The 95,087-nt window shown below is 59.3% G+C and carries 69 protein-coding genes, 2 tRNA genes, 1 other RNA gene and 1 riboswitch (1 of these 73 only partly in view); of the genes, 37 read left to right on the top strand and 35 right to left on the bottom strand.

All coding sequences use genetic code 11. The features are described from left to right. Positions 1 to 125: 125 nt before the first annotated feature. A complete protein-coding gene (locus tag QZ822_RS04805) occupies positions 126 to 1,328 on the bottom strand; it encodes a TerC family protein (RefSeq protein ID WP_294643010.1) in 1,203 nt (400 codons plus the stop codon). A 321-nt stretch (positions 1,329 to 1,649) separates the two neighbouring features. Then, entirely contained in the window at positions 1,650 to 2,252 is a 603-nt protein-coding gene (locus tag QZ822_RS04800; protein WP_294643008.1) for an NAD(P)-dependent oxidoreductase, read from the bottom strand. A gap of 192 nt (positions 2,253 to 2,444) precedes the next feature. Here QZ822_RS04800 and QZ822_RS04795 point away from each other — a divergent pair, with 192 nt between their 5' ends. After that, positions 2,445 to 2,867, top strand: a complete 423-nt coding sequence (locus QZ822_RS04795; protein ID WP_294643006.1) for a helix-turn-helix domain-containing protein — start codon at positions 2,445 to 2,447, stop codon at positions 2,865 to 2,867. Between the two features lie 138 nt (positions 2,868 to 3,005). Here the strand turns inward: QZ822_RS04795 and QZ822_RS04790 are convergent, their stop codons facing one another. Continuing rightward, complete coding sequence (locus QZ822_RS04790; protein WP_294643004.1) at positions 3,006 to 3,785, bottom strand: ornithinee aminotransferase; 780 nt, start codon at positions 3,783 to 3,785, stop codon at positions 3,006 to 3,008. Between the two features lie 165 nt (positions 3,786 to 3,950). Then, positions 3,951 to 6,119 carry an excinuclease ABC subunit UvrB gene (gene uvrB, locus QZ822_RS04785; RefSeq protein WP_294643002.1) on the bottom strand — a complete coding sequence of 723 codons (2,169 nt, stop codon included), beginning with the start codon at positions 6,117 to 6,119 and terminating at the stop codon, positions 3,951 to 3,953. Positions 6,120 to 6,553: 434 nt separating this feature from the next. Between uvrB and QZ822_RS04780 the strand changes: the two genes are divergently transcribed. The 3 genes from QZ822_RS04780 to QZ822_RS04770 all read left to right on the top strand — a co-directional run bounded on the left by QZ822_RS04780 (position 6,554) and on the right by QZ822_RS04770 (position 9,913). After that, positions 6,554 to 7,684, top strand: coding sequence for an iron ABC transporter permease (locus QZ822_RS04780; RefSeq protein ID WP_294643000.1), 1,131 nt, complete (start codon positions 6,554 to 6,556; stop codon positions 7,682 to 7,684). Beyond that, positions 7,684 to 8,613 carry an ABC transporter ATP-binding protein gene (locus QZ822_RS04775; RefSeq protein ID WP_294642999.1) on the top strand — a complete coding sequence of 310 codons (930 nt, stop codon included), beginning with the start codon at positions 7,684 to 7,686 and terminating at the stop codon, positions 8,611 to 8,613. Before QZ822_RS04780 ends, QZ822_RS04775 begins: the two co-directional genes overlap by 1 nt. A gap of 157 nt (positions 8,614 to 8,770) precedes the next feature. Further along, positions 8,771 to 9,913, top strand: coding sequence for an ABC transporter substrate-binding protein (locus QZ822_RS04770; protein ID WP_294642997.1), 1,143 nt, complete (start codon positions 8,771 to 8,773; stop codon positions 9,911 to 9,913). A gap of 254 nt (positions 9,914 to 10,167) precedes the next feature. Here the strand turns inward: QZ822_RS04770 and QZ822_RS04765 are convergent, their stop codons facing one another. Further along, positions 10,168 to 11,493: a 2-oxoglutarate dehydrogenase gene (locus tag QZ822_RS04765; protein ID WP_294642995.1), complete on the bottom strand. Its 1,326-nt coding sequence runs from the start codon at positions 11,491 to 11,493 to the stop codon at positions 10,168 to 10,170. Between the two features lie 526 nt (positions 11,494 to 12,019). Then, positions 12,020 to 12,706 carry a YigZ family protein gene (locus QZ822_RS04760; protein ID WP_294642993.1) on the bottom strand — a complete coding sequence of 229 codons (687 nt, stop codon included), beginning with the start codon at positions 12,704 to 12,706 and terminating at the stop codon, positions 12,020 to 12,022. Between the two features lie 58 nt (positions 12,707 to 12,764). Here QZ822_RS04760 and coaE point away from each other — a divergent pair, with 58 nt between their 5' ends. Beyond that, positions 12,765 to 13,400 (top strand): dephospho-CoA kinase, encoded by a 636-nt coding sequence (gene coaE, locus QZ822_RS04755; protein ID WP_294642991.1) that lies wholly within the window; start codon positions 12,765 to 12,767, stop codon positions 13,398 to 13,400. A gap of 180 nt (positions 13,401 to 13,580) precedes the next feature. Here the strand turns inward: coaE and rpsA are convergent, their stop codons facing one another. Together rpsA and polA are read right to left on the bottom strand one after the other, a co-directional pair. Continuing rightward, a complete protein-coding gene (gene rpsA, locus QZ822_RS04750) occupies positions 13,581 to 15,035 on the bottom strand; it encodes a 30S ribosomal protein S1 (protein ID WP_005506223.1) in 1,455 nt (484 codons plus the stop codon). A 717-nt stretch (positions 15,036 to 15,752) separates the two neighbouring features. Then, the gene (gene polA / locus QZ822_RS04745; RefSeq protein WP_294642989.1) at positions 15,753 to 18,764 is read right to left on the bottom strand and encodes a DNA polymerase I; all 3,012 of its coding nucleotides are present in this window, start codon (positions 18,762 to 18,764) and stop codon (positions 15,753 to 15,755) included. A gap of 442 nt (positions 18,765 to 19,206) precedes the next feature. On the opposite strand from polA, the gene QZ822_RS04740 reads away from it, so the two are divergent. The 3 genes from QZ822_RS04740 (at position 19,207) to QZ822_RS04730 (ending at position 21,426) form a co-directional block, all read left to right on the top strand. Then, the gene (locus QZ822_RS04740) at positions 19,207 to 20,484 is read left to right on the top strand and encodes a dicarboxylate/amino acid:cation symporter (protein ID WP_294642987.1); all 1,278 of its coding nucleotides are present in this window, start codon (positions 19,207 to 19,209) and stop codon (positions 20,482 to 20,484) included. A 133-nt stretch (positions 20,485 to 20,617) separates the two neighbouring features. After that, positions 20,618 to 21,124 (top strand): PaaI family thioesterase, encoded by a 507-nt coding sequence (locus tag QZ822_RS04735; protein ID WP_294642985.1) that lies wholly within the window; start codon positions 20,618 to 20,620, stop codon positions 21,122 to 21,124. A gap of 53 nt (positions 21,125 to 21,177) precedes the next feature. Continuing rightward, positions 21,178 to 21,426 (top strand): hypothetical protein, encoded by a 249-nt coding sequence (locus QZ822_RS04730; RefSeq protein WP_049341350.1) that lies wholly within the window; start codon positions 21,178 to 21,180, stop codon positions 21,424 to 21,426. Between the two features lie 255 nt (positions 21,427 to 21,681). On the opposite strand, the gene QZ822_RS04725 is transcribed toward QZ822_RS04730, so the two are convergent. Further along, a complete protein-coding gene (locus QZ822_RS04725; protein ID WP_049327112.1) occupies positions 21,682 to 22,293 on the bottom strand; it encodes an ANTAR domain-containing response regulator in 612 nt (203 codons plus the stop codon). Between the two features lie 439 nt (positions 22,294 to 22,732). Here QZ822_RS04725 and QZ822_RS04720 point away from each other — a divergent pair, with 439 nt between their 5' ends. After that, positions 22,733 to 23,635: a PIN-like domain-containing protein gene (locus QZ822_RS04720; protein ID WP_294642983.1), complete on the top strand. Its 903-nt coding sequence runs from the start codon at positions 22,733 to 22,735 to the stop codon at positions 23,633 to 23,635. A 181-nt stretch (positions 23,636 to 23,816) separates the two neighbouring features. Here the strand turns inward: QZ822_RS04720 and QZ822_RS04715 are convergent, their stop codons facing one another. Next, positions 23,817 to 24,860, bottom strand: coding sequence for a glycosyltransferase (locus QZ822_RS04715; protein ID WP_294642981.1), 1,044 nt, complete (start codon positions 24,858 to 24,860; stop codon positions 23,817 to 23,819). Positions 24,861 to 25,129: 269 nt separating this feature from the next. Between QZ822_RS04715 and QZ822_RS04710 the strand changes: the two genes are divergently transcribed. After that, positions 25,130 to 25,921, top strand: a complete 792-nt coding sequence (locus QZ822_RS04710; protein WP_294642979.1) for a hypothetical protein — start codon at positions 25,130 to 25,132, stop codon at positions 25,919 to 25,921. 46 nt (positions 25,922 to 25,967) lie between these two features. Then, a complete protein-coding gene (locus tag QZ822_RS04705; RefSeq protein WP_049354758.1) occupies positions 25,968 to 27,068 on the top strand; it encodes an XRE family transcriptional regulator in 1,101 nt (366 codons plus the stop codon). A gap of 141 nt (positions 27,069 to 27,209) precedes the next feature. On the opposite strand, the gene ftsY is transcribed toward QZ822_RS04705, so the two are convergent. After that, positions 27,210 to 28,319 carry a signal recognition particle-docking protein FtsY gene (ftsY, locus tag QZ822_RS04700; RefSeq protein WP_070634357.1) on the bottom strand — a complete coding sequence of 370 codons (1,110 nt, stop codon included), beginning with the start codon at positions 28,317 to 28,319 and terminating at the stop codon, positions 27,210 to 27,212. Between the two features lie 180 nt (positions 28,320 to 28,499). On the opposite strand from ftsY, the gene QZ822_RS04695 reads away from it, so the two are divergent. Further along, on the top strand, positions 28,500 to 29,918 hold the full coding sequence (locus QZ822_RS04695; protein WP_294642976.1) for an MFS transporter: 1,419 nt from the start codon (positions 28,500 to 28,502) through the stop codon (positions 29,916 to 29,918). A 348-nt stretch (positions 29,919 to 30,266) separates the two neighbouring features. On the opposite strand, the gene trpC is transcribed toward QZ822_RS04695, so the two are convergent. The 20 genes from trpC to QZ822_RS04595 form a co-directional block, all read right to left on the bottom strand. Next, positions 30,267 to 31,082, bottom strand: a complete 816-nt coding sequence (trpC, locus tag QZ822_RS04690) for an indole-3-glycerol phosphate synthase TrpC (RefSeq protein WP_294642975.1) — start codon at positions 31,080 to 31,082, stop codon at positions 30,267 to 30,269. A gap of 14 nt (positions 31,083 to 31,096) precedes the next feature. Next, the gene (locus QZ822_RS04685; RefSeq protein ID WP_294642973.1) at positions 31,097 to 32,707 is read right to left on the bottom strand and encodes an anthranilate synthase component I; all 1,611 of its coding nucleotides are present in this window, start codon (positions 32,705 to 32,707) and stop codon (positions 31,097 to 31,099) included. Positions 32,708 to 33,042: 335 nt separating this feature from the next. Then, positions 33,043 to 33,519 carry a 6,7-dimethyl-8-ribityllumazine synthase gene (gene ribH, locus QZ822_RS04680; RefSeq protein ID WP_005506244.1) on the bottom strand — a complete coding sequence of 159 codons (477 nt, stop codon included), beginning with the start codon at positions 33,517 to 33,519 and terminating at the stop codon, positions 33,043 to 33,045. 57 nt (positions 33,520 to 33,576) lie between these two features. Further along, positions 33,577 to 34,347 carry a GTP cyclohydrolase II gene (locus tag QZ822_RS04675; protein WP_294642971.1) on the bottom strand — a complete coding sequence of 257 codons (771 nt, stop codon included), beginning with the start codon at positions 34,345 to 34,347 and terminating at the stop codon, positions 33,577 to 33,579. An 8-nt stretch (positions 34,348 to 34,355) separates the two neighbouring features. Next, entirely contained in the window at positions 34,356 to 35,648 is a 1,293-nt protein-coding gene (gene ribB / locus QZ822_RS04670; protein WP_294642969.1) for a 3,4-dihydroxy-2-butanone-4-phosphate synthase, read from the bottom strand. A gap of 162 nt (positions 35,649 to 35,810) precedes the next feature. Continuing rightward, entirely contained in the window at positions 35,811 to 37,121 is a 1,311-nt protein-coding gene (ribD, locus tag QZ822_RS04665) for a bifunctional diaminohydroxyphosphoribosylaminopyrimidine deaminase/5-amino-6-(5-phosphoribosylamino)uracil reductase RibD (RefSeq protein WP_294642967.1), read from the bottom strand. Then, positions 37,122 to 37,853 (bottom strand): nicotinamide riboside transporter PnuC, encoded by a 732-nt coding sequence (gene pnuC / locus QZ822_RS04660; protein WP_294642965.1) that lies wholly within the window; start codon positions 37,851 to 37,853, stop codon positions 37,122 to 37,124. 413 nt (positions 37,854 to 38,266) lie between these two features. Then, positions 38,267 to 38,466: riboswitch (FMN riboswitch) on the bottom strand. A gap of 1,210 nt (positions 38,467 to 39,676) precedes the next feature. Then, positions 39,677 to 40,948, bottom strand: coding sequence for a beta-ketoacyl-ACP synthase II (gene fabF / locus QZ822_RS04655; RefSeq protein WP_070506485.1), 1,272 nt, complete (start codon positions 40,946 to 40,948; stop codon positions 39,677 to 39,679). 219 nt (positions 40,949 to 41,167) lie between these two features. Then, positions 41,168 to 41,410 (bottom strand): acyl carrier protein, encoded by a 243-nt coding sequence (locus QZ822_RS04650; protein WP_005507475.1) that lies wholly within the window; start codon positions 41,408 to 41,410, stop codon positions 41,168 to 41,170. Positions 41,411 to 41,614: 204 nt separating this feature from the next. Next, on the bottom strand, positions 41,615 to 42,640 hold the full coding sequence (locus QZ822_RS04645; RefSeq protein WP_070629608.1) for a beta-ketoacyl-ACP synthase III: 1,026 nt from the start codon (positions 42,638 to 42,640) through the stop codon (positions 41,615 to 41,617). Between the two features lie 116 nt (positions 42,641 to 42,756). Beyond that, the gene (locus QZ822_RS04640) at positions 42,757 to 43,656 is read right to left on the bottom strand and encodes an ACP S-malonyltransferase (RefSeq protein WP_294642961.1); all 900 of its coding nucleotides are present in this window, start codon (positions 43,654 to 43,656) and stop codon (positions 42,757 to 42,759) included. Between the two features lie 338 nt (positions 43,657 to 43,994). After that, positions 43,995 to 45,128 carry a tyrosine recombinase XerC gene (locus QZ822_RS04635; protein WP_294642959.1) on the bottom strand — a complete coding sequence of 378 codons (1,134 nt, stop codon included), beginning with the start codon at positions 45,126 to 45,128 and terminating at the stop codon, positions 43,995 to 43,997. Between the two features lie 239 nt (positions 45,129 to 45,367). Further along, positions 45,368 to 47,047 (bottom strand): DNA-processing protein DprA, encoded by a 1,680-nt coding sequence (gene dprA / locus QZ822_RS04630; RefSeq protein ID WP_294642956.1) that lies wholly within the window; start codon positions 47,045 to 47,047, stop codon positions 45,368 to 45,370. Between the two features lie 175 nt (positions 47,048 to 47,222). Next, positions 47,223 to 48,761: a YifB family Mg chelatase-like AAA ATPase gene (locus tag QZ822_RS04625; protein WP_294642954.1), complete on the bottom strand. Its 1,539-nt coding sequence runs from the start codon at positions 48,759 to 48,761 to the stop codon at positions 47,223 to 47,225. Further along, positions 48,761 to 49,216: a YraN family protein gene (locus tag QZ822_RS04620; RefSeq protein ID WP_294642951.1), complete on the bottom strand. Its 456-nt coding sequence runs from the start codon at positions 49,214 to 49,216 to the stop codon at positions 48,761 to 48,763. The genes QZ822_RS04625 and QZ822_RS04620 overlap by 1 nt, the downstream gene beginning before the upstream one ends. A gap of 319 nt (positions 49,217 to 49,535) precedes the next feature. Beyond that, the gene (locus QZ822_RS04615) at positions 49,536 to 49,862 is read right to left on the bottom strand and encodes a DUF2469 domain-containing protein (protein ID WP_005506259.1); all 327 of its coding nucleotides are present in this window, start codon (positions 49,860 to 49,862) and stop codon (positions 49,536 to 49,538) included. Between the two features lie 78 nt (positions 49,863 to 49,940). Continuing rightward, positions 49,941 to 50,768 (bottom strand): ribonuclease HII, encoded by an 828-nt coding sequence (locus tag QZ822_RS04610; protein WP_294643016.1) that lies wholly within the window; start codon positions 50,766 to 50,768, stop codon positions 49,941 to 49,943. Between the two features lie 15 nt (positions 50,769 to 50,783). Continuing rightward, a complete protein-coding gene (lepB, locus tag QZ822_RS04605; RefSeq protein WP_294642949.1) occupies positions 50,784 to 51,923 on the bottom strand; it encodes a signal peptidase I in 1,140 nt (379 codons plus the stop codon). Between the two features lie 209 nt (positions 51,924 to 52,132). Next, complete coding sequence (gene rplS / locus QZ822_RS04600) at positions 52,133 to 52,480, bottom strand: 50S ribosomal protein L19 (RefSeq protein ID WP_005506264.1); 348 nt, start codon at positions 52,478 to 52,480, stop codon at positions 52,133 to 52,135. Between the two features lie 217 nt (positions 52,481 to 52,697). Further along, on the bottom strand, positions 52,698 to 53,306 hold the full coding sequence (locus QZ822_RS04595) for a single-stranded DNA-binding protein (protein WP_294642947.1): 609 nt from the start codon (positions 53,304 to 53,306) through the stop codon (positions 52,698 to 52,700). 346 nt (positions 53,307 to 53,652) lie between these two features. On the opposite strand from QZ822_RS04595, the gene QZ822_RS04590 reads away from it, so the two are divergent. Further along, positions 53,653 to 54,555 (top strand): HNH endonuclease family protein, encoded by a 903-nt coding sequence (locus tag QZ822_RS04590; protein ID WP_294642945.1) that lies wholly within the window; start codon positions 53,653 to 53,655, stop codon positions 54,553 to 54,555. 118 nt (positions 54,556 to 54,673) lie between these two features. On the opposite strand, the gene QZ822_RS04585 is transcribed toward QZ822_RS04590, so the two are convergent. Continuing rightward, positions 54,674 to 54,749 (bottom strand) — tRNA-Arg (locus QZ822_RS04585). A 120-nt stretch (positions 54,750 to 54,869) separates the two neighbouring features. Then, entirely contained in the window at positions 54,870 to 56,543 is a 1,674-nt protein-coding gene (mptB, locus tag QZ822_RS04580) for a polyprenol phosphomannose-dependent alpha 1,6 mannosyltransferase MptB (protein WP_294642943.1), read from the bottom strand. 238 nt (positions 56,544 to 56,781) lie between these two features. Between mptB and orn the strand changes: the two genes are divergently transcribed. The 3 genes from orn (at position 56,782) to def (ending at position 58,352) form a co-directional block, all read left to right on the top strand. Next, positions 56,782 to 57,468: an oligoribonuclease gene (gene orn / locus QZ822_RS04575; RefSeq protein WP_294642941.1), complete on the top strand. Its 687-nt coding sequence runs from the start codon at positions 56,782 to 56,784 to the stop codon at positions 57,466 to 57,468. Positions 57,469 to 57,574: 106 nt separating this feature from the next. Further along, positions 57,575 to 57,647 (top strand) — tRNA-His (locus tag QZ822_RS04570). Positions 57,648 to 57,779: 132 nt separating this feature from the next. Further along, positions 57,780 to 58,352, top strand: coding sequence for a peptide deformylase (gene def / locus QZ822_RS04565; protein WP_044141710.1), 573 nt, complete (start codon positions 57,780 to 57,782; stop codon positions 58,350 to 58,352). Between the two features lie 133 nt (positions 58,353 to 58,485). On the opposite strand, the gene rnpB is transcribed toward def, so the two are convergent. Continuing rightward, an RNA gene (rnpB, locus tag QZ822_RS04560) (RNase P RNA component class A) lies at positions 58,486 to 58,891 on the bottom strand. Positions 58,892 to 59,051: 160 nt separating this feature from the next. On the opposite strand from rnpB, the gene QZ822_RS04555 reads away from it, so the two are divergent. From QZ822_RS04555 to QZ822_RS04495, 13 genes are all read left to right on the top strand, one after another. Beyond that, positions 59,052 to 59,843, top strand: a complete 792-nt coding sequence (locus tag QZ822_RS04555) for a YaaA family protein (RefSeq protein WP_294642939.1) — start codon at positions 59,052 to 59,054, stop codon at positions 59,841 to 59,843. A gap of 376 nt (positions 59,844 to 60,219) precedes the next feature. Continuing rightward, positions 60,220 to 61,290, top strand: a complete 1,071-nt coding sequence (locus QZ822_RS04550; RefSeq protein ID WP_294642937.1) for an S-layer homology domain-containing protein — start codon at positions 60,220 to 60,222, stop codon at positions 61,288 to 61,290. Between the two features lie 502 nt (positions 61,291 to 61,792). Continuing rightward, complete coding sequence (locus QZ822_RS04545) at positions 61,793 to 64,984, top strand: S-layer homology domain-containing protein (RefSeq protein WP_294642935.1); 3,192 nt, start codon at positions 61,793 to 61,795, stop codon at positions 64,982 to 64,984. 236 nt (positions 64,985 to 65,220) lie between these two features. Then, complete coding sequence (locus tag QZ822_RS04540) at positions 65,221 to 68,556, top strand: S-layer homology domain-containing protein (RefSeq protein WP_294642934.1); 3,336 nt, start codon at positions 65,221 to 65,223, stop codon at positions 68,554 to 68,556. A gap of 451 nt (positions 68,557 to 69,007) precedes the next feature. Further along, positions 69,008 to 71,017, top strand: a complete 2,010-nt coding sequence (locus tag QZ822_RS04535) for an S-layer homology domain-containing protein (RefSeq protein ID WP_294642933.1) — start codon at positions 69,008 to 69,010, stop codon at positions 71,015 to 71,017. A gap of 419 nt (positions 71,018 to 71,436) precedes the next feature. Then, positions 71,437 to 73,269: an S-layer homology domain-containing protein gene (locus tag QZ822_RS04530; RefSeq protein WP_294642931.1), complete on the top strand. Its 1,833-nt coding sequence runs from the start codon at positions 71,437 to 71,439 to the stop codon at positions 73,267 to 73,269. A gap of 442 nt (positions 73,270 to 73,711) precedes the next feature. Further along, positions 73,712 to 74,596: an S-layer homology domain-containing protein gene (locus QZ822_RS04525; RefSeq protein WP_294642928.1), complete on the top strand. Its 885-nt coding sequence runs from the start codon at positions 73,712 to 73,714 to the stop codon at positions 74,594 to 74,596. Between the two features lie 386 nt (positions 74,597 to 74,982). Further along, positions 74,983 to 76,929, top strand: a complete 1,947-nt coding sequence (locus QZ822_RS04520) for a gluconolactonase (protein ID WP_294642926.1) — start codon at positions 74,983 to 74,985, stop codon at positions 76,927 to 76,929. 317 nt (positions 76,930 to 77,246) lie between these two features. Next, the gene (locus QZ822_RS04515; protein ID WP_294642924.1) at positions 77,247 to 79,211 is read left to right on the top strand and encodes a gluconolactonase; all 1,965 of its coding nucleotides are present in this window, start codon (positions 77,247 to 77,249) and stop codon (positions 79,209 to 79,211) included. A 361-nt stretch (positions 79,212 to 79,572) separates the two neighbouring features. Continuing rightward, positions 79,573 to 81,108, top strand: a complete 1,536-nt coding sequence (locus QZ822_RS04510; RefSeq protein ID WP_294642922.1) for an S-layer homology domain-containing protein — start codon at positions 79,573 to 79,575, stop codon at positions 81,106 to 81,108. Between the two features lie 367 nt (positions 81,109 to 81,475). After that, the gene (locus tag QZ822_RS04505) at positions 81,476 to 83,041 is read left to right on the top strand and encodes an S-layer homology domain-containing protein (RefSeq protein WP_294642920.1); all 1,566 of its coding nucleotides are present in this window, start codon (positions 81,476 to 81,478) and stop codon (positions 83,039 to 83,041) included. Between the two features lie 273 nt (positions 83,042 to 83,314). Continuing rightward, positions 83,315 to 84,886 carry a gluconolactonase gene (locus tag QZ822_RS04500; protein WP_294642918.1) on the top strand — a complete coding sequence of 524 codons (1,572 nt, stop codon included), beginning with the start codon at positions 83,315 to 83,317 and terminating at the stop codon, positions 84,884 to 84,886. Between the two features lie 345 nt (positions 84,887 to 85,231). Continuing rightward, complete coding sequence (locus QZ822_RS04495; RefSeq protein WP_294642917.1) at positions 85,232 to 86,860, top strand: S-layer homology domain-containing protein; 1,629 nt, start codon at positions 85,232 to 85,234, stop codon at positions 86,858 to 86,860. Between the two features lie 130 nt (positions 86,861 to 86,990). On the opposite strand, the gene QZ822_RS04490 is transcribed toward QZ822_RS04495, so the two are convergent. Next, the gene (locus tag QZ822_RS04490) at positions 86,991 to 87,923 is read right to left on the bottom strand and encodes a Nif3-like dinuclear metal center hexameric protein (protein ID WP_294642915.1); all 933 of its coding nucleotides are present in this window, start codon (positions 87,921 to 87,923) and stop codon (positions 86,991 to 86,993) included. 98 nt (positions 87,924 to 88,021) lie between these two features. On the opposite strand from QZ822_RS04490, the gene msrA reads away from it, so the two are divergent. From msrA to QZ822_RS04450, 8 genes are all read left to right on the top strand, one after another. Further along, positions 88,022 to 88,543 (top strand): peptide-methionine (S)-S-oxide reductase MsrA, encoded by a 522-nt coding sequence (gene msrA / locus QZ822_RS04485; protein ID WP_294642913.1) that lies wholly within the window; start codon positions 88,022 to 88,024, stop codon positions 88,541 to 88,543. 213 nt (positions 88,544 to 88,756) lie between these two features. Beyond that, a complete protein-coding gene (locus QZ822_RS04480; RefSeq protein WP_294642912.1) occupies positions 88,757 to 89,527 on the top strand; it encodes a DUF6318 family protein in 771 nt (256 codons plus the stop codon). A gap of 140 nt (positions 89,528 to 89,667) precedes the next feature. Beyond that, positions 89,668 to 90,450, top strand: coding sequence for a DUF6318 family protein (locus tag QZ822_RS04475; protein WP_083321738.1), 783 nt, complete (start codon positions 89,668 to 89,670; stop codon positions 90,448 to 90,450). Between the two features lie 269 nt (positions 90,451 to 90,719). Continuing rightward, positions 90,720 to 91,484, top strand: a complete 765-nt coding sequence (locus tag QZ822_RS04470) for a DUF6318 family protein (protein WP_294642909.1) — start codon at positions 90,720 to 90,722, stop codon at positions 91,482 to 91,484. 258 nt (positions 91,485 to 91,742) lie between these two features. Next, the gene (locus tag QZ822_RS04465) at positions 91,743 to 92,471 is read left to right on the top strand and encodes a DUF6318 family protein (RefSeq protein WP_294642908.1); all 729 of its coding nucleotides are present in this window, start codon (positions 91,743 to 91,745) and stop codon (positions 92,469 to 92,471) included. Positions 92,472 to 92,511: 40 nt separating this feature from the next. Further along, positions 92,512 to 93,279, top strand: a complete 768-nt coding sequence (locus QZ822_RS04460; protein WP_294642906.1) for a DUF6318 family protein — start codon at positions 92,512 to 92,514, stop codon at positions 93,277 to 93,279. Positions 93,280 to 93,484: 205 nt separating this feature from the next. Next, a complete protein-coding gene (locus QZ822_RS04455) occupies positions 93,485 to 94,195 on the top strand; it encodes a DUF6318 family protein (RefSeq protein ID WP_294642904.1) in 711 nt (236 codons plus the stop codon). A gap of 206 nt (positions 94,196 to 94,401) precedes the next feature. Next, on the top strand, positions 94,402 to 95,087 hold the 5' portion of the coding sequence (locus QZ822_RS04450; RefSeq protein ID WP_294642902.1) for a DUF6318 family protein. 25 nt of this gene lie beyond the right edge of the window; only the first 686 of its 711 coding nucleotides appear in the window; its start codon is at positions 94,402 to 94,404; its stop codon lies off the right edge, out of view.

Genomic DNA, 95,087 nt, shown 5'->3' with positions numbered 1-95,087 from the left:
GGGAAGCCGTGTAGCGGCTATTATTTAATGCGTCCAAGTTTCGGGGCGCAGTTCAGGTTGATCCGGTGTGAGGGGCTTTAGTGTTGAGGCTTTAGCCTAGTGAGGCGCAAGCTCAGCAGCTCAAACTACTTGGAGGAAGAGTGCGCGTCCTGCGCGGTGCGGGCACGCACCACGAGAGCGTGGTACTCGTCTTCCTTCTCGATCAGCTCGTCACGCAGCTTCTGCGGAATGGCGTTGAGCTTCTCGGTTTCCTTCTGCCAGCGGGCGGTGATGTCCGCACGCTCGGCGGCGGATGCGTCCTCGGGCAGTGCCAGGTACTTCTCGGAGAGCGCCTGAACACGCTGAATGGTCTGCAGCGCGCGGCCCTTGGGGCTGAGCAGCGAGGCGAGCACGGTGATGACCAGGACGCCCACGATGACCAGCAGCGACATTTCGGTGGTAATCTCCACAACGTGCACGGGCTCACCGTGGTTGATGAACGGCAGGTTGTTCTCGTGCATTGCGTGCAGGATGAGCTTCACACCAATGAACGCGAGGATAGTCGCCAGACCGTAGGACAGGTAGACGAGGCGGTCCAGCAGACCGTCAATGAGGAAGTACAGCTGACGCAGACCCATGAGGGAGAACGCGGTCGCGGTGAACACAATGTAGACGGACTGGGTGAGGCCGAAAATCGCGGGGATCGAGTCGAGCGCGAAGAGCAGGTCGGAACCCGCGATAGCGACCATGACGAGCATCATGGGGGTCATGACGCGCTTACCGTTTTCGATGGTGAAGAGCTTGTCGCCGTCGAAGTGGTCGCTGGTCTTCAGGTACTTCTTGGCGAGGCGAACCATGATGTTGTCTGCCTCGTCGTCGCCGTCGCCTTCGGTGAGTTCGTCCTTGAGCAGGTTACCTGCGGTCATGAGCAGGACCAGGCCGAAGATGTAGAACACCCAGGCGAAGGAGTTAATGATCGCTGCGCCAGCGAAGATGAAGGTGCCGCGCGCCAGAATCGCGAAGACGATACCGAAGAGCAGGACCTTCTGCTGATTCTCACGGGCAACACGGAACGTGCCCATAATGATCATGAAGACGAAGAGGTTATCAACCGAGAGAGCTTCTTCGGTGATGTAGCCTGCATAGAATTCGGTGGCGGCGGTCGAGCCGTTCGTCACGAAAATGTACAGGCCGAACAGCAGCGCGATGCCGATGTAAATACTCGACCAGATGGCCGCTTCCTTAACGGTGGGTTCGTGCGCCTTACGGACGTGGAACACGAAATCGAAGGCCAACAGACCCGCGATGATGAGAATAGTAACCAACCATTGCAACCCGGTAACTTCCATGGGGAGCCTTTCTTGTGGTGTGCGTACAGGACCACAAGTCTCTCCCGCCGACCTGAATGGAGGTCGGCTCGATTCACCGGTTAGACGCCTTCGGCTAACGTGCTGACGATGAGTCGATTGGTGGGATACTCCCTTGCTCGGTGAACGATTATACAGCAGGTTGAGGTTTTCGCACAGGAAACCCTCCGGAGGGTTTTTCAAGAGCGAAGCACGCCGAAACGCCGCATCCAGCAGGGCTGACCCGTCGGATGCGGCGTTCTGGTGTGAAGAAAGTGCTTGCTAGTTAGCGCTGGTTAGTTGGCACAGACTAGTTGGCGCTGATTAGTTAGCAACAGTGAAGCGGCGGCCCGCGTGCTTGGGCTCTTCCGCCTCGTCAATCAGAGCGACAGCGAAGTCCTCGGCGCTAATGGAAGCGCCAGCGGGGGTGTCCAGTGCGGTGTTGTACGTGCCGGTGCGCTCACCCGGTGCGATTTCGAACGCCGGGGAGAGCATGGTCCAGTTCAGACCCTCGGATGCGCGGTACTCGTCGAGAATCTGGGCGAATGCCTTCGCCTCGGGCTTGTAATCTTCCGGGAAGCCTTCGCCATCAACGAAGCGGTTGCCGTTGCCGTCCTCGAGGGAGCCAGCGCCGCCAACGACCAGCAGGCGACCGGTAGGTGCCGCCGCGATCAGTGCGCGGTGTGCGTCGATAATCGGCTGCGCGGAGGTGCCGCGACCGCCCGGGACGGCAACAATGGTGACGTCGTGGTTGTTGACGATGTCGACCAGTGCCGCGGTGTCTGCAAGGTCGATGCTGTGGGCGGTAGCGCCTTCGGGTGCCTTGCCGGAGCGGGTGTAGGCATCAACCTGGTGGCCGCGGGAGATTGCTTCTGCTGCGGTGCGTGCGCCGACCATACCGGTTGCGCCGATAATTGCGATGTTCATGAGGGGTTCCTTTCGGGTAGGTCTTCTGTAGTTTTTCTTGCGGTGTTCCGCGTGATGGTTTTATAGTATCTATTAGAAACCGGGTACCTCAAGGTAACCATTGGGGATGTGTGGAAAATATTTAAAAATATTTTTCGCACCCCCACCACCCCGCATAAAACAGCCCCTCAGCAGATTGAAAAGACCACAGCTATGACCACCACGCTCACCTCCCCCACCCGCACCCCGCAGGACGACCAGCCCGCCAACATCCTCGCCCACGCTTGTCCCTCCCGCACCGTGATGCGCCACCTCACCGACCGGTGGACCCCGCTCATTGTTGCGGCGCTCTCCGAGCAGCCCGTCGCCCGCTTCGGCGAACTCAAGGCGATGATTCAGGGCGTCTCCCCCAAGGTCCTCACCCAGACCCTGCGCTCCATGGAACGCGACGGCCTGGTAGAACGCCGGGTCACCGCATCCATTCCGCCGCGCGTGGACTACGAACTGACCGCGCTCGGTACGACCCTCATTGAGCCGATGACCGCCCTGCGCCACTGGGCGCAGGACAATATGCAGGCGGTACTCGAAGCCCGCGAGCGCTACGACGCCGCCGCATTAGAGAACGGCGACGTATAAAAAAGGCACGCTGTAGAACGCGGCGCAGTGCAGACCAGCACGCACAGATCAACACCGCGCAGACCAGCACGCGCAGTAAGCCCACATAAAGGTAGCCCTCCCCGTGAACTATTACGGGGAGGGCTACTTTTCATTCAATTAGGAGACCATGTTGAAGGTCGGCGGGGTGAAAGCAATCGCGTTGACCTGCTTGTTCGTATCAAGTGTGCCGTTCTCCTGAATCGTCGGGACGGTAATAACCACCTCGAACTGGTACATGCCTTCCATGAGCGTATTGCCACGTAACGCAAAACGCGCGGAGATGCCGGTCGCCTTATCGTTCACGCTCGACGCAAACGGAATGACCTGACCCTGAACGGTCTGAGTCTTGCCGTTGCGGGTCATGACGGTTGCCTTGCCGGTCGGGTCGGTCGTGAAGATCTGGCGGTCAATGATTTTACCCTCGGGCGAGAAGAGGTAAATGTCCATGGACGGGTGCAGGTGCGTGGTGCCGGTCGTCGCCTCCAGCGCGGAGACGTTGTAGGTCATCACGAACTCACCGCAGTTCAGGTTGAGGTCGCCCTCGGGGCCGTGAGTCGCCTCGTACACGGACATGAGGCGAATCGTTGCGGGGTTCGGTGAGGTTGCGTTCTCCATGGACCACCATGCCTGACCGGTCTCCGGCGCAGTCACGGGCTTGTTCTTGGTGCGCGACTGCAGGGCGCCACTGGCGGGATTGGTAATCATCCAGCCGCCGACCTGGGTGAAGTCCGGGCCGTGTACTGTCTTGCAATCATCAGCCGAAGCAGCGAATGCGGGCACCGTCGTGGAGGCGGCAATAGCGGGCACAGCCCAGAGCGCGCCGCGGGTGAGGTTGCGGCGGGTAACGGAACGAGCTCCCGTGGTGTGTGCGTCTGAAGAGTTATTAGAAACAGTCACAGATTTTTCTTTATCGTTCGGAAGCATCAAGGTTTTATTTGACACGTAAAACACCTTGATAGTGTACAGCATGTATCTGCACTCAGTAGAACTTCATGAACAATGAGTTACCTCATGGCGAAAAACCCACGTCGGCCCCTAAACGCCGGGCTTAGAACACCGGGTTTAGGCGTGACCCGCCTCCTTCATCAGGCGCAGCTCCTTCTTCAAATCGGCAAGCTCATCACGCAGACGCGCCGCCAACTCAAATTGCAGGTTCTCCGCCGCCACGCGCATCTGCTCGTTCATCTGCTCAATCAAATCCAGCAGATCCTCAGCGGGTGCCGCCGCCAGGCCGTCGGCACGAACGCGCGCCTCCGCACGGGCGAGAAGCTCCTCCGACTCCGGGGTGCTCGTGGCAATCTTCGACGAGGTCGCAGAACCGGTCTTCGCACCCGCACTCACCGTGCGGGCACCCTTCTTACCGCTCTTACGCTGCTGCAGAAGCTCGCGGGTGTCCTCTTCCTCGCGGGCGAGAACATCCGTAATATCGGCAATCTTCTTACGCAGCGGCTGCGGGTCAATGCCGTGCGCACGGTTGTACGCCTGCTGAATCTCGCGGCGGCGGTTCGTCTCATCAATCGCCACGCGCATAGAATCCGTAATCTTATCGGCGTACATGTGCACCTGACCGGACACGTTACGCGCCGCACGACCAATCGTCTGAATCAGCGAAGTGGTCGAACGCAGGAAGCCTTCCTTATCGGCATCCAGAATCGCAACCAGGGACACCTCGGGCAGGTCCAGGCCCTCACGCAGCAGGTTAATACCGACCAGCACGTCAAAGGTGCCCAGGCGCAGCTCACGCAGAAGCTCCACACGGCGCAGGGTGTCCACGTCAGAGTGCAGGTACTGCACCTTCACGCCGTGCTGCAGCAGGTACTCGGTCAGATCTTCCGCCATGCGCTTAGTGAGGGTCGTGACCAGCACACGCTCATCACGCTCAACGCGCACGCGAATCTCCTCAAGCAAATCATCAATCTGACCCTTGGTCGGTTTGACCACAATCTCCGGGTCAATCAGGCCGGTGGGTCGAATAATCTGTTCCACGTAACCGTCGGCCTGCGAGAGCTCGTACTTGCCGGGGGTCGCCGACAGGTAGATGGTCTGACCAATGCGCTCCAGGAACTCCTCCCACTTCAGCGGGCGGTTATCCATCGCCGAGGGCAGGCGGAAACCGTGCTCCACCAGGGTGCGCTTACGAGACATATCACCCTCATACATGGCACCAATCTGCGGAACCGTCACATGCGACTCATCAATAATCAGCAGGAAATCATCCGGGAAATAATCCAGCAGACAGTTCGGGGCACTACCGGGAGCACGACCGTCAATATGGCGCGAGTAGTTCTCAATGCCATTGCAGAAGCCCATCTGCTCCATCATTTCCAGGTCATAGGTGGTGCGCATACGCAGGCGCTGCGCCTCCAGCAGCTTGCCCTGGGATTCGAGGGTCTGCAGGCGCTCACGCAGCTCATCCTCAATGGAGGTAATAGCCTTCGCCATGCGCTCGGCGCCGGCAACGTAGTGGCTTGCGGGGAAGACATACATTTCTTCTTCCTCGCGAATCACCTCACCGGTCAGCGGGTGCAGGGTGTAAATCGCCTCAATCTCATCGCCGAAGAACTCGATGCGAATCGCGTTCTCCTCGTACATGGGGATGATTTCGACCGTATCGCCGCGCACACGGAACATGCCGCGGTGAAAGTCCATGTCGTTACGCGCGTACTGCATCGCCACGAACTGGCGCAGCAGCTCGTCTCGGTCAATCTCCTCACCGCGACGCAGAGTCACCATCTGCTCAATATACTCTTCGGGCGTACCCAGACCGTAAATGCAGGACACGGTCGCAACCACCACCACGTCACGGCGAGTCAGCAGGGAGTTCGTCGCCGAGTGGCGCAGGCGCTCCACCTCCTCGTTGATGGAGGAGTCCTTCTCAATGAAGGTATCGGTCTGCGGCACGTACGCCTCAGGCTGGTAGTAGTCGTAGTAGGAGACGAAGTACTCCACCGCGTTATTCGGCAGCAGCTCACGCAGCTCATTCGCCAGCTGCGCCGCCAGAGTCTTGTTCTGCACGAGCACCAGAGTCGGACGCTGCACCGCCTCAATCAGCCAGGCTGCGGTCGCGGACTTACCGGTACCGGTAGCGCCCATCAGCACAATGTCTTTCTCGCCGTTCTGCACGCGCTCGGTGAGCTCGGCGATCGCCTTCGGCTGGTCGCCGGCAGGCTGGAAGGGGCTGACCACTTCAAAGGGGGCAACAACACGGTTGATCTGGGGTGCGTAACTCATGTATCCATCCTAGGGGAAAGCCGTCGGATGCGCCCTAAGATTGGTCACCCTTTTCTGCTGGCGCAATAGTCCGGCGTAATTGCTGGCGCAGCTACCGACGCAATAGTCCGGCGCGAAAGTGCCCAAGTTCATAAAAGATGGGGTGCAAAAGATAAGGGGCGTTCGAGCGGTTTATGTGCGCCGCAGGGCAGGAATCGAACAGGAGCGTTTTCCCGCGCAATTCCCGCACAATAACGGCGTGCTTACGAGGGTGCCCACTCCCCCGCCCGCATCGCGGCGCAGGCACGCCAAGTCACAAAAGATAAGGGATAAAACATAAAGACTTATGACGAGTATTCCGCACCCTTATCCTTTGCCTCTTTGACGCGGCTCACATATGTTTAGAGCGCACACACGCAGACAGAACGGACCATAAGAGCGCACGGAAGGACTCCATGAGCACGACCACGGAGACAGCTTCAAAAGCCGCCCCGACAGAACCCGCGGAGGCGAACCCCACCGGCACACCGGTCGCCACCTTAGCTGCCAAGAACGAACGCCGCCGCTCGCTCTTCACCTCCTCCTACCCGGTCATTATGCTCATCGCCCTCGCCATTCTGCTGGGCGTCACCTATCTCTCACTCATCACCGGCAGGTACCCGGTCGAACTGGACGAGCTCTTCCGTATCCTCGGCAAGAACTGGTTCGGCATGGACCTGAAGGTCTACAAGCCCGCCGAAAACATGCTGCTGACCGTGCGCATTCCGCGCCTGCTCGCCGCCGGTCTTATCGGTGCCGCCCTCGCCATTGCGGGTGCTACCTTCCAGGCGGTTTTCCGTAACCCGCTGGTCTCCCCGTACCTGCTGGGTGTTTCGCAGGGTGCGTCGGTGGGTGCCGCCTCCGCCATTCTGCTGGGCGTGGGCACGAGCCTCGCGATTCAGGGTTCCGCCCTCGCCGGTGGCCTCGCCGCTGTGCTACTGACCGTGAGCATTCCGCGCCTGTTGAAGAATCAGTCCACGCTCATGCTGGTGCTCTCCGGCGTGATTGTGGGCGGCTTCGGCACCGCCGCGCTGGGTGCGTTGAAGTTCATTGCAAACCCCGAAACCCAGCTGGCTCAGATTGTGTTCTGGCAGATGGGCTCCCTGCAGGACGTGCGTGCCGACGCACTCACCCAGTTCGCGCTGGTAGCGGTGCCCTGCATCCTGCTTCTGCTGGCGATGCGCTGGCGCATTAACATCCTCTCGCTCGGCGACGACGAGGCACGCACCCTCGGCATTAACCTGCCCCGAACCCGCGGCGTCACCATCCTGCTGGCAACCCTGGTCACCGCGACCAGCGTGTGCATCGGCGGCCCGATTTCTTGGGTTGGTCTGGTCATTCCGCACCTGTGCCGCCTGCTGGTCGGTAGCGACACCACCAAGCTCATGCCGCTGTCCATCCTGATGGGTGCCTCGTTCATGATGTTCGTCGATACCCTGGCGCGTAGCCTTACCAGCGCGGAGGTTCCGCTGAGCGTTCTGACCGGTTTCATTGGCACGCCGCTGTACGTGGCGTTGCTGCTGCTCGGAAAGGTTCGGGTGAAGTAATGTCTTCTTCCATTTCCGATACTCGGCACGCCGCGGATGCGAGCGCAGAGGTTCTGCTACGCCTGGACGATGCGGGGTTCCGCTACGGCCACCGGGGCGAGCGCATCAAGCACACCCGCGCGGGCCGCCGTTCGGACCGCTGGATTTTCCGCAACGTGAACCTGACGGTGCGGCGCGGTGAGGTCCTCGCCATTCTGGGTCGCAACGGCGTGGGTAAATCCACCCTGCTGAACTCCCTGATTGGTTTGCATTCGCTCACCGAGGGCACCGTCCATCTGGGTGGCGAGCCGCTGGATTCGCTGACCGCGACCGAGCGTGCCCGCCGCATCGCCTACCTTCCGCAGATGGAGGGTAGCGGTATCTCTTACACGGTCACCGAGTACCTGCTGATGGGTCGCGCACCCTATATCGGGTTGTTCTCTTCGCCCTCACGCCGTGACCGTGAGCAGGTGCAAACCGTGATGGAGGAGCTCGACCTGCTGGATCTGGCGCGCTCCCCGCTGGATCAGCTCTCGGGCGGTCAGCGGCAACAGGTGGGTATTGCCCGAACCCTGGTTCAGGACGCCCCACTCCTCGTTTTGGACGAGCCAACCAGCGCCCTGGATGTGGCGAATCAGGCGAAGGTTCTGCGGAAGATTCGGCAGCTGCGCGACGCCGGGTACGGGGTCATCTTCACGACCCACAACCCGGATCACGCCCTCATGCTGGATGCGACCGTTGCCCTGCTCGGCGCGCACGACGAACCTGACGCACAGGCTTCGAAGGATTCATCAGTTTCGGGGGATGCGCCGGCTCAGCTTTTGACAGGCCGCGCCTCGGAGGTGCTCACGAGCGAGGTTCTCTCGCGCACCTTCAACACCGACCTGACGGTGACCTACTCCCCCGAGCTGGGGCGCTCCAGCGTGCACATGATGAGCCTCGATACCTGAGGCTCCACAACCCCCAGTCTTCCGGAGACGGTTCGGACCGGACACAAAAGATGCGGTAGAGGTGCCCCATCCGCTGTGGCGGCGCGTCCCTAGAGCGCCGTTTCCCCGAACCGCCTCCGGGTTATTCACCCACCCCGTCGACACAGAAAGACACATCATGAAGATCACGAAGTTCCACACTGGCGTTGCCCTGACCACTTCCCTGCTGCTGGCTGCCCTGACCGGTTGCGGTGCCGCGAACACCGCCTCCTCCTCGGCTTCTAGCTCGACCTCGACCTCCGTTTCGGCTTCGAGCAATTCCGCGAAGAAGCACACCAGCTTCTTCGTGAAGGATAACGGCGACGGCACCAAGGTCATTAAGGACATTGACGGCAAGGAAGTTACCGTCCCCACCAACCCGGAGCGCATCGCTGACCTGTGGCACGCAAACAACCAGGTGGTTCTGCTGCTGGGCGGTGCCGAGAAGCTGGTGTCCACCACAACGAACGTGAAGTCCCTGGCGTGGTTCAAGCAGGTGTACCCCGGTATTGAAAAGGTTGATGCGCCGGTGAAGGGCACCGACGTGAACATGGAACAGCTGCTTGCCGATAAGCCGGAGGTGCTGCTCGCCTCGTCGAAGGATCAGATTGCGAAGGTAACTGAGGCGGGTATCCCGGCGGTGCACGTGGAGTTCCAGAACTTCGCCGACCTGAAGCGCACCGTTGAGCTGACCGCCGAGGTCATCGGCACCGATGAGGCGATTGAGCGTGCCGAGAAGTACCTGGCGTACCTGGAGAAGAACGAGAACCTCATCAAGGAGCGCCTGCAGGGCGTCACCGAGTCCCCGAAGGTGCTGCACATTGCGGGCGGCTCTGACCTGACGAAGGTGGACGGTTCGAACTCCCTGTTTGGCGAGTGGATGAAGCTTTCGGGCGCGAAGAACTCCCTGGACGGTGTGGAGAACCTGAAGAATATTTCTCTGGAGCAGATTATTGCCTCGCAGCCCGAATACATCATCATTGGTGGCGCGGATGCGCAGAAGGGTGTCGACGCTATCAAGGCTGACGCCGCGTGGAAGGACGTTCCCGCCGTCAAGAACGACAAGATCATTAAGAACCCGGTCGGCACCTTCAACTGGGACCGTTACTCCGCTGAGGAGGCTCTGCAGATTCTGTGGGCGGCGAAGCTGTTCCACCCCGAGAAGTTCTCCGACATTGACCTGGTCAAGGAGACCCGCGAGTTCTACTCGACCTTCTACGGCTACCAGCTGACCGAGGATGAGGCTCAGCGCATCATCAACGGCCAGGGCCCCGCAAAGTAGTCCCCGTGGCTCGCTAGTTCGCTAGTTTTGTAGCTACCCCCGCCGGTTCTGCTGAGGCTCTTCTACCGAGGCTCTACGTCTGGAGCTCTTGTGGAGCCTCTGGATTCTCAGCGGAGCTGGCGGGGCTCCAAGTTTTTCACTCTTCTTCTCTCTATTCCTGTGTGCACATACCGCCCGGGACCGTGCTCAAGGCATGGTTCCAGGCGGTATTTATTGGTTCGCAGTGTTCGCTACAGCGTTAGTTGGTCGCTGCGTTAGCGCACCTCCACGGTTGCTCCGGCGAGGCTCATCAGCGCCCGGTTCGTCAGCGGAAGGTACCCGTTCAGGGCGCTCAAAATCAGCTGCATCGTGCGTTCTTCATCCTCCACGCTCAGCCCGCGGGGAATGCCCACGCCGGGCACGCAGATGCGCTGCTTGTACAGGTCAATCACCGCGCACACGGTGCGGTTCGGCACACCCAGCACGGGCAGCATGCCGCGGTGGTTGACGGTGCGCAGGCCCTTACCTACCACGGCGGCGGTGCGGATATCCGGGCGGAGACTCCTCGCAAAACGGGAGGCGCCCGCCGCCTCGGCGATGAAAGCCGCCGGGTCGGGGAGGCTGTTCGGCGCCTGGTTCTTCTCCAACGACAGGAGCGGCTCCCCCACGGCGGCGGTAACCGCCACGTAGCGCACCTGCCGGTCCATCGCGTTGAGGAAGTCCAGTTCCGCGTACTCCTCCACGCGGTAGTTCTCGACCAGACCGGCTTCGCCCGACCCAGTTTCTTCCACGGTTCGGGTGATGACTTCCTCATCGTAGAAGCTTGCCACGCACACCTGCGGGGCGCCGCGCTCAATGCGGGCGCGGCACCGATAGTCATCGTCGAGCAGCCAGAGGGACAGCTCGTAGCCGTCGGGCACATCACGCACACCGGTCGCGAGGAGCACCTCACTGCCGTCCAGGTGGAAGGGCTCCCAGCCTGCCGGTTCGAACGCGTTGAGGGCGCCGTCCAGGGCGGGGTTGCAGGAGCCGAGGCTCGGCGCCTGCTCAGCCGGGGTGAACGCCTCGGTGGAGGGCATGGCGATGGTGAGCCCGCGCATCCTGCCGGCGAGACAGAGTTCAATCGCCATGAGCAGGTGGCCCGCACCTTCACGGCTGAGTGCGGGGCTCTGCACCAGGTGCGCCACGCCGGAGTTGTCCAGGCTGAGGTGTTCGCCGACTCCGCGGGCGGCGTTGGAGTAGCGGTTGTGCAGACGCACCAGCTCGTCAATGGGCAGGGCGCGGCCCACGGCGCCGAACGCCTGGGCGATAGCCTGAACGTGTTCGGGGAAGACGCGGCAGAGCCTTCCGAGCTGACGCGCAAATTCTGCAGGACGCTGCGTGAGCACGCCCAGCAGGGTGCCGAGGTTCTGCTGGCGGTAAGCGTTGAGCAGCTGGGCGACGGTGGCGGGTTCAAGCTGTTCGGCTACACCCCTCTTGGGGAGGCGCGCTCCCCCGCGGCTGAGGGTTGCGGTACCGCCGCGGCTGCCCGCGGAGAACTCCGGTGAGTTCTTGCCTGCTTGTTCGCTTGTTTGTTCTCGGTAGGTTCCCGACTGCGTCACGTTTTCACGACCTTGAGCTCTTCAGAGCGTTCGTTAGCTGAATCTTTATAAGGTGACGGGCGGAGCTCAGCGCCTACCGGCAGATAGTTCGTGCACACACTACCGTCTGCCGGGTCGTATAGTACCGGCATACAGCTGTGCCTCGTTCCTTGAGCAACTAAGCTATAGCTTCAAGACGTCAGCATCAGAATCTCAGCGCTGAGATAGTACCCAGTTCTCCGCGCTGAGATGTCAGCGTTGAGCCCTGCCCGTCGGTGCGGGCGCGCGCGTTCCCTCGTGGAGGCGCCGAGCTGGGTTACCGCTGGTAATGAACCCGTTGCTCGTGCCGTGGAGGGGCGTGTGCGTTCCGCAACGCTTTTTAGGCTATCAGCTTTAGCAGGCAATTACTAGGGTTACAGTAACTATTAGCTAAGGTTGAGCTATCTTTCAGATTGTGAGAGCTTTACACGGGCGTTTTAGCCCCCGAAATCTAAGACCCGAAATATCTAGGATCGGAAATCTAGGACCGGCAGCCTAGACCGGCGCCCTAGACCGGCAAATCCACCCACTGCGTATCCCCCCAGGTCACGCTCGCCGCACCGGAACTCAAGCTCACCACCAGCTCCTCGGCACGCTCCAGCTCCTCCGGGCGGTCAAACACGCCCAGGGAAATCGTGGCACCCTCCGCACCGTACTCAGTTCCCAGCACGTTCAGTCCGGCGGCGCGGATCTCGTTCTCCAGGCGGCCAGCGTCCGCGTGCGAACTGGACACCTGACCCACGCGCAGACGCTCACGCGAATCAAACTGAGCAGAGTCCAGGGTCTGCACCACCGAATCCGTGTAGGCGCGCACCAGACCGCCCGCGCCAAGCTTAATGCCGCCGAAGTAACGCACGACCACGGCAACCACATCCGACAGGTCGGTGGTGCCATCCTCGCGGGTCTGACGCGCCAGCAACGCCTGCATCATCGGCACACCGGCGGTACCGGCGGGCTCACCATCATCGGAGGAACGCTGAATATCGCGGTCAGCACCAATAATAAACGCCGAACACACGTGGCGGGCATCGTGGTAAGTCTTGCGCACCGACTCAATGTAGGTGCGCGCCTCCTCGACGGTGCTCACGCGCTTGATGTGACCAATAAATTCGCTACGCTTAATTTCGAGGAGGCTCTCATAGGGCTCATCGCCGCGCGGCACAAGGTAGCGGTTGGCGCGAGTTTCTTCCTGCATGTGTCCTCCTCTGATCAGTACCTATCTATTGTGGCACAGCCCGTCAGGAGCACCGTCCATGTCCCAGCCTTCCTCCCCCGCTTCTACCGCCCTGCGCCGTTACGCCCTCACCGGCGGTATCGGCAGCGGCAAGAGCACCATCGCCTCCCTCTTCGTTGAGCAGGGCGCATTCCTGGTGGATGCGGACGCTATCTCCCGCTCCCTCATGGAGCCCGGGGAGGCGGTACTCGCCCGCACGGTCGCGGAGTTCGGTGAGCATCTGCTCGACGAGGACGGCCGCCTCAACCGCCCCGCCCTGGCGCGGATTGTGTTCAATGATGAGCAGGCGCGCCTGCGTCTGAACGCGATTGTGCACCCGGCCATTCGTGAGCGTGCCGCGCAGCTGGTGGAGCAGGCGCAGTCCGAACCCGGTTTTAGCGGCGTGGTGCTGGAGGATATTCCCCTGCTCGTGGAGACCGGCGACCCGTCCGCCTTTGAGGGCGTGGTCGTGGTGCGCACTCCCCTGGCGACTCGCCTGCAACGCCTCGTATCGTCGCGCGGCATGAGTGAGGAGGATGCGCGCGCCCGCATCGCAGCACAAGCAACCGACGAGCAGCGCGAGGCGGTCGCAACCTGGATTATCGATAACGGCGGCTCGCTGGAGGAAACAGCCAAGCAGGTGCGCACCGTCTGGGAGCAGATGACCGCCGCCTAAAGCACCCCAACACCCCGCATCACCCGGCACCCAAAACCTACCCCGAACCCCAACCTCCCCACAACGCAAAGAACCCCCTCACCTCCCAAACGGGAGATGAGGGGGTTCCCTGCTCTAGGCACCCCGTGCGGGGTTACCTATCAGCTATTACGCCTGATGAGTGCTCATCTGAGCGGCAGATTAGTTGCCGGTCAGCTTCTTGCGGAGCTCAGCCAGTGCCTCATCCGATGCGAGGGTACCTGCGGAAGCGGGCTCCTCGGAGGAGTAAGAGGTCGGTGCGGGCTCAGCTGCTGCGGGAGCTGCTGCTGCAGCCTCTGCGTCAGCCTCGAGAGCCTTAGCAACCTGAACCTTGTGAGCCTCGAAGCGAGCCTGTGCCTCTGCGTACTGTGCTTCCCAAGCCTCGCGCTGTGCGTCGAAGCCTTCCAGCCACTCGTTAGCCTCGGGGTCGAAGCCCTCGGGGTACTTGTAGTTGCCAGCCTCGTCGTACTCTGCAGCCATGCCGTACAGAGCGGGGTCAAACTCGGTAGCGTTGGGGTCAACGCCCTCGTTTGCCTGCTTGAGGGACAGGGAGATGCGGCGGCGGTCCATGTCGATGTCGATGATCTTAACGAAGACCTCTTCACCAACGGAGACGACCTGCTCAGCCAGGTCAACGTGGCGGGTTGCCAGCTCGGAGATGTGGACGAGGCCCTCGATGCCGTCCTCAACGCGCACGAATGCACCGAAGGGAACGAGCTTGGTGACCTTGCCGGGAACAATCTGGCCCAGAGCGTGGGTGCGAGCAAATGCCTGCCACGGATCTTCCTGGGTAGCCTTGAGCGACAGGGAGACGCGCTCGCGGTCCAGGTCCACCTCGAGAACCTCGACGGTAACGGGCTGGCCAACCTCGACAACCTCGGACGGGTGGTCGATGTGCTTCCAAGACAGCTCGGAAACGTGAACCAGACCGTCCACGCCACCCAGGTCCACGAATGCACCGAAGTTGACGATGGAGGAGACAACGCCCTCGCGGACCTGACCCTTCTCCAGCTCGTTGAGGAAGGAGGAGCGAACAGCGGACTGAGTCTCTTCCAGGTATGCACGGCGGGACAGAACAACGTTGTTGCGGTTCTTGTCCAGCTCGATGATCTTAGCTTCGATCTGCTGACCGATGTAAGGTGCGAGGTCGCGGACGCGGCGCATCTCAACGAGGGATGCGGGCAGGAAGCCACGCAGACCGATGTCGAGGATGAGGCCACCCTTGACAACCTCGATAACGGTACCGGTAACGACGCCGTCGTTTTCCTTGACCTTCTCGATGTCGCCCCATGCACGCTCGTACTGTGCGCGCTTCTTGGAGAGGATCAGGCGACCTTCCTTGTCCTCCTTGGTGAGGACGAGTGCCTCAACCTCGGAGCCGAGCTCGACAACCTCAGAGGGGTCGATGTCGTGCTTGATGGACAGCTCGCGGGAGGGGATGACGCCTTCGGTCTTGTAACCGATGTCGAGCAGAACCTCATCGTGGTCGATCTTAACAACCTGGCCGGAGACGAGATCGCCGTCGTTGAAGACCTTGATAGTCTTCTCGACTGCCTCGAGGAATGCCTGCTCGTCGCCGATGTCGTTGATTGCGACCTGAGGGATGTTGGTGCTCATGTAGTGAGGGCTCCAATTGGATTTCTAATAGGTCGACGCTGCCGGTTCGCCGCTCAACACCCCCTGGTGGAGGCGCCGACCGGCTCACTTTTTCACCCCGGCGCGCACGGCATAGGGCCGCTAACACCTTTGATTGGGGTGAGGAAACGTCGAGCTGACGGATACTTACAATGTGTACCGCCCACCGGAAGCAGATGCTTTAAGCAGGGTGTACAGGCAATTCATGTTCGTTTCTCCGAAGAGAAAAAGAGCATAGAAAACCTGTACGTTGGTACACGCGATTAATAGTGTACGGGAATCCCGGGCGTGTCGTCAATGGTTACGCGCCCGGAATTCCCGTACTTATTTGCGGTTTTATTTGGTTGTGAAGTGGAGGGACGGTGTTCGTCCTCGTTCCTCTCAACATGGGAGGGGCGGGGCGCCGCATATTTCCTCCGCGCCTACGCAGGGGCACCCGTCACCCGGACGCTCCGCCCTCTCCTCGCTCCGCATCGGAGAGCGTCCGGGCTGACACCCTGAGGGCGCATCCGGAAAACGCGGCCGCACCCGCACAGTACCCCAGCGCGGAAAGGCGGTATCGTCCGAAAGTGACATCAGGGTGCCCGAAGCGAAGCGAGGGCGGGTGCCCCTGTAGGAACGAGGACGATAACCGCCTTTCCAAGCGGAACCCAAGCGTCCCCAGTCTTTCCAAGCGAAAGCCGCGAGAAGGAAACGAGCCTAGTGGCCCGCCTCCTGCCAGGACTTACCCCAGCCGACCTGCACATCCAGAGGAACACGCAGGCTGGCGGCACCGCTCATCTCCTCGACGAGTACGCGCTCGGCGGCTTCACGCTCACCGGTGGCAACTTCGAGGATGATTTCGTCGTGCACTTGCAGCAGCATGCGGGTCTTCAGGCCCTCTTCGCGCAGGCGGCGGTGGATGTTGATCATGGCGATCTTGATGATGTCCGCGGCGGTGCCCTGAATGGGGGCGTTGAGGGCGGCACGTTCGGCGGCTTCACGGCGGACGCGGTTGGGCGAGTCCAGGTCGGGCAGCACGCGGCGGCGGCCGAAGATGGTTTCGGTGTAGCCGTCCTGGTGTGCCTGCTTGAGCACGCCGCGCAGGAAGCGTCCCACGCGTCCGAAGCGCTTGAAGTAGTTGGTGCGCAGTTCGCCTGCCTCGTCGGAGCTGATGTTCAGCTGCTTGGCGAGACCGAAACGCGAGAGACCGTATGCCAGGCCGTAGGACATTGCCTTCACCTTGGAGCGCTGCTCGGGGGTGACGTCCTCGGGGGCTACGCCGAAGACTTCGGAGCCGACGTAGCGGTGCAGGTCCTCCCCCGCTTCGTAGGCGGCGATGAGCTTCTCGTCGGCGGCGAGGTGCACCATGATGCGCATTTCAATCTGCGAGTAGTCGGCGGTGAGCAGACCCTCGTACTCCACACCGTCGATGGGTGCGGGCGCGACGATGAAGGCGCCACGGATGCGGCGGCCTTCCTCGGTGCGGATCGGGATGTTCTGCAGGTTCGGCGCGGTCGAGGAGAGTCGACCGGTGGAGGCGGCACCCTGCTGGAAGGTGGTGTGCACGCGTCCGTCGTCGGCGGCTGCTTTCTGCAGGCCTTCGACGGTCTGTACGAGTTTGATGTTATCGCGGTAGGCGGCGAGCGCACCGAGGAATGCGGCACCGTCGGACTCCGGGGAGATTTTGGTGAGCAGTTCGGTGACGGATTCAGCGTCGGTGGAGTAGCCGGACTTGATTTTGCGGGTGTGCGGCAGGGCGAGCTTGTCGAAGAGTACGGTCTGCAGCTGTTTGACGGAGGCGAGGTTGAGGGGTTCTTCGCCGTCGTCGGTTTCGACGGTGTCGCCGACGATGGTGCGTGCGGCGTCCTGCGCCTGGGCGGCGCGTGTGGAGAAGGTTTCGTGCAGTTCGGCAAGGAGCGCGTCGGACACGGCGATGCCTGCCTGTTCCATGTCTGCGAGGACGTAGAGTAGCGGCAGTTCGATTTCTTCGTAGACCTTCAGCTGGCCGTGCTCTTCCATTTCGTAGTGGAGCAGGCGTGCGAGCTCGTGGATGATGCGGCTAATCTGCGTGAAGTAGCGCAGGTTTTCGACGGGTTCGGCTTCGCCGGGCAGGCTGAAGAGGGAGGGTTCTGCCTCTTCTTCTTCGGGCTGGAAGACGAGCTGCGCGTAGGGGTCCTTGGGGATCCAGAGGTAGCGTTCGGCGAGGTCTTCCATGCGTTCGGAGAAGAGCTTGCGGGTTGCGGTGGGGATGAAGCCGCACATGTAGGAGGACAGTGCGGGGTCTTCGACGGCGCCGGCGAGCTCGTAGCCGTAGGCGCGCAGAAGCTTGCGCTGAACCTTCAGGTCCATGACGATTTTGCGGGCGGCTTCGTCGGAGAGCCAGGCGGCGAGGGCGGCGTCGAGTTCCGGGTCGATGCTACGGGTGTCAATCCAGAGGCTGGTGCTCTTGCTGGTGAGGAGCACGCCGAGCAGTTCGGGGTTTTCTTCGGCGGCGCGAATCTTGGTTTTGGTGACCTTGACTGCGGGTGCGTCGCCGATGGCGGGGCGCGCTACGGGCAGGTTGGTGACCGGGTAGAGGGTCACGGCGCCTTCGAGGCGTTCGGGTACGGCGATGGGCGCGCCCTGTTCGTCGGTGCCGTAGTTTTCTTCGGCTGCGGCGGCGCAGAAGGCGCGGAATGCTGCTGCGTCTGCGTTTTTGGTGGGTGCGCTGGTAGCGATGGGTGCGTAGACGGGGCCGGTGGGTGCCTTCTTGGGGGCGCCCTCCTCCCCTGATTCTGCAGCGAAGCTGGTAGCGCCTGCGGATCCGGCGGCGCGCACGATGGGCCCGAGGGTGTCGGCGGCACGCTTGCGGATGGTGCGGAACTCTACCTCGTCGAAGAAGCTGTTGAGTGCATCCAGGTCGGGGGTGAATGCGGTGTCTTCGAGGGTGACGTTCAGGTCGAGGTCGTTGACGAGCTGGTTGAGGCGGCGGTTGCGCACCACGTTATCCACGTTCTCGCGCAGCGCTTCGCCCTTCTTGCCGCCGATCTTGTCGCGGTTGTCGAGCACGCCCTGCAGGGAGCCGTATTCGCCGAGCCACTTGGCGGCGAAGCCGGGGCCCACGCCGGGCACGCCGGGCAGGTTGTCCGCCTGCTCGCCGGTGAGGGCGGCAAGGTCGGGGTACATGTGCGGGGGCACCTTGGTTTTCTTTTCGACGGCGGCGGGGTCCATGCGCTGAATACCCTTGGAGGGGCCGGTGGTGACCGGGTAGAGCAGGGTGACGTCGTCGGTGACGAGCTGGAAGATGTCGCGGTCGCCGGAGAGGATGAGGACCTTGTAGCCGGCTTCGGTGCCACGGCGGGTCAGGGTGGCGACGATGTCGTCAGCCTCGTAGTTTTCGTAGGTGAGCGCGGGGATGTTCAGCGCGCCGAGCATCTTCTTGATGAGGTCAATCTGGCCGTCGAATGCTTCGGGGATGGCGTTGCGGCCGCCCTTGTATTCGCCGTATTCGGCGGTGCGGAAGGTGCCGCCGGGCAGGTCGAAGGCTACGGCGATGTGGCTGGGCTGATTGTCTTTGATGATGCTCAGCAGGGTGGAGAGGAAGGCGTGGACGGCTTCGGTATGCTGGCCGTCGCTGCGCACGAAGATGTGCTGCCCGGTCTTCTCCGCCATGGTGTAGATGCCGAAGAAGGAGCGTAGGGCGAGGGAGTGTCCGTCAATGAGCAGGAGGGTTTTGTTCTCTGTAGTCACCCCTCTAGTGTATCGAGTCTGAGTTTTCTCGGTGGTTGGCTTCGTGACGGCTGGGTTCGGGTGGCTGGTTTCGACGGATGCGGGTCAGCCCTACAAGGAGGCGCCCGCGCCGTATTGGGTGCCGGCGCCGTGTAAGTCCTCGCGCCGTGCCATATAGCGGAATAACGGGGTGCGCGGAAAGAGTTTTACCTCATATATAGGTACCGGTGGGGTGCGTTTGGTGAGTTTTCACCCAAAAAATTGTGCCCCAAGCCACTATGTAAGGTGGATAATAATACAGTTTCCAGATAATATATAACCTTATTATCGCCTCCAGCGTAGGAAACCCCCACACCCCGTGCATTCATAGGCAGAGCTCTACCCAGAATTCACCGGCAGGATTCACCGGACCGTGAGGGCACCTCCCGCGCTCAACACACAACGAACCCTCATTTAGGAACCCATGAAGGTACTCAAAAAACTCCCCCTCCTCGCGTGGATTATCATCGCGATTGCATCGGGTGTGCTCATCGGCATGCTGACCCCCGGAATGATTAGCGGCATCAATGACGCCACCGGCGCGGCCATCCCCACCGACCTCATTGTGCAGCTCTTCGTCTCCTTCTCTACCGTGTTCAGCGCCTTCCTGAGCTTCGCGATTCCGCTGATTATTATCGGCTTCATCGTGCCCGGCATCGGTTCCCTCGCGCAGGGTGCGGGTAAGATGCTCGGCATCACCGTGGGTCTGGCGTACATCTCCAGCATCCTTGCTGGCTTCCTGGCGCTGACCTGCGCTCTGCTGCTCTACCCCATCATCCTGCAGGGCCAGCAGCTCGCCTCCTTCGACAACCCCGAGAACGCTCTCTCCAAGGGTTACATCTCCTTCGAGCTGACCCCGATTATGGGCGTGCTCAGCGCACTGATTCTCTCCTTCATCCTGGGCCTGGGCATTACCGCCCTGAAGACCCGTGCGATGCTGAACCTCTTCGAGGACTTCCAGGTCATCGTTGAGAAGATGCTCGGCTACGTGATTATTCCCCTGCTGCCCGTGCACATCGTGGGCGTGTTTGCGAACATGACCCTCGCCGGTCAGGTGGCGAAGATCCTCTCGGTCTTCGGTCTGGTGTTCGTCATGGTGATTATTCTGCACTGGGTCACCCTGGTACTGCAGTACTCGGTGGCTGGTGCGGTATCTCGCCGTAACCCTATCCAGATGCTCAAGGCCATGCTCCCGGCATACTTCACCGCAATCGGTACCCAGTCTTCGGCTGCAACCATTCCGGTGACCGTGCGTTCGGCAAAGAAGGCTGGCATCTCCTCCCGCGTGGTGGACTTCGCAATTCCGCTGTGCGCGACCATTCACCTCTCCGGCTCCATGATTACCATTACCTCCTGCTCGGTGGCAGTGCTGTTCATGACCGGTCAGCACCCCGACTTCGGTAGCCTGATTCCCATGATTCTGGTGCTCGGCGTGATGATGGTTGCCGCTCCCGGTGTTCCCGGCGGTGGCGTGATGACCGCGATTGGTCTGCTGCAGTCCATGCTCGGCTTCGACGCCTCCATGATTGCCCTGATGATTGCCCTGTACCTGGCTCAGGACTCCTTCGGCACCGCAACCAACGTGACCGGTGACGCGACCATCGCAGCCCTGACCGAGCGTATTTCTAAGGCAATCGGAGCGAATCCCGATAAGGAAATCCGCGACGAGGACATCGAAAAGGCAGAAGCTATCTCCGCCTAATCCTCTCCGCCTCCACAGCGTTTTTCAGCCCCGTCTCCTGAGTTCAGGAGGCGGGGCTGATGCGTACCCGGAGCCTCCCCCGCAGGTCAAAGCCAGGTCAAAGCACCAAAAACCGAGGAGTACACTGGAAGTCATGACTGAAAACAACACACAGCACGCACCCGTCCGCGCGGCAGCACCCACCACCCTCACCGCAGAAGAAATCAAGGCACAGCTGACCGAGAGCGGCATCCCCGAGCACCTGCACTCTTACTTCCCCCGCGGCCTGGGCGAGCTCATCCCCGCCATAGGCATTAAGTTCCAGGAACTCACCGCAGAACGCACCGTGGCGACCATGCCCGTCGCCGGTAACACTCAGCCCATCGGTCTGCTGCACGGCGGCGCTAACGTGGTCCTTGCAGAGACCCTCGGCTCCCTCTCCGCAGGTGTGCACGGCGGCGAAGACCTCGTAGCAGTCGGCGTGGACATCAACGCAACCCACGTACGCCCGGCAGTCTCCGGTGTCGTCACCGCAACCTGCACCGCCGTCAAGCTCGGACGCACCCTGTGCATCCACTCCATCGACATTGTGGATGAGCGCGGCCGCACCACCTGCACCGCACGCATCACCAACATGCTGATCCCCCGCCCCACCGCCTAACGACTACCCCCTAAGCTAAGGTAGAGGGAACGACCCCCAACGAAAGGACAACCATGGCCCGCGAGCGCACCCCCTATTTCAAGCGTTACCCGAAGATTGTGCGCGCCAAGCGCATTGTCCTGCCCATCGCAATCGGTGTGATGCTGGTGTGCCTGGTGACCGCGATTAATAATCCCGGCAGCTTCTGGTGGCTGGGCGTGATGCTCGGTACCGGCGGCATGCTCTGGGCTGGTTCGCCCACGGACCGCCCCATCAGCGGCCCGAACAATGATGACGACGATTTGAACCGCTACCTGCGTTAGGCTCTGCCTGCCTTAGGGTTCCCACCCGCGCTAGGCACCCGGTTCGCCGCGCGCACCCGCAAACGGTCAGAAACGAACGGTTAAACACGAACGCCCCGTCCCTCAGCTTCATCGTGAGGGGTGGGGCGTTTGTGTGTCATGAATAAAGGTGCCGGTTCATCAATGCACCAGCTGTGTGTGCTCAGCGGCGAATCCTAGTCTTCGCCGTAGCGTACATTCGTACCTGCACTGTCACGTACTGTGTACGTCTCGTGCTTAGGAGAGCTGCTTGATGATGGTGTCAGAAACTTCGCGCATGGACAGGCGGCGGTCCATGGAGGTCTTCTGAATCCAGCGGAATGCTTCCGGCTCAGTCAGGTTCATCTTGGTGATGAGCAGCGACTTTGCGCGGTCAACGAGCTTGCGGGTCTCGAACTGGTCGCGGATGGTGCCAACTTCCTTCTCGAGGGCGCGAATCTGCTCGTAGCGGCTGATTGCCACCTCGATTGCGGGGACCAGGTCGTTCGGGGAGAACGGCTTGACGACGTACGCCATAGCGCCTGCCTCAACGGCACGGTCGACGAGTTCCTTCTGGCTGAATGCAGTCAGCAGAACGACGGGAGCGATTTGTTCCTTCGCAATTTCCTCAGCTGCGGTGATGCCGTCCATGATCGGCATCTTCACGTCCATGAGGACGAGGTCGGGGCGGTGCTTCTGTGCCAGTTCGACAGCGGTCTTGCCGTTATCGGTTTCTGCAACAACATCGAAACCCTGGTCCTTCAGAATTTCAACGATGTCGAGGCGAATCAATGCCTCGTCTTCTGCCACGACGACGGTGCGGGCGGGACCCTGCTCCTCCGCCTGGTCCTGAGTGGTCAGCTCTGACATTACTCTTCTCCTTTATCAAATTTCAGTCACTTTAAAGTTTACAGGAGGGAATAAATGTTCATCTACTTTCGCGCCTTGTCCCCCGCGTGTTATATGCGTCCTATGTGCAGGTGGGAGGGGTTTTCTGACGTCACTTTGCGACCCTCCATCAGATTTTGCATCTTAATGCATATTTTTGTTCTATACTGCTCATAACTGTGAAAACAAAACCGCACAACATAGAGGTCACGCGGTGAAATTCACAGCCACAACACAGACCCGAAAATGACTCTGACATGCACTAACACCCCCTCGGGTTAGACACAAAAGTAATAAACAAAATATTTATATCGAAACTCCATCACGCGCCGCAGAAGGTCGATACACTGAAATAGGTATTCTCCTCGACTTCTCCGGCACTCACATTTGACCACCCATACTCGATACCCGGAGGGGATTCATGTCAATCACCCGTCAAGCACGCACCCTGTACTCAGACTTCGTCGAGTACAAGGAACTCGATCGCACCCCGCTGACTTCCATTCACCCCGGAATTCTCGTCGCCTTCGATTCCACCGCGCTTGCAAGCCTCTACAACTACCCAACCCACATTAGCGACGAAATCCTCCGCGCCTACTCCCAGCTCCGCGGACACGCCTTCCTCCCCCACCAGGCACTCAAAGAATTCTGGGCAGCACTCGACGGCGCCTCCCCTGTGCCCGCCGCCGCAGAACGCGTCCGCTCAGCGCTCGCATCCTTCAAAGAAACCCTGCCCGAAGAACGCAACTCCCCCTGGAGCGCGCTGCGTTCAGTCACGCACCAGCTGGACCACTCCATCGCGCAGATCATGAAGATCCTCGAACCCACCACCGAGACCGGATCCATCAACATGGCACGCCGCGAAGATGACACGATCCTGCCGCGACTGAACCGCATCTTCACCGGACACGTAGGTGCGGCGCCCAGCCCCGAACGCCACGAACAGCAGTGCCGCGAAGCCCTCGCACAGGGCCACCCGCTGCTCGCTAACACCACCTTCGACGCCGACTTCGCGCTCTGGAACCAGTGCCTTGCCGAAGCAACCACCCGCGTGAAAGGCACCGACTGCGTCTTCGTTACCGGCGGTGTGCGCGACACCTGGCTGCGCAACGGTCAGCAGGTACGCGCCGCATCGGGTGACGAGCCCGTGCGTCAGCTCGCTAACCGTCAGCTGCTGCGCGAATACACTAAGGCAACCGGAGGCGGCGTGTTCCGCATCTACACCATCGAGGAAATCCTGCGACTCGCCTCCAACCAGTACGGCGTGACCGTCAGCGACGCTACCTACAGTGCGATTCGCGCGGAACAGCCCGTAGCTGTGTAAATTCGCCGTATAAAGTCGCCGTATAACGTCACGGCTGAGAATAATCCCACCACACTGACCACAATTAACCGCAAGAAGCCACATGTGTTTCGAGAAGCCACTAAAAACGTGGCTTTTCGAAACACATGTGGCTTTTCAGCGTCTGCGGCCAAAGAATTATCTAGCGAACGTTCTTCAATTCCTATCCCTCACGGTTGGCACGGTAGAGCTCCGCGGCGCGCTCCTCCGAGGACTCGTCATCACCCAAGAGCAGGTAGCACAGGTACAGGGTGAAGGCGGCGCGGCAGTCGTCGGCGAGCGCGCTAGTTCCCTCACCGGGCTGGGTGCTGAAAGCGATAGCGTCGTGCGCCTGGGGCAGGGCGGCAATCAGGTGCGCGGCGGTCTCGTAGCCGTCCTGGTCGCCAGGCAGGGTGAACTCGTGCGGCTCCGGGTTCTCGGTAGCGCCGGCTTCCGCACGGGCGGCGTGGAAGTTAGCCTTGAGGACGTCTTCAACGCGGCGAATCTGCGCGGCGTCAGGCAGGGTACGGTCATCTGCGACAAACGCAACGTGGATGCCGTTCAGGGTCTCGTAGGGGTGCTCGCCCGCGTAGTATCCGGCGGCGAGCGCGTAGCCGGTCAGCAGGCGTGCCTCGTCGGCGGTGAAGGTGCCGCGCGCCTCACGCAGGGCGGGCAGCAGAAGTTCGGTCAGGAGCGGGCGCAGGGACTCGGGGGCGTTCGCGATAGCCTCATTCAGGTATTCGTCTGCCTGCACGGTGGGCTCGGCGTTGAGCAGGGTCAGGAAAGCCTCATCGGTGCCATCCCAGTAGCGGGCAATCAGCACGAGGGTTGCAATGAGCGCGAGCAGTTCGCGGTAGTCGCCGGAACGGTCAGCGGCGAAAGTGTTAGCAACAACGCGGGCGAGCATGCGGGCGGCAATGTTCTCGAGGACGAACTCGTCGTAGGCATTATCGCCGGGCCAGTTAGCGGGGTCGGGCAGGTAGGTGTCATCCAGGTAGCGCAGGACGGGCTCGAGGGGTGCGGGCGCATCCGCCGCAAGGTCGGGGCAGCACTGCGCAACCCAGCTGTTCACGGTAGCCTCGTCGGCAATGCCGGTAGCCTCAGCAAGCTGGACGCGCGAGAGGCTGTACGGTGCAACGAGTGCGGCGAGGTCGTCGCAGGCGCCGTTGGAACGGTAGGTGGGCTGGTAGTTGGCGCTGGGTAGAGTGCCGGGGAGGGTGGCTGCCATGGTGGCTCCTTCGCTGAGGTTCGGGGTGAATTGGGTTGTATGGTGTGCGATGCGCCGGACCGTTTGAGGGTCCTGCGCGTCTTCTAATTTCAGAATATCCCAGAGCCCCGCATCGTGCGCTGCCCGTCGTCATTATGGGCTTCAGAGCATTTTTGGTCGCGTTCCATCTTGCACCATCGACATATACAAGCACCCATCAGTTGTTAATGATAGAATCGCAGTATATTCTTTAGTTAATTTTCAAACAATATTTTTCAAAGGAGTTAACAATGTCTCACTCTCCCTATACCAATAAGAAGGTCATGGAGGACTGGCTCGAAGACCTCGGGGTTTTGGATACGCTGGCAACTGCGGCAAAGATCATCCAGCTTGCGGCGAACAACCCGGATTACCCTGAACATGCGCGGAATGCCAGCAAGGGCATGAACCATTACGAACTTGTTGCCGAAAATCTTAATCGTGTCACCCTTACCGGTGATAAGTTTGCTACGTTCCAAAAAGAACCTATCGCTGAGAACCTCGAAGCTTTGGCAACTGACCTTCCGCAGGAAGCATACCCCCTTCTCAGGGATTTGAGTCTCCCGCGGGGTCTTTACCGCAGCGATTCGTACAAGAACATGCCTTTTTGGGAGGTCAGCACCTGTTGTTCCTTGGTAATGCAAAGCGCTAACCGCTTTGGTGGCATTGACAAGATTCGTTGGGAGAGCAGCACGAAAAAGCGAATTATTTCAGCAACGAATCACTACGTTCAGGACACTCTCGATATTCCGGGGTTGGATGATCTCGTCGAAGATTTGCCGTTGCGTCTCCCCATTTTGGTAGTAGCGTATAATATTTCACCCGAAGGTGAACTCAAGGAGTTTGTCCTCGGTCTACCTGCTCCAGTCGAACGTCGAAGCCAGAGCCCTTGGGTATGGAATATTGACGTGCTCGCTCGTGCAGCATCGTCTGGTTCCCCCTCCGTTGCCACTTCTTCCGCACAGGAAGTCCAGCCTACGAACCGTTCTGAGGCCCCGGCAGTTCCCGACGCTCATGTTAAGCTGAAGAAGGCAGCTGAGTAGGAGCTGTTATGACTCATACACCACACTCTTTGTCCGCGAAAGCATTATGTCTGTACAAGATTCTTCCCCCATACTCTCCTTTGACCCAAGGAGGCTCACGTTAGCTCGAGAACTTCAAGGTGTCCGCAAGAGCGATTTGGCTAGGAGTCTTGGAGTTAGTGCTGTCACTATTACTCATTGGGAATCGGGTAACCGAAACCCAACTAAAGATAATGTCTACGCACTAGCTCTGACTCTTGGCGTTGCTCCATCTTTTCTTGAAAGTCAGTTCTCAGAAGCCCCGTTAATTTCTGGCGCACCTCACTTTAGGTCCTTACGCTCGACAACTCAGCTTAGTCGCAACCAGGCTCAAGCGTATACGCAAGTTGTCCAGGATGTTGTGCATACGATGAATGAGTATGTCGACTTCCCAGACCTGGTACTTCCCAGCATCTTGACTGATTCTGACCTTCCCGGTTCTGAGATTCCTCGTCTAGCGGCTGAGCAGGTTCGTAAAGATTGGGGTTTAGGAAATAAGCCCGTCCAGCATGTTGTCCGAGCCATGGAGAACCATGGTATCGTCGTTGTCTTTGCACCATTCCATAGTGCAGCAATTGATGCCTACTCCACTTTTGGTAGCGAGGCTCCAGTAGTAGTTCTGAACCCGACAAAGGGTGATTACTACCGTCAACGCTTTGATGCCGCCCATGAGCTAGGCCACCTAGTAATGCATGCTGATGCTGATCCTGGTCATAAGGTTCTTGAGGCTCAGGCTCATGCATTTGCCGCAGAATTTTTGGCACCAAGTGCATGCATTCAGGATGAATTGCCTACAGTCATGAACGGTCAAGGTTGGATGAAGCTGAAGGAGCTTAAGGAATACTGGGGCATCAGTATGCAGGCTCTTCTGTATAGGGCTAAAGAACTGGGCCGCCTTTCAGATGATGCCTACCGAAACGCCATGGTTACCGTTTCTCGTAACGGATGGCGTGCTAAGGAACCAGGTCTTATTTCTTCTCTCGAAGAACCGTCCCTAATTCCTCATGCGATTAGTCTCATCGAGGAATCAGGCGTTTCATCTGAGATATTGAGAGAGAAGTCGCGCGTACCTCAACATTATTTTGAAGTCATCACAGCGCGACGTCCTGTTCTACCAGTGAGCGTATAAACGGCAAAGCCTCGAGAGGGTGTAATTTCTACACTCCCTCGAGGCTTCTCTGTGCGTCTCCAAAATATATCAGGCCAATTCAACAGAGAAGCCACATGTGTTCCAAACACATGTGGCTTCTCGGCGGAGAGGCAGAGGATGTTAGTCCAGCAGTGCGTCCACGAATGCTTCCGGGTCGAACGGTGCCAGGTCGTCCGGGCCTTCACCCAGGCCGATGAGCTTGACGGGAACGCCGAGCTCCTCCTGGATAGCGACCACGATACCGCCCTTCGCGGTGCCGTCGAGCTTGGTCAGCACGATACCGGTGACGTCCACAATATCTCCGAAGACCTTCGCCTGAACCATACCATTCTGGCCGGTGGTCGCGTCAATCACAAGCAGAACCTCGGTGACCGGCGCTTCCTTCTCAATCACGCGCTTGATCTTGCCGAGCTGGTCCATCAGACCGGACTTGTTCTGCAGGCGGCCCGCAGTGTCCACGAGCACGGTGTCAACGCCCTGCTCCTTGCCAGCCTTCACGGCATCAAACGCGACGGATGCGGGGTCGGCACCTTCCTTCTCAGAACGCACGGTCTTCACGCCCACGCGGTCACCCCAGGTGGTCAGCTGCTCAGACGCAGCGGCACGGAAGGTATCCGCGGCACCCAGAATCAGGGACTGACCGTCAGCAACCATCACACGGGCAATCTTACCGACGGTCGTAGTCTTACCCACGCCGTTCACGCCAACAACCAGCACCACGCCGGGGTTGCCGTCACTACCGGCAGTCTTCAGCTCACGGTCCATGTCGGGGCGAACAATCTTCACGAGCTCCTCACGAAGCATCTTCTTCACCGCAGCGGGGTTGCTCGTACCCTCAACGCGCACGCGCTGCTGCAGCGCCTCCACCAGGCGGGTGGTCGGCTCAGAACCCAGGTCGGCAAGCAGCAGGGTTTCCTCAACCTCATCCCAGACGTCCTGGTCGATGCGGTCGCGAGAAAGCAGAGCCAGCAGACCCTTGCCGAGCATGTTGTTCGAACGAGCCAGGCGGGCACGCAGACGCACCAGGCGACCCGCGGACGGGTCAGGCATATCAAGTTCAATAGCGCGAGGTGCCGAGCTTTCGGGTTCTTCCGCCGAACCGCCGGAGGCCTTAGCCGCCTCCTGACGCAAAGACTGCAGGTTCGCGGTCTTCTTGGGTCGGCGCAGAACCGCGAAAAGCACACCGGCAATAACCAGTACACCCAGCACGATCGCGCAAATCATCATCATCGTTTCATTCACACTACTAGCTTACCGGTTTGGGCGGTTTGACTGGTCGAGGTTACGCGCATGCCCGGCTGTCGGCGGAGTAGACTGGACACTGTTAAGTTTTTTAGCCGAACACATGGTTGACAGTTGCGGGTGGGGCCCGCGGCTGCCGCACGGCACCGCACGATTTCGAGGATGAACATGAGGAACCCTGCCAAAACACCGCCTGTTTTTGACCCGCACACGATTGACCCGAACCGCGTGCCGACCGGCTTGAAGGTTCTGATTGCTGCGTCGTTCATGATTGCGGTGGGTTTTGGTTTGGTGGCGCCGGTGCTGCCGAACTATGCGCAGAACTTTAATGCCACGGTCACCATGGCGACGATGGTGGTTTCTGCATTGGCGATTACGCGTCTGATTTTCGCACCGTCGGCGGGTCGGCTGATTACCCGCTGGGGTGAGCGTCCGGTGTACACGATTGGCATGCTGATCGTGTCGGTGACGTCGTTCATGATTGCGTTCGCTTGGGATTATTGGGTGCTGCTGGGTTCGCGTGCGGTGGCGGGTATCGGCTCGGTCATGTTCACGGTCTCTGCGATGGGTCTGCTGGTGCGTCTGTCCCCGGCGCATATGCGCGGCCGTATTTCGGGCTATTATGCGACGGCGTTCCTGCTGGGTAACCTGCTGGGCCCGGTGATTGCGAGCGCCCTGGCGCCGTTTGGTATGCGTGCGCCGTTCATTGTGTATGGTTTTTCGCTGCTGGCGGCGGGTCTGATTGTGTGGTTCTTGATGCCTTCGCAGGCGGCGCTGGAGGCGGAGCGTGACGCGATTACGGAGGCGGCACTACTGGCTGAGGGTAAGGGCACCGGGGTACTGCCGTCGGCGGCGGACTCCCCCGCTGACACTCAGGCTGACGCATCCGGCAAGGCGGCTAAGCCTGCCGCGTCGGGCGGCGCTGCTGGTAAGAGCGACCTGCCGGCGATGACGGTTCGTGACGCGTTGAAGTTCACGAATTACCGTTCGGCACTGGTGTCGAATTGGGCGATTGGCTGGTCGGTGTTTGGTGTGCAGTCGTCGATTATTCCGTTGGCGGCGGCGTATTTGGCGACCGGCGGTGACATGTCGGATTCGGTGGCGGCTACTCTGTTGGCGTCGTTGGCGATGGCGACGAACTCGTTTGGTAATGCGTTGACGCAGACGTTCTCGGGTCGTTTTTCAGATCGTTTTGGCCGCCGCGTCATGGCGTTTTCGGGTCTGCTGTTGGCGGGTTCTGCGGTGACGGTTATGGGTTTCGCGCCGGTGGCGTGGGTGTTTGTGTCGTTGACGGCGTGCCTGGGTATTGGTGCGGCGTTTATGGGCCCGTCGATTCAGGCTGCGGTGTCTGATGTGATTGGTACTCGCCGTAGTGGTGGCCAGGTGTTGGCGGTGTATCAGATGGCTAGCGATTTCGGTATGATTTTGGGCCCGCTGGTGGCTGGCATGATTGCGGATGCGTGGGGCTTCGTTCCGGCGTTCATTATGAGTGGTTTGTTGTTGGTGGCGGCGGCGTTTACGTGGGCGCCGTTCCGTAAGGCGCGTTGGCCGAAGGATATTGCGGACGCGGACTATACGGGCCGCTAAAAAGTCCATACACATATAAAAAGCCGGTGTCTGCTGTGAAGCAGGCACCGGCTTTATGTGTACGAAAGGCGAGCTGGCAGAGCAAGCCAACAACCTGGAACCCCAGACTCAGGCAAGCTAACCCGAGAAGGCAACCACCTACCAACCCCTATATCAACCTCACCGAGGGATAGGCGACCTAGAGGGTGTACCGGACACGCGAAGCGGGGGCTCCGTCCTCAAGGCGCCCCAGCGCCGCAGAGGGGGCACTCCCCCGCAAGCGTTGTCCGATACGCCATCTCAAACAACTAGCCCACGGAAGCCTCACTCCCCCGCGAGCGTTGTCCGGTCGCTTTCTCTTAGCACCCCTTATCGGGTCACAGGCACCTTGGAGAATTCGCGCACGGTACCTTCGGGGTCGCCGGAGCGTACCAGCGCTTCACCGATGAGGATTGCGTCGGCACCGGCGCCGGCGTAGGCGCGCACATCCTCGATGCCGGCAACGCCGGATTCGGCGACCTTGATGACGGAGTTGGGCAGGTGCGCGGCGAGGGATGCGTAGTGCTCGTTATTGACCTCAAGGGTCTTGAGGTTGCGCACGTTGATGCCCACGATCTTGGCACCGATGCGCTGGGCGACCTCGATTTCTTCGGGGGTGTGGGTTTCGACGAGGGCGTTCATGCCGAGCGATTCGGTGAGTTCGAGGAACTCGCGCAGGGTCTGCTCGTCGAGTGCCGCGACGATGAGCAGAACCAGGTCGGCGCCGTGTGCGCGTGCCTCCCAGATCTGGTATTCGTCGACGGTGAAGTCCTTACGCAGCACGGGGATGTTCACGGCGGCGCGCACTGCGTCCAGGTCGGCGAGGGAGCCGTTGAAGCGGCGCTGTTCGGTGAGCACGGAGATTGCTGCTGCGCCACCTGCCTCATAACGTGCGGCAAGCGCGGCGGGGTCCGGAATCTCGCCGAGGGCACCCTTGGAGGGCGAGGAGCGCTTCACCTCGGAGATAATGCGTGCGGTTGCGCCGTTGCCGCCGCCGGGCACTTCGCCGCGCAGGGAGGCGAGCGCATCACGGGCGGGTGCGGCTGCGAGGGCGCGCTTCTTCATTTCCTCGAGGGGAACCTGCTGTACGCGGGCGGCGAGGTCTTCGCGGACGCCGACAATGATCTCGTCGAGAACGGTGCTCATGGTGTCTCCTTGGGTTACTTGGTGGCGTTGACGGCTACGTCTGCGTCGAGGGGTGCCAGGCCGGAGGCGGTCAGCACGGCGCGCAGCGGGGCGGCGGACTTGTTGACGGTTTCGAGGGTTTCGGAGTCCGGGTTGGAGTCCATGACGAGGCCCGCACCCGCTTGCACGTAGGCGGTGCCTTCCTTGAGTACGGCGGTGCGGATGGCGATTGCCATGTCCATGTTGCCGGCGAAGTCGAAGTAGCCGCATACGCCGCCGTAGACGCCGCGGCGGGTGGGTTCGTATTCGTCGATGAGCTGCATGGCGCGCGGCTTGGGTGCACCGGAGAGGGTGCCTGCCGGGAAGGCGACGCGCAGCACGTCGTAGGCGCTGAACTGCGGGTCGAGTTCGGCGCTGACGGCGGAGGAAATGTGCATGATGTGGCTGAAACGCTCAATGATCATGAACTGGTCGACGGACACGGTGCCGGGCTTGGCGATGCGTGAGAGGTCGTTGCGTGCCAGGTCGACAAGCATGAGGTGTTCGGAGCGTTCCTTTTCGTCGGCGAGCAGTTCCTCGGCGAGTGCGAGGTCTTCTTCGCGGGTTGCGCCGCGCGGGCGGGAACCGGCAATGGGGTGGGTGCTGGCGATGCCGTCCTTGAGGGTGACGAGCGCCTCCGGGGAGGAACCGACAATGTGGAAGGGCGTGCCGTTGCTGTCTTCGAAGTTGAAGAGGTACATGTACGGCGAGGGGTTGGACTGGCGCAACACACGGTACACGTCGAGTGCCTTGGCGTTGGTTTCGGCTTCGAATCGGCGTGAGAGCACAATCTGGAATACGTCGCCGTCGATGATGTTCTTCTTGGAGCGGTCGATGGCGTCCTTGAAGCCCTGTTCGCTCCAGGTGAGGGTGACGTCTTCGCGGACCTTACGGTCGACGTCTGCCACGCCGGAGAGAATGGAGGTGGTTGCTGCGGCGCCGCGCTGCAGGCGGCGGAGCATGCTGTGCAGGCGCGCGACGGCGTCCTCGTAGGCGCCGTCGACGTTTTCGCTGGTGCCGTTGAAGTTGATGGCGTTGGCGACGAGCAGGACGGTGCCGTCCTTGTTGTCGTGGATTGCCATGTCGGAGACCATGTTGAGCGCGAATTCGGGCAGGTTCACGTCATCGGCGGGCGGGTACGGCAGGTGCTCCCAGTGGCGCACAACGTCCCAGCCGAGGTAGCCGACCAGACCGGAGGTGAGCGGCGGCAGGGTCGGGTCGGGTTCGGTGTAGAGCATCTGCAGGGTCTTGGCGATGGCTTCTACGGGGTCGCCGTCGACGGGCGCGCCGGCGGGGGTGCGTCCCTGCCAGTGGACTGCGCCGTCAACGGTGGTGAGGGTGGAGCGGGAGGACGCGCCGATGAAGGAGTAGCGGTCCCAGGCTGCGGATTCGCCTTCTGCGGAGATCTTTGCGGATTCGAGCAGGAAGGTGCCGTGGGCTGCTTCGACAGGTTCGCCCTGGTCGTTTTGGAGTACGAGGGATCGGTAGATGCCGATGGGGGTGAGTGAGTCGGCGAGGATTTTGATGTGTACGGGAATGACGCGGGTGCCGGCGGCGCGGGCGCGGAATTCTTCGAGGCTGGGGGTGATGGTGCCCAAATCCTGCATTGCTGTACTCCTTGATGTTGGGTTGGACCTGCCGTTGCGTGACATGACAGTCGTGACATGACAGTGTGGGCATGCCAGCTTAGGGCATGTCGGCGCGGGTGTTGAGCCTAGTCAGTCGAGCCTGGTCGGTTAGATAAGCCGAGTAGCTGTGCCGAGCCGGAGGTTGGCGCGTCGGTGCGCTAGGGCTCGGCGCACTGTGACTCGGTGTGGCTCTGTGACTCGATGTAGCTCTAGTGCCGCGCGTTGTTTCAGTTTAACCGGTGCTGCGGCCCAGTTCCACGGTGAAGATCAGAACGTTCTCTTCGTGAAACTGAGCCGCGTACCGTTCAGCCGTGTTAGTTGCTGAACTGCTTGAGGGTTGCTGCGGTCTGCAGTGCCGCCGCGGTCGCCTCGTAGCCCTTGTCTTCGTTGGAGCCTTCCAGACCTGCACGGTCGAGTGCCTGCTGCTCGTTGTCGCAGGTGAGCACGCCGAAGCCGATGGGGCGGCCGGTCAGCACGGACACGTCGGTCAGGCCGTTGGTTGCGCCCTGGCAGACGTAGTCAAAGTGGGGGGTGCCGCCGCGGATGACCACGCCGAGCGCGACAATTGCGTCGAACTTCTCAGCGAGGCGGGTTGCTGCGACGGGCAGCTCGAAGGTGCCGGGAACGCGCACGAGGGTCGGCTCGATGCCTGCATCGCGTGCTGCGCGCTGTGCACCGTCGATGAGGCCGTCCATGACCTGGGTGTGCCAGCTTGCCGCTACGATTGCGAGCTTGAAGCCCTTGTAGTCTTCGGGGTTGAGGGTGGTGTCTGCTGCGCCTACGCCGCTCATTGTGTTCTCCTTGTGGGTTTTTGGTTTTTGAAAAATTAGGGGTTTGCAGGGGTGCCGCTACGCGCTTTTGAGCACGTGGCGCATGCGCTCACGCTTAGTCTGCAGGTAGTGGGCGTTCTCGACTCGGGCGGGAATTTCGTCCGGGATGAGTTCGGTGACCTGCAGGCCGAGGCTTTCGAGCGCCTCCTGCTTGGCGGGGTTGTTGGTCACGAGCCTCAGCTCGTGCACGCCGAGCTCCTGCAGAATCAGTGCCGCCTGCGAGTAGTCGCGCATGTCGCCGTCGAGGCCGAGCGCCAGGTTCGCGTCGAGGGTGTCGAGTCCGGCATCCTGCAGCGCGTAGGCGCGGAGCTTGTTGACCAGGCCGATGCCGCGTCCTTCGTGGTTGCGCACGTAGATGAGGTACCCGCCGGTGCGGCCGATAATGCGCAGGCCGTTCTCCAGCTGGGGTCCGCAATCGCATCGGAAGGAACCGAAAATGTCTCCGGTGGCGCATTCGGAGTGGATGCGCACCGCGGGCGCTCCCCCGTCCTCGGCGGGTACGGGGGTGCCGTCACGGTCGAGGGCGCGGGCACTGAGGTGCTCGGCGCCGTCTGCGAATCGCCAGGCGCGCAAACCGAACAGACCCTGCGGGGTGGGTACGGCGACCTCTTCGGTGCTTTCGACCAGTAGCGGGCTGGGGCTGGGCACCATGTCGAGGGGGCTGACTCGGTAGCCTTCAGCGAGCTGGGAGGCGATGCGCAGGGATTCGGCGCTGAGCTCTTCAGCCTGCGCCTCAACCGGCTCGACCAGGGTGCCCGACGTTGCCTGGGTGTTAGGGGTTTCGCTCATGCGTTCTCCTACGCCTTAGCTACGTACTTGATGAGGTCTTCGATAGAGATCATGGGCAGGTTGTGCTCGGTTGCGAAGGCGCGCAGTGCGTCGAAACGCATCATGGAGCCGTCGTCGTGCACGACCTCGGCGATAACGCCCACGCCGGACAGGCCCGCCGCGCGGGAAAGCTCCACTGCAGCTTCGGTGTGGCCGGGGCGCTCCGCCACGCCGCCGTCAACGGCGCGCAGCGGGAAGATGTGGCCGGGGCGGGTAATGTCTGCCGGGGTGGAGGCAGCGTCCGCGAGGATCTGCACGGTGCGTGCGCGGTCCGCCGCGGAAATACCGGTGCTCACGCCGGATGCCGCATCGCAGGAGACGGTGTAGGCGGTGCCCTTGGGGTCCTCGTTGTTAGAGACCATGGGCGGCAGGTTCATCTCGTCGGCGCGCTTGTTGCTCATGGGTGCGCACACGACGCCGGAGGTGTAGCGAATCATGAAGCCCATCAGCTCGGGGGTTGCGTGCTCGGCGGCGAAGATGATGTCGCCTTCGTTTTCGCGGTCCTCATCGTCAACGACGACCACGGCACGACCGGCGGCGATAGCGTCCACCGCGGTCTGCACGCTGTCGAGAACGCTTGCGGCGTCGGCACGACGCGGCGCAACCTGCTCACCGGAGTGTGCAGGAGCAGTCTGCGGCACGCCTGCGAACGCGGTCAGGCGCTGCACGTACTTAGCGAGCGCATCGGTCTCAAGGTTCACGCTGTCGCCAACCTTGAGGGCGCCGAGGTTGGTTGCTTTCAGGGTTTCGGGAATCAGGCCAACCTCGAACCATGCGGGGGTTTCGCCGGGCTCAGAAACCGCGGTGACGGTCAGGGACACGCCAGACACAGCGATGGAACCCTTCTCCGCCAGCAGGGGCGCCAGCTCGGTGGGCAGGTTGAAGCGCAGGGTGCTCCACGCCTCATGCGCGGTGACGGATGCGAGGGTGCCCACCGCATCCACGTGACCCTGCACGACGTGACCGTCGAGACGGCCACCGGCGGGCAGGCAGCGCTCCAGGTTGACGGTGTCGCCGGGGTTCAGGTTGCCGAGGTTGGTGCGGCGCAGGGTCTCGCCCATCGCATAGGCGCGGAACTGGCCGGGCTGCAGCTGGTCAAGGTCGATAGCGGTGAGGCATACACCGTTGACGGCAAGGGAGCCGCCGTGTTCGAGGTCGGCGACGATGTCTCCGGCGTTGAGGGTCAGATAGGCTGCGTCGCTACCTTCGATGGGGGTGATGGATTCTACGGTGCCGAGGGCGCCAATGATTCCGGTAAACATGTGTGCTTTCCTTTTCTCGCCGTGTCCGCCGGGGCGTCGTCGTTGAGGGCGACGGGCGGCGATGGTTTGTTCGTCGGTATAACTATACGTATTTTTCGAATATTCCCCGTGACGGGGAGTTTTTGTGCCAGCATGCGAACCATCCAGCACTGCCCGTCGCGGCTAATCCAGTCTTGGTTCGGGCGCGTGGCAGGCATCCAGCTTCGGCAGGGTCCGCCGTTTGCCGGGTTCCTGCACCGTTCCGCGAGGTGCCGGCACCAGGTGCGTTGCGGTGTCATTGCCGAGCACGCGCACCGCCGGGAACATGCCCAGGTCGTCCAGCTGCAGGCGCGGTGCCTGCGCGAGGGTGTCCACGAGCAGACGGTACACGGCGCTCTTGCCTCGACCCATAATCATGGGCGCGCGGTACCAGACCATCTCGTCGATGAGGTCCTCACCTGCGAAGAGGCCGATCATGCCGGGGCCGCCCTCAATCATGAGGTGCCGCACGCCGCGGGCGTACAGCTCATCGAGCAGTTCACGCGGGTCGTGGGTGAAAATCTGCAGGAAGTTCTGCGGGTCTGCCTCCACGCCTTCGGGCGGGTTCAGGCCGCGAATCCGGTAGTTCTCCGTAATCTCGGTCTTGCCCATGACCACGCGCAGCGGCTGCTTCTCAAAGCGTTCCCCGTTGGCATCGCGCGCGTCCAGGGTCGGGTCGTCCATGAGGGTGGTTCGGGTGCCAATCATGACGGCGTCGGCGCGGTGACGAATCAGGTGCCCGTCAATGCGCGCGGCGGGGCCGGTAATCCACTTGCTCGTTCCGTCAGCTGCCGCAATGAACCCGTCCAGAGTGGAGGCGCTCTTTGCGGTGATGAAGGGGCGGCGTTCGGCGGCGGCAATGAACCAGCGCTCGTTCAGCAGGTAGGATGCGTTCGCGAACTCCTCCATGGCGTGCACGGTGATACCCCGCGAGCGCAGGTAGGCGGCGCCTCCGGCTGCGTTTTCGGTGTCGTCGCTGTAGGCGTAGTAGAGTTCGCTGATACCCGCCTCGGCGACGGCGTGGGAGCAGGGGCCGGTGCGTCCGGTGTGGTTGCAGGGTTCGAGGCTCACGTACATGCGGGCGCCTGTGAGGTCGGTTCCCGCGGCACGGGCGGCGGCGAGTGCGTCGGCTTCGGCGTGCGGGGTGCCTGCGCCTCGGTGGTAGCCCACGTGCAGCAGGTGCCCGTGCGCGTCAGTGATGACGGCGCCGACAAGCGGGTTCGCGCCACGAATACCTTGGCGGGCGGCTTCAAGCGCAAGGGTCATGGCTTCTGCGTGGCTGAGCGCCTGCTCGGGGTCGGGCAGCTGGAGGGTGCGTGCGGCGGGTAGCCCGGCGAGGTGACCGTACTCCGCGGCGGAGTAGTCCGCGTCGTTATGCGGCAGGTGCATGCTCGGGGTAACGGTTGCGGGCAGGTGCGCACTCGCCAGCACCTGCAGCGAGGGGTTCTGCGGCATTTATGCACGCTCCTTCTGCACATCGGTCACCTCAACGGTCACGTCAGGGAATTGGGTCTGCACCTGGGTTTTCTGTGCCTCCAGGTTGCGGGTGCGCCACCAGACGAAGAAACCGACCAGGGTGAAGCATCCGTAGAACACGTACATGAAGGAGGTTGCGTAATAGCCTGCACTCCACAGTAGCGGTACACCGACCAGGTCGACGGCAACCCAGATGAGCCAGAATTCAACCCAGCCGCGCGCCATACCGTAGGTGGCGAGCAGTGAGCCGGTGAAGATCCAGGCGTCGGACCAGACCGGTTCGTAGGAGCCGAGGGCGCGGAAGATGGGGGTGAGCAGCAGGGTACCTGCAACCATGGCGACAACCAGACCTGCGCGTTCGGTGTTGGTAGCCCACTTGGGAATCACCGCGACACCTTCGGAGGCGTCACCACCGGCGACGCGGGTGGCGCGCCAACGATGCCAGCCCCAGATGGACACGGCAATAAACATGATCTGGCGGCCTGCCTGGCCGAGCATGGTGACGGGGTGCGGGCTGCCGACGAGGGCGCCCAGGAAGACGGTGAGGAGCAGTAGGTTGCCGAGAATGCCGACGGGCCACGCCCATACTTTGCGTCGCATGCCGCCGAGCGCCGATGCTAGGCCGAATGCGTTTCCGAGAACTTCGCGCACGAGGAGGGACTGGTCCCCCACGTGAATTTGTGCGTCGAAGAGCCACCGCAGGATGTCCATTGTTTCTTTCCTCTCTGAGTTGGACCGTGTTTCGGATGCGCGGGGTGCGCATCTGCGGCGGCTCCGGGGAGAGGAACAGAAAGGGCGGCTACCGTGGGCACCTTAGGGGTGCCCGGTATCCGTGGTGAGGCGGGAGTGGCGAACCAGTCAACCGCAGCTGAAAATCGCAGCTGAAAACCACAGTTGAAAACCGCAACTGAAATCAGCCGACTGCGACTGAGGGGAATAACGTACCGGCACCTCGTGGGGCGCCTCTCCCCTACTGCATCGAAAGCTGATGCTCTCTCAAGAAACCGTTCTCTAAGCAACAGTTTTCTGAAGCAGCAACTCTCTGAAGTAACTGCGTCGGTGCACCTTGCGAGCTTCCCCGGGTTTTCGGGAGGCTCAGCGGAGTGTACTCCTGCCTTTTTTCTGCTCGTGCTACCTTCCATCCAGACTGTACTGTCGGCACCGGATTTTCACCGGTTCGGCCTCTCTTGCGGGCGGGCTTCTCTAGCGGAGTCTTGGCATCCTGCGCGGATGCGAAGATTCGTACGATTTTTTGCCTGCCTGCGAGAGTGGTTCGCGGGCTGTGACCGCCGGTTCGGAATTTCACCGACCCCGGAGCACGATGTCGATATTGATTATGCCACAGCGCACGCCGGGGGTTTAATTTGTTTTCTCTGGGATAACTTCCGTGACAAGATGACGTTTTGTGACTGCGTTCTGAGCGCGTCTTCAATCCCCACTACGCAACTCCTCTCTGCAACCACTCACTGGGCCGCTTCGGAACCTGATTCTTCATTTTTCGGGAGCGATTTATCACGGTTTTATAACGGTGGAGAGCACCAAACAGACCAAAGAGTTACTGAGGCCTCCAGGGGGCTACTCAGGGCACACTGAACACCCGTCAATACCTTTATGACAAGGAATTATAACAATAAGGTTAAATTATTGGTTTAAGGTTTACTCCAGGGGTGATTTAAGGTTATTCTTATCTACAGGAGCTCCCATCACCGATAAACCGGTTCCGTTGAGAGCTACTTGATTCGGACCATCCGAGCACTCACATCAAACCCTTAAGCTTCTGCCATTTGAAGCTGGAAAACTGGCCCGCGGACTGCATTCCCGAGTATGGTTTTCACGCAACATCTGCGCGTACTGGATTGCGCAGTATTGCGGCACACGATGTTGATGTGCTTCACCATCGGGAGGCAACCACACCGAATTATTTTCTCGACGGAACCGGCGTGGGAGCTCTTCCGAATAAACTTCCGGATGATCGCACGGTGTGCACCCTTGTGTGGGGTGTTGTGTGTGTCGAACGGTCATAAGCTCCCGTTCTTCTGTCGTCGCCTACCGTGGTGCGCGATGGAGGTTGCGGGAACCTTGCGGGATGGTTGATCCCGCGCGCTCTGCATTGTCTTGTGGAGTGTGGTGTGTTTGGGTGGCGTATTCGCAGTGCCGGAGCGAATACGCCACCCGTTTTTAACGTCTAAAACAGGGGAACCCCAGACTGAGGCAAACTGCCCCGAGAAGGTACCCACCTACCAACCCTCATCTCAACCAACCCGAGGGGTAGGTGACCTAGAGGGCGTACCGGACACGCGAAGCGGGGGCTCCGTCCTCGAAGCGCCCCCCAGGCGCTGAAGAGGGGGCACTCCCCCGCGAGCAGCGTCCGGTACAACCTCTCCAAACAACTAACCCACGGAAGCCTCACTCCCCCGCGAGCGTTGTCCGGTACAGCCTCCCCCACAAACGCATCCAAAACATAACGCTCCCCCATCTACAAACAGTAGATTGAGGGAGCGTTATATCTATATAAGGCTAGAAGCCCTGAAGGATTAATCCTCTACGGAGCGGAATGCTACAACCGCGTTGTGGCCGCCGAAACCGAAGGAGTTCGACAGTGCCACAATCTCACCGGCGGGCAGCTCGCGTGCCTCGGTCACCACGTCCAGGTCAATCTGGGGGTCCTTGTTGTCCAGGTTGATGGTGCAGGGTGCGGTGCGGTGGTGCAGTGCCAGTACGGTGAGTACGGCTTCGAGTGCGCCCGCGCCGCCGAGCAGGTGGCCGGTCATGGATTTGGTTGCGGAGACGGCAATGTTCTTGGTGTGCTCACCGAAGGTTTCGTGCATTGCGGTTGCTTCGGGCAGGTCACCGGCGGGGGTGCTGGTGGCGTGCGCGTTGATGTGCACGACGGTCTTCGGGTCGATGTTGCCGTCTTCGAGGGCTTCGCGCAGTGCGCGGGTTGCGCCGAGTGCTGCGGGGTCCGGTGCGGTGATGTGGTAGGAGTCGGCGGATACGCCGGTGCCTGCCAGTTCCGCGTAGACGCGTGCGCCGCGTGCCTTGGCGTGCTCTTCGGATTCGAGGATGAGTGCTGCTGCACCTTCACCCATGACGAAGCCGTCGCGGTCGACGTCGTAGGGGCGGGATGCCTTTTCGGGTTCGTCGTTGCGGGAGGAGAGTGCCTGCATCTTGGCGAATGCTGCCATGGGAAGCGGGTGGATTGCTGCTTCGGCGCCGCCGACGATGACGACGTCTGCCTTGCCGCTGCGGATCATTTCAGCGCCGAGCTGCATGGCTTCGGTGGAGGATGCGCATGCGGAGACGACGGTCTGTGCTGCGGCGCGTGCCTTGAGGTTCATGGAGACGGCTGCTGCGTTGCCGTTGGGCATGAGCATGGGAACGGTCATGGGGAGGACGCGGCGGGGGCCCTTTTCGCGGAGGGTGTCCCATGCGTCGAGGAGGGTCCACACGCCACCGATACCGGTACCGAAGGCTACGCCAGTGCGTTCGGGGTCGACTTCTTCTGCGGAGTCGGCGTCGGGGCCGGAGAATCCTGCGTCTTCCCATGCTTCGCGTGCGGCGATGAGGGCGAGCTGGCCCGAGGGATCCAGGCGCTTTGCTTCTACCTTGGTGAGGCGGCCGGATTCGAGGGCGGGCACGGCGAGCTGGCCTGCAATGTATACGGGCAGGTCGTATTCCTTGACCCAGGGGTGGTCGAGGGTGGATACACCAGATACGCCCTTGGTTGCGTTTTCCCAGGTGGTGGGGACGTCGCCGCCAATGGGGGTGGTCGCGCCGAGGCCGGTCACCAGCACTTTTCGAGACATTGTGGCACTTTCTCTTCGGTGGTCGATTTGGTGGTTTATCCGGTGGTGTGTGGATAAAAACCTGTTGGGCCCGGGGTTTACAGTGGGCGTTTTCACGCCGTGGAGAGTGCAGTCATCGCACCCTGCGTGTTCCCGGGGGTGTGTTGGATTGAAAGCCGAGTGAATAGCGATGCGGCGCGGGCCGGTGAGAGCCCGCGCCGCCTCGTTATTGGTTATAGCTTAGGCAGCGTTCGCGATGAACTCGACTGCGTCGCCAACGGTCTTGAGGTTCTTGACCTCTTCGTCCGGGATGGTCACCTCGAACTTCTCCTCAGCGTTCACGACGATGGTCATCATCGAGATGGAGTCGATGTCCAGGTCCTCGGTGAAGGACTTGTCCAGCTGAACGTCCTCAACCTCAACGCCGGTCTCTTCGTTAACGATCTCTGCCAGACCTGCGAGGATCTCTTCCTTGTTAGCCATTCAGGGGCTCCTTTGTTTTTTCGATGGTCATCGCACCCGCCGGGTGGGGGTACGCGTGCATTACCGAGTTTATCGTGTCTGCGTGGTGTACGCATGCGTCAACTCGGAGTTTGTGGGGATGCTTTCCCGCTTTATTTTCTTTCTCGCGCACCGACGCTGTGCCGGTCGTGAGGGGCGGGGAGCATCGGGCTCCGGTGGTTTTCCTTAGGGAAGGACGACTACCTGAGCTGCGAATGCCAGGCCGGCACCGAAACCGATCTGCAGGGCGAACTTGCCGGAGAGTTCCGGGTTCTCCTTGAGCAGGCGGTGTGCGGCGAGGGGGACCGATGCGGCGGAGGTGTTACCGGCATCGACGATGTCGCGTGCCACTGCCACCGTGTCGGGAAGCTTGAGGGTCTTGACCATCTGGTCAATGATGCGGGCGTTTGCCTGGTGCGGGATGAGCGCGCCGAGCTCGTCGGGGGTGATGCCGGCGGTTTCGAGTGCCTGCTTGGCGACCTTCGCCATTTCCCATACTGCCCAGCGGAAGACGGAGGGGCCGTCCTGACGCAGGGTGGGCCAGATCTTTTCGCCTTCTTCGACGGGGTTTGCGACGAAGTCGCGGTTGCGGATGTCCAGCAGGGAGTGGGTCATGCCGACGGTGCCCCAGCGGGATCCGTCCGAGCCCCATACGGTCGGGGCGATGCCGGGTTCGTCGGAGACGCCTACGACTGCTGCGCCTGCGCCGTCGCCGAGCAGGAAGGAGATGGTGCGTTCGGTGTTGTCGATGAAGTCGGAGAGCTTCTCAACGCCGATGACCAGCACGTGTTTTGCGGTGCCGGCGCGGACGAGGGCGTCCGCCTGGGCGATGCCGTAGCAGAAACCTGCACACGCTGCGGAGATGTCGTATGCGGGGCACTTGGAGCCGATTGCGTCGGCGACCAGGGTTGCCAGGGAGGGGGTTGCGTAGGGGTGCGAGATGGTCGAGATGATGACCGCCTCAATGTCCTCACCGGCTACACCGGATGCTTCGAGGGCGTCCTTGGCGGCGCCGATGGCGAGGTCGGTTACCGACTGGTTTTCGCTGGCGCGGTGGCGGGTTGCGATGCCGGTGCGCTGCTTGATCCACTCGTCGGAGGAGTCGATTGCCTCAACGATGTCGTCGTTGGGGACGATGACCTCACCGCGGGCTGCGCCGTAACCGAGGATGCGGGAGTAGCGGTTGATTTCGTACTGCTTGAGGGTAGTCACGTATTCAATCCTTAGTGCTGATGCTCGCAAGACACTGTGTGTCTCGCAGGTCTAAAGTGCATGTCTAGTGTGAAGGGTTCCTAGTGCGGGGAGGGCGGGGTGCTCTCCCCCGGCGTTTAGCCCTTCAGCGAGGCGAGGTCCTCGGGAGTGTTGATGGAGGTGCCGGGCACGCCGCGCATCGCACGCTTTGCCAGGCCGACCAGGGTGCCTGCGGGGGCAACCTCGATAATGCCGGCGACCTCACGCTCAAGCAGGGTTGCCATGCACAGATCCCAGCGGACGGGGCTGGTGACCTGGGAGACGAGGGTCTTGACGAACTCTTCACCGGATGCCACGGCGGAACCGTCTCGGTTGGTCAGCAGTGCGGAGGTCGGGTCGGAGACCTGCAGGGATGCGGCGAACTCTTCCAGGGCGGGCACGGCGGGTGCCATTGCCTCGGTGTGGAATGCGCCAGCAACCTTCAGGGGGATAACGCGAGCGCGTGCGGGCGGGTTCGCTGCGAATGCTTCGATGGCGGGGATGGGGCCTGCGGCTACGATCTGGCCGCCGCCGTTGGAGTTTGCTGCGACGAGGCCTGCTGCGTCGATGGCTTCGCGGACGTTTTCTTCAACGCCGCCGAGTACTGCAGCCATGCCGGTCGGGGAAACGGCCGCCGCCTCCGCCATGCCGTTGGCGCGCACGCGCACGAAACGCATTGCGTCTTCGTCACTGAGTACGCCCGCGAGTGCTGATGCGGTGATTTCGCCGACGGAGTGGCCCGCGAAGATGAGTTCTTCACCGTCGAGTTCGCGCAGCGCAAGTCGACCGGTGACGATGCCTGCAGCCACGATGAGGGGCTGGGCGATTGCGGTGTCCTTGATGGTTTCTTCTTCGGCTTCGGTGCCGTAGTGAATCAGATCGATGCCCGCCGCTTCGGAGAGTTGTTCCAGGTGCTCACGCACACCTTCAATCTCGAGCCAGGGGCTCAGGAAGCCCTTCTTCTGGGAGCCCTGTCCGGGGCAAACGAGTGCGCGCATGCGGTGCGACCTTTCTGGTTTTTAGTACTCGTACGCGGCGCCTCCGTAGAGACGGAGACCACGATTAGTCTGTTACCTATGCTACCTTGTTCAGCCGCTTTGTATAAACATCGCAGTGCAGAAATTCGGGGTGCACTGGGAGCTGAGACAGTGGTTGAACAGTGTATAGCTTAGAACGATTTCCCCCATTCGTACAGTTCAGCCACTCAAGGTTCAAATAGAGAGACATTAGACGGCGGCGCTCAGCGCACTATTCAAAGCGCTACCCAGAGCTCTATTCAAAGCACAGTCCAGCACACTCCCCCGCACCAATGCACGACATTAGGCGCACGAACATCCTATGCTCGCGGATGCGCCCGCGCGTACGTCTCCGCCAGACGCTTCATCGACACGTGCGTGTAAATCTGCGTGGTCGCCAACGACGAATGTCCCAGCAGCTCCTGCACCGAACGAATATCGGCACCACCATCCACCAGGTGAGTCGCCGCCGAATGACGCAAAACGTGCGCACCCGACGCCTGAGTATTCTCCACCGTGCGCAGCAGGCGGGTCAGGTCCTCACGAATCTGACGGGCATTCGCACGCCCACCCCGAGGGCCAATAAACAGCGCCGTCACACCCTGAGACCCCTCCGGAATCCACTGCGGACGACCATAGGACACCCAACGATTCAACGCCTTAAGCGCCGGGGTACCCAGCGGCACCACGCGCTCCTTATTGCCCTTACCCAGCACGCGCACCGTCTTATTCGCCCGGTCCACGCTCTGCAAATCCAGGCCGGTCAGCTCAGAAATACGCATGCCCGAGGCGTACAGCACCTCAACCACAGCTTCCAGGCGCAGCAGGCGCGCATCACGAGGATCCTGCGCCCGACGCTCCTGCAGGGTAGTCAGCAGCTGGTTCATCTGCTCACGGCTGAGCACCGGCGGCAGGTGGTTCTCCCGCTTGGGGGTGCGCATACCGCGCGTGGGGTTGGCGTGCACCAGCTCCTCCTCCTGAGCCCAGGTGAAGAACGTACGCAGGGTCGAACCGCGGCGCGCCACCGTAGAACGAGCCGCCTGCCGCAGATGCAACGACCCCAACCACTCACGAATCAGAGACGCATCAATGCTGTCCAGGTGCCGCACACCGCGGCGCGCCATATAGCCGAAGAAGCCCTCCAAATCGGAGATATACGAGCGGATCGTCTCTTCGGAACGGTGCTTCTCATAGCGCAAAAAACGCTCAAAACGGTCCAGGACGGGGCGGAACACCTCGCCGGAAACACCCAGTGCAGAATCGGGTAGGGCTGAGCCGGGCAGGGCAGAATCTGGACCCTCAGCTTGGGGGTCGGGACGATCCGCGGCAAGGCTGCGGGTGTAGGTCACCGGCAGGGTCGCGGAGGGAGCCTCGTCCCGGTATTCCTCCCGTTTCTCATTCCGGGTTTCTGCCTGGTTTTCAGCTCGGTTTTCGTGCTGGCGGGCGGCGGTCATGCGTCCCTCCTTTCGTGCGTTCTCGATGCGCCTATCGATGATGCGGCGGCAGGGGTAGGCTCCGCGCCAGTACGCGCAAGCCTACCCCAATTGTAGAGAGGTTCCGAGCTCTCCACGCACCGCCCCGTCATGACCTGCCGTCCCGTCATGACCGGCCGGCACCTCCCGCTACTGCCTGGGTGTTCACTACGGGCGTTCAGCCGGTGGCTCTCCTACAGGGGCGTTCAGCGGGGGCTCTTCTACGCAGCGACAGCCGGGCGGACCTTCCTCCAGCTCGTTCCGCTACTCTCCGCCAGACCGCAGCGGCCCAGATGGAACAGGTCAGCCATCACGTCGCGAGCGCTCAACCCGAGGGCTGCGGCAATCTCGTCCACGCCGCGGTAGGAGCGTGGGCTCAAGTCATCCCAGACCCTACCCTGTCGTTCGGTCAGCTCATCCAGCGCGCTGGAGGAGGCAGCCTGATCCCATTCGCTCTCGTGCTCGGTGCCCAGCTCGAAACCCGCGGCGGCATCGTACTCGAGGATGTCGGCGGCCTCGGTGAGTGTTTGCGCTAGTCCATCGCGTAGCAGACGGTTCGTGCCCACCGAGTTCGGCGAATTAATCTGCCCCGGAACCGCCCAGAGGGTACGCCCAATCTCCATCGCGTGACGAGCCGTATTCAGGGCACCGGAACGCCAGCGCGCCTCCACCACAATGGTGTGCCGCGCCAACGCCGCAATCAGGCGGTTACGCTCCAGAAAACGCCAACGCGTCGGGGTGTTGCCCACGCTCACCTCGCTCATGATGAGCCCGCGGTCAACAATCATGTTCAACGCATCCGAGTTCTGCGCCGGGTACAGCCGATCCAGCCCGCCCGCCATGAAAGCGATGGTCGGCAGGTCGCTACCCTGCTGGGTCAGCGCCGCCCGATGCGCCGCAATATCAATGCCCATCGCACCACCAGAAATCACCGTGTACCCGCGGCGTGCCAGCTCGGCGGCAAGGTGGGTCGTCGCCTCCGTACCGTAGATGCTCGGGTCACGCGAACCGACCAGCGCCACGCTCGGGGCAGCCGCCACATCCAGCAGGTGCCGCGAATCGCCCCTGCACCACAGCCCGTACGGGCGGGCGGGCCCCAAATCGTTCAACTGCGGCGGCCACAGCGGATCGGCGGGAGTGACCAGCCACGCCCCGCAGGTTGCCGCCATGTGCGCCTCCGCGTTCAGGGTGCGTTCCATGCGGCGGTTCCAGCGCAGGCGGCGGGTCGCGAGCGCCTTGCCGAACTTATCGCGGCTCATCTGATGTCCACCCGGCATGTAGTAGCCATTCGCGCTACAGAACAGGGCGGACTCCCCTTCCGCGGGTGCGCCCACCGAGTGCAGAAAATCGCTGAGCTGCGTATCCGGTTCGCCGTGCTCCCAGGTGTGCTCATCGGGGATGTGCCCGGTCAGCAGGTAGTGCAGGGTCAGCGGCGCACCCAGGGTAGTGAGGGATTCAACCACGAGCTCATCGGCGGGTTCGGCGTAGCGCATCAGCTGGGCGGTGCAGCAGCGGATGTACTCGCGGCACGCCGCCTCAAGCTCCTCCGCACTGAGGGAGGGGTTGAACAGGGGCGCGGGCTCAGAACCGCTGGAGGCTGTGCCCGCCGCGGGGTCGGGACGCTCGCCCTGTAGTTTCTCCCCTGGCTGTTCCTGTTGGTTCATCTCTTCCGGGCGCATCTCTTCCAGGTACACCGGGTTCAGGCAGGAGGCGAGGAACCCCGGCAACCGCGCCGCATTGTACGGGCTCGGCGAAGGCTCCTGCCCCAGCGATAGAATATGCGCCACCCTCTCACGCACCAGGGCGTGCCGATCCAGGGTGCGACCGGGCAGGCGAATCTGAAGTTCCTCCTGCACAAAATCCTCCGCCGCGTGCTCTTCGTGCACGCTCTCTTCTGGCACATGCTCTCCCGGTACGCGCTCTTCCACCGCTGTTTCTCTCAGCCCGTTTTCTTTCAGCCCAGCTTCTTGCAATTCAGCCTCTTCGGCTCGTTTCTTCAGCTTCTTCTCGCTCATGACCTTCTTCTCCTTTCGTCAGTGATTCGTTCTATAAACCGGCACGCTATTTCAGCCGCCTCTATTTCAGCTGCCCCTGCTGCCTCAAAAAGAGCGCCACATCCAGGTGCTCCCGGCTCGGGTAGGCGGCGCCCTCCAAATCGGCGAGAGTCCAGGCGATACGCAGCACCCGGTCGTAGCCGCGAGCCGTCAGCGTTCCGCGGTCCACGGCGGCGTTCAGTTCGCCGGTGAGCTTCGCATCCAGACGCAACGGGCCGCGCAGAATCTTGCCGTTCATCTCCGCATTCGTCTTCAACCCATACGGTTCCAGACGCTCCCGCTGAGCCTGCCGCGCCGCCATGACGCGCTCACGAATCTGCGCCGAACTCTCGTTCACCTGACCGCCCGCAAGCTCCGTGGACGACACCTTCGGAACCGTCACATTCACGTCAATGCGGTCCACCAGCGGGCCGGACAGCCGCCCAAAATAGGCGCGACGCTCACGCGGAGCGCACGTGCACTCCGTACCGGTGCCCACGTTCATGCCGCAGGGGCACGGGTTCGCCGCCAGGATCAGCTGAAACCGCGCCGGATAGGTCGCCGACGCGCTCGAACGGTCCAGGGTCACGGTCCCCGACTCCAGGGGCTGACGGAGCGAATCGAGCACCGTGCGTTTGAACTCCGGCGCCTCGTCCAGAAAGAGCACGCCGCGGTGCGCTTTAGACACGCAGCCGGGGCGGGGAATGCCGCTGCCGCCACCCAGAATCGCCGGCGCGGAGGCGCTATGATGCGGCGCCTCAAACGGCGGCTGACGCACCAGCTCGCTCAGGTGCTCCCCCGCCGAGCAGAGAGAACGGATTGCAGTCACCTCCATCGCGGCATCGTTGTCGAGGGTCGGCAGGATGCTCGGCAGGCGCTCCGCCAGCATGGTTTTACCCGAACCGGGCGGGCCAGTCAGCAGCATGTGATGACCGCCCGCAGCGGCAATTTCCAGGGCGAAACGACCCTGCGACTGACCGGCAACATCGCTCATATCCGAGGGAATTTCAGCCGATTTCGCCACCGGGGCGCTCGCCTCCGTCTGCGGGGCGGGTGGGTAGGTCAGCTTCTGACTCTCAGCGCCGAGAGCGGCAAAAACCTCCGCCAGGCAGCGGAAACCGCTCACCTGAGCGCCGGGAATGAGCGCCGCCTCCTCAGCATTTTCGGCGGGCACAATCACGCGGTGGTGACCGGCATCCACGGCGGCTTTGACCGCAGGCAGGATGCCCGGCACGGGGCGTAGCGTTCCGTCCAGGCCCAGCTCACCCAGAAAGACGCTATCGCCGCTGGGGTGCAGTTTCTTCTCCGCCTGCAGCGCCGCCACTACGATGGCAAGGTCAAACGCCGAGCCGCGTTTGGGCAGGGTCGCCGGGGTCAGGTTCACTGTAAGCCGGTGCTGAGTGAGGGTGATGCCGGTGTTTTTCGCCGCAGAGCGCACACGCTCTTTAGACTCGTTGAGCGCAGTATCGGGTAAGCCCAGCAGCACGAAGCCGGGCAGGCCCTGCGAAATGTCAGCCTCGACATCAACGATGTGCCCGCGTAGGCCAACCAGCGCCACGGAATAGGTGCGTGCGAATCCCATTACGCCACCGCCTTCAGATGCTCGAAGGTGAAGGTTTCGCAGGTTCCGGTCACCGCAATTGCGTCAATGCGAAAGCGCGGAAAATCCAGGTTCTCACGCAGGCGGCACCAGAGAATCGCCAGCGAGCGCGTGCGGCGTGCCTTATCGCGGTCAATGGACGCGAACGGGTGCCCGAAGTCTTCGCTGCTGCGGGTCTTGACCTCAACGAACACCAGTTCATCCTCGGGGTCGATGGCAATCAGATCGAGCTCCCCGCGGATCTGTTCGTGTTCCAGTCCGGCGGGCGGGCGCCAGTTCCTCTCCAGGATGCGGTAGCCGTTCGCCTCCAGGATGCGGGCGGTCAGCTCCTCACCCCAACGCCCGACGCTGTGGGCGCGGGGCAGGGTTCGCTGGAGCTGGGTTCTGTTGGGTGCGCTTCGGGTTGCGGCGCGGGCTGTTATTCGGGCTGTTGTCATGGGTCTCTCCCCCGGTAGATAGCGGTTGTGCTTCTACTGTGCCCGCCGCGCGCGTGCTCGAAGGTGGTTAACGAAAAACTGTGGATAACCTCGGCTTCCAGAAGGAATTAGAGGTTATCCACAGTCGTTTATTTGAAATTTTGGGGCATATTTTTCAAAAATACCGCCCGTGCGCCGATTCGGCGCGTCATATTTGCGCAGGTTCGTCGCCTGGTTCTGCGCGCACTTTCATCACTCAGTCCCGCCGCCCGGCAACTTGGGCACCGGCGCGCCTACCCGCGGTTACCCCCCCCCGGCAAGGCATTGAATCGGGCTTGAACTAGGCGTTGAAGTCCGGCATTTCCGGCACGGTGAACTCCTGGTTGGGCAGGCGCTCCTCCACGTTCACGTCACGCACCGAGTAGGCGTGTACCTTCTTCACAAAGCGGTTGGAGCGGAATACATCCCACACCCACACGTCGCTCATGCTCACCTCAAAGTAGAGGGTGCCGTCCTGCACGTGCGGGGTGACGTCCACCTGGTTTGCCAGGTAGAAGCGTCGGTCGGTTTCTACCGCGTAGCTAAAGAGCGACATGACGTCTTTGTATTCGCGGTAGAGCGCCATTTGGGCGTCGGTCTCGTAGTTTTCGAGGTCTTCTGCGCTCACTACTCTTCCTTTCCTGGGCTTTCTTAGTACTGATTCAGCGGTAGCATGCGGGCTCCCGAGGGTGCCGCGTCCTGCGCCTTAGCCGCGCTGTGCAGCCGCCGCCTCAATCTGCTCGGCAGTCGCCGGAAGCGACCATGAGAGTCGATGCTGCGGGCTGGGGCCCTGCACACTAATCGCCTCGCGGTGAGCGGCAGATCCGTAGCCCTTGTTCTTTGCCCAGCCGTACCCCGGGTAGCGGGCGTCCAGCTGGACCATCAGCTCGTCACGTTCGACCTTCGCAACCACCGAGGCGGCGGCGATGGAGGCGCACTTATAGTCACCCTTGATGACCATGGTCACCGGCATCTGCGCGGGCTCATCTGCACCACCCTCACCCACACCGTCCCATGCCTGGGCAAGCAGGGCGTTGTAGTGCGCCTGCGCCGGGTCCGGTGCCAGGGCACTGAACAGGTCCTCCTGCGGAGGCGTAAACCAGTCGTGCTTACCGTCCAGCAGGGCGGCGTCGGCACGGTATCCGCGGCGCGCCAGCTCTGCGAGCGCACGCTGGGCGGCAAGCCTCAGCGAGAGGGTCATGCCGAGCCGGTCAATGTCCGCCGGTTCCACGTGTCCGACCGCCACGGCGCACCACTGGCGGATTTCAGGAACCATGGATTCGCGGCGTGCCGGTGAGAGCGCCTTGGAGTCGATCAGCCCGCCCACCTCGAGGGTGGCGTCCGGGGTGAGGATTGCGACGCCCACGGTGACCGGGCCCGCCATGGAGCCGCGGCCTACCTCGTCGATTCCGGCAACCGTGCGGGCACCGGAGGCGAAGAGCTGCTGCTCGTACTCAAGGTCGGCGGCGGGCGGGGTTGTCTTCGCGGGCTTAGCTTGAGTGGGTTTCGTTGCGCTCTTCTGGGCGCTCACCATCATTTCCAAGCTCGCTTACTCGCTCGGGGTGGAGGTCGGTGCGGGAATCGAGGAGAACACCGAGCTCTGATCCTGCAGCAGACCGAAGTGGTTCAGCGGCCACGCCACCACGAACACGTTACCCTGCACGTCATCCTTGGAGATGAACGCGGTGCCGTCGCTAATGTGGTAGCGGGAGTCGGCGGAGTTGCTGCGGTGGTCGCCCATGACGAAGTACTTGCCGGCGGGCACCGTCACCTTGAAGGGGACCTCCGAGGGCGGGTTGCCGGGGTACAGGTACGGTTCGGTAATCTCTACGCCGTTGACCTTGATTTTACCGTTGCCGTCGCTTTCGACCACGTCACCGGGGGTACCGATAACGCGCTTGACCAGGAAGTTCGAGGAGGTATCCGGCAGAATACCCGCGAAGGACAGGGCATCCTTGAGCGGGCTGCTGGTCTTCTGGGTGGAGGGAATCCAGCCCTGAGAGTCCTTGAAGACGATGACGTCGCCGCGCTTGGGTTCGCTAAAGTAGGAGCCCGCCACGTTGATGAACACGCGGTCGTTGACCTGCAGGGTCTGCTCCATGGAGCCGGAAGGAATGTAGAAGCCGCGCAGCAGGAAGGTCTTGACCAGGAATGCGATGACCAGCGCGTAGAGGATGACGGTACCGCCCTCGCGTGCCTGCACCCAGAGCCATTCGCCGAGGCGGCCTTCTTCCTGCGCCTGGGAGTAGGTCAGCTCCGCCTGTTCGGCACGCTTTGCCTTGCGGCGTTCCTTGGGGGTCATTTCGGAGAAGTCCTTGGTGGTTTCCACGTCTGCGGCACTCTCCTCATCGGTGGTTTCTTCACGCTTAGTGTTCTTCGCGGCGGAAGAAGTCACAACGGCGGCATCTGCGGAGGCGGCGCTCGCCTCGGCGCTAGCTACCACCTCGTGATCGCGCTCAGAGGTGCTCTTAGTATCGCTTTCGGTGGAAGAGGCAGCGCTCCAGGGGGTAGCCTTCTCGGGTGCAACCTTTTCAGCACCATCATTCTCTGCGGCGCTCTTTTCTGCAGTAGCCTTTTCGGCAGCGAGGCGCGCGAAGTATTCTTCCATTTCGCGGCGCTCGCGGCGGCTTTGAGGCTGGTATCCCTCGGGGAAGGGGCTGGTGTTCGCAGTGTTCTTGTCGTCTGCCATGCTGGAGTGAGCCTTTCGTTTGAGAGATACCTAGCTCGAGTGAAACGGTACCTAGCTATTGTATCGAGAGTGCTTGCGCTCTTGGGCTTTTATTTTCTGAGAGCGGCAAGGTTCTCAGAAAGCGGGGTCTCAGAATATGCAAAAACCGCTCCTCTCCCGCAGAATGCGGTTGGGGAGCGGTTTGCAACAGAATTCTGTATCTATAAAGATTAGAACTCGCGCTTCTCGCGGATACGAGCAGCCTTACCGTGGCGGTCGCGCATGTAGTACAGCTTTGCACGACGGACGTCACCGCGGGTCACCAGCTCAATCTTCTCGATGGAGGGAGAGTGAACGGGGAAGGTACGCTCAACACCAACGCCGAAGGAAACCTTGCGGACGGTGAAGGTCTCGCGAACGCCTGCACCCTGGCGGCCAACGACGAAGCCCTTGAAGACCTGGATACGGTGGTTCTTACCTTCAACGATCTTAACGTGAACGTTCAGGGTGTCACCGGGGCCGAATGCGGGGACGTCGTCACGGAGGGACTTCTTGTCGAGGAAGTCAAGAGTCTGCATAGTTGTAGATCTCCAGAGCCATCTGCCGCAGGTCAAATAGACTCAGATTGCTCTGCCCCACTGCGGGACAGAAAACTTGATGCTTCGGACAGGATTGGTGCCCGAAGGTTGACATCGTTGGTCGCTCTTCCCCCTGCGGCAGGGGCGTGCCCGATGTCAACACAATGCTCCATTATCCCAATGCACCCGCGTTTATGCAAGCATCCGGGGAGCACTTTTAGAAGGGGGGTTCGTCACTCTGGGATACGCCACTCTGTGCTCCCCCGTTCTGCACCGAAGCACCCGGAGCGGTCACGCCCGGCGCCTCCGCGTTCTGCTGGGGTGCGTGCGCAGGGGCATACTGCTGCGTGTACTGAGACATGCCCGGCTGAGGCGTCTCCTGCAACGGCGCACCCGAATGCGGCATACCCAGCTGAGGTGCGTCCTGCTGAGACGCACTCTGCAGGGAGCCCTCGTTGACCGTGCGCTTCTCCACGGTGCGGGCAAAGGTGCTCGTACCGTAGTTCAGGTCGTGACCGATGCCGAGGGCATCCACCTCTACGGTAGTGCCCTGCGTGCCGTCTTCGCGGTTCCAGCGGCTAATGCGCTGGCGGCCACTCACGACCAGCGGCTGCCCCTTCTCAATGGAGGTGGCAATGTTCTGGGCGAGGCGACGGTAGGCTTTCACGGTGTACCAGTTGGTGGTGCCTTCTTTCCAGGTGCCGGTGGCGTCCTGCCAGCGCGGGGTGCTGGCGAGGCGAAAGTTCACGACGGGCACCCCGTTGGGCAGGGTGCTCAGTGTCGGGTCGGAGGCGGTGAATCCGCGGATCAGGATGGTGTCGCTCATGGTTTCTCCTTAGAAACTAGTGGGTGGGTTCCTTCACCTTGCCAGGGCTGACCCGCTCCTGCATCCGGCGGTTACCGGTTCTGTGGATAACCGCGCGTTTTGCAGTTTTGAGCGCCGCCTGTGGATAGAGTTTTTGAACTTTTCACCCCATTTTTTCAAAAATCGCCCGCGGGCAACATGCTTCCTGCAGAAATATGACGACTACGCCCCATTCGACGTCGTGATAGGTATCTCAGCGTCGGGGCGGCTATTTTTGCCCTCAAGTTCACTATTTCAGCCCCGCGCGCTCTATCCTTGATGATGCGGTGCACTCAGCCGCGTCCCGTCTACCCGCCTTGGAGAACCCGTGAGCAAAAAGCCCGCGAACAACAACCTGCCCTCCCTGCAGGAACTTCAGCAGCTACAGCGCAACCTGCCCAAGCTACCCGATTCGATGGACCCGCAGAAGAAGCGCCTTATTTACGGTCTGCTCGCTGTGCTTGCCGTGATCGTGCTGATTATTGGTCTGGTCTACGTGAGCAAGAACGGCGTGGACGGCCTGCTCGGCACCGATAAGAGCACCTCCTCCACCGCAGATGACGAAGAAGCGAACGTCGCAACGGAAACCCTCGCCGAGGTCAAGAACCCCTACAAGGCGGTTGACCCCGCGACCGCGCTCGCACCAGATCTTGCGACCGCGAAGAGCGAGCTGGCGTCCCTGCAGGTGAAGGATCGCGCGTCGAAGAACGGTTACTCTCGCGACCAGTTCGGCCCCGCCTGGGATGACGTTGACGGCAACAAGTGCAACACCCGCGACGACATTCTGCGCCGCGACCTGACCAACGTTCGCTTCAAGGTCAGGACCCACGCATGCACCGTCATTACCGGCACCCTGGATGACCCGTACACCGGCAAGACCATCGAGTTCAAGCGCGGCAAGAAGACCTCTTCGGCTGTGCAGATTGACCACGTGGTGGCTCTGTCGAACGCCTGGCAGACCGGCGCGCAGGATCTGACCGCCGAGCAGCGCCGCCAGCTGGCGAACGACCCGGAGAACCTGCTCGCAGCGGACGGCCCGGCGAACCAGCAGAAGTCCGATGCGGACGCCTCCGAGTGGCTGCCGAGCAACACCGCCTACCGCTGCACCTACGTGGCTCGTCAGGTACACGTGAAGGCGAAGTACAAGCTGTGGGTGACCGCGGACGAGAAGAAGGTTATGGAGCGCGTGCTCAACTCCTGCAAGGACACGAACCCGACTAAGAAGAAATAGTCCCGACCAAGAAGTAGTCTCCCGGCACCGCCTCCTTACGTACGGCGGCGCAAAACGTAAATGCATACAGAAAACCGCCCCGCACCCTGAGTTTAGGGTGCGGGGCGGTTTTCATCTGTGGCGCCCCAGGAGGGAATCGAACCCCCGACCAAGAGATTAGAAGGCTCCTGCTCTATCCTCTGAGCTACTGAGGCCTTCCTCTAGGGTACATGAGATTTTGAGCCTCTCATGCACCGCGCCTCTACGGGTGGAGGCTGTTCCGCTAGGTTGCCCCATCGGGCTACCCAGCCAGACGGGCACGTTAGGAGTTCGCGCTAGGAACCTACCTTGGCGGCTTCCCGTTCTGCTTTCTTCGCCTCGCGGCGGCGTGCGCGGCGGCTCGATGCGCCGGGGAACAGCTGCCACCACAGGCGGATGGTGGTGCGGCGAATCTGCGTGGGGTGCAGGCTCACGTACACCAGGCGGCGGGTTGCCGGGTCGAGGGCGACCAGGTAGATGATGTAGCCCAGGCAGATGACGGTCGCGATGAGTCGACCCATGTCCTGGTTGAAGTCACGCAGGTAGGGCGAAACGTTCAGCTGGTCGCTCACACCGTACGCCATGAAGAATAGCGTGGTGATGAAGTACCACATGAGCTGGAAATGCGAGCGCAGGCCGGTTGCGGCGAGCATCGGGATTGCCCAGAGCAGGTACCAGGGCTGAATCATGGGGCTGCACAGGAGCATGAACAGGATGGCGAGGCCGGCGTGGCGCACGATGTTGCGGTCGCGTCCGACGAATGCCATGGCTACCGCACCGAGCATGCCGATGCCCTTGCCAACGGTCTCGATGAGCTTGCGGATGACCTCGAAGGCATCACCCTGAACGAACAGGGATGCGGCGCCGATGACCAGACCGAAGGGGGTGTACCAGATGTACTGGCCGCCGGTGGTGGAGAGCGCCTTGATCCAGCCGAATTCCAGTCCGGTCACCCAGCCCATGAGCGCCATTTCGGCGAGCAGCAACACGCCGGAAAGAGCCCAGAAGATGAACTTGCGCGGCCAGGAGGCGTTCTTACCCGCCCAGAGCAGACCCACGAAGGGCAACACCACGAGGGCGAGCGGCTTCACGGCAACACCGAGGGCTACGAAGGTCACGCCGAGCGGGCCGCCCCATCGGGTGTCGCGGTAGCGCTTGGCGTAGTAGAGGCCGCCGAGCATGAACATGGTCATGAGCGAGTCGTTGTGGCCGCTGGCGATGAACGATGCGATGAACAGCGGGTTCGGGCCGATCTGCCAGAGGGCGCGGACCTGGTTGAAGCCGTGTGCCTTGGCGAGCTTTGCCACGTAGAAGAGGATGCCGATAACCGCGAGCACGGAGAGTAGGCGGAAGTAGAAGAGGGAGAGGTCGATGTTCTCCCCCGCCAGGCGCACAATCCACTCTTCAAATTTGAGGGAGACCGGTCCGTACGGGGGCGGGGATTCCGCCCACATGGGGTCCGCACCGTTCTGCATGAAGTTCGAGATTTCGGAAACGCCATGCTTGTACGGGTTGAGGCCGTGCGCCATGACCATGCCCTGACCGTAGTAGGAGAACATGTCGCGGCTGTAGATGGTGAACGCGAAAATCTGCGGCAGGGACCAGCTGGTGATGACGGCAATCATCCAACGCATGGTGCTGGGTTCGTTCCAGTCGCCCATTTTCTGGTAGATGCGCAACCATTCACGGCACATAATCATGGCGCCGAGGGCGAGCATGATAATGCCGGTGATGACCCATGCGGCTTCGAATCGGATGGCTCGAATAATGTCGTAGCGCCAGAAGCTGGAGCTGTCGGCGAGCCAGCCGACGGCGTATGAGCCGAGGGTGACCATGATGGAGCCGATGGTGCCGATAATCACCGTGCGCAGACGGTGGTTATTGACGTAGTCCAAGAGTTTGGGTGAGAGAGGTGCGTCGTGTGCGCCGGGGGTGGTGAGCCGGTGTGCTAGCTCCTTTGGTGCGCGCATAACTCCCTTTCTGTCTGCATCGTCGTTCTGGTTTTTATCATACCGGAGCCCTTGGATGCACTTGCGAGAATCACTGTTGCGAAGGCACTTGTGGACGTTCCTCAAGGGCACGCAGAGGGGTGCAGTTCTCCCCCATTGCCGCCGTTTGCGCATCCGCCTGTGCCGTCTTGCACCATCTTGTGCCCCTTTGTGACGTGCTGTCCGCCGGGCCGGCGGCGTTTGGGGGTAGAGTGGGAGGGTGAGTATTTCTAGTGAACGTATTGTATGGATTGACTGCGAGATGACCGGCCTGGACGTGGAGAATGACGCTCTCGTCGAGGTGGGCGTTCTGGTCACGGATGCCGATTTGAACATTCTGGGTTCTGGTGTTGAGTTCGTCATTAAGCCCGGTGATGAGTCTCCTGCCGGTGCGTTGGAGAACATGAATGACTTTGTGCGTTCGATGCATGAGGCATCGGGTCTGCTACCCGATATTGAGCACGGCGTGTCGATGGATTACGCGCAGGAGCAGGTGCTTCGCTACATCAAGAAGTATGTTCCGGTGGCGGGCAAGGCGCAGCTGGGCGGCAACTCGGTGGGCATGGATAAGCGCTTCTTGGAGCGTTACATGCCCGAGGTCATGGCGCATCTTCACTACCGTGTGATTGATGTGTCGACCATTAAGGAGCTGGCGTCGCGCTGGTACCCGGCGGCTCGTCATAGCGCCCCGGCGAAGACCGGTAACCACCGCGCACTGGGTGATATCAAGGACTCGATTGATGAGTTGAAGTATTACCGCCGCGCTATTTTTGTGCCGCAGGGCCCTGATGCGATTGCTTCAGCGCAGATTGCGCGTGAGGTGGAGGCTGAGCGTGCCGCACGCGAGGCGGCTGAGCGCGAGGCTGAGGCATCCACTTCTGAGGCGGCTGAGGCATCCGAGGCGTAAGCAAGGCATGTAACGAGCATCACGGCTTTTCAACTTGGCAGGTATCTGAATCTCCTGTACAGTAGTATCCGTTGCATATCGCAAGGGAAACCAAGCGAAGCACATGGTGGTCGTAGCTCAGTTGGCAGAGCGCCTGGTTGTGGTCCAGGAGGTCGCGGGTTCAACCCCCGTCGATCACCCCGATGGAAAGGGTCGTTATGGTTATCCGTAACGACCCTTTCGCTTACCCTCAATCCGGTTCACTCGCGCACGGTGTACCCGGCAAGTTCCCGTTCAACAGTTCCCATTCAACACAAGCAAAGGATAATTCCGTGGCTATTCGCCCCATCGTTATTCACGGCAACCCCGTTCTGCACCGCCCCGCGGCACCCGTCACCGAGTTCAATGATGAGCTCAAGGAACTCGTAGCTGACATGTACGAAACCATGGACGCATCCAACGGTGTAGGCCTGGCGGCACCGCAGATTGGCGTGGGCCTGCGCATCTTCACCTACAAGATGGAGAATGAGGACGGCGTTCCCCCGCGCGGCTGCATCATCAACCCGGTACTGACCCTGGGCAAGATTTCTACCGCTGACCCGGACCCGTACGAGGAGGAAGAGGGCTGCCTGTCCTTCCCCGGTTACGGCTTCCCCCTCAAGCGCGCCGAGTGGGTGACCGTGAATGGTCTTGACGAGCACGGCAACCCCGTCCACTTTGAGGCGACCGGCTGGTTCGCACGCTGCATGCAGCACGAGACTGACCACCTGGACGGCAAGCTGTACGTGAACCGTCTGAACAAGAAGTGGACCGGCAAGATGAAGAAGGTCGTGAAGAAGGAAGGCTGGACCGTCGACGGTAACTCGTGGATGCCCGGCGTGGATCCGGATCCCTTCGGCCACTAATCACGAGCTCTTTTGAAGGTCGGACCGACCTCCCGAGAACTTAAAACGAAGACCGCGAATGCACTCTAAAAGCGCATTCGCGGTCTTCGTTTTCCATCAGCCGATAATGTTTTCCGTCAGCTAACGGTAGCGTGAAACGGGTCATCCTATGAGCCGGGTTCTGTCTAAAACGCCGCCTAAAGGGGCGTTTCGAGGCAATCATCTATCTAGAACGTACGTTGCCGCACGTCTCAAGCAGCCTACCCGAATACGCACCCCACCTCCGTAAAGGAAGCTGACGGGGATCGGGCGCACTACCCTACCATGGCGTATTCTGTTTGACCTTGCTCCGAATGGGGTTTACCTAGCCGGGCACGTCACCGCGCCCGCTGGTGGTCTCTTACACCACCCTTTCACCCTTACCGCGGCGAACCGCGGCGGTTTACTTTCTGTGGCACTGGCCTGCGGGTTACCCCGAGTGGATGTTATCCACCATCCTGTGCTGTGGAGCCCGGACTTTCCTCGAAGCACGTGTGCCTCGCGATTGCCCGGACGGCCCGTTTCACCTCACCCATTATACGCACACCCCTGGCGGTAGCTATTTTCTGGGTTCGTCTCGCAGGTACACATGGGTACACTAGCGACCTCGCGGGCACGCTGACGTCTCGCAACTACACTGCGCCTCGTAGCTACCCTGCGTCTCGCGGGTACACTGGAGAGATGCTGATTCTTCTTCCCCCGTCTGAAGGTAAGACCCCCGCCCCGGCTGGCAACGCGCCCGTATGCTTCGCTGACCTCTCGTTCCCTGAGCTCACTTCCGAGCGTGAGAGCGTCCTGGAGGAGCTGACCGCGGTCAGCTCGGGACCCGATGCCCTGGCAGAGCTCAAGGTGGGTGCATCCCTCGAAGCTGAAGTGGAACGCAACACGCGCCTGCTCACCGAACCGGCGCAGCCCGCAATTTGCACCTACACGGGTGTGCTGTTCGAGGCGCTGGATTATGCAAGCTTCTCCCCCGCCGAACGCGACGCCGCGCACTGGTCGTTGCTGATTTCTTCGGCGCTGTGGGGTATTCTGCGCCCCGAGGATGCAATCCCCGCCTACCGCCTGTCCATGGGCGTGAAGCTGGGTTCGATTGGTGCGCTCGCCTCCTTCTGGAAGGGCGCGCTGGGTACCACCCTGGAGGCAACTGCGAAGGACCAGCTGATTCTGGATTGCCGTTCTGCCGCCTACGCGAAGTCGTGGGTGACTCCCCCGTCGCAGACTCTGGCGGTTCGTGTGGAGCGTGTCGCGGCTGATGGGTCGCGTAAGGTTGTCTCGCACATGGCGAAGCATTACCGTGGATTGTTTGCGCGCTACCTGATTCAGTCGGGTTTGGCGGCTCGTCCTATTGATGGCTCCACGGCGGGTATTGCCGAATTTTTGGAGGCGGTCAGCGAGGACTGGTCGGTGGAGTGCACCCTGCCGACGGCGCGTAAGGCGGGTGTTTTGACGCTGCTGGTGCATGAGCAGTAGGTTGCCCAACTATTTATTTCCTCTTATTTTTTGCATCATATTGAAAATTTTTTAACTATTTTTCTAGGGGCTTAAATCTGTATTACCCCTTGTAAAACCACATTTCCCCACATTTTAGGGGTAGCTTTTGATGAGCAGAGAAGGCGGTTAGTGTCTAGCTAGCCGCCTTCTTTTTGCGAGTAAAAATGTTTATAGTGTTAAACGTCTCGCCATTGGTGGCGGGTATTTCACTCACTAACATTCACATTTTCAACTCAACACACATGGAAACACGTCACGCCACGTACGTATAGCAAACGACTAGAGGCTTACCCAATGGTTATTGGTTTGCTAGCGTAGAAGTAACCACTCAGAAACACATCGATGGGACAACGTTATGTCTACTTTTTCCTCTCGTCGCGCCCTTTTTAAGGGTGCAGCAGCACTAACAGTCGCTGGCGCTTTGGGCGCTTACCACGCCAGCGAGCAGAACGCCCAGGCTGCCACCTTGGACGTTAAGACCACCCCGCTGACCTTCAAGGTTACCGAGGCGTCGTTTGATATTAGCGGCTTCAACCTCAGCTACGAGATTACCGGCCTGCAGGCTGTGCTTGATACCGGTCTGTACACCCCGTACATTGAGGTTGGCTACTACACCAAGGAGAAGGGCTTCACCCAGTTCTATTTCTTCTCTCTTGAGCCGAAGAAGCGCATCGAGAATGATGTCTACATTAGGCATCACGTCATTGATTCTGAGATCACCGGTGGCCCGAATGGAAACTACGGGGTTCGCTTGTCTCTTCGTCCGCGCCGTCAGCAGTACACCATTCTGCGCACTCTTGAAGTTCGCCCCAAGATTGACACGGAGTTCGCGTGGGCACCTTTCATTGTGGACATTGATATGGATGGCGAGTACGCCCCCGATATCTACAGGTCATGTAAGGCAAAGGTTCTGCTGCTCGATAAGGAACGTTGCTTCTACCCTAAGCGTGCGGTGACCCGCGGCGACCTGATGGATGCAATCTACCGAGGCGCCCGCTCGCCGAAGGTGAAGCTTCCTGCGCGTTCTCCTTTCCCGGATTTGTCCCCGAAGGATGAGCGTTACCCGGCGTATATTTGGGCGTATCAGAACGGTCTGACTTCCGGCTGGTCTGACGGTAAGATGCACCCGGAGGCGGTGGCTAGCCGCGCTACGATGGCTGCGTTCTTCTACCGTTACTTTATGCTTACCCCCGGTCGTCGTTCTTATTGGTTCCGTCCCACTACCCCGCAGGATATGAAGCCGGGTGCCCCGTTCTACACCGAGTCGGTGTGGCTGCACTCGTCGGTGAATATCGATACGAGATATCACTATAAGAGCAAGGATTTCCGTCCGACCAAGACTGCTACCCGCGAGGAGCTGGCTCGTGTCCTGTCAATGCTCGACATGCTTGACACCATCCCCAGTAGCCCCTATATCGATGATTAGGATTCGGCAGGTGCCTTGAACCGTACGGTTGCCCCTGCGTGTTTTAGCTTGGGTTGACTTCTAAGAACAGCAGCTGAAGATAGTGGCTATAGAAGGGGCGGTGAGAGGTTTTCTTTCACCGTCCCTTTTCGTGTGCCCGTTTTCTGGTGCGGGCGCTGCTGGTGCAGTCGCTGCTGGGTGCCGTTTTAGTGCTGGTGATGTTTCCAGTTTTTATTTCTCTATGTGTGGTCTTTTTTGGGGGGTTTGGGCTTTATACAAAGCCGGGGCGTAGTTTTTGATTTTTTTGTCTTATAACTCTCATCGGCATGTTTTTCTCGTGTTTTCATTGAATGTTCAAGGGGCGGGTTGGTAGGCTGAAATTGCACTTCAGCATGCCGCCGCTACGGCTCCTCTACGATATGGATTCGGGGCGAGTTCGGTGCGGTGGACTGTCACTCATTTATCCTCTCAACTTCTTTTCTCATTCGCCCTCTTTCATGCAGAAAATTCAGATTGGATAATGATGTCCTCGTTCTTTAAGCCTGCTCGTGGCACGCGCCGAAAGGTTGCGGGTGCTTCCCTGGTTTTGGGTTTGTCTCCGCTGCTGGCTTTGACGCCGGTGGCGGCTCAGCAGGCGGCACCTCAAGAAAAACCCGCGCAGAACGCACCCGTACAGAACGAACCTGCGCAGAACGCTCCCGCGCAAGGTGATAAGCAGGATGCTTCCCTGCCGACCCTGCGCGTGTCCAGCGGTTCCCTCGACATTCTTCATGGCGGTACCGTGCACGTGGAGGGTACCGGGCTGAGCCCGGAGTTCTTGGCGCATCATGAGCTGCGTAGCCTCACGATTGCTCCGAAGGGCTCTTCGACCTACGCTAACCCCTACCAGAAGGTCGATTACCCCGGCTTTGTCTTTGACGCCCCAAAACCGGCTGCTGACGGCAGTTTCAGTGCCGACCTGACGGTCCCGGCGAATAGCCTGCCGGCAAATCTGGAGTATGAGGTCATTCTGACCTACCGCCCCGTAGACGATGCGCACCCCTATGCGTGGAACACTGAGGATCGCGTCCGTGTGGCGTTGCCGGTGGAGTTCAACCTCCCGAAGGCTGTGCTCCCCTCCATCACCTATGATGTTTCGGCTATTTCTGAGGAGCAAATTGCCTCCGGTCAGCCGGTTGAGGTGACGCTGACGGGTACCGGTTTTCAGGATGTCAGCTCCGTGGACTTCACCCTATCCGAGCATGATGAGCAGGGAAAGGTCACGAACTCTGATGTGGCTTCGCTTGGTGAGCTGAAGGCACCGGATACGGAGGAGAATCAGCGCATTTTCAAGGGTCTGATTCCTAACGGCTATTTCCAGAAGAAGGTTACTATCCCTGCGGGAGTCCTGAAGTCCGGTAAGGGGTATTCCCTGGATGTTTCCGGTGTAGAAACCCACGGGGGGAACGGGTGGAAGAAGCTGTCGCGTAAGTTCCCCTTCGTTCCTGTGGGCAATAACCCTGCGCGCATGGCATATCAGGATAATTCGTTCAGGAATACCCTGCCGAAGGTATCTGTTGCTGCGCAGGATTTTGATCCCGGTCAGGACCGCGTCTATAAGGTGACTATTTCTAATATTTCCCCCGAGGTGGACCTGGGGTACTACCTTGAGTCTGTGGCGATTTATAACGCTACCTCTGGTGAGAAGGCACCTTTTGCGGTGAATAATGTAGCGGAGCAATACTATAAGCGTGACGAGCTGGTAACCCGCAATGCTGACGGTACTCTGACCGTGGAGGTTGAGTATAAGGTTGACGGTTATTCCAGCTATAGGCCGACTTCTCGCGGTTCAGTGGCTGAAGTGCGTGTGGTGTTCTCGGACTATGAGTATTTGTACGGTCACCATAAGTTCACGGTGAGCACCCAGCTTCCGATGGCGCCTCTTGCCGCTGATGCTTTTGATTGGGTGAACCCGGCAAATGTTCAGTTGAAGGTCGATTCGGGAACCCTCAATATTTCTCAGGGTGGCACGGTATCGGTGACGACTTCTCCGTTGAGCGCTGAATTCCGTAAGAAGTACACTTTCTACGAGCTGGTTCTGGTGCAGCGCGGATCGTTGTACGCGTATGCGGAGCACAATAGTTATGCGCCTCTCGACGAGTACGGCGGGTTTCTCAAGGATTTGAAGCATCAGGTGCGTGAGAACCCGGACGGTAGCCTCACCTACACGTTTGAGGTTCCTCCGCAGTACATTGAGGCTGCCGACGGTGAGCTCTTCGACGTTGTGATGACGTACTACCAGTCGGATATAACTGAGCCGGAGCCTTGGAGTCTGGCGGACCGTTTGTATGCCCGCGCCCATATTGATGTGGTTAAGGATGCGCAGCCGACCCGTGGAACCTACACCTTCAGTCAATCAGCTATCAATGACCCGTGGAAGGATACGACGCTGCGGGTTGAGGGACGCCATGTCCTCGTGCAGGCCAGGGAACTGATTTCTAATGATTCTCCGGTCATCGCTATCTATGAGGCTGACCCTGCAACGGGAAAGATGGTGGGTGAGCCTGTGTTCACTCAGCGGGTGGACTACACGTACTACGGGGTTAACTCCAGGTGGTTCCGCAATAACTATTTCAGCACGGAGATGAAGATTCCTGCGGGTACGTTGAAGCCGGGCAAGCTCTACTTTATTGGCATGTATGGGGACGGGCTGCCTTACCCCGGCATGGAAGATTCTCCGGGTTCTATGCTGAATGATGTTGCTGAGTTCCTTCCGGTGCATTCTCCCGAGCACGAGTCTACGGGGCCCACACTGCACCTTGGGTCGGTGGTCCTGAGCCCGTACGCGAAGACGAACTCGTTTACGGCGCGCGCTACCGGGCTCTCTGCGCCGGGTGAAGGCTCGTATCGCCTCTCGGTGCAGCATGTTGATGAGCAGGGGCGTTTGACCGGTCAGACGGTACTCCAGCAGGCGATTCCCGCCGATCGCATCCAGGATGGCAGGGTGGAGATGGACCTGACGATTGCTCAGCAGCTGAGCTATTCGGGCGCTTATCGTCTGGTCTTGGAGAAGGTCACCCCCGGTAAGGATGGTGCCGGCGAGTCGGTGGAGCAGCTTGCTGTCGAGGATATTCCTCTGAAGCTGACGCGTGAGGATGAGTTGCAGGCGGCTGAGCAGTGGTTTGCTGATCGTGAGATTCTGCCTGGTCCTTCGCCGATGTCCTGGAATAGCAATCTGACGCGCCGCGATGTGACGGTGGCGCTGTACCGATTGGCTGGTTCCCCGAAGGTTGAGCTACCTGCTTTTAGCCCGTATGCGGATGTGGCAACGAGCGACCCGGACTACGCCGCGTTCATTTGGGCTCGTCAGAAGGGTATTACCTTCGGTTGGGCGGACGGCAAGTTCCACCCGGATGCGCCCCTTTCGACCCCGTCGACGGTGGCTTTCCTGTACAGGTATCAGAAGGCGATGGGTCAGGTCACGCCGAAGGCGCCGACCTCTTCTTCGCTGCCGGGTAACCAGGATGCGCCCCAGAGTTCCGGTGGCTGGCAGCATAAGGTTCGTGAGGGCAGCGCTTTCTGGCGTGAGGCTCAGTGGGCTGTTGATTACCGCATGTGGGGTTACAGCATTGACGGAGAATACGCCTATGAGGGCTTTGATAATTCTTCCATTTCCTTTGGTGATTTTGCGTTGATGCTGTACCGCATGGAGCACGGCGGTAGCCACCTCAGGTAGCGCCCGGACGTGGTGATGGGTGACCGGTGGGCTGGAATGTTCGACGTAGTTCGGCTTTTCAGCCCGCCGGTACTGCCCCGGTTTTTCCTTCCCTGCCCCTGCGGGTTCTTGCGCAGGGTACGCTCCCTCCCCTGTTCGGGGTTTTTCTTCTCACGCTTTATCCGCTCAGCTTCTTCACTCACTTCATCTACTCGCTCGCTTCAATCACCGCACAGTTTTTTGTAGATGGGATAATGATGTCTTCATTCTTCACACCACGAGGCGCCCCGCCGCACTCCTATACCCCGCACCACCCGGCGAGCGCCCGCGCACTCAGCCTGTCGTTGCTGCTGGGCTTGAGCCCGCTGGCCGGTATCACCCCGGCGGCACTCGCAACACCGACCCAGGCGGCACCTGAGCAGCAGGCGCAGGCGACCCCCGCCTCCCCCGCCGCAGCTTTGAACCAGCGCCAGACAGACAACCAGCAAAATCCTGTAGCCCAGGGCGAGCAGACCAGTTCGCTACCGACTCTGCGCGTCACTAGCGGAGCACTAAGAATTTATGCTGGAGGCACGGTGCATGTTGAGGGCACCGGCTTCACTCCCGAATTCTTGGCGCATCACGAGCTGCGTAGCCTCGTTATTGCCCCCAAGGGTTCTTCTACCTACGTCGGCCCTCACCAGGAGCCCACATACCAGGGGCCGCGCTTTGACGTTCCGGCGCCTGCCGCAGACGGGACTTTCAGCGCCGATTTGGATGTGTCTTCCAACGGTATACCTGCGGGCATGGAGTACGAAGTTATTTTGACCTACCGCCCGCTGGATGAAGCGCACCCCTATCAGTGGAATACTGAGGACCGTATTCGTACGGTGCTCCCTGTGACGAATGATTTTCCGGCATCTGTTCTGCCTTCTATTACCTATGATGTGGATTCTATTTCTGAGGAGCAGATTAATTCCGGAAAACCAATTGAAATCAATATGACGGGTTCGGGTTTTGACGGGATGAATAAGCTAAGTTTTACTCTCGTTGAATACGACCCGACTGCAAATGTTACCCATAAATATCTCAAGGAGCTGGAGCCTTTTGACCCTTCAGATTCTCCGTACTTTAAGCGTGTTTTTCATGGCTTAATTCCTAACGGTTATTTTCAGCATAAAATTACGATTCCTGCCGGTCTTTTGAAATCAGGCAAGGGTTATTATCTGTCGGTACAGGGAGACTCTCCTTCAGGCCCGATTGCTATGAGGCGTGCCTTCCCCTTCGTTCCTGTGGGCAAGAACCCCATGAAAATGCCTTACCAGAGCAATACGTACCGCAATACCCTTCCGAAGGTTTCACTGTCCCCTCAGACGGTTGACCCGTACCATGAGGGGAAATATAAAGTTACTATTTCTAATATTTCCCCGGAAGTTGATTTGGGGTACTACATTGGGTCAATCAGTGTTTATAGTAAAACCGCTCAAAAAACTATTGCCAACCTAAGCATTAATAGTGAACATTACTATGAACGTGACAAAATTGTGGTCCGTAACCCTGACGGTACCCAAACCGTAGAACTTGAAATTAATGCTGAGGATATTAAAGAGCTACAGGGTGTGTATTTGGGTTCCGAGGCGGAACTGAGGGTCTATTTCTCAGATAATCCTTACTACGGTTCAGAGATTCATAATTTTACGGTTACTGCACCAGTGCAGCTGGCGGATTCCCCTACCCCGTTGACCCCTCCCACCCCTGCGGAGGATAAGAAACCTGCCAACCCGGTTGGCATGAAGCTCACCTCGGGCACCCTCAACATTTCTGAGGGCGGTACTGTCTCTGTGACTACCGCGCCGCTGAGTGCCGAGTTCCGCGCGAAGTACACGCTGTATGAGTTCGGCATTGTGGAGCGCGGTGAGAATTACCTTGAGTCACATTACGGCAATCCGCTTCCTGAGGCGCAGTACGGCAGCAAGGTTGCCAGCCTCCGTGCTAAGGGTAAGGCCCACGATAATCCTGACGGGAGCGTCACGTTCACTCTTGACATTCCGAAGCAGTGGATGACGGTTCCGGAGGGTACGCTCTTCGATGTGGTGCTGACCTACTACCCGTCCGATAAGCCTGACCCGCACGACTATCCGTATGAAGATTACCGTCTTACGGCACGAATTCCTTTGCCCACGGTGCGCGACCCTGAGCCTGATCAGCCGACGTACCGCTACAGCATTTCGGCGATTGATAAGCCGTGGCAGGATACAACTCTGACGGTTGAGGGCTACCATATTCTTCCCCCGAATATCGTAGGCGGGTACGACAGCCAGGCGTACGTCACTCTGTATGAGGCAGACCCGGCTACAGGAAAGATTATGGGACGCCCTGTTTTCTCCCATGTTGTTCCGTTGACGGGCAACTGCCTGCATCACTGTACAGGTTTCCGTAATAACTATTTTGGCACGAAGATGACGATTCCAGCGGGTACGTTGAAGCCGGGCAGGCTCTACATGATTGGTATCTACGGCTCTAATCTGCCTCACCCGGGTGAAGAGGATTATAGCGGTAGTCTGCTGACCAGTGTTGCGCAGTTCCTTCCGGTACAGTCGGGGCAGCCGAGTGATAACCAGCCGAACCCTGACCAGCCTGTAGCGCAGCCGGACTTGTACATTCCGTATAAGCGCGTCAACCCGTATCAGGAGATGAATACCCTCACCGCGCGTGTCTCGAATCTTCCGAAGCTTGCCGAGGGCTATTACCGTTTCTCGGTTCAGGCAACGGATATTTTCGGCGAGCTGACCGGCGAGAAGGCTTTGGAGCAGGTTATCCCCGCTGAGCGCATCCACGATGGTGCCGCTGAGGAGACGCTGAACGTCCCCGGTAGCGCGCTGAATTATGAGGGATCGTACAAGGTTGTTCTGGAGAAGGTAACCCCCGGCAAGAACGGTGCCGCGGATGCGGTCGAGTCGGTGGCTTCTGAGGATCTTGACCTCTTGGCGAATACTACCGAGGAGCAGAAAGCGGCTGTCGAGTGGGTTAAGCAGCAGGCTCTTCTGGACGAGAGCAAGACTGTGCTGAGTCGCCGCGATGTCACGGTGGCGCTGTACCGTCTGGCGGGCGCGCCTCATGTTGAGCTGCCTGCAACCAGTCCTTATGCGGATGTGGCGCCGAGCGACCCGGACTACGCCGCGTACATTTGGGCTCGTCAGAAGGGCATTACGTTCGGCTGGGTGGACGGCAAGTTCCACCCGGAGGCGAACCTTTCGGCGCGTTCTACGTTGGCGTTCTTGTACAGGTACCAGCGGATGGTCGCGCCGGCTCCTGCGCCGGAATCGAGCAGTTTGCCGTCTTCGCCTGTACCGAAGAGCGATACGTCAGATAGCAGTAATGTACCGGAGGAGTCTCCCACACGGGATTCACGTTCGCGGGTGCACTGGCCCGAGTATGAGCGTATGGATACTGCGTTCTGGAGGGAATCCCTGTGGGCTACCCAGCAGATTATCTGGGGATACGCAGAATATTATCGAGGCCACGGTGAGAATTTCAGCTCGGATACTGTTTCCTCTTGGCAGTTCTCACTGATGCTCTACCGCATGACGCACGGCGGCAGTCGTCTCAAGTAGTTACCCTGAAGTAGTTATTTGAGAGTCGCCTCCCGCGGCCACGCAGCCTGAAACTGTGTTGCTTTACAATCGGTGATGGCGGGCTGAAATTTCGGGCTGATTCGCCCGACTTTTCAGCCCGCCAGCACTTTCGCTAAGACGCGCTGTGCGCCCCCCCCCTTTCTACTCAACTTTTCGTTCCTTTTCACCGTTCATTTCTCCCCTTCCACTCAACGTTTTCCCTCACTCGCTTCAATCGCCTCGCAGAAAACCACTGTGCAAAAAACCACCGTGTAAAGCCGCGGTATAGAAAGCACAGTGCAGAACATTAGATGGGATAACCGTGTCTTCTTTCTTCCGACCAACCACCGCTCAGGGTGCTAAAACGCCCGCCATAAAAGCCCCTACCCAAAATGCCCACACTCTAAAGACTCAGGGCAAGAAGGCAATCAGCCTCTCCCTGTTGCTGGGCATGACCCCGCTTGCGGGTATTACCCCGGCGGCACTGGCGGCACCGAACCAGCCAGCACAGGTGGAGCCCCCTCAAGCGGATGCGGCGAGCCCTGACTCCCCTGCCGCATCGTTGCAGGCAACCCCCGTAGCTGCCGCCCCCGGTGCCTCAGATACAGGTGCCGCAGCCACTGGCGCCAGCGATGCCGACAAGATTGATTTGAAGGTCACCACCGGCACTCTCAATATTTCTCAGGGTGGCACGGTGTCCGTGACGACTTCCCCGTTGACCCCCGAGTTCCGTAAGAAGTACAAGCTCTTCCAGTTCGGTCTCGTAAACCGTGGTACCGATTACGAGTGGTCCCGCACCGGCGAGTCAACCCAAAATCCCCTGTACCGCGGCAAGGTTGATCATCTTCGAGATGACGGTATTGTCCGCGACAACCCGGACGGGAGCCTCACCTTCACCTTTGAGGTCAAGAAGCAGACCATCCGGGCAACCCCTTCGCCTGCCCTTGACGTGGTGCTGACCTACTATCCGGCGGGCGAGCGCGAACCGAACGCCGAGGAGTATGAGGACCCCCGCCTTACTGCCCGCACTCCTCTCAGCCTGACTCAGGATCCTGAGCCGGATCATACTACTTATGTGTACAGCATGCCGGCGATTGATAATCCCTGGGTTGATACGCAGCTGACGATTGAGGGCTACCATATTCTCTCTAAGCAGCTTCTTGAGCCGGGGAGTGCCCCAGCATATCTGATGCTGTATGAGGTTGACCCCGCCACGGGTTTGATGGTGGGCAAGCCTGTTTTCACTCATGCAGTTCGTTATACGGATTGCGGTGAATACTATTGCTGGAGCTTCCTCAACAACTATTTCTCTGCGGATGTGACAATTCCTGCGGGTACTCTGCGACCGGGCAAGTCGTACATGATCGGCGTCTACAGCGGCTTCTTCCCGAATCCGGATGAGGAGAAGGTGCCCGGTAGCCTTTTGACGGATGTTGCCCCGTTTATTCCGGTGCGCTCGCCCAACTCGAACACCGAGGTGAAGGATGCCGCCCCGGTTCTGCGTGTTGAGCCGCAGCAGATGGACCAATATCGTTCTGATTCACCGCAGGTGAGCCCCTATTGGGAGAAGAACACGTTGCAGGTGCGTGCCGTGAATCTGCCGAACCTCACTGAGGGCCATTACCGCTTCTCGCTGCAGGCTACGGATGCTTCTGGCAATCTGACCGGCCAGAAGGCGCTGGAGCAGGATATTTCGGCTGACCGTATCCAGAGCGGTTACACGGAGGCGACGCTCACTATTCCCGGTGAGGCGCTGAACTATCAGGGCGGTTACAAGCTGGTGGTGGAGAAGGTTCTTCCCGGTCAGGGTGGTGCCGCGGATTCTGTGCAGCAGGTTGTTTCTACTGACCTTGGTTTGGTGGTGAACGCGTTTGAGGAGCGTGAGGCTGCGAAGAGGTGGTACAAGGCTCAGCAGCTTCCCAAGTCAGATTCCTATTCTTCTGAGAATTTGACGCGCCGTGATCTGACGGTGGCTCTCTATATGTTGGCGGGTTCGCCGAAGGTTGAGCTTCCGGCAACCAGTCCGTATCCGGATGTTCAGCCCAACGACCCGGACTATGCCGCGATTATATGGGCTCGTCAGCAGAGCATTACGTCCGGTTGGATTGATGGTAGTTTCCACCCGGATGCACAGCTTTCTACTCGCTCTATCGTTGCGTTCTTGTACAGGTATCAGCGTTCACGCGGTAAGGTGTCGCCCAGTTTGCCGACTGCCGCGCCTCAGCCTCGTAACGGCAGCTTGCCGGGGTCGAAGGATTCTGAGCTGAGCACTAAGTATTGGGCTACGGATTTAAGCGAGGGTAGCGCTTTTTGGCGTGAATCTCGGTGGGCTGTGCAGCAACACATCTGGGGCTACGCCGAGAATTGGCTACGCGAGGACTTTACCTGGCCGCAAACGACCACCTACGACTTGGCGGTCATGCTGTACCGTATGGCGCAAGGCGGCAGCCGTCTCACATAGTGTCTCGCCGTGGTGTTAGCCATTCTGGTTGGCTTTCGTCAAGTAGGCGACTTTATGGTTCTGTTTATGTGCCATTTTTATTGTGGGTGACTTTTATGTTGCCTTACCCACCGCATTGTGAATATTCTCAACCTGCAGAGGTTGCATAGGTGCGAATTTTTCGAATGCGGTGGGTTTTTTGCGCTTTCTTTTTTGTACAGTGACCAGTGTTTGTGCTTATCAGCACAATATTTAGGCATATTTTCCACGTCATGCACATACTTTTTAAAGCTATACTTCACCTTAAGACATGCGATAAAACACACAGGCATTTTTCGCACTGATGACCTTTCAGGTTCCAGCATGTCTTAACTATTTGCTACGGTGTTTATGCGCACCACACTCGATGCGTGACACCGATAAAAACTGATTGGATAACAATGTCCTCACTTCCCAACCACATGCGCTTTGCGCTACCCAAAAACATGGCTAAGAGCGGCTGTGCCATCACCCTGGCTGGCGCAATGCTCTTGCCCCTCTCCCCCGCGTTTGCCGCACCTGCTACTCCGGTAGCAGCCCCGGCTGTTGCACAGGGCGAGGCTCAGGGTGCTCAGCGTCTGCAGGTTACCTCCGGCACTTTTGATATTCTCAAGGGCGGCAACGTGACGGTTAGCGGCTCCGGTTTCTCCAAGGACTTCGTTAAGGGCAAGTCGTTCCGCCTGTACGTTGTTCCGAAGGGTGAAAGCGTTGCTTTCCCGCCGCACCACCCGCGTGATTACCCCTTCTATGTTCAGGATGTTCCCGCCTCCGCCTTTGCGGCTGACGGCACCGTGAACCTGACCGCTTCTATCGGCGCTAACTATCTGGAGGCCAATGGCTCGTCCTTCGATGTTGTGCTCGGTTACCGCGATGACGCTGAAGACGGCTGGATTCCTGCGGATGAGGTTCGTACTGAACTGAAGGTTGCGGATGTTCCCACAGTTGATTCCCCGACCCTGTCGTACAGCGCTTCGTCGGTGAATGCTTCTGAGAACGCTAAGGTCACTGTGAACGGTGCTGGCTTCCAGAACATTTCGTACAACGGTAGCGAGTCGCTGATTGTTGCGGTTCGTGCGGTTGATCCGGCAACCGGTAAGGCGACCGGCCCCGCGCTGGCTCAGTCGGAGGCTAAGTTCACCTCCTACTCTGCTTTCTTTGGTCAGTACATGGGTTACACCAACGGCCGTTTCTCGACTGTTCTGGACATCCCGGCGGGTACCTTGAAGTCCGGCAGCTCCTATGTTGTGCAGACTTTCGAGTTCAACGTTCCGGAAGATAACGATGAGGCGAACAGCCAGGCGCTGAGCACTCAGGCGTTTGTTCCGGTGAACGGCGAGAACGCTAAGACTGCTTCGCCTTCGGTGTCTCTGAACACTGACAAGGTTGATCTGAGCTCTTCGACCACTATCCGTGTGAAGGGTAAGGATTTCAAGGTTCCGGCTGGCGCTACTGTGAACGTTCTGTTCTCTGAGGCTGAGGCTGACGGCAACCCGACCGGTGAGGCTCTGGATAGCATCACTCTGAACGCTGACCGCGTGGCAACCGGCGCATTTGAGACCACCGTTAATGTTGACGGCACCAAGCTGGATGAGGATAGCCGCTACGCTATTTTCGTAACCATTAACTACGCCGATGGTCAGCGCGAGCGCATCGCTGCCGATTACCTGACTCTGACTGGTGAGTCTGCGAACAAGAAGGCTCGTGAGCGTTTCGCTGATGTTCCGGCTGCTCACGCGAACCACAAGGCTGTTCTGTGGGCTGCTGATCAGAAGCTGATTGATTCTCGTGAGAAGGATTGGTTCGGCGTTAATAATGATGCAACCCGCGGCGACCTGACCGTTGCGCTGTACCGTTTGGCTGGTTCCCCGAAGGTTAATCTGCCGGCGACTAGCCCGTACGCGGATGTGAAGACTGATGACCCGAACTACGCCGCCTACATTTGGGCTCGTCAGAAGGGCATTACTTTCGGCTGGTCTGACGGTAAGTTCCACGCGAATGCGTCTGTCTCTAACGCTACTGTTGCGGCGTTCCTGTACCGTTTCGATGGTAAGAAGCCGGTTGCTGTGGCTGAGGCACCGTACACCGATGTGAAGGTCGGTTCTGCGTTCTACCGCGAGATCACTTGGGCTAAGCAGCAGAAGCTGCAGGTTTTCCCGGGTTCTGAGTACCACCCGTCTGCGCTGGTGAGCCGTGGTGAGCTGGCTGGTTTCTTGATGAACTACAAGGTTCGCTAGGGTCCTGCTGGTTCGTTGGGATTAGCGTCTAACCCGCAATGATTGAGCCGGGCTGGCGGTGATGAAACGTTGGTTTCGTCCCGCTGGCCCGGCTTTTCTGTGCCCTCTGCATGGTGGTTATTAGGCTCTTTCAGAGGTGTGAGCAGGGCTGTTACCTGGTTGTTGTTCCGCGGTTTTTCGGGGTATTTTTGCTGGTCAACACGCTAATGTGGGCTGTACCGCATGTGGGGCGCACCTCATGCGGTACCCGCTATTGGGGGATTTTCGGAGTGTTCCGCTCCCCTTTTTCCAGATTGTTCTGACGGGTGTAAATTAATATTTTTCAAGCTGTGGTTTATGCTTAGGACTGTTGCGCCCCCTTGGTGCGCGCCCGTTTCCGGTTGGGCGTTTGTTGTGCGAGGGAGCTCATCACACACCGAAACATCAACCACATTGAGGATTTATGTCCCAGGATTCTAAGCAGTCGACTGATACTGCCCATAATTCTTCTGCGCCTCTGCTGGCACCGGAGGGCACCCACGATACTTCTTCTCAGGATGCCGCTAAGAAGCGTAAGCGCCGCCGCATTGAGCTGGCTGTTGGCGCTGTGGCGCTGGCGGGTGTTTTGTACCTGCCGTTCTCACCTCTTTTCTCGTTCTATGATTCGTCGGAGGCGCGTCTTTCTTCGGCGGATACTGCTGCGCCGGTAGCTGCTTCGGCGCCTTCCACTTCTTCTCCTCTGGCGTCGAGTTCTTCGACTCAGGGTCCGAAGATTCTGCGTCCGTCTGTGACCGCGCCGGATGCGAACACTATTTTTGATGATGCCACTGAGGATTCTGCGTACTATGCGGGTATCCGTTGGGCTGTTCGTACTCAGACGATGGAGTCGGTTTCTGAGGGGCACTTTGGTGCTGAGGATCCGATGACTCGTGGCGAGCTGATTAGCATGTTCTATAAGCTGGCGGGTTCACCGTCGGTGACTCGTCCGGAGCATTCGCCGTATTCGGATGTTGATGAGTCTGACCCGAATTATGATGCGTACCTGTGGGCGCGTCAGGAGCGTATTACCTCCGGTTGGGTTGATGGTAAGTTCCATGCGGAGGCGCGCCTGTCGAATGCTTCTGCTGCGGCTCTTCTGTACCGTGCTGATGGTGCGCAGAAGATTCAGATGTCGGGTTCTTCCCCGTTTAGCGATGTTTCCTCTGCGACTCCGTTCTACCGTCAGATTGTGTGGGCTTCGCGCCGTGGCGTGTCGACGGTGTCTGAGGGTAATGCTTTTGAGCCGACGGCTCAGACGTCTCGCGGTCGTGTTGCGATGATGATGTACCTGTACTTCCGCACTTCGTAGTTTTTACACTGCCTAGTTTTAGCGCTTGGTTAGTGTGTGTTTGGTGGCCCCGTACTCCTTGAATGGAGTGCGGGGCCGCTTGTGTTTTTGAAGACTGTTGTTTTGAGGACTGTGCGCGGGGTTGCCTGGGGGTTGGAGCCGCCTGGGTTTGGGGCTTCCTGTGCGCGGATTCATGCACGCAGTGAAATATTTTGGAAGGTTCAAGTTTTTCGTGAGCAACGCACTAATTTCTACTTGAAGGTTTGTTAGGGTGAGAGTGTCCCCGAAACCGACGGGGGCACTCAACCACTTCTCGTTGGGCTGGTGCAGATTCCACGGAGATTTCTCACCCCAGAAACCCTATGAACCTGCATCATCCCGGTGGGTACGACCATTAAGGATGATGTATGTCCGCTCTTCCGAATTCTAAGGCTTCACTCCTGTATGCAACCCGCAGCTGCAGTGCACTGGCACTAGCGGGTGCGATTATTCTGCCACTGTCTCCTGCGATTGCTCAGAACGCTACTGCAGATACTCCTGCGGCGGCTGGTTCCCAGTCGAATGATCGCGTCCATGAGAACCCTGTTGCTACTTCTGATGAGTTCGATCCTCACTTGAGCTACAACGCATTGAAGAACACTGATGAGGATCAGGTTCTGGACTTCTGGGGTTGGGGTTTTGAGGGTGATTTTAACTCCCCGAAGGGTGTTCAGGTTGTTGTGCGAGAGGTGGGTTTGAACTCTCCGGTTCTGGTGGTTAGCGACATCGTTGAATATAACCACGAGAAGCTGCCTTTCGCTTACCAGAGCGGCTACATCCACGGTACGGCGAAGATTCCGGCAAACACCCTGGATAAGGAAAAGGATTATGTTATCGAGGTGTGGGGTAACAACGGCTATGAAGATGGCAAGCTCATTACCCCTGTCGTGGGTCAGGCGCCTGAGGGCCGCGGCACTCTGCTTGCTACCCAGGAGCTGAATTTCGAAGGCGCTGACGGCACGACAGCATCGGATATTCCGGGTAAGACCCCGCAGAAGGTTACGTTCAGGTACCGGTACGACGGCGATGATTGGTACCTGTACACCGCTGAGGGCGGCACCATCCACATGAAGGGTTGGGGCTACACCAAGGAGTGGCGTGAGAAGCACGGCAAAGTAGTGTTTTACATTGCTACTTCTCGGGGTGTTCCTGACGACGGTGATTTCCTGCCTGCTAAGGATGTGTTGCTCCGTTTTGAGGAGGGTAAAGACTTCACCATTGCTGAAAACGGCACCCTGAATGCTCAGTTGAGGGTCAAGCCCGGTGAGCTGCAGAACTACTACGAGCCTCGCGTCCCCTTCCCCGGTGCTCCGAGTTATGAGAAGCGTTACGAGGTGAATTATGAGATTGGCATGTTTACCGAGAAACAGGGTCAGCCCCAGATGACCCTTGATGATCTGCGGGCTGGCAAGAACGTGCTGTTTCATAGTGCGCTGCACACTCAGGCATTCCGCCCCAGCCCGTTTGCCCCCAAGGTGGAGTACAAGGCTTTGGGCGATACTACCGCTGATCAGAACATTTACTTCTTGGGTACCGGCTTCTACGGCCAGTTTAACTTCTCCAGGGGTGTTCAGTATGTGATTCGTGAGAAGGGCTCAAACACCCCGGTTCTGGCGACGAGCGACATTTTTGAGTATAACCACCCTAGCCATATTTCTGAGTTCAAGAACGGCAAGGTACGCGGCGTCGTGAAGGTTCCGGCGAATACTCTGGATCCGGCGAAAAAGTACGTGGTGGAGGTTTGGACTAACAACGGCTACAAGAACGGCGAGAATGCCGGCCCTGTGGTGGGCAAGGCACCTGAGGGTCGCAGTGAGCTGTTGGCTTCTCAGGACCTGAACTTCAAGGGGTCTGACGCTGATGAGGGTAAGCAGCCCAGCCTGACTGATGAGCAGCGCAAGGAACGCGCTACCCGCGGCGAGTTGACTGCAGCACTGTACGCTCAGGCTGGTAGCCCCAAGGTGAACCTCCCGGCAGTCTCCCCCTGGCCGGATGTAAAGACCACCGACCCGAACTATGCCGCCTATGTGTGGGCTCGCCAGAAGGGTATTACTTTCGGCTGGGCTGACGGTAAGTTCCACGCGGAGGCAAGCATCTCGAACGCTACGGTTGCGGCATTCACCTACCGTGCAGCGGGTTCCCCTACCCTTGATCATGACTGGCACTCGTACACTGATCTGACCCCGGATTCTGCGTTCTTCCGTGAGATTGTGTGGGCTGGTCAGAACAAGGTTGCGCTAAGCACCAGCGGCACGTTTGACCCCAAGCATATGGTGACTCGCGGTGAGCTGGAGATTCTGATGATGGCTTTCTAGGCTCGCTCAGCATAGCCATCTGAATAACCCCGTGTTCCCGAATGGTTTTTCTGTTCGGGAGCACGGGGTTCTGTTTTTCGAAGTTCAGCATGTTGGGTTCTTAGCGGCTGGTCAACCTGGGAAAACCCTCAGAACCTTCAAGCCTCTCTTGAGTGTTTCCTGATATCTGTTCAACCCTTTGCTAGGGTGAAAGTATCCCCTGGATCGACGGGGATATTCGACCACTTCTCATTGGGTTGGCGCAGATTCGACGAAGATTCCTCACCACCTTTTTGAAACTGCATCGGCGCGATGGGTCCGACCGATAAGGAATGATTATGTCCGCTCTTCCGAATTTCAAGACTTCGTCCTTCTTCCGTGCAGCACGGGGTTGCGGTGCATTGGCGTTGGCTGGCGCGATGGTTCTGCCGATGGCTCCGGCGCTTGCTCAGAATGCTGCTGCGGATGCTCCTGCAGCTGCAGTGGCTGGTTCTCTGCCGGCTGACCCTGCTCCGAAGGCCGCTGTCCCCCAGAAGGCTGACGCTTTTACCCCTCACTGGCGTTACAACGCTCTGGCTGATACGTCCAAGGATCAGGAGCTTCTCTTCTCCGGTTGGGACTTCAACGGTGAGATTCAGTCCCCCAAGGGTGTGCAGATTCTTGTTCGCGAGAAGGGTTCGAACACCCCGGTTCTGGCTATTAGCGACGTTATCGAGTACAACGACCCCGAGTATGCGTTCCAGTACCAGCATGGGCTCCTCAACGGTAACGTTAAGATTCCCGCTAACACCCTGGATACTACGAAGCAGTACACCGTCGAGGTGTGGGGTAACAACGGCTATGAGGACGGCGAGTTCATTACCCCCGTTGTCGGCAAGGCACCCGAGGGTCGCGGTACTCTGCTTGCATCTCAGGCGCTGAACTTCAATGGTTCTGACGGTTCGCAGGCTGCGGATGTTCCGGGCGCTAAGGCAACCCAGGAGGATACCCCGACGTTCGAGGTTCTGTACGATGGCAAGGCTCAGCTGCTGTACACCTTCGAGGGTGGTACCGTCCACGTGAAGGGTACGGGTTTCACCAAGGAGTGGCGTGAGAAGCACGGCAAGGTGGCGGTTTACCTGGCCGCTTCTCAGGGTGTTCCCGATGGTAGCCTTCTGCCCGCTGATGATACGCCGCTGCGTTTTGAGGAGGGTAAGGACTTCACCATTGCTGAGAACGGCACCCTGGACGCTGAGCTGACGGTCAAGCCGGACGTGCTTCAGCGCTACTATGAGCCTCGCGATTACTTCCCCGGTATCCCGCGTTACGAGGTGCGTTACGAGGTTGACCTGGTTGCTGAGCAACAGGGTCAGACCCAGCTGACCCTTGAGGATCTGTGGGCTGGTAAGAACGTGATTCGCCGTATTGCGGTGCAAACTCAGGTGTTCCGTCCCAGCCCGTTTGCTCCCAAGGTGGAGTACAAGGCTCTGGGTGACACCGCGGCAGATCAGGATATTTACTTCTCGGGTACCGGCTTCTACGGTGAGATTGCTTCCCCCAAGGGTGTTCAGTATGTAATCCGTGAGAAGGGTTCGAACACCCCGGTTCTGGCAACCAGTGACCTTATTGAGTACAACCACCACGACCGAGCCTTTGAGTTCGTAAACGGTGAGCTGTCCGGTAGCGTCAAGGTCCCGGCGAACACTCTGGATCCGGCGAAGAAGTACGTCGTGGAGGTGTGGGGTAACAACGGTTACGAGGACGGCGAGTTTGTCGCTCCCGTGGTGGGTAAGGTACCCGAGGGCCGCGGTACTCTGCTGGCTTCTCAGGACCTGAATTTTAAGGGTTCTGATGCGTCCAACACTGATGATAAGAAGCCTAGCCTGACCGATGAACAGCGCAAGGAACGCGCTACCCGCGGTGAGCTGGCGGTGGCTCTGTACCTTCAGGCTGGCGCGCCCGAGGTGAAGCTGCCCGAGACGTCGCCCTGGCCGGATGTGAAGACTGACGACCCGAACTACGCGGCGTACATTTGGGTTCGTGAGAAGGGCATCAGCTACGGCTGGTCGGATGGCAAGTTCCACGCGGACGCTGGCATTTCGAACGCTACCGTTGCGGCGTTCACTTACCGTGCGGCGGGTTCTCCTGCGGTGAAGGGCGATTCTCCCTACGTGGATGTTAAGCCTGGTGCTCCGTTCTATCGTGAGATTCTGTGGGCGAGCCAGAATTTGCCTACTGTGTACGGTGGTCACTATTTCATTCCTAAGCAGCTGCTGACTCGCGGCCACCTGGAGACTGTTCTGACTGCTTTCCAGTCTCGTTAAGCTAGCTCGCTAAGCTGGCTCTGCTTATCGTCTAGCTGCACGAATAACCCCGTGTTCCCGAGCAGGTTTTCTGTTCGGGTGCACGGGGTTCTATTTTTGGGTTCTGTTCTCGGGGTTTAGCTTGCTGGGTTCAATTATTAGTGGCTGGTCAACCTGTGAAAAATCTCAGAACCTTCAAGCCTCTCTTGAGTGTTCTCTGACATCTACCTGAGGGTTTGATAGGGTGAAAATGTCCCCGAAACCGACGGGGATACTCAACCACTTTCTCATTGGGTTGGCGCAGATTCGATGGAATTTTCTCACCCCCAGAAGCCCTATGAACCTGCATCATCCCGGTGGGTACAAACCGTTAGGATGATGTATGTCCACGCTTCCGAATTCTAAGTCTTCTTTCCTCCGTGCGGCGCAGGGTTGCGGCGCACTGGCGCTGGCTGGCGCGATGGTTCTGCCGATGACTCCGGCACTCGCCCAGGATGCGGCGCCTGTTGCTCATGCACCGGCGGCGAATGCTGTAACCCCCAAGCCGGCTGCTCAAGACGCAGCGGCGCAGCAGACGTACTCCGCTGATTATGACGGTATTCTGTACACCGGCGAGGGCGGCACCGTGACTCTGAAGGGTGCCGGTTTCACTAAGCAGTGGCGTGAGCAGCACGGCACCGTTGTCTTCTACATTGCCGCTACGAAGGACCGCCCCGGTAACGCTGAGCCTTCAACGTCGATGCTCCGCTTTGAAGAGGGTAAGGACTTCACCATTGCTGATGACGGCACTTTTGAGGCTAAGCTGACGGTCAAGGCTAAGGCCCTGGAGAGTTTCTACACTCCCATCGACTATTTCCCGGGTATCACCCTGGACGAGGTGCGTTACGAGATGGGTATTTTGACCGAGGCTAAGGGTCAGCCGCAGTCGAGTATTGAGGATATTTGGGCTCGTAAGAACGTTATTGACCACGACCCGATGTACACCCGCGCTTACCATCCTGAGGTCATGGCACCTAAGTTGAAGTACGATGCGCTGAAGGACACCACGAAGGATCAGGAGCTGCTGGTCCAGGGTGAGGGTTTCGTTGGGGAGGAGCTGCCTGGTCGCGAGGGTGCCATGTACGTGATTCGTGAGAAGGGCACCGGCACGCCCGTCCTGGCGATGAGCGATATGAAGTCCTACTATGAAGGTCCCGATGGCGTAACCCGCCTGGAGGGAGGCACTCTTTACCGCACCATCAAGATCCCCGCAAACACCCTGGATCCGTCTAAGCAGTACGTCATTGAGGTGTGGAGCGACTACGACTACGACCTCACCAAGAAGGACAGGCCCCTCATCACCCCGATTGTGGGTTACGCGCCGGAGCACCGCGGTGTTCTTATGGCTCATCAGGATCTGAAGTTTGAGGGTGTTCCGAACTTCACGGATGCTACTGCGCCCGCGCGAGAATACAAGACCCTGACCTCGAAGCTCACCTACCAGGAGCAGAAGCAGCGCGCTACTCGTGGCGAGCTGACGGCTGCGCTGTACGCTCAGGCTGGTAGCCCCAAGGTGAACCTCCCGGCGGTCTCCCCGTGGCCGGATGTAAAGACCACCGACCCAAACTACGCCGCCTACGTATGGGCTCGCCAGAAGGGTATTACTTTCGGCTGGTCGGATGGTAAGTTCCACGCGGAGGCAAGCATCTCGAACGCTACCGTTGCGGCGTTCACCTACCGCGCAGCGGGTTCCCCGGCTGTTTCTGGTGTTTCTTCGTTCACGGATGTTAATCCGAATTCCGCTTTCTACCGTGAGATTCTGTGGTCCACTCAGCAGTATGTCATTAATCCGGATTTCGGCTCTTTTAACGCGACGGACCTGGTGAATCGTGGTCAATTGGAGCAGATGCTGTTCAACTTCCAGAACCGCGCCAAGTAGAACGGTGCAGGGTAGAACCGCGCTATGTAAGATGGACTAGTTCTAAGCTGAATACCCCGTGTTCCCGAATGGTTTTTCTATTCGGGAACACGGGGTTTTCTATGCCCGTTTTCTCTGCTTTTTTCTGCACCTATTTTTGGGTGCTCGCGGAATCATTGCGGCACAGAATTCAAAACTTTCAACTATTCCTTGAGATTTCTCGCGACTTCTCATTAAGGGTTTGATATGCTGAGGCTACCCCCAAAACCGACGGGGATAATCAACGACTTCCTTATTGGATTAACACAACTTCGACGGTGAAGATTCGGCTGGGAATCATCCTGCAGGAATTGCAAACATCCAATGGGACGTACTATAAGGATGTTTCATGTCCTCACTTCCGAGTTCTAAGTCTTCATTCCGCCGTGCAACGCAGGGTTGTTGCGCGCTCATGTTGGCTGGCGCGATGGCTCTGCCGATGACTCCGGCGCTGGCTCAGGATACAGCGCCGGTCACTAACATTTCTGCCCCTAACGCACCGGTTGCCGATACCGCCTCCCCGGTTTCTCAGGACGTCACGGATGGCCCGTCTTTCACCATTGATTATGGGGAGGGTGCGGCTTTGTACACCGATGAGTACAACGAAATTACGGTGAGGGGCACCGGTCTCACCAAGGAATGGCGTAAGCAGCACGGCGAGGCAGTCCTTTATATTGCCGCTACAGAGCAGCATCCCGATAACGTTAAGCCTTCAAGGTCGGTGCTTTTCTTTGGAGAAGGTTGGCGTTTCCATATTGCCGATGACGGTACTTTTGAGGCAAAGCTGAGGATCAGATATGGCGACCTGGAGAGTTTCTACACCCCCGCTTATGGGGTCCCGTATTTCCGCGGGGAGGATGTGCGCTATGAGATTGGCATCCTCACCGTGGGCGAGGATCAGCCGTGGCCGACCATTGAGGATATTTGGGCTCGTAAGAACGTGGCTATTCACAAGCCAATATATACCCGTCGCCATCCTGAAATTATCGGGGCCCACTGGAGGTACGATCCACTGAAGGACACCGCGAAAGATCAAGAGCTGATGATTGAGGGTGAGGGTTTCAGCGCGTATGAGCTCCCCGGTCGTGAGGGTGTCATGTACACGATTCGAGAGAAGGGCACCGGCACCCCCGTCCTGCTCATGAGCGAGATGGAGCGCTACTACGAACGTAGCGATGGCGTAATGGCGCTGTGGGGAAACGCTGTTTACCGCACCATCAAAATTCCCGCGAACACTCTGGATCCGTCTAAGCAGTACGTCCTTGAAGCATGGAGCGACTATGGCTATGTCAGCCAGACGGATAAGACTCTCATCACCCCGATTGTGGGTTTGGCGCCGGAGCACCGCGGTGTCCTTATGGGCCGTCAGGACTTGAAGTTTGAAGGTCTTGAGGAATTCACGAATGTATCTTTACCCAAGCCCAAGTATAAGCACCTCTTCTCAAAGCTTAGCGATGAGGAACAGCAGCAGCGCGCTACTCGCGGTGAGCTAGCTGCGGCACTGTACCTTCAGGCTGGCGCGCCCAAGGTGAACCTCCCTGCTGTCTCCCCGTGGCCGGATGTGAAGACTGACGACCCGAACTACGCCGCGTACATTTGGGTTCGTGAGAAGGGCATCAGCTACGGCTGGTCGGACGGCAAGTTCCACGCGGATGCAGGTATTTCACGCGCTACTGTTGCGGCGTTCACCTACCGTGCGGCGGGTTCCCCGGCTGTTTCTGGTGTTTCTTCGTTCACGGATGTACATCCAAGTTCCGCCTTCTACCGCGAGATTTTGTGGTCTACTCAGCATGGTGTCATCAATCCGCAAAGGGGTATTTTTGAGGCAACCACGATGGTAAATCGTGGTGAGCTGGAGCAGATGATGTTTATTTTTCAGAACCGCACTGACTATGGTGGGCTGGTTCTAGTCTGAGTCTATGACCCCGTGTTCCCAGACAGGTTTTCTGTTTGGGAACACGGGGTTAGCTTTTATTGGCTGATCAACCTGTGAAATACCTCAAAACCTTCAAGCGTCCCTTGAGTGTTCCCTGACATCGTTTCGAGGGTTTGCTAGGGTGAAAATGTCCCCGCAACCGACGGGGCTTCCAACCACTTTTCTCATAGGGTGTGTGCAGATTCAACGGCGAATTCCCTACCCGCCATTGAACCCGCAGAGCCCTGCGAGAAACAACTTTAAGGATGTGTTATGTCCTCGCTTCCGAACTCTAAGTCTTCTTTCCTCCGCGCTGCTCAGGGTTGCGGCGCGCTGGCGTTGGCTGGTGCTATGGTTCTGCCGATGACCCCGGCACTGGCTCAGAATGCGACCCCTGCCACTGATGCCGCTGTTGCTGCCGCTACCCCTCAGGCAGCTCACCAGGTCGCTGCGGCCACCCCAACCCTGAACGTTTCCATCCCTGACGGTTACAAGTACGATGGCGTAAACGCATCCCTCGTCACGACCGAGGGTGGTACCGTCCACGTGAAGGGCGCAGGCTACACCAAGGAGTGGCGCGCTCAGCACGGTACCGTGGCACTGTACATTGCTCCCGCGAACTACGCGCCCTCTGGATACGAGATTCCGACTTCGAAGATGTTGCGCTTTGTGGAGGGTCAGGACTTCACCATTGCCGATGACGGCACTTTTGAGGCTGATCTGAAGGTTGAGGCGTACAAGCTTGCCGCCTACTACTTTGTTGATGATGACAACTTCCACGATCCGACCGGCGGCACCAAGTACGACGTCCGCTACGAGATTCACGCGGTTGCTGAACAGAAGGGCCAGAAGCCGCTGACCGCTCAGGAGCTGTGGACCAGCAAGAACGTGGTGAGCACCCAGGTTCTGAACACTCTGGGTGAGAAGCCGGAACCGTTCGCACCGCGCCTGGGTTACAACGGTGTGGCTGATCCCGCAAAATCGCAGGATCTGAACGTTGGCGCTCAGGGCTTCTACGGTGAGGTTCACTCCGTCAAGGGTGTTCAGTTCGTGGTTCGTGAGAAGGGTTCAAACACCCCGGTTCTGGCAACCAGCAACATTATCGAGTTTGACCACCCCACCGAGTCTTCGGCGTACCGTGACGGCAACCTGTACGGTGACGTGCATCTTCCGGCAAACACCCTGAACGCTTCGAAGAAGTATGTGCTTGAAGTCTGGGCTAATGACGGTTACGGCGAAAACGGCGAGCTGCTCGCACCGGTCGTGGGCAAGTCCACCGAGGGTCGTGGCACCTTGCTCGCATGGCAGGACCTGGACCTGAACGGCACGAACGGTTACCGGGAGGCGAACCTGCCCAACGCTCAGGACCCCAATGAGGACGACGATCAGAAGCCTGCTCCTTCTGATGAGAAGCTGAAGACCCCCGCTACCCGCGGTGAGCTCGCAGCTGCCCTGTACATCCAGGCGGGTACCCCCGAGGTGAAGCTGCCCGAGACTTCTCCCTGGCCGGATGTGAAGACTGACGACCCGAACTTCCCCGCTTACGTGTGGGCTCGCCAGAAGGGCATTACTTTTGGCTGGTCGGACGGCAAGTTCCATGCTGATGCCGGAATTTCGAACGCTACCGTTGCGGCGTTCACCTACCGTGCGGCTGGTTCGCCCGCGGTGAAGGGCAACTCCCCCTACAGCGATGTAGCTCCCGGTTCGGCGTTCTACCGTGAGATTCTGTGGGCTCAGCAGAACAAGGTGGTGCTGAACGCCAGCGGCGCTTTTGATGCTCAGCACATGGTGACTCAGGGTGAGCTGGAGACTCTGATTGAGGCTTTCCAGGCTCGCGCTAAGTAAGGTCGTTTAGCCCGCCCGCGTCTCCCTCGGGTTTTACCGTGAGGGCGCGTGCGGCGTGGAGCATCGGATAGCTTTGTGGTTCCCCGTGCTCCCGAATGGTTTTCTATTCGGGAGCACGGGGTTCAGCTTTTAACAGCTACCGCTGTGTGAGATTTCTGGAAACCTTAAAGTATTCCTTGAGTGTTTCCTGACAATAGTTCAACGCTTTGATAGGGTGAGGATATCCCCGAAACCGAGGGGGATTTTCAACCACTTTTCTCATAGGGCATGCGCAGATTCGACGGTAGATTCTCAGCCTGCCGGTAAGCTTGCGTGGCCCCGGAGAAACAACTTTAAGGATGTCTCATGTCCTCGCTTCCGAACTCTAAGTCTCCTTTCTTCCACGCGGCTCGGAACTGTAGCGCGCTCGCACTGGCGGGCGTGATGGTCCTGCCGATGACCCCGGCGCTGGCCCAGGACGCAGCCCCCGCCGCAAACACGCCCGTTGCTAACGCGCCGACTGCCAATACCCCCGCCCCTGCAACTCAGGATGTCGCGGATGAGCCGTCTTTCACCGTTGATTATGAGGATTACTACTACCAGGACGGCCGTGACGTCTTCAAGCAAGAGGGCGACGGCCTGTACACCGGTGAGGACAGTAAAATTACGGTTGTGGGCACCGGCTTCACCAAGGAGTGGCGCGAGCAGCACGGCAAGGTGGTCATCTACATCGCGCCCGAGGAGAACGTCCCCTATAACGCTCTGCAGATTACCGACACTCTTCTGCGGTTCGAAGAGGGGAAGGACTTCACCATTGACGAGGACGGCACCTTTGTCGCTCCGCTGAAGGTTGAGGCTAATACTTTGCCGAGTTACTACACCCTCACGGAGTATTTCCCGGATATGACTCTGGACAAGGTGCGTTACGAGGTTGGCATCCTCGCCGAGCCTCAGGGCCAGCCGCAGTCAACCGTTCAGGATATTTGGGCTCGCAAGAACGTTGTGACGCATCATGGTCTGAGCACCAATGATTATCACTTCGATACCTTCGCACCTAAGTTGAAATACGACGCTTTGAAGGACACCACGAAGGACCAGGAGCTGCTGATTCAGGGTCAGGGTTTCGTGGGGACTGACATCCCTGGCGCTGAGGGCATGATGTACGTCATTCGCGAGAAGGGCACGGGCTCCCCCGTCCTGGTCATGAGCGAGATGAAGCATTACGTCCAAGGCGAGGATGAATACGATACGAGCCTGGAGGGAGGCTTCGCTTTCGTCAATCTCAAGATTCCCGCGAACACGCTGGATCCGTCCAAGCAGTACGTCATTGAGGCGTGGAGCGACTACGGTTACCCCAGCAAGACGGATAAGACTCTCATCACCCCGATGGTGGGTTTTGCCCCGGAGCACCGCGGCGTTCTTTTGGCGCACCAGGATTTGAAGTTTGAGGGTGTCCAGCGGTTCACGAATGCTTACGTACCCGTAGAGGAACGTATGTACTTTTCAACGTCGCTGAACGACGAGGAACGGAATCAGCCCGCCACCCGCGGTGAGCTGGCTTCCGCCCTTTATGAGATGAAGGGCAGCCCCAAGGTGGACCTCCCTGAAGTCTCTCCGTGGCCGGATGTGAAGACGGACGACCCGAACTACGCCGCCTACATTTGGGCTCGTGAAAAGGGCGTTACCTTCGGCGGGCCCGACGGAAAGTTCCACGCGGAGGACGGTCTCACGAATGCAACCGTTGCCGCAATGATTTACCGTGCGTCTGGCTCACCGGAAGTATCGGGTGTTTCGTCCTTCCCGGATGTTACGCCGGATTCCGCGTTCTATCGTGAGATTCTGTGGGCTACCCAGCAGAATGTTATTACTCCCGAGACTGGCATGTTTGAACCGAATCATGCTGTGACCCGCATTGAGTTGGACTGGATGCTGTTTTATTACCGGCATCGTGTGCTGAACCCTATCACTACTGGCCTGTATCGCATTGCTAACTAAGTAGACCGGGCCAGTTCTAGCCCGGGTACCTCGTCACAACGGACGAGGTGCCCGGGCTCTTACGCACTGAGTACGCGGTGAGAGAATCCGCGCGGATTCTTCTAGAGTTCTCGCCCCTAGAATTCTCGCCTTAGAGTTCCCAGGCGGGGACTGCGGCGGTGGTTGCCGAGTGCGCATCCTGACCGGTTGCCACGCCGGTGGAGATGGTGAAGTCCCACGGGTCGGTGTTCAGCGCGGACAGCTTCGTGTCGATGCCGTAGCCACGCTCGGCGAGCAGGGCACGCAGGCGGTCGGCTGCCGAACGCAACCACAGCGATTCGCTGGCCGGATGGGAGCAGTCGATCAGGGCAATGTTGCTGCCGTCGACTCGTGCGGTTTCACGGAATTCGCTGGCGGGGTGGTGGCGCAGGTCGGCGGTAATGTACACCTGCGCGTCGGTGGCGCGTACTGCGTCGAAGAGGGAATCTCCCGCGCCTCCGCAGAGGGCGACGCGGCGAATCGGCTGGTCGGCACGTCCGGAAATGCGCAGGCCACCGGCGGTTGCGGGCAGTGCCGCAGCGAGGCGTTCTGCAAGCTCCTTGAGGGTGATTTCTTCGGGCAGGGTGCCGAGGCGGCCGGTACCTACCGCGTGTTCCTGCCCGTCGAGTACCTGGGTTTGCGCTTCGGTGAGCGGTTCGCGGTCGATGAGGCCGATAGCGTCGCAGAGTGCTTCGTTCACACCCTCGACGGCAGCATCGGCGTTGGTATGCGCGCCGAGCAGGCCGCATCCGCCTTCGATGAGGGTGTGCAGCACGTTGCCTTTGTAGTCGCTGTCAGGGATGAACTTTGCGCCGCGGAGCAGCAGCGGGTGGTGGGTGATGAGTAGCTGTGCGCCTTCGACTACGGCTTCTTCAGCAGTGGCGGTGAGGGCGTCTACCGCGAAGAGCACGGTGCTCACTTTAGCGGCGGCGCGACCGGCGACGAGGCCGGAGGCGTCCCATCCGGCGGCGAGCTGCGGCGGGAAGAGCGTGTGGAAGGCGTCAACGACTTCTGCGAGGGTGGGGGTTTCTAGTTTTTCAGTCATACCTCTATTGTGGCAGGTGGCGCGGCGGTAACTCGGGAATATTATGCGGCTCAGCGGTGTTCTTCAGGTAGTGTGGATTTATAGTTCGAGGAGGAATCATGACTGATGTTGTTCTTGCCGGCGGCTGCTTCTGGTGCTTGGATGCGGTGTACCGCCAGTTCCGCGGGGTTGAGGCGAGCGTCTGCGGCTACACGGGTGGCGAGACTCCCGACCCTGATTATCGTTCGGTGTGTTCGGGTGCGACCGGTCATCAGGAAGCGGTGAAGCTCAGCTTTGACCCGCAGGTGATTGACCTGGATACGGTGTTGGATATTTTCTTTACGAGCCACGACCCGACCAGCTGGGATCGTCAGGGCGCGGATACCGGTTCGCAGTACCGTTCGGTTCTTTTCTACGCGGATGAGCAGCAGCGTGAGGCGTTTGAGCGTGCGGTGGCGCGTGCTCAGCAGCTGTACTCCTCCCCCATCGTTACGGAGATTAAGCCCCTGGGCGTGTTCTATGAGGCTGAGGAGTATCACCAGAACTATTACGCGTTGAACCCGGCGCAGGGTTATTGTGCGTTTGTGGTGAGCCCGAAGGTAGCTCATGCGCGCCGTAATTTTGCGCATTTGCTCCGCTAGGTTGCACGCCCCTCCAGTTGTTTTGCCCCGCGGCTGTTGTTCTTTCTTCGAAAATATTCGGAATAACGGCCGCGGGGTTTCTTCATGCGTGCCCAGTTCTCCCAAGCTATTTGCTATTCACATGTGCTTTAGGGTTGCTATAAGGTGCGCCCGGTATGATGGGGGTGTCGACTCACTCCCTCCTCATCTGTTGACCTCTTCGAAAGACTGCTGATGACTAGCTCTTCTTCTAAGTCCATCGCTTTGAGCCGCCGCGCCGTGTTGGGCGTGGGCGGTGTTGGTCTTGCCGCCGTGGTGTCTGCGTGTGCGCGTACGGTGCATCCGCCGGCTGATGTTGCTGAGTCTGGCTCGGCGAGTGCTTCGGCGAGCCTCTCTGCTTCGCCGGCGCTGCCGCCTGCGAATAAGTCGTATAAGGGTAAAGTCACGTTCGATAACTTTGAGAAGAACGGCGAGTATGTGCCCGCCACGGCTGAGAAGAAGGCGCAGAACGTGCCCAAACCGATCATGCCGGAGAAGGTGCAGGAGCTGAGTATTGACGGTATTTATACGCTGATTGGTTATTGGATTTCTAGTTTTAATTATTTGGCGTTGACGGGTGATATTGAGCCGTTGAAGAAGACGGACCCGAGCAGCGATTATTATAAGGAGCTTGAGCCGATGGTTAAGCTCTATGAGACGGGGCGCGGCTGGATTTACGATACGAGTGAGCCGATGTCGGTGTACCTGTTGACGGATACTCCCACGCAGATTGAGGGTGACCGTATTCGTTATTTCTGGCGTGCTCGTTCTCTGGTTGATGCGAACGGGAAGAGGCATCTGACGGAGGGCGATAACCGCGATAAGTCACTTGTGGGGGCTGAGGATTCTCAGGGTCAGGCGATGAGGATTGTTGTGGAGTATAAGGAGGGTGCTTGGTTTATGAGCACTCAGAAGGATAAGGATGCTGATAAGAGCTCGGATTCTGCGAGCGCTTCGGCTTCCTAGTGCACTAATTGCAGCTTTTTGATCTTTTCTCTGCAAAAGGATACAAGTAGAGATATTTGATATCTATTTGCGCGTTTAGGGTATGATAAGGGTGTCAACTCACTCTCTTTCCTTTGTTGACTTCTTTTGAAAGGCTGATAATGACGAGCCCTTCCCTCATATCTACCCGCGTGAGCCGCCGCGTGGCGCTGGGTGCGACCGGTGCCGGTGCACTTGCTGCGTTGACTGCGTGTGCTGGTAGTATCCGCCCGCTGGCTGATGGCTCAGCGTCAAGCTCCGCTTCCGCAAGTGCATCCGCTAGTGCTTCAGCTAGTGCCTCGGCAAGCGCTTCGGCTTCTGCTTCTTCCAGCAAGTCCTATAAGGGCTTCGTAAAGTTTGATAACTTCGAGAAGAAGGGCGAGTACGTTCCGGCGACCGCTACTCAGAAGGCACAGAACGTACCCAAGCCTCTCGTTCCGGCGAACATGAACGAGCAGAACGTTGACGGCATGTACGCGTTCATTGGCTACTGGCTGGCAAGCTTCAACTATGCAGTGCTGACCGGTGACACTGAGCCGATGAAGAAGGCGGACCCTGCGGATATTTACGTTGACATGCTGCAGGATTACGCGGTGATGTATGGAGACGATCTTGGCTGGCTGTACGGTTCGGATACCCCGATTACTATTGAGCTGATTAGTAGTGCACCGCAGAAGCCTTCCAGTAGCGGTACCCTGTACTACTGGCCGGCTTACATGAACTACAGCCCTGATGCGAAGATTCACCTTGAGGGTAAGTCGGATCAGCCTTTCAAGACGGCGGAGAGCCCGAACGGCAAGCTGATGAAGGCCATTGTGGAGTACAAGGACGGTAAGTGGTTTATGCTGACCGGCAAGGAGAGCTCTTCTGCATCTGCTTCTTCTGGTAGCTCTTCGTCTGTCTAGGCCGTTGTCTTTGACAGCGTGAATAGGCTTCTCCCCCGCCTGCGGTAATGCACCGTGGGCGGGGTTTCTTTTTGCCGAAACGCTGCCAAAGCTCTGCGGAAATCCAGGGAACACCCAGGAGAAAACCCGGCGGATGGTCGGGGTTGCCGGAGGGTGCCTCGGGTACGCTTAACGTATATACATTGACGTACTACATGTGGTCTTTACCTGCAGGTTGTGAGCCTCGTGCTGACGGCTTTGTGGGTGATGGATCCGACGAAGGACTTCCGATGACTACCTTCTTCACTCGACGTACCGCTCTGGGTGTTGCTGTTGCGGGTGCGCTTTCTGCATTGACTGCGTGCGCTAGTGATATTCGCCCGTTGGCTGGCGGCACCGGCTCGGCTTCTCCGTCGGAGGCGGCGACCGCCTCCGAGACTGCTTCCGCATCGGCATCTGCGAGCGCTTCGGCTTCTCCTTCTGCGTCTGCGAGTGCCTCTGCGGCTTCGGGTCTTCCGTCTTCGGGTAAGTCCTATAAGGGTCCGATGAAGTTCGATAGCTACGAGAAGACCGGCGAGTACGTTCCGGCGAGCGCTACGAATCCGGCTGAGAATATGCCGAAGCCTGTTCCTCCGGCGAATATCAAGGAGCACAGCGTTGATGGTGCGTATGCTTTCTTGAGTTTCTGGCTGGCGAGCTTGAACTATTTGATGATGACGGGTAACCCGGCCCCGATTGAACATATCTACTACAACGGCTACGGTTGGGAGAAGTATCAGAGCACGATCAAGCTGTATGCGTCGGGTGCTGGTTGGGTGTACGGTACGGAAACTCCGTATATTGTTGAGCTGCTGACGGATGCTCCTCGTGAGGTGCCGGGTAGCGACAATACCCGCTTTATTTGGGAGGGCTATTCCTACATGGACCCGAAGATGATGCGGCATTATAGGAATCAGCCTGAGAAGGCAACGAGCGCTGATGAATCGAAGAAGAGGGTGGCGAGGTTCCGCCTGGAGTACAAGGACGGCAAGTGGGAGCTGTCGAGCGCCGCTTAGCTACCGCCTAGTTGCCGCCTTGCTGAGGGCTCGCTCTCGTAGTGATTTCTTATGTGATAAGACCCCGCACCTGGTAAAACGCTGGATGTGGGGTCTTAATTTTCTGAACAATTGAGGTGGTCGCGGGGCTATGTGGTGGCTCTCGGGTAACCTTAAAAATATATACATTGACGTACTGATAGGTCTGTACGGGGTGCGTATGCCTGCCGCGGTGTGTGGCGTAATTTGCTCTGTATTGGCTCCAACGAAGGGCTTCCGATGACTACCTTCTTCACTCGACGTGCTCTCCTGGGCGTGGGTGCGACCGGCATCCTTACGGCGCTGGCTGCGTGCGCTACCGATATTCGCCCGCTGTCGCAGGGTTCCGGCGGTTCCTCTGGTGCGGCTTCTGGTGCGGCGTCCTCTTCTGCGAGCGCTTCGGCGTCGCCTTCTCCTACTGATGATCACACTCCCGGCTCGTATGTTGGTCCGATTAAGTTCAATAACTACGAGCGGAACGGCACCTACATCCCTGCGACTGCGAATGCGCCGGCGCAGAACGTGCCGAAGCCTCTGATCCCGGAGAAGATGAAGGAAAACAGCCCCGAGGGCGCCTACGCGCTGATGGGTTATTGGCTTGCTTCCCAGAATTATCTGATTCTGACCGGCGATGTTGAGCCGCTGATGAAGGCGGATCCGGCGAAGGCTTTTTTGAGCAACTCTAGGACCATGATTAAGCTCTATGAGTCGGGTCTGGGTTGGATTTACGGTTCGGATCAGCCGTACAAGATTGAGATTGCGGAGAATGAGCTTCAGCCGGTTGCTAATAAGCCGGACCGTTACGAGTGGCTTGTGACCGTCGCGTATGACGCTGCCGCTAAGTACCACATTGAGGGTGAGCCTGATGCGACTATCGTTGAGGAAGAAAAGACGATTCCTCGCACGACGAAGTTCATCATGGAGTACAAGGAAGGCATGTGGCGCATGCTTCTGGACAACAACAGCTAAATTTCTTCATCTTCTGATACGCACTATTTAAGGATTTCTGATGACGACTTTCCTTTCTCGACGTGCCGCACTAGCTGCCGCTACCGGTGCCGGCGCGGCTACGGCGCTGACCGCCTGCGCTAGCGATATCCGCCCGCTGGCTGATAGCTCTTCTTCCCCTTCCGGTGAGGCTTCGGCGAGTGCCAGCGCTTCTGAGTCTGCAAGCGCATCCGCCTCAGCATCTGCAACTACTTCCGCTAAGAAGTCGTACAAGGGTACCGTAAAGCTCGACAAGTATGAGAAGAACGGCGAGTACGTTCCTGCCACGGCTGAGAAGAAAGCGCAGAACGTGCCGAAGCCTGTTGTTCCGGAGAAGATGAACGAGGCGACCGTTGATGGCATGTACCAGTTCCTCTGCTACTGGGTGGCAAGCTTCAACTACATGTTCATGACCGGCGATTTCGAGCCGCTCAAGAAGGCTGACCCTGAAGGCCGCTATGCGAACGATCACGCCAATGCTGTTCTTATCTACTCTTCCGGTAAGGGCTGGGTGTATGACACGGATGCGCCGGTTACCATTCAGCTGCTGACTGATGCTCCCAAAAAAGTTGAGGGCGGTCCCAACCGTTACGATTGGCTCGGACGCATTATCTATGATCCCAATGCAAAGGCTCGCGTTGAGGGTCATGACCCTGTTCCTCTGGTTGATGGATCGACCAAGAGCGAGGCAACCAATTTTCCGTTTGACTATAAGGATGGCGTCTGGTTCTTACTCAGTGATGAAGAAGCTGATTCCCCCTCTTCAGAGGCGAGTAGCGCTAGTGCCTAACCCGCGTTCCTAGTCATTTATAGTGATGAGGGAAGCTCTCGAATGCAGTTGAGGCTGCGTGCGGGAGCTTCCCCTTTTTGTTTGCATGGCCTGCGTACGGTCGTGTTGAACTATTCTCCCAGATGAGCATGTGCCGGCTTTGAACGTGTCAACAAACCTGCTCGGGTACGCTTAAGAGCACAGAACAAACTATTGAGGGGTTCCCATGCATACCTTCGTTACCCGACGCACTGCCCTGGGTGTTGCCGCTACTGCTGCGCTCGCCTCCCTGACCGCCTGCGCCAGCGATATTCGCCCACTGGAGGACCCGAGCGTGGTTGACTCGATGCGTCCCTACAAGGGCGAGTTGAAGTTCAATAGCTACAAGTCCACCGGAACGTACCACCCCGCAAGCAGCACGAAGAAGGCGGAGAACCCGCCTATGCCCGTTCCTCCCGTGAACATAAAGTCAAAGACGACCTCGGGCATGTATGCGGCGCTGGGCTACTGGGTCGCAGCCCTGAACTACCTGACGGTTACTGGCGACGCTACCCCGTTCAAGGACGTGGACCTGGACGGCATCTACGTGCAGAAGATGAAGGCATACGTAGAGTTGTACGCAAAGAATGAGGGGTGGATGTACGGCACCGAGACGCCGCTCGTGGCTGACCTGACCGACGAGACCCCGCAGAAGGTTGACGATGAGCAGTGCCGCTGGAAGGGTGTTGCCCGTAGCCATAAGGATGCTGTTCTCCATTACGTGCCCGAGGACAGGGACATTCGTCTGGCTGAGACGAGCGGTGACTCCAGCGACGATGAGGTCACTTTTGTGTTGAAATACCGAAACGATGCGTGGATGGTCACCGTTGAGACGAAGAGTTCCTCGACGACTTCTCCCGGTTCCTCGGGTGGAAGCGATTCTGGCCTCAGCGTTTAGGATGCGGCGGTATAGGAAGATACAGACGCGGGAAACGGCTGTATAGGAAGATAATGGCTTTTCCCCCTAGTAAACGGTGCTTTTCGTTAGCTAACGTATCTTTTGTAGCATTTTCCAAGGTTTGACAACGAAAAAATCATAAACATACCCAAATACACTAAGGTACCCTGAAATAGATACACCGATAATCTATTGAAGGGTACCTTATGTCCACCTTCGTGACCCGACGCGCCGCCTTTGGCATCGCCGCCACCGCCGCGCTCGCCTCCTTGACCGCCTGCGCCAGTGATATTCGCCCGCTCAGCGACCCGAGTGTGCTCGACGCTCAGCGTATCTATAAGGGCGAGCTGAAGTTCAACAACTACGAGTCGCAAGGAACTTACGTTCCGGCAACCCATGAGAAGAAAGCCGAGAATCCGCGCAAACCCGTACGCCCTGCAAACATGAGCAACAAGACAAAGGGCGGCATGTATGCAGCATTGGGATATTGGATGGCTTCTCAGAACTATCTCATGATTTCTGGGGATATTGAGCCTTTAAAGTCTGTAGACGCAACCGTAGACCAATACTGGGAAAAGATGAAGAAGGCGTACGTGAAAATGTATTCAGACGGCAGCGGCTGGCTATACGGCACCGAAACACCTTGTCTATACCAGTTGACAGAGGAATCTCCTCAAAAGATTGACGAAGACCGCTACCATTGGAAAGCTACGACCTACATGCACAGTAGGGCCGTAGTCCACACCACGGCACAGGGCTTGGAGATTTCGCTAGCCTACACAAATAACCCAGACGGTCCCAGCAAAATCATTTTTGAGTTGGTACACCAAAATGGTGCATGGACAGTCGGTCCTGCAGGAGGAAGCAACGCAACGAATTCACCCCAGCCTAC

It is taken from the genome of uncultured Rothia sp. (genome assembly GCF_916715725.1).
GTDB lineage: Bacteria > Actinomycetota > Actinomycetes > Actinomycetales > Micrococcaceae > Rothia.
The sequence above is the reverse complement of the archived record's forward strand: the minus strand, read 5'-3'. Positions and strand labels throughout refer to the sequence as shown.

Coding starts and splice junctions, on each gene's coding strand:
- QZ822_RS04805 (WP_294643010.1), bottom strand. CDS start 1,328: ATGGAAGTTACCGGGTTGCAATGGTTGGTTACTATTCTCATCATCGCG.
- QZ822_RS04505 (WP_294642920.1), top strand. CDS start 81,476: ATGTCCTCACTTCCGAGTTCTAAGTCTTCATTCCGCCGTGCAACGCAG.
- rpsA (WP_005506223.1), bottom strand. CDS start 15,035: ATGAGCACCAACATCCCTCAGGTCGCAATCAACGACATCGGCGACGAG.
- pnuC (WP_294642965.1), bottom strand. CDS start 37,853: ATGGACATCCTGCGGTGGCTCTTCGACGCACAAATTCACGTGGGGGAC.
- QZ822_RS04525 (WP_294642928.1), top strand. CDS start 73,712: ATGTCCCAGGATTCTAAGCAGTCGACTGATACTGCCCATAATTCTTCT.
- uvrB (WP_294643002.1), bottom strand. CDS start 6,119: ATGAGTTACGCACCCCAGATCAACCGTGTTGTTGCCCCCTTTGAAGTG.
- QZ822_RS04545 (WP_294642935.1), top strand. CDS start 61,793: ATGTCCTCGTTCTTTAAGCCTGCTCGTGGCACGCGCCGAAAGGTTGCG.
- QZ822_RS04675 (WP_294642971.1), bottom strand. CDS start 34,347: ATGAGCGAAACCCCTAACACCCAGGCAACGTCGGGCACCCTGGTCGAG.
- QZ822_RS04800 (WP_294643008.1), bottom strand. CDS start 2,252: ATGAACATCGCAATTATCGGCGCAACCGGTATGGTCGGCGCACGCACC.
- ftsY (WP_070634357.1), bottom strand. CDS start 28,319: ATGATGATGATTTGCGCGATCGTGCTGGGTGTACTGGTTATTGCCGGT.
- QZ822_RS04550 (WP_294642937.1), top strand. CDS start 60,220: ATGTCTACTTTTTCCTCTCGTCGCGCCCTTTTTAAGGGTGCAGCAGCA.
- QZ822_RS04465 (WP_294642908.1), top strand. CDS start 91,743: ATGACTACCTTCTTCACTCGACGTGCTCTCCTGGGCGTGGGTGCGACC.
- QZ822_RS04780 (WP_294643000.1), top strand. CDS start 6,554: ATGAGCACGACCACGGAGACAGCTTCAAAAGCCGCCCCGACAGAACCC.
- QZ822_RS04535 (WP_294642933.1), top strand. CDS start 69,008: ATGACCCCGCTTGCGGGTATTACCCCGGCGGCACTGGCGGCACCGAAC.
- QZ822_RS04480 (WP_294642912.1), top strand. CDS start 88,757: ATGACTAGCTCTTCTTCTAAGTCCATCGCTTTGAGCCGCCGCGCCGTG.
- trpC (WP_294642975.1), bottom strand. CDS start 31,082: ATGAGCACCGTTCTCGACGAGATCATTGTCGGCGTCCGCGAAGACCTC.
- QZ822_RS04620 (WP_294642951.1), bottom strand. CDS start 49,216: ATGACAACAGCCCGAATAACAGCCCGCGCCGCAACCCGAAGCGCACCC.
- QZ822_RS04760 (WP_294642993.1), bottom strand. CDS start 12,706: ATGCAGGAAGAAACTCGCGCCAACCGCTACCTTGTGCCGCGCGGCGAT.
- QZ822_RS04715 (WP_294642981.1), bottom strand. CDS start 24,860: ATGGCAGCCACCCTCCCCGGCACTCTACCCAGCGCCAACTACCAGCCC.
- QZ822_RS04595 (WP_294642947.1), bottom strand. CDS start 53,306: ATGAGCGACACCATCCTGATCCGCGGATTCACCGCCTCCGACCCGACA.
- mptB (WP_294642943.1), bottom strand. CDS start 56,543: ATGCGCGCACCAAAGGAGCTAGCACACCGGCTCACCACCCCCGGCGCA.
- QZ822_RS04740 (WP_294642987.1), top strand. CDS start 19,207: ATGAAGGTACTCAAAAAACTCCCCCTCCTCGCGTGGATTATCATCGCG.
- msrA (WP_294642913.1), top strand. CDS start 88,022: ATGACTGATGTTGTTCTTGCCGGCGGCTGCTTCTGGTGCTTGGATGCG.
- QZ822_RS04770 (WP_294642997.1), top strand. CDS start 8,771: ATGAAGATCACGAAGTTCCACACTGGCGTTGCCCTGACCACTTCCCTG.
- QZ822_RS04555 (WP_294642939.1), top strand. CDS start 59,052: ATGCTGATTCTTCTTCCCCCGTCTGAAGGTAAGACCCCCGCCCCGGCT.
- QZ822_RS04775 (WP_294642999.1), top strand. CDS start 7,684: ATGTCTTCTTCCATTTCCGATACTCGGCACGCCGCGGATGCGAGCGCA.
- QZ822_RS04650 (WP_005507475.1), bottom strand. CDS start 41,410: ATGGCTAACAAGGAAGAGATCCTCGCAGGTCTGGCAGAGATCGTTAAC.
- rplS (WP_005506264.1), bottom strand. CDS start 52,480: ATGCAGACTCTTGACTTCCTCGACAAGAAGTCCCTCCGTGACGACGTC.
- QZ822_RS04515 (WP_294642924.1), top strand. CDS start 77,247: ATGTCCGCTCTTCCGAATTTCAAGACTTCGTCCTTCTTCCGTGCAGCA.
- ribB (WP_294642969.1), bottom strand. CDS start 35,648: ATGTTTACCGGAATCATTGGCGCCCTCGGCACCGTAGAATCCATCACC.
- QZ822_RS04460 (WP_294642906.1), top strand. CDS start 92,512: ATGACGACTTTCCTTTCTCGACGTGCCGCACTAGCTGCCGCTACCGGT.
- QZ822_RS04725 (WP_049327112.1), bottom strand. CDS start 22,293: ATGTCAGAGCTGACCACTCAGGACCAGGCGGAGGAGCAGGGTCCCGCC.
- QZ822_RS04695 (WP_294642976.1), top strand. CDS start 28,500: ATGAGGAACCCTGCCAAAACACCGCCTGTTTTTGACCCGCACACGATT.
- QZ822_RS04625 (WP_294642954.1), bottom strand. CDS start 48,761: ATGGGATTCGCACGCACCTATTCCGTGGCGCTGGTTGGCCTACGCGGG.
- QZ822_RS04470 (WP_294642909.1), top strand. CDS start 90,720: ATGACTACCTTCTTCACTCGACGTACCGCTCTGGGTGTTGCTGTTGCG.
- ribD (WP_294642967.1), bottom strand. CDS start 37,121: ATGCCGCAGAACCCCTCGCTGCAGGTGCTGGCGAGTGCGCACCTGCCC.
- QZ822_RS04510 (WP_294642922.1), top strand. CDS start 79,573: ATGTCCACGCTTCCGAATTCTAAGTCTTCTTTCCTCCGTGCGGCGCAG.
- QZ822_RS04735 (WP_294642985.1), top strand. CDS start 20,618: ATGACTGAAAACAACACACAGCACGCACCCGTCCGCGCGGCAGCACCC.
- QZ822_RS04730 (WP_049341350.1), top strand. CDS start 21,178: ATGGCCCGCGAGCGCACCCCCTATTTCAAGCGTTACCCGAAGATTGTG.
- ribH (WP_005506244.1), bottom strand. CDS start 33,519: ATGAGCGGCGTAGGCGCAGCAGACACCACCCTCAACCCCGAAGACTAC.
- QZ822_RS04640 (WP_294642961.1), bottom strand. CDS start 43,656: ATGCGCGCACTCGTTTGCCCCGGACAGGGCTCCCAGAAGAAGGGCTTC.
- lepB (WP_294642949.1), bottom strand. CDS start 51,923: ATGGCAGACGACAAGAACACTGCGAACACCAGCCCCTTCCCCGAGGGA.
- fabF (WP_070506485.1), bottom strand. CDS start 40,948: ATGTCTCGAAAAGTGCTGGTGACCGGCCTCGGCGCGACCACCCCCATT.
- QZ822_RS04520 (WP_294642926.1), top strand. CDS start 74,983: ATGTCCGCTCTTCCGAATTCTAAGGCTTCACTCCTGTATGCAACCCGC.
- QZ822_RS04685 (WP_294642973.1), bottom strand. CDS start 32,707: ATGCAGGATTTGGGCACCATCACCCCCAGCCTCGAAGAATTCCGCGCC.
- coaE (WP_294642991.1), top strand. CDS start 12,765: ATGTCCCAGCCTTCCTCCCCCGCTTCTACCGCCCTGCGCCGTTACGCC.
- QZ822_RS04720 (WP_294642983.1), top strand. CDS start 22,733: ATGTCAATCACCCGTCAAGCACGCACCCTGTACTCAGACTTCGTCGAG.
- QZ822_RS04635 (WP_294642959.1), bottom strand. CDS start 45,128: ATGACCGCCGCCCGCCAGCACGAAAACCGAGCTGAAAACCAGGCAGAA.
- QZ822_RS04530 (WP_294642931.1), top strand. CDS start 71,437: ATGTCCTCACTTCCCAACCACATGCGCTTTGCGCTACCCAAAAACATG.
- QZ822_RS04500 (WP_294642918.1), top strand. CDS start 83,315: ATGTCCTCGCTTCCGAACTCTAAGTCTTCTTTCCTCCGCGCTGCTCAG.
- QZ822_RS04610 (WP_294643016.1), bottom strand. CDS start 50,768: ATGGTGAGCGCCCAGAAGAGCGCAACGAAACCCACTCAAGCTAAGCCC.
- QZ822_RS04455 (WP_294642904.1), top strand. CDS start 93,485: ATGCATACCTTCGTTACCCGACGCACTGCCCTGGGTGTTGCCGCTACT.
- QZ822_RS04710 (WP_294642979.1), top strand. CDS start 25,130: ATGTCTCACTCTCCCTATACCAATAAGAAGGTCATGGAGGACTGGCTC.
- QZ822_RS04795 (WP_294643006.1), top strand. CDS start 2,445: ATGACCACCACGCTCACCTCCCCCACCCGCACCCCGCAGGACGACCAG.
- QZ822_RS04540 (WP_294642934.1), top strand. CDS start 65,221: ATGTCTTCATTCTTCACACCACGAGGCGCCCCGCCGCACTCCTATACC.
- QZ822_RS04475 (WP_083321738.1), top strand. CDS start 89,668: ATGACGAGCCCTTCCCTCATATCTACCCGCGTGAGCCGCCGCGTGGCG.
- QZ822_RS04495 (WP_294642917.1), top strand. CDS start 85,232: ATGTCCTCGCTTCCGAACTCTAAGTCTCCTTTCTTCCACGCGGCTCGG.
- QZ822_RS04705 (WP_049354758.1), top strand. CDS start 25,968: ATGTCTGTACAAGATTCTTCCCCCATACTCTCCTTTGACCCAAGGAGG.
- QZ822_RS04490 (WP_294642915.1), bottom strand. CDS start 87,923: ATGACTGAAAAACTAGAAACCCCCACCCTCGCAGAAGTCGTTGACGCC.